At 65.5% G+C, this 99,726-nt stretch carries 77 protein-coding genes, 1 tRNA gene, 1 other RNA gene and 1 pseudogene; 56 read left to right on the top strand and 24 right to left on the bottom strand.

Features of this window, described 5'->3' with window-relative positions; all coding sequences use genetic code 11:
• Positions 1-373: 373 nt before the first annotated feature.
• Together C1Y63_RS13300 and C1Y63_RS06380 are read right to left on the bottom strand one after the other, a co-directional pair.
• A complete protein-coding gene (locus tag C1Y63_RS13300) occupies positions 374-448 on the bottom strand; it encodes a 50S ribosomal protein bL37 (protein ID WP_106015642.1) in 75 nt (24 codons plus the stop codon).
• Between the two features lie 201 nt (positions 449-649).
• Positions 650-916, bottom strand: a complete 267-nt coding sequence (locus tag C1Y63_RS06380) for a WhiB family transcriptional regulator (RefSeq protein WP_106015632.1) — start codon at positions 914-916, stop codon at positions 650-652.
• Between the two features lie 906 nt (positions 917-1,822).
• Here C1Y63_RS06380 and C1Y63_RS06375 point away from each other — a divergent pair.
• Positions 1,823-2,272, top strand: a complete 450-nt coding sequence (locus C1Y63_RS06375; RefSeq protein WP_146128885.1) for a hypothetical protein — start codon at positions 1,823-1,825, stop codon at positions 2,270-2,272.
• Positions 2,273-2,481: 209 nt separating this feature from the next.
• Here C1Y63_RS06375 and C1Y63_RS06370 read toward each other — a convergent pair whose 3' ends face one another.
• Positions 2,482-3,711, bottom strand: a complete 1,230-nt coding sequence (locus C1Y63_RS06370) for a PQQ-binding-like beta-propeller repeat protein (RefSeq protein WP_106015630.1) — start codon at positions 3,709-3,711, stop codon at positions 2,482-2,484.
• Between the two features lie 95 nt (positions 3,712-3,806).
• A complete protein-coding gene (locus C1Y63_RS06365) occupies positions 3,807-5,177 on the bottom strand; it encodes a DEAD/DEAH box helicase (protein WP_233195611.1) in 1,371 nt (456 codons plus the stop codon).
• Positions 5,178-5,809: 632 nt separating this feature from the next.
• Here C1Y63_RS06365 and C1Y63_RS06360 point away from each other — a divergent pair.
• From C1Y63_RS06360 to C1Y63_RS06320, 10 genes are all read left to right on the top strand, one after another.
• Positions 5,810-6,037 carry a DUF3107 domain-containing protein gene (locus tag C1Y63_RS06360; protein WP_106015628.1) on the top strand — a complete coding sequence of 76 codons (228 nt, stop codon included), beginning with the start codon at positions 5,810-5,812 and terminating at the stop codon, positions 6,035-6,037.
• 519 nt (positions 6,038-6,556) lie between these two features.
• Positions 6,557-7,507: a DUF3152 domain-containing protein gene (locus C1Y63_RS06355; RefSeq protein ID WP_106015627.1), complete on the top strand. Its 951-nt coding sequence runs from the start codon at positions 6,557-6,559 to the stop codon at positions 7,505-7,507.
• 136 nt (positions 7,508-7,643) lie between these two features.
• The gene (locus C1Y63_RS06350) at positions 7,644-8,504 is read left to right on the top strand and encodes a TIGR02569 family protein (RefSeq protein WP_106015626.1); all 861 of its coding nucleotides are present in this window, start codon (positions 7,644-7,646) and stop codon (positions 8,502-8,504) included.
• A gap of 430 nt (positions 8,505-8,934) precedes the next feature.
• Positions 8,935-12,411 carry an ATP-dependent DNA helicase gene (locus C1Y63_RS06345; RefSeq protein ID WP_106015625.1) on the top strand — a complete coding sequence of 1,159 codons (3,477 nt, stop codon included), beginning with the start codon at positions 8,935-8,937 and terminating at the stop codon, positions 12,409-12,411.
• Positions 12,404-16,282 (top strand): UvrD-helicase domain-containing protein, encoded by a 3,879-nt coding sequence (locus C1Y63_RS06340; RefSeq protein ID WP_106015624.1) that lies wholly within the window; start codon positions 12,404-12,406, stop codon positions 16,280-16,282. The genes C1Y63_RS06345 and C1Y63_RS06340 overlap by 8 nt, the downstream gene beginning before the upstream one ends.
• A gap of 79 nt (positions 16,283-16,361) precedes the next feature.
• Positions 16,362-16,484 (top strand): hypothetical protein, encoded by a 123-nt coding sequence (locus C1Y63_RS13185; RefSeq protein ID WP_255414059.1) that lies wholly within the window; start codon positions 16,362-16,364, stop codon positions 16,482-16,484.
• Positions 16,485-16,503: 19 nt separating this feature from the next.
• Positions 16,504-17,595 (top strand): TrkA family potassium uptake protein, encoded by a 1,092-nt coding sequence (locus C1Y63_RS06335; protein WP_233195607.1) that lies wholly within the window; start codon positions 16,504-16,506, stop codon positions 17,593-17,595.
• Between the two features lie 19 nt (positions 17,596-17,614).
• The gene (locus C1Y63_RS06330; RefSeq protein ID WP_106015623.1) at positions 17,615-18,529 is read left to right on the top strand and encodes an NAD(+) diphosphatase; all 915 of its coding nucleotides are present in this window, start codon (positions 17,615-17,617) and stop codon (positions 18,527-18,529) included.
• A complete protein-coding gene (locus tag C1Y63_RS06325) occupies positions 18,522-20,585 on the top strand; it encodes an ATP-dependent DNA helicase UvrD2 (RefSeq protein ID WP_106015622.1) in 2,064 nt (687 codons plus the stop codon). The genes C1Y63_RS06330 and C1Y63_RS06325 overlap by 8 nt, the downstream gene beginning before the upstream one ends.
• Before the next feature lie 141 nt (positions 20,586-20,726).
• Entirely contained in the window at positions 20,727-21,350 is a 624-nt protein-coding gene (locus C1Y63_RS06320) for a hypothetical protein (protein ID WP_106015621.1), read from the top strand.
• Between the two features lie 89 nt (positions 21,351-21,439).
• Here C1Y63_RS06320 and C1Y63_RS06315 read toward each other — a convergent pair whose 3' ends face one another.
• Positions 21,440-22,741, bottom strand: a complete 1,302-nt coding sequence (locus tag C1Y63_RS06315) for a hypothetical protein (RefSeq protein ID WP_106015620.1) — start codon at positions 22,739-22,741, stop codon at positions 21,440-21,442.
• 437 nt (positions 22,742-23,178) lie between these two features.
• On the opposite strand from C1Y63_RS06315, the gene C1Y63_RS06310 reads away from it, so the two are divergent.
• On the top strand, positions 23,179-23,871 hold the full coding sequence (locus C1Y63_RS06310) for a M48 family metallopeptidase (protein WP_369831026.1): 693 nt from the start codon (positions 23,179-23,181) through the stop codon (positions 23,869-23,871).
• Positions 23,872-23,994: 123 nt separating this feature from the next.
• On the opposite strand, the gene C1Y63_RS06305 is transcribed toward C1Y63_RS06310, so the two are convergent.
• Positions 23,995-25,497 (bottom strand): zinc-dependent metalloprotease, encoded by a 1,503-nt coding sequence (locus C1Y63_RS06305; RefSeq protein WP_106015619.1) that lies wholly within the window; start codon positions 25,495-25,497, stop codon positions 23,995-23,997.
• 220 nt (positions 25,498-25,717) lie between these two features.
• Here C1Y63_RS06305 and C1Y63_RS06300 point away from each other — a divergent pair, with 220 nt between their 5' ends.
• Positions 25,718-26,776: a PDZ domain-containing protein gene (locus tag C1Y63_RS06300; protein WP_106015618.1), complete on the top strand. Its 1,059-nt coding sequence runs from the start codon at positions 25,718-25,720 to the stop codon at positions 26,774-26,776.
• Positions 26,777-26,853: 77 nt separating this feature from the next.
• On the opposite strand, the gene C1Y63_RS12825 is transcribed toward C1Y63_RS06300, so the two are convergent.
• Both C1Y63_RS12825 and C1Y63_RS06290 read right to left on the bottom strand, forming a co-directional pair.
• Positions 26,854-27,657, bottom strand: a complete 804-nt coding sequence (locus tag C1Y63_RS12825; RefSeq protein WP_199189069.1) for a beta-N-acetylglucosaminidase — start codon at positions 27,655-27,657, stop codon at positions 26,854-26,856.
• A 105-nt stretch (positions 27,658-27,762) separates the two neighbouring features.
• Positions 27,763-28,326 (bottom strand): PPA1309 family protein, encoded by a 564-nt coding sequence (locus C1Y63_RS06290; RefSeq protein WP_255414058.1) that lies wholly within the window; start codon positions 28,324-28,326, stop codon positions 27,763-27,765.
• Positions 28,327-28,769: 443 nt separating this feature from the next.
• Between C1Y63_RS06290 and C1Y63_RS06285 the strand changes: the two genes are divergently transcribed.
• Positions 28,770-31,787 (top strand): UPF0182 family protein, encoded by a 3,018-nt coding sequence (locus C1Y63_RS06285; protein WP_369831025.1) that lies wholly within the window; start codon positions 28,770-28,772, stop codon positions 31,785-31,787.
• Positions 31,788-31,980: 193 nt separating this feature from the next.
• A tRNA-Met gene (locus C1Y63_RS06280) sits at positions 31,981-32,057 on the top strand.
• Here the strand turns inward: C1Y63_RS06280 and C1Y63_RS13225 are convergent.
• Positions 32,014-32,286, bottom strand: coding sequence for a helix-turn-helix domain-containing protein (locus C1Y63_RS13225; protein ID WP_304481694.1), 273 nt, complete (start codon positions 32,284-32,286; stop codon positions 32,014-32,016). The genes C1Y63_RS06280 and C1Y63_RS13225 overlap by 44 nt on opposite strands.
• Before the next feature lie 159 nt (positions 32,287-32,445).
• Between C1Y63_RS13225 and C1Y63_RS13295 the strand changes: the two genes are divergently transcribed.
• The 23 genes and pseudogenes from C1Y63_RS13295 to C1Y63_RS06170 all read left to right on the top strand — a co-directional run bounded on the left by C1Y63_RS13295 (position 32,446) and on the right by C1Y63_RS06170 (position 54,020).
• Positions 32,446-32,664, top strand: coding sequence for a helix-turn-helix domain-containing protein (locus tag C1Y63_RS13295; protein ID WP_146128884.1), 219 nt, complete (start codon positions 32,446-32,448; stop codon positions 32,662-32,664).
• 126 nt (positions 32,665-32,790) lie between these two features.
• Positions 32,791-32,979: pseudogene (locus C1Y63_RS13290) on the top strand (helix-turn-helix domain-containing protein); the annotation flags it as partial.
• A 459-nt stretch (positions 32,980-33,438) separates the two neighbouring features.
• The gene (locus C1Y63_RS13015) at positions 33,439-33,933 is read left to right on the top strand and encodes a hypothetical protein (protein ID WP_233195606.1); all 495 of its coding nucleotides are present in this window, start codon (positions 33,439-33,441) and stop codon (positions 33,931-33,933) included.
• Positions 33,934-34,019: 86 nt separating this feature from the next.
• Positions 34,020-34,241 carry a WhiB family transcriptional regulator gene (locus tag C1Y63_RS13285; protein WP_369831028.1) on the top strand — a complete coding sequence of 74 codons (222 nt, stop codon included), beginning with the start codon at positions 34,020-34,022 and terminating at the stop codon, positions 34,239-34,241.
• Between the two features lie 247 nt (positions 34,242-34,488).
• Complete coding sequence (locus tag C1Y63_RS06260) at positions 34,489-35,484, top strand: hypothetical protein (RefSeq protein WP_106015614.1); 996 nt, start codon at positions 34,489-34,491, stop codon at positions 35,482-35,484.
• Between the two features lie 30 nt (positions 35,485-35,514).
• Positions 35,515-36,321 (top strand): hypothetical protein, encoded by an 807-nt coding sequence (locus C1Y63_RS06255; RefSeq protein ID WP_106015613.1) that lies wholly within the window; start codon positions 35,515-35,517, stop codon positions 36,319-36,321.
• A 59-nt stretch (positions 36,322-36,380) separates the two neighbouring features.
• On the top strand, positions 36,381-38,162 hold the full coding sequence (locus C1Y63_RS06250; RefSeq protein WP_106015612.1) for a cutinase family protein: 1,782 nt from the start codon (positions 36,381-36,383) through the stop codon (positions 38,160-38,162).
• 211 nt (positions 38,163-38,373) lie between these two features.
• Positions 38,374-38,892 (top strand): DUF6668 family protein, encoded by a 519-nt coding sequence (locus tag C1Y63_RS06245; RefSeq protein ID WP_146128883.1) that lies wholly within the window; start codon positions 38,374-38,376, stop codon positions 38,890-38,892.
• 103 nt (positions 38,893-38,995) lie between these two features.
• The gene (locus tag C1Y63_RS06240) at positions 38,996-39,241 is read left to right on the top strand and encodes a hypothetical protein (RefSeq protein WP_233195605.1); all 246 of its coding nucleotides are present in this window, start codon (positions 38,996-38,998) and stop codon (positions 39,239-39,241) included.
• A gap of 123 nt (positions 39,242-39,364) precedes the next feature.
• The gene (locus tag C1Y63_RS06235) at positions 39,365-39,643 is read left to right on the top strand and encodes a hypothetical protein (protein ID WP_233195604.1); all 279 of its coding nucleotides are present in this window, start codon (positions 39,365-39,367) and stop codon (positions 39,641-39,643) included.
• An 84-nt stretch (positions 39,644-39,727) separates the two neighbouring features.
• Complete coding sequence (locus C1Y63_RS06230; RefSeq protein ID WP_106015609.1) at positions 39,728-40,432, top strand: hypothetical protein; 705 nt, start codon at positions 39,728-39,730, stop codon at positions 40,430-40,432.
• Positions 40,433-40,435: 3 nt separating this feature from the next.
• The gene (locus tag C1Y63_RS06225) at positions 40,436-41,356 is read left to right on the top strand and encodes a hypothetical protein (protein ID WP_106015608.1); all 921 of its coding nucleotides are present in this window, start codon (positions 40,436-40,438) and stop codon (positions 41,354-41,356) included.
• Positions 41,357-41,491: 135 nt separating this feature from the next.
• A complete protein-coding gene (locus C1Y63_RS06220) occupies positions 41,492-43,147 on the top strand; it encodes a hypothetical protein (RefSeq protein ID WP_146128882.1) in 1,656 nt (551 codons plus the stop codon).
• Between the two features lie 21 nt (positions 43,148-43,168).
• The gene (locus C1Y63_RS06215) at positions 43,169-44,659 is read left to right on the top strand and encodes an SCO6880 family protein (RefSeq protein ID WP_106015606.1); all 1,491 of its coding nucleotides are present in this window, start codon (positions 43,169-43,171) and stop codon (positions 44,657-44,659) included.
• 4 nt (positions 44,660-44,663) lie between these two features.
• Entirely contained in the window at positions 44,664-45,602 is a 939-nt protein-coding gene (locus C1Y63_RS06210; protein ID WP_146128881.1) for a hypothetical protein, read from the top strand.
• A complete protein-coding gene (locus tag C1Y63_RS06205) occupies positions 45,599-47,341 on the top strand; it encodes an ATP/GTP-binding protein (protein ID WP_233195603.1) in 1,743 nt (580 codons plus the stop codon). Before C1Y63_RS06210 ends, C1Y63_RS06205 begins: the two co-directional genes overlap by 4 nt.
• On the top strand, positions 47,338-47,625 hold the full coding sequence (locus C1Y63_RS06200) for a hypothetical protein (protein ID WP_146128880.1): 288 nt from the start codon (positions 47,338-47,340) through the stop codon (positions 47,623-47,625). The genes C1Y63_RS06205 and C1Y63_RS06200 overlap by 4 nt, the downstream gene beginning before the upstream one ends.
• 22 nt (positions 47,626-47,647) lie before the next feature.
• On the top strand, positions 47,648-49,387 hold the full coding sequence (locus C1Y63_RS06195) for a M23 family metallopeptidase (protein WP_158256099.1): 1,740 nt from the start codon (positions 47,648-47,650) through the stop codon (positions 49,385-49,387).
• Positions 49,388-49,404: 17 nt separating this feature from the next.
• Positions 49,405-50,034 carry a hypothetical protein gene (locus C1Y63_RS06190; protein ID WP_106015602.1) on the top strand — a complete coding sequence of 210 codons (630 nt, stop codon included), beginning with the start codon at positions 49,405-49,407 and terminating at the stop codon, positions 50,032-50,034.
• Positions 50,035-50,142: 108 nt separating this feature from the next.
• Complete coding sequence (locus C1Y63_RS06185; protein WP_106015601.1) at positions 50,143-50,823, top strand: hypothetical protein; 681 nt, start codon at positions 50,143-50,145, stop codon at positions 50,821-50,823.
• A 334-nt stretch (positions 50,824-51,157) separates the two neighbouring features.
• Complete coding sequence (locus tag C1Y63_RS06180; RefSeq protein ID WP_233195602.1) at positions 51,158-52,558, top strand: type IV secretory system conjugative DNA transfer family protein; 1,401 nt, start codon at positions 51,158-51,160, stop codon at positions 52,556-52,558.
• Positions 52,559-52,736: 178 nt separating this feature from the next.
• Positions 52,737-53,393, top strand: a complete 657-nt coding sequence (locus C1Y63_RS06175; protein WP_106015599.1) for a DUF4913 domain-containing protein — start codon at positions 52,737-52,739, stop codon at positions 53,391-53,393.
• 3 nt (positions 53,394-53,396) lie between these two features.
• A complete protein-coding gene (locus C1Y63_RS06170) occupies positions 53,397-54,020 on the top strand; it encodes a hypothetical protein (protein ID WP_106015598.1) in 624 nt (207 codons plus the stop codon).
• 151 nt (positions 54,021-54,171) lie between these two features.
• Here the strand turns inward: C1Y63_RS06170 and mobF are convergent, their stop codons facing one another.
• Positions 54,172-58,272 carry a MobF family relaxase gene (mobF, locus tag C1Y63_RS06165; RefSeq protein ID WP_158256098.1) on the bottom strand — a complete coding sequence of 1,367 codons (4,101 nt, stop codon included), beginning with the start codon at positions 58,270-58,272 and terminating at the stop codon, positions 54,172-54,174.
• Positions 58,273-58,393: 121 nt separating this feature from the next.
• On the opposite strand from mobF, the gene C1Y63_RS12680 reads away from it, so the two are divergent.
• Positions 58,394-58,777, top strand: a complete 384-nt coding sequence (locus C1Y63_RS12680) for a hypothetical protein (protein WP_158256097.1) — start codon at positions 58,394-58,396, stop codon at positions 58,775-58,777.
• Positions 58,778-59,037: 260 nt separating this feature from the next.
• Here C1Y63_RS12680 and C1Y63_RS06155 read toward each other — a convergent pair whose 3' ends face one another.
• From C1Y63_RS06155 to C1Y63_RS06105, 11 genes are all read right to left on the bottom strand, one after another.
• Positions 59,038-60,213 (bottom strand): Fic family protein, encoded by a 1,176-nt coding sequence (locus C1Y63_RS06155; protein WP_146128879.1) that lies wholly within the window; start codon positions 60,211-60,213, stop codon positions 59,038-59,040.
• 61 nt (positions 60,214-60,274) lie between these two features.
• Positions 60,275-61,639 carry a hypothetical protein gene (locus C1Y63_RS06150; protein ID WP_106015594.1) on the bottom strand — a complete coding sequence of 455 codons (1,365 nt, stop codon included), beginning with the start codon at positions 61,637-61,639 and terminating at the stop codon, positions 60,275-60,277.
• A 3-nt stretch (positions 61,640-61,642) separates the two neighbouring features.
• The gene (locus tag C1Y63_RS06145; protein ID WP_106015593.1) at positions 61,643-62,020 is read right to left on the bottom strand and encodes a hypothetical protein; all 378 of its coding nucleotides are present in this window, start codon (positions 62,018-62,020) and stop codon (positions 61,643-61,645) included.
• Between the two features lie 2 nt (positions 62,021-62,022).
• Entirely contained in the window at positions 62,023-62,622 is a 600-nt protein-coding gene (locus C1Y63_RS06140) for a recombinase family protein (protein WP_106015592.1), read from the bottom strand.
• A gap of 583 nt (positions 62,623-63,205) precedes the next feature.
• Positions 63,206-63,904, bottom strand: a complete 699-nt coding sequence (locus tag C1Y63_RS06135; RefSeq protein WP_106015591.1) for a hypothetical protein — start codon at positions 63,902-63,904, stop codon at positions 63,206-63,208.
• Positions 63,905-64,304: 400 nt separating this feature from the next.
• On the bottom strand, positions 64,305-71,849 hold the full coding sequence (locus tag C1Y63_RS06130) for a DEAD/DEAH box helicase family protein (protein WP_146128878.1): 7,545 nt from the start codon (positions 71,847-71,849) through the stop codon (positions 64,305-64,307).
• A 140-nt stretch (positions 71,850-71,989) separates the two neighbouring features.
• Positions 71,990-72,688, bottom strand: a complete 699-nt coding sequence (locus C1Y63_RS06125; RefSeq protein WP_106015589.1) for a hypothetical protein — start codon at positions 72,686-72,688, stop codon at positions 71,990-71,992.
• 83 nt (positions 72,689-72,771) lie between these two features.
• Positions 72,772-73,014 (bottom strand): hypothetical protein, encoded by a 243-nt coding sequence (locus C1Y63_RS06120; RefSeq protein ID WP_106015588.1) that lies wholly within the window; start codon positions 73,012-73,014, stop codon positions 72,772-72,774.
• A gap of 34 nt (positions 73,015-73,048) precedes the next feature.
• Positions 73,049-73,654 (bottom strand): ParA family protein, encoded by a 606-nt coding sequence (locus C1Y63_RS06115; RefSeq protein WP_106015587.1) that lies wholly within the window; start codon positions 73,652-73,654, stop codon positions 73,049-73,051.
• Positions 73,655-73,667: 13 nt separating this feature from the next.
• The gene (locus C1Y63_RS06110) at positions 73,668-74,516 is read right to left on the bottom strand and encodes a tyrosine-type recombinase/integrase (RefSeq protein WP_199189068.1); all 849 of its coding nucleotides are present in this window, start codon (positions 74,514-74,516) and stop codon (positions 73,668-73,670) included.
• A 1,132-nt stretch (positions 74,517-75,648) separates the two neighbouring features.
• Complete coding sequence (locus C1Y63_RS06105; RefSeq protein ID WP_106015586.1) at positions 75,649-75,936, bottom strand: hypothetical protein; 288 nt, start codon at positions 75,934-75,936, stop codon at positions 75,649-75,651.
• Positions 75,937-76,354: 418 nt separating this feature from the next.
• On the opposite strand from C1Y63_RS06105, the gene C1Y63_RS06100 reads away from it, so the two are divergent.
• From C1Y63_RS06100 to C1Y63_RS13010, 12 genes are all read left to right on the top strand, one after another.
• Positions 76,355-76,975, top strand: a complete 621-nt coding sequence (locus tag C1Y63_RS06100) for a nitroreductase family protein (RefSeq protein WP_106015585.1) — start codon at positions 76,355-76,357, stop codon at positions 76,973-76,975.
• Between the two features lie 842 nt (positions 76,976-77,817).
• Positions 77,818-78,867 (top strand): iron ABC transporter permease, encoded by a 1,050-nt coding sequence (locus C1Y63_RS06095; RefSeq protein ID WP_106015584.1) that lies wholly within the window; start codon positions 77,818-77,820, stop codon positions 78,865-78,867.
• Positions 78,868-78,959: 92 nt separating this feature from the next.
• Entirely contained in the window at positions 78,960-79,679 is a 720-nt protein-coding gene (locus C1Y63_RS06090; protein WP_106015634.1) for an ABC transporter ATP-binding protein, read from the top strand.
• A gap of 243 nt (positions 79,680-79,922) precedes the next feature.
• Positions 79,923-80,987, top strand: a complete 1,065-nt coding sequence (locus C1Y63_RS06085; RefSeq protein ID WP_233195609.1) for an ABC transporter substrate-binding protein — start codon at positions 79,923-79,925, stop codon at positions 80,985-80,987.
• 528 nt (positions 80,988-81,515) lie between these two features.
• Positions 81,516-82,559, top strand: a complete 1,044-nt coding sequence (locus tag C1Y63_RS06080) for a zinc-dependent alcohol dehydrogenase (protein WP_106015582.1) — start codon at positions 81,516-81,518, stop codon at positions 82,557-82,559.
• Between the two features lie 194 nt (positions 82,560-82,753).
• Positions 82,754-83,815, top strand: coding sequence for a zinc-dependent alcohol dehydrogenase (locus C1Y63_RS06075; RefSeq protein WP_106015581.1), 1,062 nt, complete (start codon positions 82,754-82,756; stop codon positions 83,813-83,815).
• Positions 83,816-83,942: 127 nt separating this feature from the next.
• A complete protein-coding gene (locus C1Y63_RS06070) occupies positions 83,943-84,953 on the top strand; it encodes an SDR family NAD(P)-dependent oxidoreductase (RefSeq protein WP_106015580.1) in 1,011 nt (336 codons plus the stop codon).
• 753 nt (positions 84,954-85,706) lie between these two features.
• The gene (locus tag C1Y63_RS06065) at positions 85,707-87,203 is read left to right on the top strand and encodes a methylmalonyl-CoA carboxytransferase subunit 5S (protein ID WP_106015579.1); all 1,497 of its coding nucleotides are present in this window, start codon (positions 85,707-85,709) and stop codon (positions 87,201-87,203) included.
• A gap of 89 nt (positions 87,204-87,292) precedes the next feature.
• Positions 87,293-88,846: an acyl-CoA carboxylase subunit beta gene (locus C1Y63_RS06060; protein WP_106015578.1), complete on the top strand. Its 1,554-nt coding sequence runs from the start codon at positions 87,293-87,295 to the stop codon at positions 88,844-88,846.
• Between the two features lie 66 nt (positions 88,847-88,912).
• A complete protein-coding gene (locus tag C1Y63_RS06055) occupies positions 88,913-89,182 on the top strand; it encodes a hypothetical protein (protein WP_106015577.1) in 270 nt (89 codons plus the stop codon).
• 36 nt (positions 89,183-89,218) lie between these two features.
• Positions 89,219-89,581, top strand: a complete 363-nt coding sequence (locus C1Y63_RS06050) for a biotin/lipoyl-containing protein (protein ID WP_106015576.1) — start codon at positions 89,219-89,221, stop codon at positions 89,579-89,581.
• Between the two features lie 569 nt (positions 89,582-90,150).
• Entirely contained in the window at positions 90,151-91,548 is a 1,398-nt protein-coding gene (locus C1Y63_RS13010) for a S1 family peptidase (RefSeq protein ID WP_233195601.1), read from the top strand.
• A 176-nt stretch (positions 91,549-91,724) separates the two neighbouring features.
• On the opposite strand, the gene hisN is transcribed toward C1Y63_RS13010, so the two are convergent.
• Together hisN and C1Y63_RS06035 are read right to left on the bottom strand one after the other, a co-directional pair.
• Positions 91,725-92,621: a histidinol-phosphatase gene (gene hisN / locus C1Y63_RS06040; protein WP_106015575.1), complete on the bottom strand. Its 897-nt coding sequence runs from the start codon at positions 92,619-92,621 to the stop codon at positions 91,725-91,727.
• Positions 92,622-92,683: 62 nt separating this feature from the next.
• Positions 92,684-93,646: an inositol monophosphatase family protein gene (locus tag C1Y63_RS06035; protein WP_106015574.1), complete on the bottom strand. Its 963-nt coding sequence runs from the start codon at positions 93,644-93,646 to the stop codon at positions 92,684-92,686.
• A 65-nt stretch (positions 93,647-93,711) separates the two neighbouring features.
• Here C1Y63_RS06035 and prfB point away from each other — a divergent pair, with 65 nt between their 5' ends.
• The 3 genes from prfB to ftsX all read left to right on the top strand — a co-directional run bounded on the left by prfB (position 93,712) and on the right by ftsX (position 96,690).
• A complete protein-coding gene (gene prfB / locus C1Y63_RS06030; RefSeq protein WP_369831027.1) occupies positions 93,712-94,800 on the top strand; it encodes a peptide chain release factor 2 in 1,089 nt (362 codons plus the stop codon).
• A gap of 243 nt (positions 94,801-95,043) precedes the next feature.
• A complete protein-coding gene (gene ftsE, locus C1Y63_RS06025) occupies positions 95,044-95,733 on the top strand; it encodes a cell division ATP-binding protein FtsE (protein WP_106015572.1) in 690 nt (229 codons plus the stop codon).
• 54 nt (positions 95,734-95,787) lie between these two features.
• On the top strand, positions 95,788-96,690 hold the full coding sequence (gene ftsX / locus C1Y63_RS06020; RefSeq protein ID WP_106015571.1) for a permease-like cell division protein FtsX: 903 nt from the start codon (positions 95,788-95,790) through the stop codon (positions 96,688-96,690).
• A 199-nt stretch (positions 96,691-96,889) separates the two neighbouring features.
• On the opposite strand, the gene C1Y63_RS06015 is transcribed toward ftsX, so the two are convergent.
• Positions 96,890-98,386: a DUF1846 domain-containing protein gene (locus C1Y63_RS06015; RefSeq protein WP_106015570.1), complete on the bottom strand. Its 1,497-nt coding sequence runs from the start codon at positions 98,384-98,386 to the stop codon at positions 96,890-96,892.
• 162 nt (positions 98,387-98,548) lie between these two features.
• Between C1Y63_RS06015 and smpB the strand changes: the two genes are divergently transcribed.
• A complete protein-coding gene (smpB, locus tag C1Y63_RS06010; protein ID WP_106015569.1) occupies positions 98,549-99,049 on the top strand; it encodes an SsrA-binding protein SmpB in 501 nt (166 codons plus the stop codon).
• Between the two features lie 239 nt (positions 99,050-99,288).
• Positions 99,289-99,677, top strand: a transfer-messenger RNA (tmRNA) gene (ssrA, locus tag C1Y63_RS06005).
• The last annotated feature ends 49 nt before the right edge of the window (positions 99,678-99,726 follow it).

The following is a 99,726-nucleotide window of genomic DNA, read 5'->3' as shown; positions in this document are numbered from 1 at the left end:
TGATTTTCCCTTTCCTCCTGGTAGGAGGGGTCACGCGACACTCAAGTCGAGTGGACCGAAAAAACCGGGGCATTCCACCTACACCGCCACCTACCGGAGCGCCGGCAACTAGAGCGGGACTCCCCGCGGTCGAGAGAACCCCAACACCCGCACTCCCCTTGATCTGCGCGCGACGCCGATGAGCAGTCGCCGCACGAAGATCAAGGGGAGTGCGGGTGTTGTGTGCTGTGTGGGGGATGAAAAACCTCACGCCCCGGGCAACACACAAGCGGTGTCGCGCGGGGCGTGAGGGTGGACGTCGACGAGGGGGTCGCCCGCCGCGGGTGGCGGTGGGGGCGAGTGCCTGTCGGCAGTCCCGGCAATAAATGTTTTTTTAAGCGTTGGGACGCTTGCCGTGGTTTGCCTTGCCCTTACGGCGGTCCTTGCGCTTGCGGCCTCGCTTGCTCATGCGAACTCCTCGAATTTTTCTTGCAGGTGACACGCGCCTGTGGCAGGTGGTGTCAGGGGTGAACTCACAACACCCTACAGGGGTGGGAAGTTGGTTGTCTAACGGGGCAAACAGTGCCCGGCGTGGGAGGATGCGCCGCCGCCACCGAAGAAAAGTGGGGCGGTCGCGGCCGTGGTCCCTTGAAGGGGTGGGGTGGGGATGCTAGACCGTGGTGCGGGCCTTGGCGGCACCGCGGCGGCCCTTCTTGCGGCGCTTGAGTGCGCGGCGCTCGTCCTCACTCATGCCACCCCACACGCCGGCGTCCTGACCGGTCTCCAGTGCCCATGCGAGGCACTCGGAGGTCACCGGGCAGCGGTTGCAGACCATCTTGGCCTTTGCGACCTGAGCCAGGGCGGGGCCAGAGTTGCCCACGGGGAAGAACAGTTCCGGGTCTTCGTCACGGCAAACAGCCTTGTGGCGCCAATCCATGAGTTACTCCTTCGATGTTGTGCGTGTCGGGAAACGTCAGTGGTTCGTTGGGTGGTGGCGGGGCATCTTGCCCCGCAGCGCAGCAACAGGTCACGATCCGCGCGCAGGGCGCGAATGGGTGCTGCGCACTGTGTCCGGCCGTCGGATGCAGGGCATCAGGCGGGCGGGTGTCGGGTCGCCACCGAACCGGAAACAACCATTGGTGCTTTCATTGCCTGGAGGCGTGAAAGGTCCGACAAGTCGTGGTGTGGCGGCGGGGCCTACAGCGGCAGGAGATGGGGGCATCGCCGGCCGTCGTGGCTGTGACTGTGTGAACGAGAGGAGCGTGGGATATGTGCGGATACCGGCATGAACTAGCTGGTTGTCGCGGTTTTTGTACCCGGCCTCTCGCTGGCTACTGAGCAATGATGGCATGTCCAGCAGCCCTTGGGAAGAGGTTTAGTCAAAAAAGTGGCGCTTCTCACAAAAAGAGGGTCATTTTTCGCGCGTCCGGGGCTAAAAAATGGGGGCATTTTTGGGCCCTGCAAACCCACATTTGAACATGTTGCAATGTTGCTTCCGGGCGATGACCTGCGCAAAAAACGCGGCCCGGCGCGTGAGTATGCATCCGCCAGATGCGTCAAGATGAAAAGAGCTGCAGCACCCAGGGCTACCTTATTTTTCGTGATGAGCGCGACATGCGCCGCACATTTTTCCCTCATCACAAAGGTGACATCTTTGGTGCTCAAGAGCGCATCAACCCATGCTTGCCCGGTCATATGCCCGTGGGATTGAAGGTGCTCCGGTGATACATGAGCAGTCCTGAGACACCACCACCGACGGCGGCACCGCGCCCCCGGCACCCACCCGCAGGAGGGTGAAAATCCGGGGGTACCCGGCCCGGGCCGTGCCGTAGACTTGCACCCCGTGACGACACAAAGAACTTCTGGCTACACTCCCGTCCCCGCGACCGTCCGCCGCGCCGGCATCGTCGGCATGGTCGAGGGCGCACTCGGCTTGGCGTACGCCATCTACGCGGTCATCCACCAACTGCTGCACGACGTCGACGAGTCCGTCGTGAGCACCCAGCCCGGCCGGGAGCTCGCCATCGGCTACGGCAACGCCGTGTTCATCCTGCTGGTCTTCGGCTTCGTCGGCTGGTGCGGCTGGCTGCTGTTCCACGGCCGCCGCTTCGGCCGCGGCCCCGTCATCATCCTGCAGATGCTGCTGCTGCCCGTCGCCTGGTACATGGTGCAGGGGGGCTGGACTTTCGTCGCCATCGTCACCGCCGCCGTGGCCCTCTACGGGCTGTACTGCTCCTTCAACTCCGCTGCCCTGCAGTGGGCCACCGCCACCTTCGACGCCGGCACCCGGTAGCGCAGCGACTGGCACCGTCGGCGCAGTCAGTGCCGATGAGGGCGCGGACGCGCCGCGCCACAACGCACACGATCCCCGGAAGGCTCTCGTAGCCACCCGGGGATCGTCTGCATTGTGGGGCCTGTCGCGCGAGGTTGCTTGGGGCCGGTCGCGCGCCCAGGACAGGGGTGAAGGGGGAGAGAGACAGGCCCTGAAAAGTGTGGCCTGTGTTAGGCGGGGCGCAAGGCGACGAGTTCGATGTCGCGCTGCTCCAGAATCGTGTCGCCAACCACCGCGAGACTCACCGGGCCGGTGCTGTCGCGGGTGACCGGGATGACCCTTTCGACCTCCCCTGTCGACCAATTCGCCACCGCAATACCGTCCGCGACGGGCACCAACAGGCGGCCCGCCATCGCCGCACCCGTGCCGATCGCGCCCTCAAACACCTGGGCCACCTCGAGGGTCTCCGGGTCGAAGAGGTAGAGACGCTCCCCGTCGAACCAGCTCATGTGGTGCGGCAAGTCCGCAATGTATTGGTACATTGCCGGCCGGCCCTCCACCTGGGCGTCGTTCGGGGCGGGTGCGACCGCGCGATCCCCGACGAGGGTGCCCTCGGCGTCGAAGGAGTACAGCCGCGGCGAGGGGGACTCCAGGTAAACCGCCGAGTGGGTTTCCGAAATCGCCACGACGTGGCCTTGGCCCTTGAGGTCGATCTCGATGGACAGCTCCGGTTTGCGGGAATCCTCCGGCACCGCCTTCATGAGCCGCACGTGGGAGGTTTCCGGATCTTCCGGGCAGCGCTCAGAGACCGCGACGTTGCCCTTGCGGGTCAGCGCGGCGGTGATCTCGCAACCCTCGTGGGGTTGCATGCCTGGCTCCTGCGGCACCTCATTCGTGCCGTACTCGAGGGTGCGCACCAGGTCGCTGCGCCACAGCTCCACCCAGTGCGGGGAGACCGTGCCGACGGAGTCGTTGGAAATCACCGGGGCCACCGACTCCGCATTCCGGGCGGCGCGCGTCGCCCGGTACTGGCCGGTCTGCGCGGCGAGGCTCGTGACCTCCCCGCAGCCCTCGCGCCCCTCGAACACGGCCTGCACCGCGCCGAAACTCGTCGACAGCGAACACAAGGGCATACCGCGGCGCTCGTAGCGCCACCGCACCTCGCCCGTGGCGGGGTCCACGGCGATGACCCCCGTGCCCTGCGGGATGGCCACGACGCCATCCACAGGCAGTGGCTTCGGGGTGAACGCCGCGGAGGTGTCCTCCTGACTCCAGGCCTCCACCACGGCCCCGGGGACCGCGGCCGCCTCCGCGGGCAGTGAGGCCGGGGCCTCGGCGACGGTGTGGGTGACACGATGAATCGGTGCGGACACCGCCACGCCCGCCACGGCGACGGCGCACACCGCAGCGATCGCCAGGGCGGCCTTGCGGTCACGCGCAGTATTGCGCAGCGTCGCCACGGGCGCCGACGCGGGGCGTGGGGTACGAGTGTGGGGGGTGGCGGGATCCGCAGGCAAGCCTGCGGGGGTGTGGTGCGCGGGTGTCTCGGCCCGGCTCATGCGCGGCCCCCGCGCTCACCGCGGCCGGTGCGGCGACCCCGCCCGCCCCGCGAGGACGCGCCGCGGGAATTGCCGCCGCCCCGGGGGGACGGGGTGCCACCCGTGCGGGCCCCACGGGAACGCTTCGGGGCAGTCGCGTTCGCGCCCCCAAAGACCCGCCGCGGCGGGCCAATCCGATCGGACACCCCGCCCGGGATGTCGAGGGCCTCCAGCAGCTCCGGGGAGGTGGAGAACCACTGCGGCGGCTCCGCCATGCCCACATCGTGGGCGTCGTTGATCGACTTCCACTTCATCATCTCGTCGAAGCCGACCATCGTCACCGCAGTCCCCTCGTGGCCGGCGCGGCCCGTGCGGCCAATGCGGTGCACATACGTCGACGGATCATCCGGGGTCTGGTAGTTGATGACGTGGGTGACATCATCGACGTCGATGCCGCGGGCGGCCACATCGGTGGCCACCAGGATCTCGATCTCGCCGGCGCGGAACGCCGCCAGGGAACGCTCACGCACCGGCTGCGCCATATCGCCGTGCACCGCGCCGACCTTGAAGCCGCGCTCCGCGAGCTCCTCGGCCACCATCGCGGCGGTGCGCTTCGTGCGCGTGAAAATAATCGTCCGGCCCCGATTGTTGGCCTGCAGCACCTTCGCCAGCACCGCCGCCTTATCCATACGGTGCGCCTGGAACACCACCTGCCGAATCGTCGACTGGGTGGCCGACTCCGAGGGGCTTTCCGCACGAATATGAATCGGCTGGTGCAGGAACGACCGCGCCAGGGAAATCACCGGCCCCGGCATCGTCGCCGAGAACAACATCGTCTGGTGCTGGTGCGTCAACGCCGCCAGCAGCTTTTCAATCGCCGGGAGGAATCCCAAGTCGAGCATCTCGTCCGCCTCGTCGATGACGAGGACCGCCACCTCATCGAGGCGCAAATCCCCCTGCTCGTAGAGGTCGATCAGGCGGCCCGGGGTGCCCACCACCACATCGACGCCCCGCTGCAGGGCCTCCCGCTGCGGCTCGTAGGGGGAGCCACCATAGATGGCCTCTACATCGACGGGAATGTTTTTCGCCGCCCGCTGCAAATCATCCGCCACCTGCACGCACAACTCGCGCGTCGGCACGACCACCAGCGCGCGCGGGGTGCCGTCGAGCTCCGCGACATCCGCCGAGTCAAACACCCGGTCCAGTAGCGGCACACCAAAGCCATAGGTCTTGCCCATGCCCGTCCGGGCCTGGCCAATGAGATCCACCCCGTCGAGAGCCAGCGGCAGCGTCAGCTGCTGGATCGCGAAGGTGCGCACGATCCCCCGCTCGGCGAGCGCGTCCACGATCTCGGCGGCGACCCCCAGCTCGGCAAACGTGGCCGGCAGGGGTGCCCCCTCCGCGGCAGCGTGAGCAGGGGCGTCAGTGTGGTTTTCAACTTGAGTCGACACAAGTCTTAAGCCTACTAGAGGACCCGGGGCGCAAGCGCCGCCACCTGCACGAAAACACCCGCCCCCTTTCACCTGCCGAGCGAGGTGGTCGGGGAGAAGCGCCCCACGAGCGGCGGACAGCCCGCCCGCGCGGGGCCGGGGTGCGACTGCGCGGGACGACCTCGCCGTGCATCCGCCGGGTGTGGAGTCGAAACCACTGGGGGCGACGTCACGGCGCGCAGCACCACCACATGCCACGCGCCCAACGTCCGCCGTCCTCGATCCCCTCACACCCACAGTGCGGCCGTGTTCGCTACCAGGGAACACCCCAGGTGGGGCGGGCGGAGTGGGGTGCGCGTTGCGTGTGCCAGTACGGCGCATTTGCGCACGTCGCGGGAGGAATGCGCGGGGGCGATGACGCCCGGTGAGATGCGCCGTGCGCGGGCGCGGGGACGCACCCGTCGGTGGCGTTGTGCCCCGCTTGTGTCGCCTACCGCGCTACTGTCGGACACAACACCCCACGGGGCACCGGCGCACATAGCGTGCGCACGTGCGCCGGGAGACCATCGTTCGAGGAGAAAAGAGACACCGTGGACATCAAGATCGGCTTCACCGACAACCCCCGCGAACTGGCGATCAGCACCGACGGCGACCAGGACAGCACCGTGAACGAGGTGCGCGACGCGCTGGCCGCAGGGTCCAAGGTCATCGAACTCGCCGACAACCGCGGCCGCCGCTACCTGCTGCGCGCCGAGACGATCGCCTACGTCGAGCTGGGTGCCTCCACGGCACGCCCCGTCGGCTTCGTCCAGGGCTAATACCGGCCTTATCCGCCCCGCGGCACGCAAGCGTGCTGCGGTGGCATCCCACAGTCTTCGCCTGCACGCAGGTCCTTAAGCCGCGGCCACCCAAGGCTGCGGCCGGGTGTGTGCAGGTGCGTCGACTCGCACGGTGAGGGCCCACACTGTGGTCCCCGTGCATCCCTGTGCTCGCCCCGCACGCCACCTTGTACCGGCGTGCGGGGCGAGTGGTGTGTTTCTCCGGCTCCTCGGCGGCCGGAGTGCTGCTTCCGTCGGCGAGGGTGGTGGACCCTGGCGCGTTCGGGTGGGATGTGCCGGCCAGGGGTGGCTTCCCGCTTCGCTTGCCTGGGGTGCTGCGCGGTATGGTTGCCACATCTGCCACAGCAGTGTGCAGCTTCCCCGCCGCTCCGTGCTGTGCGCGCTTCAAGGGAAGCTGGCCTGCCGCCCGCCGTCTTTTTTCAGGTGTGGCGCGGACCTGCACCAGGTCACTTCGTCCACTTTTGCTTGTCGCATTCTTCCCCCCACGAGAAAGCACTGATGTCTCCTCACGACTCCGCAGACGCCCATCGCCGCCACCACCGACGTGGGGGCAGTTCTGCACGCGGGGGCGAATCCGCCTTCGCCCGGTTCGCTAGGAACTACGGCTGGCGCGCCTACGCCATCCCGGTGCTCATCGTGCTCACCGCGTGGGTCATCGTCGACATCGCCCGCACCCCCGACGCCACGGTCGACACCACCACCGTCGCGGAGCAGGGCACTGATTCTGCGGATGCGCGCGCCACGCGGGCCAACAGCCCCAACCCGGCTAAGCAGAAGCCCGTCAACCTGCGGGATGTGAGCGAACTGCCGCCCGGCGGGCCTTTTGCGGAACACGGCACCGACACCTACCACGTGGTGGGGCGGCCGGGACCGAAGGTCGGCGAGGGCGCGGAGAAGACCTACACCTACGTCGTCGAGGTGGAGGACGGCATCAATACCGCCGACTACGGCGGCGACGACGCCGTCGCCGCGATGATCGACGCTACCCTCAACGACCCGCGCGGCTGGACCCACGACCCCGACTTCGCCTTCCAGCACGTCGACGAAGCCCAGCTGCCGGCCGGGGAGGAACCCGATCTGCGGATCCAGCTCTCCTCCACGGAGACCACCCACAAGCACTGCGGCAACGACATCGAGATGGAGACCTCCTGCTTCACCCCCATCGGTAACCGGGTGCTCATCAACGAATCCCGCTGGGTGCGGGGTGCGGTGCCCTTCCAGGGGGACCTGGGCGCCTACCGCCAGTACCTCATCAACCACGAGGTGGGCCACGGCATCGGCTACGCCGCCCACGAGCCCTGCGGCGGCGATGGGGAACTGGCGCCGGTGATGATGCAGCAGACACTGAACTTGAACAACTCCCGCCTGCGGGAGATCGCCGAAGGGGAGATCTACCCCGACGACAACGCCACCTGCCGCTACAACCCCTGGCCGTACCCGGCCCTGTAACGCACAGGCACTGCCGCGCGGCGTGGCCGCGTGGAGGAGGTCCTGCCCGCCGAATGGTGGGGCAGGACTTTTTTCGTGCGGCAGCCCGTGCGCCCCGGGTGCGCGGTCGGGCTGCGGGCTACTACTGTGGGCAGCTATGAGTAGGACGGTACCGCAGACAGTTGTCGACGCATTCCGCATCTCCGGGGACCCGGACGAGGCGCTGGGCAGCAGCTGGGACTACGGCATCCGCTACGCAGGTGTCGTGCTCGCGGAGGTGGCCGACCCCGCCCGGGCGCGCACCTCCGCGGAGTTGCGCGACGTCCTGCAGATCGATGGGGTGCGCTGCGCGAAGCCTTTGCGCGCCACCGACGGGCGCGTCATCGTCGGCGGCTGGAAAGCCTCCACCTTCACCCCGGGCCCCCGGGCCAGCAACATTGACGAGCTCGTCATGATTGGCCTGCGGCTCGACGATGCCCTGTCCGCAGTGGAGGTCCCGTCGTTCACCCACGACCGGATTGCCCCGCCCTGGGAGGTTGCGGATGTCTTCCGCATCGCGGACCAGGCGGCGTGGTCGCCGCAGCCCTCGACGGTGCTGGAGCCCGGCTTGGACCTGGACGCGGAGCCCACCCCGGCGCTGCACTGGGCGCTGACGATGGCCGCCCGCCTGCAGGACTCCCTCGATCCGGAGCTGCTGCAGGTGCCGCAGCAGGTGTGCCACGCCGACCTCGTCGGCACGACCATCACCCCGCAGGGGCAGGCACCGGTCATCACGGACATTGTGTGCGTGGCGCGCCCCTATGGCTACACCAGCGCCCTGGCGATGGTCGACGGGTTGCTCGCCGAGGTCGTCGATGATGGTGTGCTCACCCGGCACACGAACATCCCCCACATTCGGCAGATGATGCTGCGCGCCCTGCTGTACCGCGTGTTCGTGCACGCACTCCACCCGGAGGCGACGCCGGCGATGCGCACCCACATCGAGCGGGTGGAAAACCTCCTCACCGAGCGGGGATAAGACCGCTTCCCCGCAGCCCACCGGCTGGGGGTGTGGATAACTCCTGCCCGGTGGTGGAAGCCTGTGGATGGCGCGGCCGGTGGGAGTGCGTCCTGTGCCGGCGGTGGGCGCTGTCGCCGGGGTGTCCCGGGGAGCAGTGCTGCCGGAGTTCATGCTGCGTGCAGGTGTGTGCGGGCGGCACCGGTGGTGGTCGAGTGCGGCCCTGCGGTGGGGTGCAAGGGTGGATCGCCCCGCAGGAGTGCAGGGTGCGGGGTGTGGCTGTGCGGCCTGCGGGCTGTGGGGGAGTGGTCCTGGGGGTTTGACGCCTCCACCAGGTGTGCGAAAAAGTGTTCTAGTCAGAACTTGGGTGGGGCGCTACAGTGGAACCCGATCCGCGACGAGGCAGACCGCCCCGCCGCACACAGCACACACATGGGGAGAGTGATTCGTCGTGAGCAGCAGCACCACCGGCACGCCAGCCGCGGCAGGCGGGGACGCGCAGGAGGCCACCCGGCCGCCGCGGCGACAGCTGTCCACCATCAACCCCCGCGTCGTCATCGCCCGCGACGAGCGCGGTGACGTCCCCCAGGTGCAGCACCCCGAGCACGCCGCCGCGCTGCTGGGGGCCAGCGGCCAGTGGCGGGTGACCGGCCCGGCAGGGTCAGGTGTCTCGACCCTGCTCGTCGACGCCGTGCTGGAGAAAATCGCCGTCGGCGTCCACCCGGACCGCATCTGCATCCTCACCGGCTCGAAGGAGTCCGCCGGGCGCATCCGGCGGATTCTCGCCGCCCGCCTGGCCGGCACCCCCTTCGCCGCAGCGCAGTCGATGATCCGCAGCGTCCACGGCTTCGCTTTCGCGATCCTGCGCGACTACAGCGCGGCCACCCACACCACCCCGCCCCGGCTGCTCACCGGCGCGGAACACGACGCCATCATCCGGGAAATCCTGCTGGGCTCCGCCGAAGACGGCGGTGTCTACTGGCCGGAGCGCGTGCAGCCCGCACTTCCCCTCGTCGGCTTCGCCCGCGCTCTGCGCGACTTCCTCCTCCGCGCCGAGGAACGCGGTCTGTCTCCCCAGCAGCTCCGCGAGTGGGGTGCAACCTACGACCGTGACCTGTGGGTGGCGGCCGGCGACTTCCTCGCCGAATACCGGGCGATTGCCACGCTGTCCGGCCGGAATCAGCTCAACGCCTCGGAACTGACCAGCCGGGCGCTCGCCGCGCTCAACGACCCCCAGGCGAGCGCCCTGCGGGAGCGCATCCTCGGTGACATCGACACCCTCGTCGTCGACGACGCCCAAAACTTGGATCCCACGGCCGCCCGGCTCGTGGAGGAACTCCGGGGCGTGGTGCCCACCAGCATCATTGGCGGCGACGTCGAGCAGGCCGTGTTCCGCTTCCGCGGCGCCGACCCCCGCTACTTCGCCGACCTTGAGGTCCCCGCAGAACACAGCATCACCTTGACCGGCACCTACCGTCACCCCACGACGGCAGCGCTCGTGACCTGCACGCGGGCCGCCACCCAGCCCGCCATCGTTGCCGACACCCTGCGCCGCAGCCACCTGCTCGAGGGGCGCGCCTGGTCCGACCACGTCGTCATCGTCCGCGAAGCCGGCCACATCCAGCGCCTCAAGCGGGCGCTGCTCGCCAACGGGGTGCCCGTGCACCAGGACTCCACCGACATGGTGCTCAGCGAACAGCCGCTGATCCAACAGCTGCTGTTGGCGCTCACGGGTGCGCTGCGGGCACTGACCCCCGCCGAAGTGGAATCCCTCGTGCTGGGCCCGGTTGGTGGCGCCGACCCGGTCACGCTGCGGCGACTCATTCGCGGTCTGCGTCAATCGGAGATGGCCCGGGGCGGCAATCGCCGCGCCCTCGACATCCTCGTGGACCTGCTGAGCCCGGAGTCCCTGCAGGACGCCGAGGACTCCGCCGGCGCGCGCGAAGCAGAACTGGCCGCCGCCTTCGCCCACCTCACCGACAGTGAGCTGGCGATCTTCACCCGCCTGGAGAACGTCCTCCGGGCCGGGCGCGATGCGCTCGCCCGCAAGGACTCCGTCGAACAGATCCTGTGGTCCGTGTGGCAAGCCACCGGGCTCGACGTGAGCCTCACCGCAGTCGCCCTGCGCGGTGGCGCCCGCGGCTCCCAGGCGGACACCGCACTCGACGCCATGATGAACCTCTTCGACATGGCCGGCGACTTCGCCGAACGCCGCCCCACCGCCGGCATCCAGAGCTTCATCGACGCCGTCAACGAACAACAGCTGCCGACCGCAGCCCGCGACCGGCGGGCCGCCACCCCGGACGCGGTCACCATCCTCACCGCCCACGGTGTGGCCGGACAACAGTGGCCCGTCGTCATCGTCGCCGGGGTACAGGAAGACTCCTGGCCCACCATCGGCGAGACCGGCACCCTGTTCGGGCAGGAAGAGCTCGTCGACCTGGCCGGCGAGGGCATTGACCCCCGCCTGCACGTCTCACGGGCCGGCGAGCGCCTCGCCGAAGAACTCCGGCTGTTCCATATGGCGCTCAGCCGCGCGACCGACACCCTCGTCGTCACCACCGTCGACAGCCCCGAGGACGCCCAGCTGGTGCCCTCGCGGTTCCTCGACGACCTCGATGACAGCTTCGTGCGCCTTCGCGGCGAAGACATTATGGCCGGCCTTATCCCGCCCATTGGTGCCGCAGCGGATGCGGAGGACGCCGTGGGCGACGATGCCCCGGGCGCGGGCGACAGCGCTGCGGTGCTGGCCACCGAAACCCCCGAGGAGGAACTCGCCCTGTTCACCCTCGGCGACACCGATGGCAGCCTGGCCGCCCAGCGGGACGCGCTCGTGGAAGCCACCGAACAGCTCGTGCTGCCCAGCCCGCTGCTGGCGGTGCCGACACTCGTGGCAGAACTCCGCCGCGTCGCCAGCTCCGATGAACACCCCCGCCTCGCCGACCAAGCCGCCACCCAGCTGGCGCGGCTCGCCCACGCGGGCATCCACACCGCGCACCCCGACTACTGGTGGGGCGAACTCCCGCCCAGCACGGCGAGGCCGCTCGTGCCGGCAGGCGACCCCGTCACGCTCTCGCCCTCCCAGGTCGAATATGTCACCGCCTGCCCGGCGCAGACCGTCATCAGCCGCATGCTCGCCCAACCCATCGGCGACACCATGGTGCTGCGGCGCGGCACCCTCGTCCACGCCGCCGCAGAAGCAATGGCCCGGGGCATCCCCCTGAAGGCCATCCGAGGGCTGGTGCACGACGTCTACGACGTGTTCATCACCGGGCCCGACTGGGAAGTCGCCCGCCTCCACGCAGCCCTGGACACCACCCTCGACAACACCGCCGCCTGGGTGCGCGCCCGCGGCGGGGTGCTTGAGGGGCTTGACCTCGAGGCTGTCGTCGACGTGGACCTGCGCGTCCGCGAGCACCCGCTGCGCGCCGCAGAGGGCGACGACGCCGCTCGCGCAGCCGAGGCCGGTGCCGCAGACGGCACCCAGGTGAGGATCCGGGGCCGCGCCGACCGCATCGAGCACCACAGCGACGGGCTGCGCATCGTCGACATCAAAACCGGCAGCGCAGTCAGCCAGGCGAAGGCAGAAGCCAACCTCCAGCTCGCGACGTACCAGCTGGCGCTCACCCACGCGCACCAAGCCCCGGACGGGGCGTATCGCACCGCCAAGGAAGGCCAGGGGCAGACGGTCGCGGGCGCGCAACTCGTCTACGTGGGCCACGCCGCCCGCACCACCATCGTCACCCAACGCGACCAGGCCGCCCTCGACGAGGACCACCGGGAAGAGTTGGGGGCGATCCTCGCCCGCGCCGCCCGCAACCTGCGCGGCCCCAGCGTCCTGGCCCAGCCGGGACCCCACTGTCAAAGCTGCCGCCTGACCACGATCTGCCCGACGACCGCCGAAGGGACTGTCACCACCGATGCTTAACACCCCTGACCCCACCCAGCAGGCCGCCCGCGAACCCTTCGTCAGCGCGGAAGAGCTGTCCCGGTGGTTGCGGCAGCCGTTCCCGCCCACCGCCCAGCAGGCCGCCGTCATTACCGCGCCGGCGGAGCCCCTGCTCGTCGTCGCCGGTGCTGGTGCCGGCAAAACCGAAACGATGGCGGCCCGTGTCGTCTGGCTCGTCGCCAACCGCTTCGTCGACGCTGACGCCGTCCTCGGCCTTACCTTCACCCGGAAAGCCGCCCAGGAGCTTGGCCTGCGGATCCGGCACCGGCTCAAGGCACTGTCGCAGGCCCCGGAACTGCCGCTCATTGACGACGACGGGCAGCTGGCCCGCAGCCTGGCGACCGCCAACCCGACGGTGCTGACCTACGACTCCTATGCCGGACGGCTGGTGCGCGAGTACGGGCTGCTGCTGCCCGTGGAACCATCCGCGCGACTCATCAGCACCACGGAGTTGTTCCTCATCACCCGCGATGTCGTGTCCTCCCTGCGGGGAGAGCTGCACTTGGCCGACAACTACGGGCTGAAGAACATCGTCAGGCAGGTCATGGACCTGAACAACGAGCTGGACAACCACCTCATTGGTACCGACGTCGTGCGGGAGGAAACCACCGCGTTCCTCGCCGAACTGCAGTCGCTGCCGCCGTCGAAGCGTGCGAAAAACCCCGAAGGCATCACCAAGGACACCCGGGACGCCATGGACGCCCAGCAGCGCCGCCTGGCGTTGCTGCCGGCGGTGGACGCGCTGCGTGCGGAGCTGCGTCGCCGCAACGTCATGACCTTCTCCGAGCAGATGAGCGTCGCCGCCCGCGTCGCCCGCCTGCGCCCGGAAGTGCGCGAGTCCCAGCGGGCCCGCTTCCGCGCGGTCATGCTCGACGAATACCAGGACACCTCCGCCGCGCAGCGCATCCTGCTGTCGAACCTCTTCGGCGACCCCCACCCGAGCACCCCGGTGACGAGCAGCACGCAGCCGGCAGCGGACGAGCGTGAGCTCAGCTCCGTGGCGCGCGGCATCGCGGTGACAGCCGTCGGCGACCCCATGCAGGCGATCTACTCCTGGCGCGGCGCGACGGCGAGCAACCTGCTGGAGTTCGTCCGCGACTTCCCCCGCGTCGTCGCCGACACTCCGGCAGGCGCGGACGGCGAGCAGGCACCGGTGCTGCGGCTCGAGGGCGCCGAGATGCGGGAACTCACCACCTCCTGGCGTAACCCGCCGGAGGTGCTGGAGCTCGCCAACGACGCCACCGTCGGCCAGTTGGGTGCGCTCGACAGCAGCTCACGGATCGTCTCTCCGCTGCAACCCCGCGCCGGTGCCCCCAGCGGCACCGTGATTCTGGGGCGCTACGCCACCGCGGCCGAGGAGATCGACGCCGTCGCCGACATGCTGGCCGAGGACTTCTACGCCCGGCGTGCCGAGGGCAAAGAATTCACCGGTGCGGTGCTCGTCCGCAAAAACGCCCAGACCGCCCCCATGGCGGCAGCGCTCGCCGCGCGCGACATTCCCTTCGAGATCGTCGGTCTCAAAGGCCTCCTCGACGTGCCGGAGGTCGCCGACACCCTGGCGATCGCCCGGATGCTCATCCACCCCCAGGATGACGTGGCCTCGTTGCGGATCCTCCTCGGCCCGCATGTGGGCCTGGGCTTGTCGGACCTGCGCGCCCTGGGGGTGCGTGCCCGCAACCTCGCCGGCCGCGTCAACCGACGCAACGTCACCACCGTCACGGATGAGGACGCGGCGGCCGCGCAGCCGATGCCGGAGGACGCACGCACTGTTGCCGACGCGGAGGAGAAGCTGGGGCTGCGGCTCGATGCGCCGGATCTGCAGGCGCACATCCTGGACCTGCTGCATGCCCGCAGCGCACGCGCCACCGACGAGGACACGTCCGAGTCCCCCGAGCAGCCGCTCGACGCGGCGGCGTGTGAGACCTTTGCCCGGGAGCTCGCGGGCCTACTCGACCAGTCGGACGACACCACCGTCGGCCTCGCCGACGCTGTCGCCGACCTCGGGGAGCGGGAACGCTACAGCGAGGAGGGCTACCGCCGGCTCAGCGTGCTCGCCAGCGAACTGAGAGAGCTGCGCACCAACAGCCTGGGCGGCAGCCTCACTGACCTCATCAATGACATCGACTCCGTGGTGGGGCTGCGCAGCGAAGTCCTTGCCCGCGAAGACACGCGCAGCCGCGCCCGTGTGGGCACCGCCCACCTCGACAAGCTCGCGGAAGAAGTGGCGAACTATGCGCGCATCCCCGGGGCAAGCTTGGCGGGAATGCTGGACTACTTCGACCTGGCGCGCGCCCACGACCTCGGCCTCGAACGCGGCGATGTTGCCGTCAGTGGCGATCGAGTCCAGCTGCTCACCGTGCACAAAGCCAAGGGGCTGGAGTGGGGCACCGTCGCCGTCATTGGTGCGACCTCCCGGGTGTACGGCATCAAGGGCGTGAGCACCTGGGTGACCACGCCCGGCATGATGCCGACGGCGCTGCGCTCGGACGCGGACGGTGGTGTGGCGCATCGCTTCGGCGCGCCGGTGCTCGACACCAGTGAGGTCGACACCCAGCAGGCGTTGAGTGCTGCGGTGAAAGCCTTCAAGCAGGAACTGTCCTCCAACGAGCTCGGCGAGGTGGAGCGGCTGTTCTACGTCGCACTGACCCGGGCGGAACGCACCCTCATCGTGACCTCCGCGGCGGCCAACGGTGGGCAGAAGGAAGACCCGCCGTTTTCCGTGCTGCAGGCCCTCATGCAGGCCCACCCGGAACTGGTGCGGGATACGACCGGCGCATTCGCGTGCGCCACGGGCGACACGGCGCCTGTGGCGGCGGACGGCCCGTCGCCGGCGACTGCCACCACGCCCGCAGCGGACGCCCCGGCGGGCTTCTACGCCAGCGTGGAGGTGCCGGAAGGCTCCCTGCCGTTCCCGCGGGAGTTCCTCGGCGCCCGCGCCGTGGGCGTGCACCGCGCCGCCGAGCGCACCCGCGCCGAATACGCGCGCCTCGCGGCCGAGCAACACTCGGCACAGGACGCCGACAGCACTGACACCACCGACAGTGCTGCCGGGCCCGCGTTGTGGGCGCGGGACGTCGACGCGATCATCGAGGAAGCCCGCCGCGCGGAAACCCCAGAGGTCACCGTCCGCATCGGCGACGAACTCACCGCCTCCGACGTCATCTCCTTGCGCAAGGACCCGGAAGAGTTCGCGAAACGCCGCCGCCGACCCCGGCCGTTCAAGCCCAACGCCTACGCCAAGCGCGGCACCGCCCTCCACCAATGGATCGAGGACTACTACGGGGCCACCAGCCTGCTCGACGACGATGAACTCCCCGGCATGGGGGAGGAGGACGTCACCCCGGCGCAGCTGAAAGAGCTCAAAGAAAAATTCCTCGCCAGCTCGTGGGCGGACCGGCAGCCCGTCGCCGTCGAGTACCCGTTCACGGTCTCCCTCGGCGGCAAAATGGTGACCGGGCGTATCGACGCCATCTTCCACAGCGGCGACGACATCACACGCGGGTGGCAAGTGGTCGACTGGAAGTCGGGAGTCCCGCCGAAAGGTAAGGAACTCCAAGATGCAGCGATCCAACTTGCGGTGTACCGTTACGCACTCGCACAATTGCTGAAGTCCATCACCCGTGACGACCTGGCGGGGAGCACACATGTCGCTGCTCACCACGGTGGTCGCCTCACTGAGGCGCTGCGGGACATCATGGCGCGCACCCAGGCCTCCACCCGGGAGTTGCGTGACATCGATCTCGCAGACATTGACGCGGGCTTCTATTACATCGGCTTCGACCACTTCGTGGTTCCCCGCCACCTCCCCGACATCGAGGAGCTGTCGAAGCTGGTCACCGCGAGGCAGTAACCCCGCGCACGCGGCGCGTGCGCGACGGAGACTGCCGCGGATTCTGTGCTGCCGCCAGCAGCCTAGAATCCTCGCACCTGTGGCACGCCGGGCGGTGCTCCGCGAGATGCTCACTCGCGTCACCTGCCAGGTCGTGCCGGACGATGCTGACGCGCGCACGTCGCAGGCCGCAGACGCGCCCGTCCCCCAACCGTTGAGCTAGAAAGTGAGCGTGCAGCGAAGTGCCGTCTCGAATTCGCGCGAACCTGCGCAGCGACACCGAACTGGTCGACCTGCCCGACCACGCACTGCTGGGAATTATCCGCATCCCGCCGCCGCGGACGTTTAGCCCCTGGCTGCTGATCACCCGCCGCATCGTCTATGCGATTTTCCTCATGGCTTTTGTGGCGTTCATCGTGTGGGTCGACAAGGGCGGCTATACCGAAGACCTCACCTTCATCGACGCCATCTACTACTCCGCGGTGTCGCTGTCGACGACGGGCTACGGTGACATCGCCCCGATCACCCAGCACTCCCGCTTGGTCAACATCTTCATCATCACCCCGATCAGGATCCTGTTCCTGATCCTCTTGGTCGGTACGACGCTGTCCGTGCTGACCGACGAAACGCGCCGCACCCTACAAATCCAGCGCTGGAGGAAAAACATGCGTGACCACACCGTCGTCGTCGGCTACGGCACCAAGGGCCGCAGTGCGGTCTCCGCGCTGCTGGCCGACGGAGTCTCGCCCGCCAACATTGTGGTCGTCGACACCGACAAGGACGCCCTCGAGGTGGCGGCCCTGCGCGGCCTGGTGACCGTGGTGGGTTCCGCCACGAAGGCTGATGTGTTGAAACTCGCCGGCGTGGCCCGCGCTAAGGCTGTGGTCGTCGCCCCCAACATGGACGACACTGCGGTGCTGGTGACCTTGTCGGTGCGTGAGATCGCGCCGAATGCCACCATCGTGGCCTCTGTCCGCGAGTCGGAGAACGTGCACTTGCTGCGCCAGTCGGGCGCGGATTCCGTGGTGATTTCCTCCGAGACCGCCGGCCGCATGCTGGGGCTGGCGACCGTCACCCCGACCGTGGTGGAGATGCTCGAGGACCTGCTGAGCCCCGACGACGGATTGGCGATCGCGGAGCGGATCGTCTCCGCGCAGGACGCGGGCAAGTCCCCGAAGGAGCTCGCGCCGCTGGCTCTGGGTGTGGTGCGCGCCGGCGAACTGCACCGCATCAACACCCCGGAGGCCCGCACCGTGCTGGCGGGCGACAAGCTGCTGTTTATCCGCGGGTTGGCGAACCCGGAGGAGCAGTCCACCCCGACCATCGGCCGCTAGGCGAAGGGGCCCGCAGCCTATGGCGCAGTTGTTGCAGCTGACAAAAACCCTCGACATTGCCCTCGGAGCCGATGGCACCCCGGTGTGGGTGGACTTCGATGATTCCCAGGCACACCCTGCCGAGACTGTGGCGGAGCACCTCGCGGCACCCGCGGCCCCGCACGTGGTCGCGACGACACCTGCCGCAGGTGTGCCTGCCACGGGGGCTGCGGGAACTGCTGTCCCGGGACTGGGGTACCTCGCGCAGGTGAGCCCCCACCGGTGGGCGGCACTCGTTGACGAGGACACCGTGGCCGCGGTTGCGCTCGCGCACGGTGGGCGGGTGGCGAACCTGCGGGAGGTTCTCGGCACCCAGGGCGACTGCCCTGACCTGTTGGCGGCGGCCGGGTATGTGAAAAATCAGGAAGCGCACCGCTTCCACCCGGGTGATGGCACCCCCTTGACCTTCGACGAGCAGGGCCGCGTGGGCACCTCGGAGTTCGGGGCGCCGTTCTTTCCCCGCCTTGACCCGGCGGTCATCGGGCTGGTGGAATGCGCCGGCCGGGTGCTCGTGGGCCGCAACCGGATGCGCCCGGACTTTTTCTCCCTCATCGCCGGCTACGTCAGCCCCGGGGAAACCCTCGAGGCGGCGTTCGCCCGGGAGGTGTGGGAGGAAACCGGCCGGCGGGTGGGGCAGGTGCGGTATCTTGGCTCCCAGCCGTGGCCGACCTCCGGGGCATTGATGCTCGGAATGTACGGCGTCACCGACGACGTCGACGCCGTCGGCCCCTGCGATGGGGAGCTCATCGAGGTGCGCTGGTTGCGCCGCGAGGAGGTGCTCTCCGGGGCGCTGCCGCTGTCGCCGCCCGGCTCGATCGCCCACCAACTTCTCGACTACTGGGCGCACAACACCCAGGCTTTCACCCCGCAGAAGAGCATTTTCTCCCATGATTGATCTTGACGCCCTCGATGACGACCAGCGGGTCGCCGCCACCGCGCCCCGCGGCCCGGTGTGCATTCTCGCGGGTGCCGGCACCGGCAAAACCCGCACGATCACCTACCGGATCGCGCACATGATTGACACGGGGTTTGTCAGCCCCAACCGGGTGCTGGCGGTGACCTTCACCTCCCGTGCCGCCGGCGAGATGCGGCACCGCCTCGGGCTCATGGGCATCGGCGGGGTGCAGGCCCGCACCTTCCACGCGGCGGCCCGCCGCCAGCTGAGCTACTTCTGGCCCCAGATCGCCGGCAACCTGCCGTGGAAACTGGTGGACAACAAGTTTCCTCTCGTGGGTCGCGCGGTGCGTGGCGCCGGCCTGGAGAACAACACCGACATGGTGCGCGACGTGCTCAGCGAAATCGAGTGGGCGAAAGCCTCGCTGATTTCCCCCGATGCCTACCCGGCGGCGGTGGATTCCTCCCACCGCACCGCGCCCGCCGACCCGCAAAAAGTCGCGCAGGCTTACCGCCTGTACGAGCAGTCGAAAACCACCCCGGAGGGGATGCTCCTCGACTTCGACGACCTGCTGGTGCACACCGCCGGTGCGTTGGAAAGCTCCGCGGCGATCGCGGAGGAGTTCCGCACCCAGTACCGCAGCTTCGTCGTCGACGAGTACCAAGACGTCACCCCCCTGCAGCAGCGGGTGTTGGACGCCTGGCTGGGGGAGCGTGACGACGTCACCGTTGTCGGCGACGCCAACCAGACGATCTACTCGTTTACGGGTGCGACGCCGAACTATTTGCTCAACTTCTCCCGGAAGTACCCGCACGCGTCCGTGACGCGCCTGCAGCGCGACTACCGTTCCACCCCGCAGGTCACGGACCTGGCGAATACCGTGATCGGGCAGGCCACCGGCCGGGTGGCCGGCACCAGGCTCACCCTGGAGGGCATGCGGCCCGCCGGCCCGGAGCCGACGTTCACCTCCTATGATGACGAGCCCGCCCAGGCGCGCGGCGTGGCCCGCCGGATCGGGCAGCTGCTGCAGCAGGGGGTGCCGGCCCGGGAGATTGCGGTGCTGTACCGCATCAACGCCCACTCCGCCCTGTTTGAGCAGGCCCTGTCGGAGGAGAACATCCCCTACCAGGTGCGTGGCGGGGAGGGGTTCTACAACCGTCCCGAAATCCGTGCGGCCATCACCGAGCTGGTGCGGCTGTCCGGCCGCGATGATCTCCCCGAGGAGGCCACCGGGCCGGGGCTGGTGCGGCTGGTGCGGGCGGCGCTCGCACCGCTGGGGCTCACCCCCACCGAGCCGGAGGGCGCGCAGGCCCGGGAGCGGTGGCAATCGCTCAACGCGCTCGCCGAACTTGTCGAAGAGCTCGGCACCATGACGGGCGACTTGACCCTGCCGGGGCTCTTAGGCGAGTTGAAAACCCGGGCGGATGCGAAGCACCCGCCCGCGGTCGACGGGGTGACGTTGGCGTCGCTGCACGCCGCGAAAGGCCTCGAGTGGGATGCGGTGTTCTTGGTGGGCCTGTCGGAGGGCTCCCTGCCGATCAAGCAGGCCATCCAGGCCGGCCCGGAGCACATCGAGGAGGAACGCCGCCTGTTCTACGTCGGGATTACCCGCGCCCGGGAGCACCTGCACCTGTCGTGGGCGCTCGCCCGGCAGGAAGGGGCCCGCGCCTCCCGCAACCGCACCCGCTTCCTCGACGGCATTGTCTCCGACCCGAAGCCGGTGACCGCCGCCCACTCCAGCCGCAAGCAGGCGAACTGTCGGGTGTGCGGCCGGGTGCTGGACACCCCGGCGGCGAAAGTGTTGGGCCGCTGCGAATCCTGCCCCGGTGATACCGACCATGGCCTCGTGGAGCACCTGCGCCAGTGGCGCAAGCACACTGCGGAGGAGCTCGGGCAGCCGGCGTACATCGTGTTCTCTGATGCCACGCTGCTCGCCATCGCGGAGGCCACCCCGCGCACCCCGCACGAGTTGTTGAAGATCTCCGGGCTGGGGCCGGTGAAGCTGGAGAAGTTCGGCGAATCCCTCCTCGAGGCCCTCGACGAGTACGTCGGCTAAGGGCATCGACTAACGTCAACAACAGGTGCCGTCTTCTGCGGGCGTCGGCCGCGTCACGCACGTGCCCCACCCCGCGGGCGCGACTCGCCCCATCGTTGTTCGTCTCGTCGTTTTTTATCGCCCTTCAAGGATGCTGCTGCCGTGTCGGATCCTCGCTACACCCCCGTCGACCCCACCACCCGTCCCGCCGATCCCCGCACTGGGGGTCTGCCCGGCATGCCGGCCACCGGGGTGCCGATGACGCCGATGGCTGGGCCGCTGGTGCCGCCCGGGGGCACCCCGGCACCGCGCCGCGGCCGCCAGGCTGTGGCCGTGATGACCAGTGTGCTGGCATCGGTATGGATTGGCTTTTGGGCGCTGGGTGCGGTCGCGTTCGCCGTGTCTGACATGTACCTGGCCCTGGCGGGTGCCCTGGTGTCGATGGCTCCGGGCGTGTGGTGGCTCTCCCACCGCAGCACCGTCAAGGGTTTCGCCCGCGCGGACATGCGTCCGCCGTGGGCGCCCGGCGTCTTCACCGGCATTGGTCTTGCGGTGGTCACCGCGTTTGTGGGTTTCCTGCTCATGGTGGCCGGTGCCGGCATTGAGGAGCAGGTGGAGACGACGAAGTCCCCGGCGGGGGTGGAGGCGCCGGCGAAGAACAACGATGCCAAGTCGGAGAAGTCCGACAAGAAGGACACCGGCGATACCGACGGCAAGGTCGAGAAGGCGGAGAAGGCCGAGAAGAAGGACGAGGGCGGCAAGGCGGAGAAGTCCGACAAGGACTAACCCCCGTCAACGGCGGTGGTGTGGGGCTACCGTGGCCCGGGTTAGCCCCGGCAGGTCCGGCAGTGCTGTGTCCCGGGTGGGGCGGGCCTCTACTCGCCAGCCCTGCTGAGCTCACTGATGCGGTCTTTGCGCACCTCCGCCAGCACACTCGCCCGATCGTGGCAGTCCGGGCAGCGGGGATCCGGCAGCACTACATCGGTGGAGTACTCCCACGTTGTCGGCGACAGCCGAATCCTTAAACCCGGCCGAAACACATGATTATCCAGGTGCGGGGCGTCGCGCTGCCGGTCGAGGGCGACGAGCAGCGGGGCCAGGTTCGTGGCCGCTGTGCGCGCCGCGAGCTCTAACCAGTCGCCCGCCATGCTGGCCACGCCCACAGGCGGGGTGGCTGCCGGCAGGGTGGCGCCCGCAGCCGCTGGAGTGGGTGCGCGCCGGGCGGCAGACGGGCGGGTGGGCTGGATTTGGGTGGCGATCTGCGGCCACTGAGGGTCATTTCTGCGGCGGCGTAACTCCTCGCACACTACGCAGGGGCCCTCCCCGCGCAGGTGCAGGGGACCGATCTCGATGTGGCGCCCGGTGAACGTCACCGGGATGATCGTCGACGGGTTATTCACCAGGGATTTGCAGAGTGCGCTCGTGGGGCGGGTGAAGTTCACCAGGATGATGGGGGTGTGCCGGGAGACGTGCATGATGGTGCGCAGCGGGTCGCTGCTGACACTGCGGTTGAGTGACAGGGGATGGTCCTGCAGCTGCGCTTTCAACTGTGCGGCGACTGCCTGTGCGGCGTCTGCCTGGCCCAGCACGACGGCGTGCAGGGGCCGGCGGGCGGTGTCCTCCAGGATGCCGGCGTGCATGAGGTCGGCGATGACGGTGCGCGCCCGATGCTGGCTCATGCCCGCCTTCACGAGGGCGCGGGTGAGCCTGCCGATGCCGATCGGCGTGCGTGCCGTGGTCAGGGCGGCGGCGACGCGGTGGATTTTTTCCTCCCCCGTGCACTGGAGGATCCCGTGGCTGGTGGCATCCATGCCGAACTGGATGCAGTCTTTGCCCCGCAGCAGCACCAGGGCGTGCGACGCTAGGCGGAGGGAGCGGATGGTGCCGTCGTCGTCGATGCGCGGCGGGGTGGCACGCTCATCACTGCGGGTGCGGGGTGCCGCTGGTGCAGTGCCGTCGCTGGGGTGGCTGCCTGTGAGGGCGTCGGCGACGGCGGCGGCCGCCGCAAGACCTTTGGTGCTCAGCTGCGCGGCCGCCCGGGTGAGCTCCTGGTGGGTGTGCGGCCGTGGCGGCGTGCCGGTGGCAGTGCCCGCACCCTGGTGGGCGGGCGCATCCGTGGCGGGGGCGCTTGCCGGGGCGCCGGTTGGGGTCGGGGTGGACGGTGGGGGAGCGGGCATGGGGAACCTCCTTAAAAAAAGAAGACAGGGGATGGGGATGGGGGGGGGTGCACACCCGTGCGTGCGCTTGCGAGCTTGTGCCCTGGCCGGCATCCCTCTAGGCACGATCTCGTGTCCATATGGTTCCTTAGTCGCCCAAAACTGGGAGTGTGTGGGCAGAGGCGACGCCACGCTCGTGCCAGGAGGGAGCTTCTCAGCGCGCCCGTGACACACCGTGCGGCAGGTGCGGGGTGCGCTGCCGCGTGGGGGTGCGACCCCTGTGAGCTGTGGCGTTGGGAGGTTATCCACAGGCCGCACTGCGGGCTCTTCCCGCGGGGCCGGGCAGCACATAGACTGCGTGCACTATGACGACGCAGAATCACACACACCACACCCCGAACTCACTCCACCACCCCGCAGCAGCGCCCGGGGGGTGCCGGCCGCCGGGGGAGTACTCTGTGCACCTCGAGCGCGTGCAGGCCATGCCCCGCCGCGCCCCGGGCGAGGAAATCCTCACCCTCGGCGGCGGGGCCGACGGCGCCATCGCGGTGAAGATCATCCGCTCCACGCGGCGGAAGAAGTCCATCCAGGCCAGCGTGGTCGACGACATGCTCGTCGTGCGGGTGCCCTATGGGCTGAGCCGCAGCGAAGAGCTGCGCTACGCGGAGGAGCTGCACCAGCGGCTGCAGCAGCGCATGGCCCGGGCGCGGAAGCGGGGCAGCGACGAGGACCTCCAGGCCCGCGCGGAGCGCCTCAACCGCCAGGTGCTCCAGGGGCGGGCCCGGATGAGCTCGATCCGCTGGGTGGGCAACCAGAATTCCCGCTGGGGTTCCTGCAGCCAGACCACGGGCACGATCCGGATCAGCGATAAGCTGCGCACCTGCCCCGACTACGTCATCGACGCGGTGGTGGTCCACGAGTTGGCGCACACCTTTTGTGCAGGCGGGCACGACGCGGAGTTTTGGTCCTGGGCAGATCGCGCACCCCAGGCGGAGCGCGCGAAGGGCTACCTGGAGGGCTACGGGCGGGCGTTGCGCATGGGGCTCGACCCCGCGACCCCGGCCCCGCCGATGGCGGACCCGTGGGCGGGGGAGGAACCCGCGCCCTCAAGCCCAGACGAGGACGACGGCGGGGAACTCACCCTGCTCTAAGGGCCTGCACCCCGCGCCGCCGCGGTCGTACCCCGCAGGGCGCGGGCCCACAAAAGACAAAAGGGGGTGGGGCACGCAGCTGTTCACTGTGTGCCCCACCCCTGTCAGTCGAACCCTTGCGGGCTACTTGTCGTCGGTGGTGGCGCCCGTGTCACCGTCGTCGGCGGGGTTTTCCCGCGACTCCGGGTCGACGTCGCCGGAGCCGAGCTTCTTCTCCAGGGCCTCGATCTCGGCAATCGGGTCGAAGTCCGCGTCGATGGTCTCATCCAGGAGACGGTCGATGAAGCGCGCCGGGTGGGCAATGTCCTCCGGGGAGGGCATGAGGTCGGGGTGCTCCCAGCAGGCGTCGCGGCGTTCCGCGCCGACGGCAGCGGTGGTGCGCTCCCAGAGGGTGATGGCGTCGTCGGTCGGCGGGGTGCCGATCTGGGCGCCGGTGATCGCCTCAAGCGCGGTGGCGCCGGTGCCGCCGGAGTCCCGGCGACGCTTCCATGCGGCCCGCAGTTCGGCTGCGTGCGGCAGGCGGTCGGCGACGGCCTCGGTGACGACGACGTCCACCCAGCCCTCGATGAGCGCCAGCAGGCTGCCGAGGCGGGGCGCGGCGTTCTCGTTCGCGCTGACCAGGCGGGGGGTGAGCTTCTCCCGGTCGATGTTCTGGAAGCGCTGCAGCGCCTCCTGGAAGTTCTCCGGGCTGATGTTGCCGAGCTCCTCGCGGATGTAGCGTTCGGCCTCAGAGCCGTCGATGAACGCGCCGGCGGCCCACTCCTCCATGCTGGACACGATCGACTCGGTCAGCCAGCCGACGTGCTTAAACAGGCGCTGGCGGGCGGCCTCCCGGGCGCAGGCGTACACCAGGGCCTCCTGGTCGGGAATGTCCAGGCCCTGGATGTCCTCCCGGAAGGTACGGGTCATAATCGCCACGACCGTGGGCGGCACCGCCGGCACACCCAGGTCAGTGCCGGAGACCACCGAGGTCGCGAGCTCCATGAGGGAGCGGGCCACCGTCGTGGACTCCGCGCTCTGGTTCTGGCGGCGCAGGAAGCGCTCCAGCTGCTGGAACATCGGCGGCTGCTGCTGGTTGTCGGCCTCGCCGAAGGAGAGCATCGGGTTGCTATTGAGCGCCTTGCGGGCGGGCTCTGCGAGCCGGAGCCAGAACGGCAGGGAGCCGCGGGCATAGTCCGCGACCGACCAGGCGGTCGCCTGCGCGCCCGCGGTTGGCAGCGGGGTCGTCGCATCAAGCCACAGTTCCGCCAGGCGGGTCGCCTCCTGCACGGCCGCCGCATCCTTACTCGCGGGGGCAGCATTGGCGGTTTCGAACCCCGGGCGCGACAACTGGGTCGACAGGGCGCGCTCCACCATGTCGACGGGGAGGAACGACTCGTCCTCGTCCGCGGTGGACTCGCCCGCGTCGGCGGGGGCGCCGAAGCCCGTCAGCCCGCCAAATAAATCCTCGAGCGGGTTCCGCCCGCCTGTACCGGTGGCGCCCCCAAAGGGGGAGGCCCCGCCGAAGATGAACGAGAAAGGATCAAAGGGGCCAGAGTTGTTGCCCTGATTGCCCTGCTTGTCGTTGTTGTCGTCATCGTCGTCGCGCGGGGCGCCGAAAGAAAAGCCAAATCCACCGTTACTCATACCGGCCAGGCTACCGGGGGGAGCATCAGCCGCGCTAGCGGCACCAGGGAAAATACTGCACGCCCTGAGCGAACACGCCCACGCCCCCGGCCATCATGGCCGCGACCACGGCCCCGCAGCCCGCATCCGCGCAGGCAGCGCCGCCGCGCACGGCGGGGGCGCGGGGCGCGGGAGTGGCACGCCCGGGGGTGGGGGCGCGGGTTTTGTACAGTGTGTGGTTGTGAATCGACGCTTTGCCACCTTGCTGTGGGGTTTCATCCCCGTCGCGGTTGCCACCACCCTCATTACCTCCAGCCACGTGCCCGGCACCGACATCGAACTCACGGTGCCGCTCGCCGCGGAGGGGCCCGGGCCGGTGTTCAACACCCTCGGCGCCGTGGACGGCGAGCAGGTCGTCAGCATCGAAGGCGTGCCGACGGATGCGACGACCGGCACCCTGTATATGACGACGGTGGCGGTGCGGCACAACATGCCCCTCTCGCAGGCGCTGAGCCGCTGGTTGACGACTGACGACACGATCGTGCCGTTGGATACCGTCATCCCGCAGAACAGCACCGCCGACGAGGTGGACCAGCAGAACAAGCTGGCGTTCGCCTCCTCGGAGCATTCGGCGACGGTCGCGGCACTGCGCTACCTCAACAAGAAGGTGACGATCGAGGTGGCTGACACGGTGCCAGATTCCCCCGCCGCGGGAGTGCTGGCCACGGGGGACCAGATTGTGGCGGTCGACGGCCAGCCCGTGGAGACCCCCAGCCAGGTGCAGAAACTCGTCATGGACAAGAAACCCGGCGAGGAACTGGAGGTGACGGTCCTCCACGATGGGGTGGAGCAGCACCACACGGTGACGCTGCAGGCGCGCCCCAACCTGCCGGAGGGCGCCCCGGAGATGCCGCAGCTGGGGGTGCTGATGAAGGCCTCCAGCGCCGACGGCGTCGAAGTGGAGTACAACCTGGAGGACGTTGGCGGGCCGTCGGCGGGCCTGGTGTTTAGCCTCACGGTCATCGACAAGCTGACGGAGGAGGATCTCCTCCAGGGGCACACGCTCGCCGGGACGGGCACCATCACCGGCGAGGGGGAGATCGGCCCCATCGGTGGTATCACGCACAAGATTGCCGCCGCGGCGGATGCGGGCGCGGAAGCGTTCCTCGTGCCGAAGGACAATTGTGCGGAGGCCCGCCGCGCGAAGGCTGATATCCCTCTCATTGAGGTCACGACCCTGTCGGACGCGGTCAGTTCCCTGCGTGCTTTCCGCAGCGGCGGCGAGTTCCCCACCTGCTAACCCCGCACACCCCCGACTGTGCTGTCAGCCTGGCCTGCAAGCGGCGCCGGCAGGCGAAGCCCTGCGGCAAGGGCCGTTTAGTCCGCGAGGTGCAGTTCCTCGATGACCTCGCGGGGATCCCGCTTATCGGTGCTCATCATGTGCTGCATGAGCACGCCCTTGTTGTTGTCGACCACGGTGACAATCGCGGTGGAGCCCAAGGTGGACCAGCCAACCACGGTGCTGCCGGTGTCTTTGACCACCCGGGAGGATCGCAGCTCGGTGAGCAGCTGGGTGGTGGATGCGGCTTTCGCGTCGGAGGCGAAGAACTGGAACTGGCCGACCTCCGGCCCGGAACACGCCGCCGAGTTCGGCACCCCGTTGGGCATGCAGGAGTCGAATTGTGCGAACAGGCTCCGCGGGGCGAGCGTGCCGAAGGTGCTGTAGGCCTCGGCCACGCCGACGCCGGTGAACTCCTGCGCGGACGTCGCCGCCGCCCGGCGGGCCTGGCTGGTGCGTTCCTCGGCGAGGTCACCCGAGTCTTTCTCCGGGGCGCTGGCCTCCGGGGCGAGCGGATCACTGGTCTGCGCCGCCCCCGGCGCATCCTTCGTGTCCGTCGCCTCGCTGGCCGCAGCGGCGGCGGTGGAGTCGCTTGCGGCCCGGGCAGACGTCGTCGCGGCCGTGGTCCGCACTGCAGCCGACGATGCTGCCTGCGTCGTTGTCGCCGCAGAGGACACAGGTCCCGCCGTCGTGGATGCCTCTGGCGCGCCGGGGAGTGCCTGCTGCGCGCAGCCAGTCGCCATGAGTGCGAGCGCGGCGAGCGCGCCGAGGGCTGCGGGGGTGCGGCGGGGGCTGGCGGCGTGGGGCTGCACGTGGTCGGTGGCGAGGGGGCGGGGTGTCACGACAGGACTCCTTATCGGACCGGCGGGGACAAGCGGTGGGATGCGAAGGGAAGAAAAGAACAGCAGAAGCGCGCCTGCGCGCGCTGCGCGCTGCGGACGAGCGGCCTAGTCGGCGTCCGCGGCGAGTTCGCCGTCGGCGATGCCGCTGGCCTGCAGGCTGGCGAACAGGGCCTGGATGACCGGGCGGCCGATGCCCTCCCCGCCGCGCAGCTCCACCTGGTCCTCGGCGAAGGGGCCCATGGCGTCGAGTTCTTCCTCCGTGGGGCGGACCTGGACGAGGGTGAGCTCCTGGCCGGTGGCGAGCACCCCACTGAACAGCCGCGCGGCCCGCGGTGTGGTGTCCTCATCGGGGGCGAAGAGGATCTCCTGGGCGAGCACGCAGCCGACGATGGTGCGCGGCCAGATGATGCGCTGAATGTAGTCGCCGAGTTCCTCGGTGCCGGGCTGCAGCTGCTCCGGGAGCTGCTGGACGACGGCCGTGAGCGGCGCATCATCCAATTGCGTTTCGTCGAGCACGTCCTCCACCAGGGCGGTGGGTACGAGAGCAAACAGGCTCGGCGGCTGATCCCAGCCTTCCGCGTGGACGAAATCCACCACGTCCATGACCGCCCGGTTGAGGGCGGGCGTGCTGTGCGGGGTGGTGGAGGCAGTGTCAGGGAAAGAAGTCACGTGTGCAGTCTTTCACGAATCGCGGTGGGTCCTCATCACGGGCACCCCGCAGGGCACATGGGTGCCTGTGCAGGGTGCCGGTGAGTGCCAGTGTAGGAAAGACGCGGCGCCCCTGTCGCCTGTCGGCACACACGGGATGGGGGTGGCGGGCACGCGCGCCGCACACGCCGCCTGCCACCGGTTGTCCACAACCCACCCCCTCCCCGCGCGCACAGGGGAAGCCTTTTTCGTATTGTGGGGAGCATGTGGCCTCACCCCGCCGCAGGACACCCACGTGGCTGTGGCGCAGTGAAGGGGCCCCAATGCTTGCCGCCGGGTGTGCGCGTCGCGCATCCGGCAGGCACGCCCCACACCTCGAGCCCTTGTCCCACCCAGTTTGGGTGGGGGAGTGGGCGGGCGTGTGGTGGCGGTATCACCGACGTGAGACAAAGATCCAAGGAGTTGTGGTGGCTGAACGCCTCGCAAAGAAAAAATCGGTCTCCCGCCCCTCCAGCTGGGTGGCGTGGACGATCGTTATCGTGTCGTTGGCGGCGACCATTCTGCCCATCGTCATCGGCATGTCGACGGACTGGCTGTGGTTCCACGAGGTGGCGTACACCCGGGTGTTCACCACGGTGCTGTTCGCCCGGGCGAGCCTGTTCCTCGGCGCGGGTTTAGTGTCCGCGGCGGTCGTGTGGGCGGCGATGTTTATTGCCTACCGCACCCGGCCGGCAGAACTGTTCGATCTGGAGCCTGAGCACCCGGTCGCCATGACCCGGCAGATGGTGGAGAACTTCCGCCGCACCCTGTTTGCGGTGGTACCCCTCGTGTTCGGCGTCGCCATGGGCGTGATTGCCCAGGCGAACTGGTCGACGGTCATGCTGTTCCTGCACCGCACCACCTTCGATAAGCGGGACCCCCAGTTCGGCTACGACTACGGGTTCTACGCCTTCGTGCTGCCGCTGTTGCAGCTGGTGGTGGGGTTGGCGTCGCTGCTGCTGGTGGTGGCGTTCCTGCTGGCACTGGTGGGGCACTACCTCACCGGCGGCATCCGCGTCGGCAACCGCCTGGCGGGGGTCAAGGGCCAGGTGTCCTCGGCGGCGCGCGTGCAGCTGGCAGTCACCGGTGGGCTGTGGGCCCTGGTGAAGGTGGCCAGCTACTGGCTCGACCGCTTTGCCCTGCTGTCGAATAAGCACGCCGCGTTCATGGGCGGCTCCTACCGGGACATCAACGCCACCCTGCCGGCGAAGACGATCCTCATGGTCATCGGTGTGCTGGTGGCGATCGCGTTCTTCACCGCCGTGGTGTTTAAGGATTTGCGGATCCCGGCGCTGGGCACCGTGCTCATGCTGGTGGCCTCCCTGGTCATTGGCCAGGCGTGGCCGCTGGCTGTGGAGCAGTTCTCCGTCGCCCCGAACCGTCAGGCGAAGGAGTCGGAGTACATTGGCCGCAACATTGAGGCCACCCGCTACGCCTTCGGGCTCACGGACGCGAACGTCGTCTACGAGAACAACTGGGGTGCCCAGGGGGCGAGTGATGAGGAGGTCGCCGGTGATTGGGCGACGCTGAACAACATTCGTCTGCTGGACCCGAAGATCCTGTCGAAGACCTTCACGCAGCAGCAGCAGCTGAAGAACTTCTACGGCTTCCCCGCCACGCTCAACATGGACCGCTACACCGTCGACGGGGAACTCCGCGACTTCGTGGTGGCGGCCCGCGAGCTCAACCCGGAGGAGCTGAGCGACAACCAGCGGGATTGGATTAACCGCCACACGGTCTACACCCACGGCAACGGTTATGTTGCCGCGCAGGCGAACAAGGTCGACGAGGTGGCCCGCGATGTGGGCTCCATTCGTGGCGGCTACCCGGTGTATACGGTGGCGGACCTGCAGACCCTGCAGCGCCAGGCTGCCGACCCGGAGGCGGAGAAGCTCGGCATTGAGGTCACCCAGCCGCGGGTGTACTTCGGTCCCGTGATCGCCGGCAACGACCCCACGGTCGACTACGCGGTGGTGGGCCCGACGGGCTCCGGCCCGGTGGAGTACGACACCGATTCCTCCTATTACACCTACACCGGCAGCGGTGGTGTGCCGATCGGCAACCCGTTGAAGCGCGCCCTGTTTGCCGCCCGCTACCAGGAGCTCAACCTGCTGCTGAGTGACCGGGTGGGCGCGGAGTCGAAGATCATCTTCCAGCGTGACCCACGGACCCGCGTGAAGAAGGTGGCACCGTGGCTGACCGCCGACTCGGCCACCTACCCGGCGGTCATCGACGGTCGCATCAAGTGGATCGTCGACGGCTACACCACGCTGGATAATCTGCCCTACTCGCAGCGCACCTCCCTCACGGACGCCACCCAGGACTCCCGCTCCGACGGGGTCAACGCCGCACTGGCTGTCTCCCAGCAGGTGGGCTACATCCGCAACTCCGTCAAGGCGGTCGTCGACGCCTACGACGGCACCGTCGACCTCTACGAGTTTGATGAGAACGATCCGGTGCTCAAGGCGTGGGAGGGCGTGTTCCCCGGCACGGTGAAGCCGAAGTCGGAGATCTCCGACGATCTGCGGCAGCACCTGCGCTACCCGGAGGACATGTTCAAGGTGCAGCGCGACCTCATGTCGAAGTACCACGTCGACGACCCGCGGACGTTCTTCACGGGTGACGCGTTCTGGTCGGTGCCGAAGGACCCGACCAGCCAGGACGAAAAGCGGGAGACCAACCAGCCGCCGTACTACGTGGTGGCAGCGGATCCGAAGACGAAGGAGCCGAGCTTCCAGCTCATCTCCCCGTTCCGTGGTTTGAACCGCGAGTACCTGGCCGCCCACATGACGGTGAGCAGCGACGCCGACAACTATGGCCGCATCACCATCCGTATCCTGCCGACCGATACCCAGACCCAGGGCCCGAAGCAGGCGCAGGACATCATGATGTCCTCCGATGAGATTGCCCGCGACCAGACGCTGTGGAAGAACACCAACACGCTGCGCTACGGCAACCTGTTGACCCTGCCGGTCGGCGGCGGCGAGATCCTCTACGTGGAGCCGCTCTACACGGAGCGCAAGGGGCAGGAGTCCGCCTTCCCGAAGCTGCTGCGCGTGCTCGTGAGCTACAAGGGTCGCGTCGGCTACGCCTCCACCATCGCGGAAGCGCTCAGCCAGGTGGGCATCAACCCCCGGGAGGCGAGCGACCTGAAGGACGCCATCGAATCCGGCGAACTTTCTGGCGCTGTTGATGCGGCACCGGCCGAGGCCTCCGCCCCGGCGAAGGATGGGGAGAAGGCCCCGGCGCAGCCCGCCGCCACCGGCGCGCTGCCGAGCGGTGACGGCGTGGAGCGCATCAACAAGGCCCTCGATGCGCTGCGCGACGCCAAGGGCAAGTCCTTCGAGGAATACGGTCGGGCCATCGACCAGCTGGATGCGGCTGTTGCCGACTACCAGCGCTCCCAGGGGCAGACCCCGGCGGAGCTCAAGCCCGCCAACTAACACCCAAGGCACCCCGTTGCATGCTGCGGCCCCGCCGGTGACATCCACCGCGCGGGGCCGCGGCAGCTCACTCGCCCGTAGCACACCTAGTTTCACCCGCGTGAGCAGGAGGGTTGTGTTCCGCGCGAGTGCGTGTGTATAGTTTCTCTTCGTTGCCCACGAGGTAACACACGGTGAATAACGTGGCACCCGACGCGGGGTGGAGCAGCTCGGTAGCTCGCTGGGCTCATAACCCAGAGGTCGTAGGTTCAAATCCTGCCCCCGCTACCACGTTTCCAGAACCCCCTCTCAACTGAGAGGGGGTATCTGCGTTTTCAGACATGGGGGACTGGACGCGCTTGGGGAGCAGTTCTTCTACGGGGATGGAGAAGTAGTCAGCTACCCCGTACAGATCTGCCAAAGACCAACTGACTTCGCCGCGCAATTTCTTCCCCATATTGGGGCCAGTGATGCCCAGCACCTCTCCGAGCGCCTTCCGAGTGACGCGGTGGGTAAACATGAGCTGGTTTACGGCGATTCCGACACACTCGTCGGGCGTTCGCGACGTGACCGCTTGCCGCCTAGTTGCTGTGTTCATGTTCACCACTGTACGCAACATCGGAAAAACGCGCAATTCGTTCACTTGACGAACGGACGGAATCCTGCCATTGTCATTCGCATGACAGTTCATGAAATGCACGAACAGAAGCCTGGCGACTGGTTCACGCCCGCCGAAGCAGCTCGTATGTTGCCGAGTGTGCGCGGGCGAACCGTCCAGAACTGGGCAGCGAAAGGAATGCTTAAGGGGGCGATCCAGCTGCCGTCAGGGCAGTGGCGGATCCCCCGAGAGGCTGTTGAGGCCATCCTTCGTGGGGAAGGAGGCCCGTCCGATGGCTGACCGCATGAAAAAACCCGCCCCTGCGGTAACAGGGACGGGCAACAAATCGGGTAGCACCCAAATGATCACCCTCAGGGTAAGCGCCTGGACGATGCTTTGCAACACCGCCGAGAACAGGGGGGCCCGATGGGGTTTGTAGAAATGGGCATTGTGCTCAACAACGTTGAGTTGCAGCCCGCGCAGAAGATGATTCTCATGGCCCTCGCGGACCGTGCCGACGCGGAGGGGGTGTGCTGGCCGTCTATCGGCGAGATCGCACATCGCACGTGCCAGTCGGAGCGCACGGTTCTGCGGCACATCGCGAGCCTCAAGGAGGTGGGTCTGCTCACTTCGCAGCAGCGGCGCTACCGCACCGCGAACGGCGATACTCGGCAGGCCTCCAACGTGTACCGGCTCAACCTTAAGGGCATGTTGGCAGGGGACTTCGATTCGCGCCCTAAGCGGGAAAAGTCCAGGTCACGCCCAGGGTGTCAATCTGTCACCCTGGAAGGCGCGCAGGAGGTAAACCCGCAGGTCAATCCAGGGTGTCAATCTGACAGTCTGGAAATCCCAGGGTGTCAATCTGTGCAATCCCAGGGTGACACCGGTGTCAGTCGTAGAACCTGTCAAAAAGAACTAACCATTCCTGTACCTGTACCTGGCCCGGAAGCTTCGCGTCCGAACGCGGCTGGGGGAGGGCAGGGGCAGGGGGCAGGTTCAGGCGGGTCTGCCGACCCGGTAGGGGAGTCCACCCCTGGTGGCTCTGGCGGGGCTTCGCCCGCCGACTCCGGGCGCGTGCCGGTGCCGTCTCGCAGCTCCTCGACTGGGGTCGCCTCCGAGGACGACTGGGACCTGGTGTTCACCTGCCTGCCGTCGGTGATGGCTGAGCAGCTGCCCCCGGGCAAAATCGCTCAGATCGCCAGCTACCTGACCGAGCGTCTCGACGCGGGCTGGGAGCGCGGGCGCATTCGGGAGATTCTCAACGGGCGTACCCTGCCCGACCAGGTGGGGAACATGACCGGCCTGGTCATCGCGCGACTCCGAGACGACGTCCCGGTCGCCGCTGCGCCGCCGAGCCGCGATGAGCTGCGCAGGCGTCGTCAGGAGAAGCGTGATGCGCAACTCGCCCAGCAGCAGTCCCAGCTGGTGCAGGTCAAAGCCGCAGGCACGGCGAAGCTGGCCGCCGAGATGACCCCGGAGGAACGCGAGGCCGCCCAGCGGCGTCGCCGTGAGCTGTTCGCGCAGAAAGGCATCACGCTCGGCGCGAATCGCCCAGGAGGTCGCACGTGACCAGCGCGCATTCAGCCTCCCAGCGGGGGGATAACGGGCTTGGCCTCCCGATTCTCTGCCGCAAGCCGCTTCAATCGATTCCGCCGATGGCCGGCGCGCTGTGCGCCAGTCCGGATATCCCCAGCGAGCTGTGGGACTGGCAAGAGCCTGACGAACCCAGCTCGTTGGCCGAGGAGCGTTACGAGTTGGCGCGTGAGGTTTGCGCGATGTGCCCAGTCGCCCAGACCTGCTTGCAGGTCGCCGAGGGGGACCCCTTGGCCTCCGGCATCTGGGGCGGCAAGCTATTCGGTCCCCCGCGTCGACGCTGAACGAAAAACCGGGGCACCCACGAACAGTGAGCGCCCCGGCTTGCAAGGCGGCGGACAAAGCCAACCCGGACGCAATCCTAGCCGTACGCGGGAAACTCGCAATCCCCTGCCCTACCTGCTGGGTGTGAGGGGGCTTGCGAGAGGTCCGCAAACCGGAACAATGCACACATGACCCCGCAGCACTCGCGCACCACGTACCGCCGAGCAGCTGCGGGGGAGTGTTCCACCAGTCGAAAGAACTTCATCCATGAAGAAAATCTCCACTCTGGCACTGGCGACGCTGACTAGCGTTGCCGCTGCCGCTGTGATCACCCCGCACGCTGGGGCCGCTGAGCGCGTTGTACGCGGTCCGCAGTGGGAGGACGAGCCGAGCGTGTCCCTTACGGACACCACCTCGCCTGCTGTTGGCGCGGCTGAGCACATCGAGGTCGTGATCCTGCCCCAGGAGAACCCCGAGCGTGCAACGCCCACCCGCGTCGTGCGGGGGCCGCAGTGGACCGAGGAAGCAGTCGCACAGGCGACGGCTTCGGCACCTGCTGGTGGCGCTCAGGCTGTCCCTGAAACCACCACCCCTGCCCCTGCGCCGGTGGCAGCACCGTCGGTCACCACCAACCAGGCGGCCGCAGTCGCGCCCACGGTGGTCAACGCGGTTGTCTCCCAGCCTGCCCCGGCTGTGTCCGCGCCTGCGCCGGTGGTGCCCGCTCCGTCTGTGACCATCGAGGAGACCGTCGAGGCACCCGCACCGGCACCTGCCCAGACGGCACCCGAGAAGCCCGCACGGGATGATTCGGACGACACTGCCGACCGTGACGCACGTCCGACAGTTGCACCCGCACCGGCTCCGGCCCCTGCGCCGGTCGCTCACGTCGAGGTGCCCCAGCTGAACGCACCGGCTGAGGGTGGCAACCGCGCGACCGTGACCATCGCTTACCCCGGTGGCGTTGCAGCCGCGAACGCTGTGGCCAACGACCAGGGTCGCGTTGAGGTCGTGACTACCTACAGCCAGGGTGGGGCGGCCGCCACGGATAGCTGGGTGTCCCAGTCCACCCACACCACCTGGAACGTTAACCGCAACGGCCACGAGGTTTTCAACCTCACGGTTCCTGCGGGCTACGAGCACATCGCCGAAGATCTCAGCGTCAAGGCTGAGGCTGCTGGCGTGAACCCGTTCGTGCAGCCCTATGGTCGGCACGCGCTGCGGGTGCCGGGTGTGAACATCAACGGCGAACTGACCCAGGCCTAGCAGGGCAACGATCACAAGGCGGACAAAACATTGGCAACCAACTGGTTCGACTGGGCCAAGGCCCAGGAACAACAAGCCGACGGCATCATCGACGAGCTGATTGAGTCCGGAGACTCTCCGGAAAGCAGCGACCCCGGTGATTTGGGTGAGGCTACGCCGACACGGCGTCGCAGGCTGAAGCGGAAGTCTCGTGCAGAGAAGCCCGCACCGAAGCCTGCTGCGGATCCTGGGCCGGGCGTGGAGGAATTCACGGACGACAACGAGGCTGCCCCGCGCATCTCTCCCAAGCTGACCACGCTGATTGGAGTGGCTGCCGTCGGTGCGCTCGTGGCCTTGAGCGTCACGGCGATGAGCAGGATCCCCCACAGTGATGCCTCCGGGAACACCTCGGGGCCGGTCGCCAGCGCGCTGCCGTCCACCACAGTGGCGAAGCCTGGGCCACAGCCAGGCGTCGAAGCTATCGACGACGACACCAAGGTCGCCGTCGCTGGCTCTCACTGCGTCCCGGGTTCGGGCGAGACAAAGATCACCGAGGACGACAGCACTCTGCGGGGTGCGCTGGCAGCGTTCGAGCGGGTCTACTTCAACCGCGATGCCCAGGCCGTGCGGGAGGCCTTGGACCCGACGACACCGCTGGCCCAACGCGACTGGCAGGCCGTCCTCGACAAGTCCGTTCCGGAGGGCACCCAGTGGTGTCTGCGAATGCAGCCGGTCGACGGTGATCACGTCGAAGCTGCGGTGACGGTGACCGAGCCATCCGGCCTGGCGTCGACCTACGAGCAGACCGTGACCGCTACCGAGGTGGACGGCCACTTCAAGCTCAAGGACTTCTCCTAGGCCCGTCGGCCAACCCAGCAGAAAACCAACACACCTTTACGAGGAAAGGGCGTTCAACCATGACGCAACAACCACGCAAGCTCCTGGCACTGCCAGTGGCCGCTGCGTGCCTGGCATCCGTGATGACACCGATTGCCACTGCTCAAGAGCAGCAGACCAACACCTGCCCGCAGATGCAGATTGTCGTCGTCCGTTCGCAGTCTGAGGCCACTGGCCTCGACAACGCGGACTCCGGGTTCCTTGGCGGCATCGTCGCCCCCGTGGTCAATGCGGCCAACGACGGGGCAGTCAAGGACCCCAGCGCGGGGTTTGCTGCTGCCCCTGGCGCGAAGTTCGGTGACGTTGACACAGCTGCCGAGGTCGCGGCGAACACCGGTAACCAGTCGTGGAAGCCGGACGTGTGGGGCACCGATGCCAACGCAGGCGCTGCCAAGGACTCGTGGAAGCCGGACGTGTGGGGTTCCCAGCCCACCACTTCGGCGGCTGCTGCTCCTGCCACGTCGGTGAAGAAGTCTGACGGGCCTGCAAAGGTTGGCCGCACCTACGTCAACATCTCCACCGGCCGCGCTGGCGCGTTCATCCCTGGCGTGCACTCGGAGACCGTCCCGGACTGGCAGCAGGTTATCCAGGGCGGTGTCGACCAGGTGTCGGCGACGCTTGAGAACATCCACACCACGTGCACGAGCACGCGCGTCGCGCTGATTGGCGAAGCCGACGGCGCGGCCGTGGTCAGCGAGGTTGCTCGCAACATCGGCAACGGCGCGTCCACCTTCCCGGCGGAACTGATCTCTGGTGTGGCGACGTTCGCCAACACCGCGCGCTCCGAGGGAGAGGCCATCGTGGCCTCGCGCGCTGACCGTCCGGAGGCTGTTCCTGGCACCTCTGGTGCTGCGATGAGCCAGATCTCGGCGGTCAAGCCTGGCGGAGCTGAGGGCGGCGGCATTGCTGTCGCAGCTGAGGCCGCAGGTCCTCAGCGTTCCTACGGCGCTTTGGCTGGCCGGACGGTGAGCCTGTGTGCCGAGGGTGATGCGCGCTGCGCCACGAAGAAGGACGCTCCGTTGGTGCGTCTCGTTGCTGCTACGGAGAAGAAAGTCAACTTCCTCGACGATCCGGTCGGGTCGCTGCAGCACATCACTGACACGCTCGCCCCTGCGGTGCTGCTCGGCACGATGGAGACCCTGGCCCAGGACATCAACTATGGGCCGCGCGGGTTCTCCGTCAAGGCGGCCAAGAACGTGAACTCCACCCTTATCGGGCGGATCGTCAACAACACCGAGCGCAACGTCTCCGACCGGGAGTTCCAGGATCGGCTCGTGGCCTCCGCGCAGACTATCGGCGGCATGGCGCTGAATGTGGTTGGTACCGCTGTCGCGAAGTCGGTGACCCCGCAGGCCATTGCGACCGTGGGTGCGGCATTCCAAGCAGCTGGCCCCCAAGGTGCCGGTGCGGCAGCGCTGGCGGTGTTTGTGCCGAACCTGATTAGTGAAATCACCACGGCGTTCAACCCTGAGACGCTGAACACCGCACAGCGCAGGCTCGTTCAGGAAGCTGAGGCCGCAGGGCTGGAGGATACGGACGTGGTCCAGGCCGCGTTGGCTTCTGCAACGACTCGTCAGCAAGCCACTCAGGGCTATCGAACCAGTCGCGTTGGTGACTCAAACACCAGCTTCGAGGGCTACGCCAAGCAGTGGCTGACGGCGCAAGCAGCTGACGTGATTGGGCGTGACGGCGGGCAGATGCTCAACACGGTCTTGGCGCAGAACAACCTGCCTCAGGTGCCTCCGGGCGTCTTCAACGCCGAGAACGTGCAAAACACTCTCAACGCATTTCTCAAAGCGTAGCGGCACGTCAGCTCGGCTTTGAGGCGGACAACCCTCGCGTTCGCGTTCTGCGCGGGCGTGAGGGGCTTAAAAGGCCGACGTTCGTCAACAACTGACAACAAACCCAGAAGGAAGTCAACCCATGACAACCCCGAGAATCACTCGTGTGCGCGACCGTTACAAGTTGCCGCACGCGACTGGACCACTCTTTACAGGCGAACCCAAGGATGACATGCCTGCCACGTTCGCTCCAGCGTTTTGGCTCGTTGCGGCCCATGGCGGCGCAGGTGTCACCACTCTCGAGCGCTTCTGGCTGCCCGCAGCAGATGCTTCGCGAACCTGGCCGCAGGAAGACGACTCAACAGCCTGCGTGGTCGTGGCTCGTTCCACTAAGGCGGGACTGGAAGCTGCTGGGCAGACCATCCTCAACGACACCGGTGCCGCAAACATCGTGGGCCTCGTGGTCGTGGCCGATGTGCCGGGGAAGCTGCCCAAAGATCTGATGCACAAGCTGCGAATGCTTGAGGAGCAGTTGCCGGTCTGGCGGATCGGCTACCTGCCGAAGTTGCGGCTGGTCGATGAGGAGCAGCTCGCCTCCTGGCAGCCGGGCGATGAGATCGACACTTCGCGCAAAGCTAAGAAGCTTGGCCTCGACGAACGCGTCCCAGCTCAGGTTGTGCGGGTCGGAGACGAAATCTTCACAACTGTCCGGGCGCACCGCGACCAATCCGCTACGGCGCAGGACAGCTAGACCCTGTCGTCGTCATCAGAAAACAACCTCAATCGAAGATAAGGAACTACTCAACATGAACAACCTCATTGACCGTGTGAACGCGACTCTCATCCTGGCTCAGATGCCCGGACAGAACATGTCTCCGCAGGCTCCCGAGGCTTTCCGGGCCAAGATGGACATGGGTCTGAACCTCGCCTTCTACATCGGCATCCTCATTGCCATCATCGGCGTCATCATCGCGGGCGCAACCTTGGCGCTCTCCCGTCGCGAAGGTACGTCAGAGGAAGCTACTGCCATGGCCCTGCGTATCGGCTTCGGTGCGATGATCCTTGGCTCGGCGTCTGCGATCATCGGCATGTTCCTCTAGTAAGACCTCGTTCACCTTGCTTTCTGTTTCAAAGCTGACTATGATGAAGTGTAGAAACACCGCTCGGATCGAGTTGTTTCTAAAAATGCCCTCTGAACAGCATTGATGAAAGGAGAGTGGGGAGTGAAGGCTACGTGGGTGGCTCAAGCAGCCCCTCCGGCGCGCCCTTGGACGCCACCGTCGGATGTAACCGCCACGGCGATCTATTGGCTTGGCATCGTCTCCTACGTTGCTCTGGCGGTCAGCATCTTGGCCGTCATTGGCTTTGGGGCATTGATGATCCTCGACCGTGACCGTGGCGAGCCGGTCTCTGCTACTCATCCGGCAGTGCGTGCCCTGCGCATTGCTCTGGGGGTCATGGTCATCTCTTCGGCTACCTCGCTGGCGGCATTCTTCGCCTGAGCGAGTCCTGCTGGTTTGTGGGGGGCTTCCAGTTCGCAAAAAGCCCCTTTCTCATAAGAAACACCTCGCAGAAAGGCACTAGCTGTGAACTCGCTAAAAAGCGTCGTCATCTTCGTGCTCAACCTGCCGGGGATGATCCTGCGGTTCATCCTCGGATCTATCAGGCTCGGTCTTCAACTGTTGATTTTGTGGGTCATCGTGGGTGTTGGCCTTGTGGCATGCCAAGCGGCCACACAGCCCCCGGCTGAGGAGCGTGAGCCGCTCGGCGTCCAGTGGAACGCTGGCCCTGCCGGCATTCAGGTGCCGAGCGGCAAGGCGGGCCCCAACGTTCCCACCCCGATCCCCCACGGCTACCAAGCCAGCACCCACGGCGCGGTGCTGGCCGCGATGAACGCTCAGGCGTGGCTCGCCGGTGCAGGCGACGACGCCTACCCGTTGGTCATCGAGTACCTGCTCGCCCCCGGCGACGGTGCCTTGCAGTGGGCGCAGGCCCGCTCCCTGCTGACGGTCTCCGACGAGCTGCAGAGCAACCCGCCGGAGTTCGTCGGGTTCCAGATGGAAGAACCTCAGGGCGACGACGCGGTCGTCGTGCTCGCCGTGCGCTACCCCTCTGGCGTCATCGGCGCACAGCCGGTGCAGCTCAGCAAGGCCTCCGGCGGGTGGCGCGTCGTCCTGCCCACTCAGGAGCAGGCAGTGGAGATGCAGGAAATCACCGAAGAGCAACTGGAGAAGAACTTCGTCGCCTTTGGTCCGAACGTCGGCAAAGCCGCAGAAGAGAAAGAGAAGTAGACCATGAGCGAGATTGAAACCGCCGCTGTGGACAACGCCAGCCGCAAGAATCTCCTGCTCGTCGTCGCAGCGATCGTGCTCGCCCTCGTGCTCGTTATCGGCGTGGGCATCAAGCTCTTCGGTGGCCACAGTGAGGACGTAGCTCAGGAATCGGCCCAGAGTGCGCCTAGCGCAGCCGTGACGACCAGCTACGTCAAGCCTGAGGGCGACAAGGTCCTGCGAGAGCTGAAGATCGACTACCCCGAGGGCTTTGACCCTCACCAGCGGTACTTCGACCGACAGTTCTTTGACGATTCCAAATATCAAATTGGTAAATATGGCATGGACCTCCTGGGGGACCCTATTTACATGCCGGTCGGAGAGAATGGAGAACCGTTCGGGGAATTTGTTCCCACTGACACCCTGGTATGTGAAACTCCAGACACGGTGACCATTCAGCAGCAGTATGTTCATGGGCGCTCGCTTGCCGTCTCGAATCAAGGGCCGACGAACTTCGAGGGGCTGATTCCCACCGGCTACGCAAAAACTGCAACCGCAGCCGCAATTGCCGCCAGTAATATCGTTACGATGGCAATGTCTTATCGGGATCCTATTGCGGTGGAATACGTCACGCGGTTCTCTGACTCCGTGTCTACCAAGCGTCTGGTGGACCTTGGCGCCGTCTATCCGATTCCGCACGGCGGTGTCTACCCAGCTATGGACGGTTTCAAGGTTGAAAACTGTGGTGGCGACATTGTGGTGGTCATTACTGCTTCTCGGGTTCCCGATATTGAGTCTGGTGGCTTCATTTACGAGCTGACGCGGTTGCCCATGCGCTACGAGGACGGTATGTGGGTGCTCGTCGAAAGCAAGCAAGACGCTAAGCAAGCTGACCAAGGTGTAGCCGAAGATCTGCGAGGGTTCACCCTCGTGAAGAAGGCTTAATCGAGGCTGGTGCGGTAGTTGAACAAGGTAAGTAGCTCACTGCTAGCGGTACTGCTCTTTGTCCTCTTCTCTGCGTCTCCTGCGCTGGCTCAGGATGTAGAAAAGGGTGACCCCGTTAACGTAAATGGGGCCAAGGTGTCCGCTTCCTACCGGGATTGCTTGCAGCTCCTGGAGTCTAATGACCCCCTAAACCCGGACAATCCGAACCATGCAAAGCTTGAAGGGGTTCTCACGCCAGATGGGGTAATCGGCGAAGACCTTATGGATGGCTCGGGTAAAAGCAACCTGAAAGCGATTTGTGGGGTCTGGGCCGGCTTGGCGCATCCCATCGATACGGCAAAGGCGGCCAAGGATAAGGTGGCCGGTTTCTGGAACGATCCCGTGGGTAAGTTCACCAGGGCAGTGATGGAGGGCAACACCCAGATGCTCACCATCGCGATGACCTTCTGGATGGACTACAACTACGGGGCGAACGGCCAACTTGATGCCAACATTCGTGGCGTACTCAACATCGTCCTCGGGATTTCAGGCTTCTTCCTCATCGCAGGCTTCATCATCGGTGGCGCTCGGATCGCAGCGTCGCGCCGCATGGGGCTGCAAGAAGGCATCGAGGACGTCGGGAGCCAGGTGGGTCATTGGCTCGTCTACTCCACACTCGTGCCCGCTATCGCTACGGGCGGCTTCTGGGCGTCAGACGCGCTTGCTCAAGCCATCATGGATAACTTCGGTGCGACGGATCCCAACAGCTTCATCGAGATGACAGCACTGGAGGATGTCAAGCTCGGCCCGGTGGTCATGCTTGTGCTCGGGTTGGTCGCTCTCGCTGGTTCCTGTATGCAGTTGGTCGCGCTGGTTATCCGCCAGCTGATGCTTCCTATCGCTGTCGGCATTGCAGCGCTGTTTGCAGCAGCTTCGTTCTCCGAGACGGGAAAGAATGGCCTCAAACACCTCGAAGGCTGGATTATCGCCGCCATTGCCTTTAAGCCTATCTCCGCACTGTTCTATTCGGTGACCCTCTGGTACGTCACTCTGCCTGGCAGTGGTGATGACATGATGGGTGCGATTATCAACGCGTTGATGATCGCTCTTGCGGGCTTCTCTGCCCCTGCTCTGGTGCGCATGATCGTGCCCGCCGTCGCCCAAGCTGGCGGTGGCAGCGCAGGGGCGTTCGCGGCAGGTGTCGGTGGAGCTGCTGGCGCTACCCTGGGTGCGCTCGGCTCTATGGGCGGTGGTTTGTCAGCCTTGATGGGAGGAAAGGGTGGCACCCGACCAGGAGGCTCCGGAGGCGGAGCTGCCGGGGGTGGCGGTGGCCCCTTTGGCGGTGGAGGTGGAGTCGGCGCCCGCACCAGTGCCGGTACCCCGTCTCTACGCGGTCCTGCCTCGACTGCAGCTGCGCCTTCGGGTGCGCCTCGAGGTAATCGTTTACGTGCTGGGGGCGGCGGGGGCGGCGGTGGAGGCTCCGCCGCGCCCTCCGGTGCCAACCCTGGGTCTCGCAGCACCTTAGGCGGCACCGGCCGGACGGCAGCGTCGACGGAGAGTCAGCCCGGCGGTGCTCGCACAGGAGCGGCAAGCCGGGCACGAGCAGGGGCCTCAGCGGCCGGTCGAGGCATCTCAGGAGCTTCTCGTGTTATCGGCGGCGCGGCCCGCAATTTCGCGCGCGGTACAGGCGCGGTAGTCGCTGGCGCATCCCGTGCAGGGGTGCAGGCAGCCCAATTCATCCAGTCCACGGCCAACTCGGGCACCCAGATCTTCGAAGGCTCGCTCGGGTACCCCGGCCAAATGCACCGATAGCGAAAGGTAGGTGACCTAACTATGAGTGACAAGGAACTCGAACAACCGGTTCAGTACCTTCTCGGTCAGCCCCAGCGGCGAACTGGAGTGGGGCCGTTCAGCATGAAAGCCACGATTGTTATCGCAGTCGGCTTCCTGATCTTCCTGTTGACCCAGATTGCAGGACAAACACTCTTTGCTTTCCTTGTGGTGCTCCCTATGACCATCTTTGTGGTCGTACTGGTGAGCGTCAGGTGGGGTAACCGATCGCTGGCACAAGCTGCGCAGATCCTGTGGCAAAACCGCCGCCGTGTAGCGAACAACTCCCACATCTATGTCTCTGGACCCAATAGTCGCATTCCTGGTGGCCACCGTCGACTGCCCGGACTCTTCGCACGCACAGAGGCGATTGAGGCCGTGTATAGCCCAAATCGTCCCCCCTTCGTGATGATCCTCGACCGTCCTCGTCGTGAAGTCACAGTGCTGCTTGACTGCCAAATGACTGGGCAGACAGCCATGACACAGGCGGAGCGTAACCTTCGGACTGCCGAGTGGTGCAACTGGCTGGCTAAGTTCTCGCTGTCCGGTGACATTGCCCAGGTCGTGACAGTGGTCGCTACCCGACCTGGCACAGGTGAGTTGGTCAACAACGAGGTGCGGGCGATTATCGCCGACGACGCGCCGGCAATCGCCAAGCGCATCGTCACCGAAGCTGCCTCCGTGATTGCCTTGGCCCGTCCGGAGGTGATGGCGCACATAGCTATCACCATCAAGCTGGATAAGTCCCAGCTCACTGACGAGTCGTACATCAGGAATATCGCGACCCGCATCGGCACGTGGGCAGACACAGTGCAGTACGCGGGGATCTTGGCTGAGCCAATGACTTACGAGCAAGCAGTGGCGCGCATTCACATGTTCTACAACCCGCCCACCGAGGCCGATTTTGAAGAAATCGCTCTGACTGGTGAGGGGCACGGAATGCTCTGGCAGGATGCGGGGCCGAACTGGGCAGTGACAACCAATAACTATTACGAGCACTGTGGTGCGAAGTCGGTGACTTGGGAGATGAAAGACGCGCCTCGTTCGACCTTCGAAGACACGATCCTGTCGTCCTTGATGCAGCCGCATGACCGCATCCAGCGTAAGCGTGTTGCCCTGGTCTATCGCCCCTTCAGCGCTGGTCAGGGTGCGATCCGAGTCGAAGCTGAACACCGCGATGCGATGGTGGCGGCGAACTCCTCGAGATCTATCACCTCTGCTAAGGCGGAGATGCGACTAGAGACGACGGAAGCAGCTCGCCGTGCTCAAGCACGAGGCGCTCAGCTTGGCCGCACGTCGATGTTCGTCACTGCCACCGTGACGCCGGAGGAAGATTTTAATCGCGTCATCCATGACATTGAGCAGCTCGCGGCAGGCTCGTCGATCACTTTGCAGAGGATGAAACGTCAGCAAGATGCCGGGTTTCAAGCCTCGCTCGGGTTCGGGCAGGTGCCGTGGGCGAAGTCCACTACCTCTAGACTCACGGAAGCGTAAAACGATGTTCGGACGGAAGAAGAACAAAGAAGTGGCGAGTAAAGCTCGCCCGATTATCCTGCCTGAAACCAAGGGGCTGAGCCTGCACGAGATTCGTGACGCGGCAGGCTTTGACCTGGGACTTATTGTAGACACCCCGTTTCACCAGGCGACGCTCGTGCTCCAGGCTGCCGACGGGTTGCTCGAGCTGCACGAGAAGGACACCTGGCTCGATCTTGTATGCGGAGCAGATGCCACCCAAGGGGTGCTCGCAGCGTCGATTATCTCGACGTTCTGCGGCGGTGACGAACCGGACTACAGCTTCATCACGTTCCGCACCTCGGCAGCAGAGGTGAAAAAGGACCTTACGGGGTTTTTGACGTCCATCGCGGTCAAGGCGCCGGGACTCTATGCCCCAGAGGATTACGAATACTCCTGGCTACCGCTGGATGCAACGAGAGTGACAGAGCTGGCGAACTCTTACCTTGTCGACGCAGACGCTGTCCAGCTGTTCCCACCTGCTGCTATGACCGGAGAACTCCACGCTGAATACATCAAGCACGCTGGCCGGTACTCGGTGGTGTTCGAGATCGACAGCAACGATGCAGCTGGTGCTGAAGCCTTCAGAGAGGTACACGACGTCCTTTGTGCTTCGGAGATGCCCGAGTCGCTGCGCCTGATCCGCACTGCGCGGCCAACGCACTCCCAATACCGGCAGGTTCACCCTGACGTCGCACCATCGCGCACCAGCTCGTTGCTGGTGGTCACAGGGGAGGAGCTGGATATCGTCGACGCCATTGTCGCTGAAATCTTGGCCGTTCTTAGCCCGCGCGCGAGGCTTCGTTTGCTCCGCCTGACGGGGCGTCAACACCTTGGTCTCCTCCAGGCCTCATGCCTGCCGGTCTACGGCTGGCAGAACCAGAAGACCTTTACCCGCACTACTAAGTCAGGAGTCGTAGCATGAGCACACTGAGCACGGTCGACGTTGCCGCCATGCACCAGCTGCACCAGGACATCGTGTCCGGCAATGCTCAGGCACCTGCCTGGTATACCAAGCAGGGACGCACCTACCGGCGCTGGGTCAAGGACAACACCCGCGAGATCGCGCGCGTTGAACGTATGGCTTCAATCGCTGACGGCGTGCAGCCCACTGCCCATGAGAACGTGTTCTCTAACCCCAAGCAGCGAGGGTACTCGGGGAAGTGGTCTGGTGAGGCCAGTGTGGTCTCTGGCCCGAAAGAGTGGCAGACCACCACCAACCTCTCTGGCGGATTCAACCCCAACGTCGTCGGCGCTCCTGCGCCGGTGATTGGTACGCCGCTGGGTGAGCATGTCATCACGGGCGCGGAGATTGCCTGCGACCCCCTGTCGTGGTTCCGCGAGGGGATCATCGCGAACCCCTCCTGCTTCGTGCTGTCGCTGCCGGGCCTGGGGAAGTCCACCCTGATTCGCAAGATGCTCATGGGCGACGTCGCCCAAGGTCATATCCCGATCATCGCTGGAGACATCAAGGCCGAGTATGTCGGCTTCGTCCACCAGGTAGGCGGGCAAGTAGTCACCATCGGCCACGGTGCCGGTACCTTGAACCCTCTTGACGTCGGCGCACTGGGGCGCGTCATCCCACAGCTCGAAGCACAGGTCGTCGAGCTGCGCGAAGCTGGTGATGCGGAACGACTGGAGGAGCTGGAAGCGCTCCTCGAGCGTGCCCGCGAGCAGGTTCATGGTCGCCAGGTCAACGTCGTTTCGACCCTGGTTTCGCTGGGCCGTGGTGAACCGATCCGCGACTGGGAATCCATGCTGGTCTCGGTAGCACTGCGTGAAATCTACGAGTCTGAATCCATCGACTGGGACAACCCTCCCGTGCTCTCGGAGCTAATCGATCACCTCCAGAACGGCTCGCCGCAGCTGATGGACAAGGGTCGTGCACGCGATAAGCACGAATGGGACCTGCGCGTCGATGACCTCATGCTCAGCCTCAGCTCGCTCCTGGATGGGCCAACCGGCCGCATCTTCGCCGGTCAAACCTCCACGCCGATTCGTGTCGATGCAACCGCTGTTTGCATCGACGTCTCGGCCATTGACCGTGGAGACAAAGCTATGAAAGCAGCAGTGATGATGGCCTGCTGGTCGGCGGCCTTCGGTGCTATTGAGGCGGCACACATGCTGGCAGATGCTGGGTTGGCCCCGCAGAAGTACTTCTCAGCGACGCTGGATGAGCTGTGGCAGGTCTTGGCCGCAGCCCCCGGCATGGTCGCTCAGGTTGACGCGCTGACGCGTCTGAACCGCTCGGATGCCACTGTGTTGAACATGATCACGCACACCTTCAAAGACTTGGAAGCACTCCCGAGCATTGAAGACCAGAAGACCGCGATGGGCTTCATCGAACGAGCGGGCATGGTCATCTGCGGTGGATTGCCGGCCTCGGAGCTGTCGATTCTTTCGGACAAACTGGAGTTTTCTCCAGCCGAGGCCGCCATGGTTGTGGGCTGGTCGCGGGGTGCGCACCCGAAGCGTGCGCGTACCAAGGGTGCCCGTGCAATCCCTGTGGGGCGAGGTCAATTCATGATTAAGCCCTCGAAAGACGGTAGTCCGGGTATTCCGGTGCGCACGATCCTCACCCCGACCGAAATTGAGTATCGCCTGCACGACACCAACATGCGATTTGATGACTTCTTCAAGCTGGGTGAGGAAACGGCGCTATGAGAGGTGGCCGACACATCGACCCCCGAGTGAAGACCGAGGCGATGCGTGAGTTCGTGGATACCTGGATGGACTACCGCTCCGTGACGGTCGCGTGCGGTGAGATTGCTGCTGTGCACGGCATGAGCCGCACGACCTTGTTCGCGGAGTTGCGCGAGCGCGGCCAGTGGCCGACCGCCCGCGTAGGAGATCTCGCACTCGAGAACAAGCGGTTGCGGAAACAAGTTGAACAGCTGCGCACACGCGTCGCTCAGCTGGAAGCAGTGCTCGCAGGCAGGCAGGACTAGAACCATGCTTTTACTCGGTGGAATGCGGAAGAAAATCTGGGTGTTCCTCGTGGCCTTGGTGCTGTTTCTGGTGCTATTCGTGGTGGTCCTTGGCAGCGGCGAAGACAAGTGCGAGAAGCCCGCAGGCCCGCGTACGCGGGGTACCTCGGCAGCTGCGCCGGTGACATCGGACGGCTTGGCCTACCCGATTGACCCGGCGACCCCCATGTCTTCAGGCTACGGCCCGCGCGACGGCGGTTTTCACTACGGTGTTGACCTAGCTGGACCGCACGGCACACCGCTCTACGCCTACGCCGACGGTGTCGTGAAATACGCCCAGGACACCGGAGTATCGGGGTTCGGTGGCTGGGTGGTCATTGACCACGTCAAAGACGGCCAGAGCTTCGCCACGGTATACGGGCACATTGACCCCGGCCATGTTTACGTCGCCGCTGGGCAGCAAGTCCGCGCAGGCGATCACATCGCCGATGAGGGTAACTCTGGCGCTTCCTCCGGCCCCCACCTCCACTTCGAGGTGCACCCCGGCACCTGGAACTCCTCGTCAGGCGGAGTCGATCCGACAGGATGGCTGGAAAAGGCCAAAGGGGGAGCAACGGACGGCGCATCACAACGTGACAGTGGCCGCGAGCACGTCAGCATCGATCCTGGTGATGGCATCGCGGTGGCGGAAATTGATGATGACAACTGGGTAGAAACCCCCTCTGCTATCTCCGGCTTCGACGGCAATGTCCCCACAATTGGACCTGGTGAGGAGCTACCGCACCCCCGTGAGTTCGGCGTGCCTGCCGGTGAGGGGGGTCTGCGCATCGATACCAAGCGTGGGATGCGTATCGCAGCAGCGAAATTCCACCATTACATCAAAAAGAACGATGGCATCGGTGGCGTGCGCCCAGACAAAGATTTTCCGGATCACCCCGGCGGCTTCGCCATCGACATCATGGTGGACCACTGGGATTCGACCGGAGGTCAAGCACACGGCACGGAGATTAAAGACTGGTTCTTTGCTCACCGCCACGAGCTGAATATCAAGTACATGATCTGGCAGCAGACCTACATTCCCTCAGAGGGTGAAGGTAACCTCATGGCAGATCGCGGTACTCCTAGGGCCAACCACTTTGATCACGTGCACATCACTTTCCACGAGTCGCCGTTTGCGACGGCCGATGAGCCGGTCTACATGGTTGAAGATGATGCAGGCGATGGCAGTGGCTACACGCTCTCTGACAGGGGATGTGGAACCCATGGCGGGGATCATGCGTCTTATGACCTGGCTCCGGGGACAGTGCCGGAAGAATTTGAGCGGTGGTTCGCCATCGGTGCCCAGGTGTGTCCCGAGGTTGACGCGCCGATGCTGGCAGCCCAGATGCAGCAAGAATCGGCTTTCCAGAAAGGGGCCGTCAGCGGCATGGGCGCTATGGGGTACGCGCAGTTCATCCCCAAGACGTGGCAGGCCTACGGCTATCCCGTCGACGACGACGGTAACCCCACTGGTCCTGCTGGTGCGGGTGACCCAAATAGCCCTGGAGATGCAGTGATGGCGCAGGCGCACTACATGTGCGACCTTGCGGATCAGATGCGTGAACCATATGAATCGGGTCAGCTTCGCGATTTCAACAATCTGCAAGAAGTAATCCTCGCGGCGTATAATCGTGGGCCTTACGGCGTGCTCGAAGAGGGGGGAATGCCCGAATCGAAAGAAACGCGAGATTATGTGCGTATCATCACCGGCAATCTGGACAAATATAAAAAAGGTACAAAGTAGACTTGAGTTAGGAAAGGATGAAAACTTTGGAGACGTCCAGGACAAAGGCTTTGGAAGTGCTTGTGGCAGTGCTTGCCGCACTCGTGCTTGCGGGTGGCATCGCCTGGGGCGTGCAGGCCTATCGCAGTGCTCACGCTGGCCATGGTGGCCATGAGCATGGGCGCAGTCACGCAGAGGACCGCGATCATCTGCACGGTGATGAAGACCCGCTCGCCCCTAGCGTCGATCTGATCACGGCCGCAGAGCAAGCGACCGCAGCGCTCTGGGACTTCCAGCCCTCTATCGACGCCACGAAGCACGATGCGAACGTGCGTGTAGCGAGCCGCTACCTGGCAGGTGAGCTGAGAGAGGACCTCATCAACCCTGGGGAAGGTTGGCGCGGCGAGGTCCCCTCGCCGCGCTGGCAAGCATGGGCGCGTAGTGGTGACCATGTCCTAGGAACCTCGGAGTGCGAGGGGGTCGAGTACGAAACGAAGAACTCAGCGTGGGTGGATTGTAACGTCCGTCAGTTCGTCGTCACGACCACCGGCGGCAGTATCCCCTATGCACCGTTCCCGATGAGGGCATTCATGGAGCAGGGCGAAGATGGTACTTGGTACATGACACGTTTGCAGTACCCGCCGAGCGAACATTTCGGGGTGTTCTAGTGGCAGGCTGCGGGCCGCGATGATGTGAAGGGTCTTGCGAGGATTCGCAAGACCCTTCAAGCTGTCCAATGTCACTACTGTCTACAACCCTTGAAAGGGGTCATCACTATGGCGCTGTCAGCCAAGGAGAAAGAGCGCTGGGCGGAGATCGACTCGGTGATTGCCGAATACAAGGCTGCGCTCAAGGCTGCTGAGGATCACGAAGTGCTCAAGGCTTTCGCCAAGGAGCAGGGCTGGGACAATGGACCCGACTTCGGCAAGTTCAAGCACTCTCTGAAGCGCATCGGGGTCAACTACGACCAGCTGCGTGAGGAGACGTTCGCCGCTCGTGACGCGAAGAAGGCTGAGGAACTAGCCGACATCTCGGCCGACGCACCGTCCGTCTACCTGTGGGCAGCCGCCGTGGAGCACGACGACAAGGCGTCGTTCGCCATCGTCAGCGAGGATCGCGACGCTATCTGGTACGGAAACTTTTTCAGCGACGACCGCATCCGCGTAGCGGGCGATGCCGTCACTGCTGAGCAGTCGGTGGCAGACAAGGCGGTGTGGCTGGCATCTAAGGCTCTGGCAGCGGCTGAGCAGGCTACTGGCCGCCTCGTGCTGACCACCACGTGCCCCCACTTGGACGAGGACCGGCTCGTCGCTGCGGGCGCACGCCTGGGCGTTGCTGTGGAGATCGCGGTCGATCCGGAAGACGACCGTGCCGTGGCAATGGCCGGTGAACCTGGGTACAAGCGCTGGCAGGACAACAACCTCGAGGAGCTGGTGCTCGTGATCGCCGATGAGTAAACAAGGCGGACGCACGAACGCCCGTAATGCGGGCAGAGTTACGGCAGACCCACGCACGATCCTGGGTTTCCTTGTCCTGGGGCTTTATTTTTTGGCCGTGGTTGTGGTCAACATCGGGGTGCGTGTCTCTCGCGCCACAACCGGGGTTCCGGAGGAGATTCCGGGAAACCCCATTCAGGTGCTGTTCATGGTGGTGGGAAGAAAAATGCCGTTCCCCACCCCTGCGATCATCACCTCGGTCGCTCTCGTCGTCATCGTGGTAGCTGCGGCAATCTTTGTCGTTCTGCGTCGAATCACTAAGCCCAAGCCTGTCGTAGACACGGCGGCCAGGCACTTGGCGTCAGCAAGTGACATCAAGTCGTTGAGCAAGGATGCCGCAGCCGCAAAGGCGAAGAAGTGGCTTCCCGCCGAGCTGGCGCCCACGCACCCCGGCCTGCGGCTGGGCAAGGTGCCGAATACTACGACGGGGTTGTACTCCACCTGGGAAGACCTGTACCTGGTGATCTTTGGCCCTCGTATGGGTAAGACCACCTCCCAGGTGATCCCAGCCATCGTGGACGCTCCAGGGCCGGTGCTCACCACGTCGAACAAGCGGGACATCATCGACGAGACGATTGGCATCACCGGTCCCCGTGGTCAGGTCTTCGCTTTCGACCCTCAGCGGATTGCTTACGGCTTCGACCAGGAAGCGTGGTTCTACGACCCGCTGGACCTGGTGCGACGTGAAGAGGCCACCATGGATGCGGCAGCCACTGAGCTGGCAGACATCTTCAAGTGTGCATCTCAGGGTGAGAACTCTGGCGGCGACGCGTTCTTCGCAAATCAGGCGACCGACTTGCTCTCCAGACTCTTCCTCGCGGCGGCGGTGGACAACCGCCCAATTACCGACGTCTTCAAGTGGGTCAACGACGACTCCGACCGGACCCCCGTGCGCCTGTTGGAGCAACATGGCTGGGCGATGCAGGCCGAAGCCTTGCAGGGGCAGTACAACACTACGGAGAAGACTCGCTCGGGCTTCTTCTCTCAGGCTGCGCAGATTGCTATGCCACTGGGGCGGCGTGAAGCTGCACGATGGATCACGCCGACGGAAGGTGTAAGGAAATTTGACCCGGACGCATTCGTCCGTTCAGCTCATGACACGCTTTATATTCTCTCCAAGGAGGGGGCGGACAACGCAGCTGCGCTAACCACCGCGCTGACTGCGGCAGTGATGAAGGCGGCGGAGGCCTACGGTGAAGCCAACGGTGGCCGCCTGCCGGTGCCGTTGGTCGCCCCACTGGACGAGGCGGCCAACGTCGTCCGCTGGCCCCAGCTGCCGAGGCTGTACTCGCACTATGGCTCGCGCTCGATCATCCTCATGACCATCTTGCAGTCCTACGCCCAGGGCGTATCTGTGTGGGGCGAGGAGGGGATGGAGGCGCTGTGGTCTGCCTCTGCGATTTTGCTCTACGGTGGCGGCGTGAGGGACGAGAAGATGCTGCAAAAGATGGAAGCACTAATTGGCGACTTCGAAGAGTGGACAGAAAGCGTCTCCGTCTCTCAGGGCAATCGCTCAGTCTCGTGGTCCACACGGGAGAAGAAGATCCTCACCGTCGCGGAGCTGGCGTCCCTCGGCGACAACCGCGCGGTGGTCTTTGCTGCCAAGCGCAGGCCGCTGATTGCGCAGCTGGAGCCGTTCTGGGAACGCACCTACTGGGATGACGACATCAAGGCCGCGTTGCCGGGTTTGAAGTGAGCCATCCTCGAGAGGTAGTCGATGCCCCACGAACAGCCTCCAGTTCCACCGGGGGTTGACAAGCGCCGGTGGCGTGAACTGTTGAACAAGGTCGCAGACCTTAGACGCAAGCACGCTGCAATCGAAGCACACAACAAAGCGCTGAGAGACAACAGCGATCAGGAGAAAGGAGTCACGGATGCAGATTGAAACAACCCCTGACGGCCGTCAGGTCGTCAGCTCTTTCGACCGGGAGAAGATCCTGGGCATGGCGGCAAAGACCGCTGCGGAACCACCCGAGCATCGACCGCGTCGCACGGACCTACGACGCAGCAACAAAAAGCGCCCATCGGTGGCAGCTGACAGTACAGCTGAGCAGACCAAGGACCCCGTGCCGGCCGCTGCCGAAGAGAGCAGCCAGACAGCACAGCAGCGACCGCGTCGCAGGCGTCCGCCGGTGGTGGACGCGTTCGCGCTGATGCCTGAGGGGGCTGCCGGTGCGGACATTCCCGCACCCATGTACCCGTCGATGTTCGACTTCGTGATGTGCGAGCTGGTCTCCACCTACGGTCAATCACAGGGGCGGGTGCCTAACTGGTCGGCAATCTGGTACCGCCACCCGGAGGCCGTGCGCCGACTGGACGCGCTGTGGAGGAAGTTTGAGAAGCTTCGCGTCGACGACCCGTTTAGCTTCCGCGAGTCTTTCTACCACCGGTACGCTGACTACCACATGGACCGGCTGATGAAGTCCGAGAGCGTGTTCGCCGACTGCAAGCGTGACGATGTGCCCATGCAGCCGCTGCCGACCGCGCAGATGAAGACCACCTATGTCCGCGCATCCAGGCAGGAGGCCTAGCCCATGAGCACACGAGATCACCGCACCGCACGCAGGCTCGCCCGCGCGATGCACGTCGCACGTCAGCGGCCTCGGATTGTGGTCGTCCAGCGCCCCTACCCGGCAGGGCCGAACCTGCTGACGCACATGGCACTGGGTGCCTTGGTCGCTGAGGCGGTGCGTCACAGCCTCGACTACCCGGATGATGATGGCGAGTTCTTCGCCGCCGAGTTTGAGCGCAGAGGCCTGCCCGAGACTGCCAGCGTGGTGCGCGACGGCGCTGAGGCCTTGGGAGCCGATGAAGCAGGCGATGCCGCTGAGCCGCTGCGGGTGCAGCAAGCACTCACGCGGCTGAGTGCGGTGGGAGCTGCCGACAACATCCTCAACGGGTTGGCCGAAGCGCTTGACCTGGTGGACGAAGACCCCTGGCGTGACGCGAACCCCACCATGCTGACCAGTAACGAGCAGCTCGACGACCTGATTATCGTCGGCGCTGACTACGAGACTGTCACGGCCTACGCCAATGCCGTTGAGCTGTCAGACATCTCGCCTAGCGAGGACCTCGCCGACAGCCTCGGGGGAGCCGCCGAGGTGGACGCCTATGACCACGAGATGCTCAGCGAGGATGCCGATCAGGCGACGCTGTAGCATGTCCCGGGAGGCCCCCTAGCTCACCGCACAGAGCTAGGGGGCCTCTTCGCGTTCGGCACTCTGGCACCTTGGCACCACGGTGACAAGGCAACATATCAGCATGGCGGCGCTGTCACTTGGCAACACGGGGCCTTGGTGTCCCACGGGCCTACAGCTCGTAGTCGTCTCCGTGGTCTGTGACCTCCTCGTCCCAGGCGTCGTAGTCGTGCGCATCGGGGGCGGTGGCGGCATGTACGGGCGTATTGGCCTGCTTAGCGGTCTCACGGATCTCCGGCTCGGAGACGCAGTCAAAGGTTTTCACCAGGCTTGCGTCGGGGACAACGATGTGGGAGTCAGTGACGTCACAGGTGTCCAGCATCAGCACCCCGTCCTCGGAGGAGTTGAAGCGGGACGCGATGAGGCTTGTTTGGAAAGCCACGAAGACACGCAACTTGGTCCACATAAAGCGGGCACGGTCGAAGCAGGAGTGGCGCAGCCGCACACCGTAGTCCTCGATGCTGTCGATGTCTTCTGGGGCAGGGAAAGTGCCAAGGGTGGCCCCCTCGAACGAGGCATCTGCTGCGCTACAGTGCTCGAATTCGACATCCACGAGCTTGGCATCGGTGAAACGTGCCCTATCGAGGGCACATCCCTCAAACGTCACGTGACGTAGGGTGCAGCCGGAGAAGTCGAAATCAGTCAGGTCGCAGTTGACGAACCGGACGTCTTCGATGGTGCGGTTGCGCGCGTGGCTGCCGTCGAGCAATGCGCCCTCGACCACGTCGCCCGGGGAGAACTCCGGGGCGGGCTGGGCCTTGGTCTCCACGCTGAGCCGCACGAAGGTATCGCGTAGCCAGTTGCATAGCTCGACGTCTTCGCCCACCCACTGCGGGGGAGGTGCGACTAGCCCAGTGGTGCGCTGAGTGGTGACTTGTGTGGCTTTTTCGACGCGCCAGCCAAGCACAGCGCCGACGCTGTCTGCGGTGTCCCACTCGCGGTAGTTGACGACGGAGGGGGCGATGTGTCGGATGTCTCCGCCAGCAGCACTGTTGAGGGCCAACGCGGCGATGAGCCGTTCGCGGCCACGTTCTTCCCTCTCGAGGCGCTTTTCAACCTCAGGGGGCAACAGGTCGATAATTCGGCCGGCGACCGACTCTGCAAGTACCCTGTGGGCCTCGTCAACGCCGAAGCGGTACAACTCCTCCAGACGCTTGCGGGAGACGGCGTGTGTGCGCTCTGCGTCGCGGATTTCGCTCGCGGTTTCTCCGCCCTGGGTGTTGGCGAGCACGTGCAGCAGGATCTTCTTCGCGTCGCGCTCCGGGTCGACGCCTGCCATGTGGAAGTGCGCGTCCTCGGCATCGAAGTCAAAGGGGTTGTCGGTCACACAGTAGGCGTGGTTTTCTTTCTTGCCGCGCGTCATCGCCACGTACAGGCCAGGCCGGTTCATGGAGGTGTCAACTAGGCTGCGGCAGACGTCCACGGTCGCTCCCTGTGCGCGGTGCACGGTGGCTGCGTACCCGAGGTGGATGTTGTCGGCAACGTAGTCGGCGGGCAGTAGCATTCGCTTGCCGGTGACAGTGTCGGCCACGTCGAGGCTGCCGTCTGCGCGGGTGCCGACGATGCGGAACATTTGGCCGTTGAGGACTTTGCCTGTGGCGACGCGGCGGCCACCGGTGTGGGCGAAAAAGGTCTGGTTCTTGCGGGCGATCACAACGTCGCCGGTGCTGACTTGGTGCCCGCGTCCGGCGGTGACAGTGTCCTCGGGGTCCGGGGAGACTACGCCATCGGCGATGAGTCGGGTGCGTACCATCTCGTTGAGGCGATCAACGTCGGCGTTGGTCGTCGCGATCATCATGCTGCGGCGGCCCAGCTCGCGGTCAGCGAAGAAGTCGTCAACAAGCCGGGAGATCTGGGCCTCGCGGGTGCCAGCGCTGACGCGCCCGTTGGAGAAGTAGTAGTCGAGGGCTTTTTTGTCGCCTTTGCGTAGTTGCAGGGATGCGTCTGCTTGGGCTGTGTCGCGGCCTTTGTCGAAGCGCATGACGTGGGTCAGCTCGACGGCGTTGGTTTGCTTGCAGGCGTAGCCGAAGACGCCTCCAGCGCCGACTGCGCGGAGCTGGTGGGGGTCGCCGATCATGCGCACCACAGCGCCGGTGGCTTCGGCGATTTCTACGAGTGCGGCGAGGTTCTGGGTACTGGCCATGCCAGCCTCGTCGACGAGTAGCATGTCGCCGGGCTGGATGTCGACGGGGAGAGCTGAGGGGTCATGTGCGGGCTTAGTGGGGTGACCACCGCGCCAGACGAACGTTAAGGCGTCGATTGTAGTGGCGTCGACGCCAATTTCTTCGCCAAGGATCGCGGCTGCTTTAGCGCTGGGGGCGAGGCCGATGACTTTGCGGCCCTCGTCCTGCCAGACGCGGTTGACGATTTGCATGGAAGTCGTCTTGCCGGTGCCCGCAGGACCAACACCACAAGCCACGAGCGCGCCGGAGGTGAGCAGTGAGCGGGCCATGGCTTCTTGGCCCTCGTTGAGGGTCCAGCCGTTGGCCTTCTCGTGAGCTGCGAGGGCGGCGTCGATGGTGGCGTTGGCTGCAACGACGGCGGTGGGTTGCTCGCAGGCGTTGAGGACGCGCTGTTCGCCGTCCAGAATCTCCTGGGTGGTGTAGCGCTCTGAGCGCTTGCGGAAGTCCACGCCTCGGTTGTTGTCGCCGCGCAGCTGCTCGGGCAGCATTAGAACTTCTGCCGGTGCTAGGGCTACGGAGTTAGTGAGCACGGTGGAGACGACAGTTTCAATGGCGTCGTCAAGGGCTTTGGCGTTGGGGAACCGGTACCCCTTAAGCAGCGTCGCAGTGGCGGTGCGGACGTGGTTTTCCCCGAAGATGCCGCGCTTGTCTGTGACGCGAGCGAGCACGACTGCGGCGGCGTCGTCGACGTCGGAGTCGGTGAACTCTGGGCGCGTTGGCTCTGCGGCAGCTGTGAGGCGCTCGGAGTTGACGAGGTTGCGCACAATGCCAAGCAGCTCGTCGCCGCCGTTTAGCTCACGGACACGATCTGCCCACTGGGTGCGTAGCGTGTCGAGAGACTGGGCAGGCTTTTTCTCGTCACGGGTGGCGAGAATGGCTTCTTGCCACAAGCGTCGCTGCACCTGCTTGTCGGGCTGCTTGCCGTAGGCCTCGATGTAGTCGGCCACCATTTGGTCAAAGACTGGGCGGGCCAGCTCTTTACGAGAAGAAAACAGCGCGTTGAGTTCCTCGGGAACGCCTGAGACTTCCCACACCGGCTCGACTGCGTCGGCGCGGGAAGAAGCGTAGAACTCCAGGCCGAGTTTGCGGGTGAGCTTTTCCATCAGCACAGCGTCGTAGCGCGCAGAGATTGCTTGGTGGTTGTGGAAGATCTCTTGGCCGTCCAGAGACAGCCATCTGCCGTCTTCGGTTTGGACCTTGTTGGAGATCAGCACGTGCGAGTGCAGGTCCGGGTCACCGGTGCGCGTGTCAAAGTGTGTAAACTCCGCGCCGATGAGGCCACGAGTCTTCACCTGTGCAATGCCGTTTGCTCCGACCCTGGTGCGTGCCACTTCCCGCTCAGTCCATGCGATGACCTCGGCGACGGCTTCGTGGTGGCAGGCTGCAATCGCGTTAGCTGTCTTTTCGTCTGCTAGCGCCCACAGCACACTGACGGACTTGGTGGGGGAAAACGTGAAGTCGAACGCGCTGACAGCCTGAGTGACTTTGGTTTGCTGCTGGTTGATCCAAGCGACGACGTCCTTGGAGGCTGGGGAGGTGTAGCCGGTGGCCTTGCAGTAGAACGGCGTGCCAACCGTCACCGCCATCTCGGAACGCTCGGCAGCGGTCGGGGTGCGCTGGTGTTCGCGGACGAAGCTTTTCTCCGCTGCGCGCAGTGCATTCAGGACCGGAATGTCGTTGGTCGAAATGCGGAAAGCGCGACCAAGCTGCGCATCCCGATAGACGTTACGGACCGCCCAGATCTCTGAGGCTTCTGGGTGCAAGCCCATGCCGTAGAGATTTGCCATCTGCTGTTCGTCGACGAGAGCACCGGTAACGAGCTTCTTGTGGTCAAAGCCCTGCAACCCAGAACCGAGCCAACGGCCAGGGGGTGTTCCCTTGGCCTGGTAGTAGTTCGACAGCGCAGTTGCTTCACCGTCTTGGCCGTCTTCGAGATCGGTAACAGTGGGGTCAGCAGCGTCGTTGGTCGCAACCGAGCGAAGCAGGTACTGGTACCCAGCACCTGCGTGGACAGCTCGTAGCGACATCATGGGTGTGAGCATACACCCCCAGAAAAACACTCGCATTAATAATGCATACTGTGTATGGCACGAACCCCCGATTTTTCGGGGGTGATGCGAGGGTACGGATGTACCCGCTACAGTGGGGTACATGACGAAGATTTCATCGAAGAGCATGTCCTCTAGGAAGCGTGCACGTGATGCGCTTGCAGGCACCCTAGAGGTCGCACGTCGGCGCGAGGAGCTTCTCGCGGAAGTCCTGTCGCTCGTGGATAAGCGAGCGCGGTTGGAAGCTAAGATCGCGCCACTTTTTGCGGAATTGCACAGCACCGGGTTGACGTGGAAGTTCATTCAGGAGGCCTTGGAGTTGCCTGCAAAGGAGGTCAAGAGAATCGCTGAACTAGCGCACCCGGACGATGACAGCGTCGACGGTTCCGTGGTGAAGACGGATTCGGAAAGCGCTGAGGAAGCGTCGCAGGTGCAGGATCAGGACTATGGAGATGGCGGGTCTAGCGACTCGCAAGCATTGGGTTAATCAGGACGCGTTATCATGTGCCAGGCGCGGCGCGGTGCCCGCCTAAGGGCGGGCACCGCGCGGATCGAAAACGGCACAGAAGCAGCACCGCAGCTGCCCCTTGCGCGTTACTTCCGGCGGGGCAAGACCTCAAGGGTCTTGCCCCGCCTTCGCCGCGTTGTGGTGGCTGTAGTTGGCTCTAAAATCTTAAGGTTGTGGAGCGCAGAAAAAGCCGCCACCCCGAGGGCGGGGTGGCGGCAGGGACAGGAGAGCAGGAGGGGTTAAAGCTCACTGACAGAGTCCTCTATGGCGACTTGGTCGTCGTCATAGTCATCATAGAAGTCAGGGCGTTGTTCTCCGATGTAGGCGGACAGGTTCGGTGCACTGGTTGCGCTATCTCTCTCCTGCTCGGCTTGGGAGAGTAGCTCCCAACCTTGAGAGTCCATCGCGTAGTCCATATCCTCTGCTATGTCGCGATACATGCTGATGAAGGGTGCTTCTTCGGGACCCTGGCGACCCACAAGTGACGCTATAGACGTGAACGAGATAACTTCACTATCCGCCGATTCCCAGTCCAGAAACACGCCGACAGTAGCGGCTTCCTGCTCCATAAAGGTACGGATAGCGCGCCCATTTCCGTCGCGGAACGGATGAATATAGTTGAGCGTCGCGTGCATTTGGGCTAGTAGCGTGACCTTGTCTTCGAGATCTTCAGTTGCAAAGAGTCGCGCCTCGATATCTTCGACAATGCTGACCCATTCAGGCATAGCGGACACAGGGCAGTAGTTGCTCTGGCCGGTGTCTGCAAACGGGTTTGGTTTCGCTAGGTCGACCTCACGGGGCTTGCCTGCCCACTCGTAGCAGTACTTGAATAGGTGCTCGTGAGTAGCTGCGAGATTGTCCCAGGCCTTGGCAAAGCGAAAGCCTTCGAGTGGCACTTCCAGTGCCCGTTGCGCGACGAGATTCGCCTCGACAGTGGCCCATGTTTCGCCGTAGATACCCACCTTGTTGGCCAAGTCTCCTGAGACTGGATCAAGGTAGGCCTCCCAGCGCTTCTGCATCGCGTCACTGAGGTCGTTGGGCGCCTGGTCGGGGAGAAAACTTCGAGCTTGATCCCACAGCGGCAGCCACTCGTCGAAGGCTTTACTGAGTAGATGGTGAGTCCCTAGCGAGCCGAAGATGTTCGACATTTTGGGGTTGCGCCAAGGGCCTTTGTCCAGGTCGAAAACTACTTGTTCGGCAATTTTCTCGTCACCGTCAAAGACCTCTAAGCCGACGCCAAGACGTTTCGCGCCATGACCGTCGTCTGTAGGGAGCCATCCGTCGCGGAGTCGGACCTCAACGTCGGTGTATTCGGTGCCGTCGATCCCCGTAACGGCACCCGCCCGGGCAGTGTGAAACACCACTCCGGGCTGGGCAACGTTAGGGGAACTCAACCGAAAGTCGTCAAGTTCCACCCGGATCACAATGCGTTCGCCTTCCTCACAGCGATGACAAGGCGAGCGTCATCCTGCTGGCTCATAGGACGTCCTCATCGTCCGCATCGGCCACTACTTCGTCGAAGTCGCTGTACTCGTCAGCATCGACGTCTGCGACGACTGCTGCCAACGGTGCGTTCTCGCCCTCTGCGGCGGGGGCGTTCGGCGTCTCGAAGTCGGCAGGGGACCAGTCGGTCAGCATCGGCGCGTCTTCATCGATTACGTACGCCTCTTCCCACGAAGGATCCACGGTCCGGGCGTCACCAAAGTTGAGCGTACCCGGGGCGGCAAAGTCCGACGCTGGGGTGCTGAATTCCTGCCCCCGAGCGCGCACGAACGCCTCCCACTTCTCTGCGCCGAAGACATCGGCAAGCCAGGGATCCGCGTCCCACTCGGTGCTCGTAGCAACGTAGCCACTGCCCGTGTCGAAGACCATGAGGGAGACCCCGTTGTCGTGGAGCGCAGGGTCAGTTTCCACAATGGTCTGGAAAACGAACGGAGCAGCATGAGCGACCTGCGTGCGAGGTGCCGTGAACTCATCGAAGCTAGGGAAATCAACGTCGCGCCACACCAGACTGTCAAGGTCAATATCGATGTGCAGGGGCAGTGCGAGCCGCGCATCGTCAGTGACGATTTCCTCGCAGGTGTTGACCTGGTGCCACTCGGCGTCAGTGACAGCTCGGGCGGTTGCCTCCTCGATCCGGGTGTCCTCAGGCTCGCGGCTGTGGAAGCGCTTGTAGACCTCCAGCATTGGCTGCGGATCATAGGACTCTGCCCGCAGGATGGTCTGCTCGGCGTTCTGGAGTGCGCGCGCCTTGTGCACATCCTCCGCGTACGACTGACCGCCGGGATCGGTACGGACATTGACGCCGTGGCGCTCTGCGATGACCGTCATGGTGTCTTCGACAGCAACCCGGGACCAGACGGAAAAGGGGTGGACCTCCGTGAGCATGGCGTGAAGTCGCGCGACCATTTCGAGGCGGTCTTCAGCAGTGACTTCATCCCAGGGGAAGTTCTCATAGGCGGCATCGATCTGCTCCATCGCGCCGGCAATCTGGTCCGGCGGCATCAGCCGACGCTCACGACCGTCTCCGAGCGCGATGAGAACGTCGTCGCTGCGCCAGTCCTGGGCCGGAATAGCGTCGGATCGGACGATGTACGGCAGCTGTTCCTGGTACACCGCCTTCAGCTCGTCGCTGAGCTTGGCGTGCCCGTAGCCACCCTCAGGCACCTCGTAGTACCACTCGTGGATGTAGCCGCCCGAAATCGTCTCACGGTTGTTGGAGTACGTGATGGCGTCGTGGGCAGTGAAGTTGCCTTGCATCCGCTCGCGCAGCAGCTCCTCATAGACCGGGTTAATCGCGTAATCGACCGGATCGTCCAGGGACCAGGTGAAGTCGGCCATCTTCTACCCCTCCGTCCCGTTGGAGCCGTAGGCGATAGCCTGGCGCACCAGGCTGTCGACGTAGCGGGGGTTCGGGCGGCCCTCGATAGCCTCTCGGCGGGCGGCAAGCTCGCGCACCCGGCGGCGCTGGCGGTCGGACAGCAGCGGGCTATCGACCCCCTCAAGCCCCTCCTCGGCGATGATGCGGGCATCCTCGGCGCGCGCTGCGGCGCGAATTTCTTCGATGGCGGCATCCTGGGTCAGCTCGCCGAGCGTGACCCGGATGAGGCGGTCGATGTCCTCGGCGGCCAGCGGGCGGCCGTCCATCTGGGAGGACACCACGAGGTTGCGCAGGCGACGACGCTGACCGTCGGACAGCTGCGCGGAATCAAGGGAGTACATTGTCAGTCTGACCTCTCTGTGGAGTACAGCACACCCGTCGTCTCCAGGCGTTTGCGGGTGCGCGAAATTGTGGACGTAGACACGCCGAGGATGGCGGCCATCTCGGCTTGTGTTAGCTCGCCTTCCTCAATCCAACGGGCAACCTGGCGATGCTGCATGTCGGTGAGTTTCGGCTGCTTACCGCGCAACTTACCGGCTTTTGCAGCTCTCGCAAGCCCCTCCCTCGTACGCATGGAGATCAGGTCGCGTTCGAACTCCGCGACCATGGCCAAAACCGAGAAAAGCAGCTTGCCAACCGGATCACGGGGGTCGTAGATGCTGCCCCCGATTTGCAGTGCAGCTTCCTTGTCGTGGACCTCCCCGGCGATAGCGTGCGCATCCGCCACGCTGCGGGCGAGACGGTCCAGCTTCGTCACGACAAGCACGTCGCCTGCACGGAGACGCTCTAACGCCCTCTCAAGGCCTGGGCGCGCGCGACTCGTGGCTGAGTACCCGTGGTCGACGAGAATCTGGTCATCGTCCACCCCGAGTTCTTTAAGCCTTTCCATCTGCACCTGGACATCTTGGTGAGCTGTGGAACATCTGGCGTAACCGATAAGCATGACCCCACCCTAGGCACCGACACGCGCCAGGAACACGTTCTCAGGGCAAGGAAGCCGCCCCAGCGGCTTTCGCGGCAGCCCAAGCCCCGTAGGGGGCGCGGGAGCGCTCGGTCAAGCCACTGCCATCCCAGGAGGTCCTACCTAGCCTCGACATCGCGTCGGCGTGCTTTGCTCCGTACACGCGACCCCGGGCAGTCGATGCCCCCTTGGGTACATGACGACTTGGCGGCGGTGCGTCTTGTCTGCTAGACGCCTTGGCACCAAGGCACTTTGGCGCTAAGTGGACGTGACGCCACGGAGCAAAGACACCTTGGTGCTAAGGCGTCACGGTGCCACGCAAACAGGTGGACTAGTGCAATGGGACACATGGGGTGGCAACGACCTCCCCAGATCATTCCGTTAGGGGCACGGCTAACGGGATTGCCACTGCAACGGCTTTACGGGACGCTCGGCGTCTAATTTCCGCAAGACGGCACACTTGTGTTGTGTTCGTCCGGGCGTCCCGTTAGGCGTTCGTCAATGACAGGCAAGGAAACAGCATCCGACCCCTGGAGTTATCTCCAGGGGTCGGATGTAAGTCAACCTAGTTGGCAAGGATGCTGGCGACCCGCTGACGGGTGACGTGAGCAGCGCGCGCAACATTAGCGCCGGACAGCCCCTTGGCCACTGCCACTCGAATCGTGACGTCGCGGTAGATGCGAGCGCGCTCAAGCTCCAGGGCGCTGAACTCGACCGCCGAGGTGGCCATCTTCACAGCCACCTCCAGTTCTTCTTCATCCGCAGTGTCATGAGGCAGTTCGCTTGCGAGCATGCTCGCCGCCTGCCAGAGCCGGCCCAGTTCACGCTCGGTCATAGCCGCAGGATTGACGGCCATGAGCGGACTGGTGTTGTTGGCCTCCACGGTCCCTTTCGCGATAATGCGAGCCACCTCTGGTCCAGTGTGGTGCACCCTGTCGACCAGACCGGCCAGGGTGTCGGTGGTGGCAGGGGTGGCGACCTCTTCCACCGTGATGTGCTTGACGCTTGTGCCCAAGATGTTTGCGGCCAGCGCAGTCAGCAGCTCCGGGGTCAATTCGCGGGGGGTGACGAGGACTGCATCATCGTCGAGCTCGCTGGGGTCGGTGGGGAAGACGACTTCCACCTGGTCGGCGAAATCCTCGGAAATATAGACGCGGTTGTCCATAGCTTCCCCGATCAGCTCGGCGCGGATTTCTTCCAGGATGCCCACGTAGATGAGGGCGGTGTTGTAGCGATTGTGAACGGTGGTGGAGAGGGTGAACATGGTGGGGGCCTTTCTGATGGGGCGTTGCGAATCGGTTGAAGTCAACCTTGCGAACACTCACCATGCTAGGCAACTAGGTTTAACCCGTCAAGGGCAGTTTACGTAAACTACCCCCGATGGTGACATAGGTACTGGTCAAGGCGAATAGTGTTACCCCCGTGTGGCCTTTGCGTCTCAGGCGCTTTCGAGATAGAAGAAGGTCCCTGACCAAGATGTGGCCAGGGACCTTCTTATCCCTCCCTCGGGGTAGGAGGTTGGCGGAGCTGTGCTCGACGCCGTACAGCACCACGGGGACTAGGTGCCGACACAGGTAGGCGTGGCTGGAGTGTAGCCAACCCCACCTGTGTGGACACCACCCTAGCAGCCGCCATACGTGCCGCGTGGGGTTTTGGAGAACTTCTTACGCCTCGTACTCTTCGGCCTCGGCAGGGGCGTGATCATCCCACTCGTCTGCCTCGTTGTCTGCCGTGGCCTCGGGGTTGAGAGTATTGACCGCGTCGGCATAGAGTGCTTCTGCCTGCTCTTGGAGTTGCTCTAGCCCGAACCCCCTCGAGGGTGACTCCCCCCGCTCCCAATCGAAGTCGGGGTCGAGTGCATCGATATGGAACGGCAAGTTCTCCGGGGACAGAGGGGGTACCTCGTATCCCTTCTCGAGTGCCCACTCGTAGTTGGACTGCATGGCAGACAGGACATCCCTGTCGTCGAGTCCCCAGACTTTTTTCGCGTAGCCCTGCGTGGGGGAGGCGCGCAGAGTCCACCGTGGAGTGCGCCCCTGCTTCGCGAGGCGGTCCAGCTGCTCCGCACGGCGGGTTTGGAACTCTTCGCTCTCCTCCATTGCTCGCAGCTGGGATTCAACCTCCTCCAGCTCGTCGCGGGCGATCTCAAGGTCGGCAATCTTGGGGAACTCCTGGTCGGGTGCCACCGAGTATCCGTCGAGTCGTCCCTGGATGTCCTCCAGCTCGAAGCGACGGCTCATCAGTCGGGTCTCTTGTGCTCCCAGCCAGTTGTCGAGGCGCTGAAGCAGGCCGCGAGCTGCGGGCGTGGATTTCAGAGGTGCACCGGGTTTTCTGTCGGAATCGGTCTCCTGCAAACGCTCGCTCGAGTAGGTGGAATCCACGGCAGCTTCGATGTCTGCGTGCTTGATCTCCAACGGAGGGACGTTCGGAAAGTCCTTGGGGGTCACACGGACGCCGAAGTTTCCGAGGATCCCGTTCAGCTCCCTGCTGAACTCGACGGTGAATGCTCTGCCTCCAAGGCTGAAGGTGCCACTTCCTCGCCCATCCAGGACGCGCAGGAACATCGTGGCAGGGCTGTCGCCTTTGAGTGAGGGGTGCTGGTACGTGGAGCTGATGGTGTCCAGCAGCTCCTTGTTGCTCTTCTCCAGATGAAGAGCTGTCTGGAATGCCTCGATGCTTTCGATTTCGCCGGTGAGTCGCTCGGCACGGCGCTGGTCGAAGCGGTAGTTCTCCACCTGCTGTTTCTTCAACGCCTCGTGCTGGGCCAGCTCGCCTTCAAGGTCGGCAACAGTCTTGCGCAGTTCCTCGGCCTTGATATAGCGGGTGTCACCCGTGGCAAAGGCCTTCATTTGTGCGTACTGCCCGGCGACGTCCTCGACCTCGGTGTCAATATGACGAGCCTCCAGCGTGCCGGAGAGCAGCTGCTGCACTCCGACCTGCTTGCGTTCGAGCTGCTGCCAACGCACTGAGTCGAGGGTGTTCGACGCGACGTAGTTGAGGATCTCTACGCGCTCATTGAGATTGCCTTGCCGCTTGATGCGGCCCTCGCGCTGCTCAAGGTCGGCCGGTCGCCACGGCACATCAACGTGGTGCAGGGCGATCAGACGGCGCTGGATGTTTGCGCCGGTACCCATCTTCTGGGTTGAGCCGATCAGCACATCCAGCTCGCCATCGTTGCAGCGCCTCCACAGCGTTCCACGGTCCTGGTCCCAGTCGTGGACAAAAGCGATGCGGCTCGGGTCCATCCCGCGGGCGACAAATTCGTCTTTCATCGCCTTGTACATCGAGAAGCTGCCGTCCTGCTTCGGGGTGCCGGTGTCACAGAAGACCACCTGCAACGCTCCCTTATTCGGGTGCATCCCTTCGCCAGAGACTTTCGGGTACTCCTTGTCCTTGTTCTCGTTCCAGATCCGCGTGACCTGTTTAGCGACCTCAATGACGCGCTGAGACTGCTGATTGGTTCGGATGTTCGCGAGCCGAGGATGGAGCGTGATCTTCTGCCCATCAGACATCGCTTTGAGGGTGTTGTCGATATCCTCCTTCCCCTTGGAACCCTTCATCTCCGCGACACGGAGCGAGAGGTCCAGCATGGCGTCGACCACCGTCTGTTCGGGGGTGAACGTGATGATGGTGTTCTTGCCGTCCTCGCCGACTTGGGGGAGCTTCAGGTCCAAATCCTGGCTGGTCACGGTGTCCATGAAGGAGCTGTTGAGACGCACCAGCTCCGGCATATTGAGATAGCCGGTCGTACGCGTCTTGCTCATCAGCCCGGTGCCGGTGGGGCGAATCTCGACGACTTCTTCATTGCGCAGGTACTGGGACGAGTAGAAGCCCACGGACTCCAGGCCTGCTGCTTCAAGCTTGTCGGGAGTCAGGTAATGCGCAAGCACCCACATCTCCGCGTAGTTGTTTGCAATTGGGGTGCCCGTCGCAAACGTCGCAATCGGCGTTTTTGCGGGGTCAAGGCCTGCATTCTGGGCCTTTTCACGCAGAATTCCCAGCTTCATATCGAGGCCTGCCGCGCGCTGCGAACCCGAGTGACCAATCTCAGGGTTCTCCGAGAAGCGCTCCAAGTTCTTATACATGTGAGCCTCGTCGAGCATGAGGTAGTCCACGTTCAGAGCTTCGAAAGGGATCGCGTCCGGTTTATCGTCCTTCACCAGCTTCCGGAGGCGCTCCGTGCGCTGCTCCAGCTGGCGGGTCAATGCCTTAATGCTCTTAGCCGATGCGCCACCGGTCTTGTTGAGGCCAATGATGTCGGCGTACATGCGGTTCAGCGACTCGCTCATGTACTGCTCGCGGTACGAGTGGGAGGCTTCGACGTCATCGAAGACTGATTGCGAGACCACCACCATGTCCCAATCGGCAGCCATGGTCTGCCCGAGGAAGCGCCGCTTTTGCGCCGCAGAGCTTACTCCGGTCGCCGACAGGACTTTAGCGCCGGGGTACCACTGTGCAGCCTCTCGCGTCACCTGCTCAACAAGGTGATTCGGCACCACGATCCACGGCTGCTGGATGGCGCCAAGACGCTTTAGCTCCATGGCACCCATGAACATTGTGCCCGTCTTGCCCGCACCCACGACGTGGTTCAGCAGAACGGTCGACTCATTGACAATGCGTTCGACGGCGTTGCGCTGGTAGGAGTAGGGAGTAAAGTCCTCGCCCAATCCCGGCAGCTCGCGGGCGGAGCCATCATATTCCGGCGCGCGGTAGTTGTTGTGCAGGTTGTTGTAGAGGTCGATGACCTCGCGCCTGCGCTCAGCGTCGTCCCAAAGCCACTCCTCGAAGTCTGCCTGAATACGCTTAGCCTGGCGGGCTGCAAGCCTGGTCGCTTCGGCGTTGAGCTTAGAGCCGCCGAAGCGTTCTTGGTACTCCTTCGAATTGTTGATTCGGCTGTTTCGACCCATGAGCATGTCCTCAAAGATCGACACACCGCCCTTGACGACGCCGCGCGAGGGACGCTCGGCGGCAAGACCCTCATTGCTGCATTCCCGTGCTCCAAAGAGTGAATTGGAAAAGTTTGGAGAATGGTGCGGCTTAATTAGCACGCCAAAGTCCGTGTCGAAGGCAATAGTGGCGTTTGAGCGGTTATTGCCGTAGATGCGGGAGACAACATCCTGCTCCATCTTGAGACGCCCGTCGTAGGAAATGATGTCCCATTCCTGCGGACGACCGCCGATCCTGTCCGCTAGGTACTCCTGGTAGTACTTCGTCGGCAGCCAACCCACGCCAATAGAAACGTTGATGCCCTCCTCGATTCGCTCAGGCTGGACCTCGCGCAGAGCCTCGACGTTAGCTTCGAAGCGGGGGTCTTTCTCGGCGGCTTCCCTGGCCTCGCGGAGCTTGTCACGAACCATGCCAGACGTGTAGGAGACGGCAGGGATAAAGGAGTCAGGGTTGCCAGGATCACGGTAAGCGATCTTCTCTTCCACAAGGCGGCGCTCGACGTCTTCGAGGCTGATATCCATCAGCTCAGCGATGGCACCTACGTCGAGACTGCCGGTACGTGCCCGCACCGCTGAGGCTGCGTCACGCAGGTTATCGGTGCGCTTCAGCTCCATCTCACGGCGGGCAGGGTCCTTGACGAAGACCGCAGACTTTCTTGCCACCTGGGTCAGCTCATCGAAGTCTTCCAAGGAAATCAGCGCCGCGAGCATCGGGTCTGCTTCGAACACCTTCAGATGAGGCTGTTCCTTGGTATCCCGGACCTCCTTCTCAGCAGCCATTCGGCGCATCTCTGCCTCCGTCTCAGCGTCGGGGAGCGTGTCGGAAGTGTACTGGTTGTCCTGCTGCCATTGAGCAAGGAAGTCCTGGTACCTGACCTCTTGACGCTTCTTGGACGGCACGCGCGCAGGCGGGCGGTCAAACCGGTTGATAGGCCCGAACGCTTCCACGTACTCGTCGTACTGCTGGTTCAGGAGGCTGCGCAGCTCCACCACGTCCTCGGTGTCCAGACCGTTGGCCTGAGCGTATGCACTACGCAGCCGCAGCGCAGTCTCACGTAGATCGATAAGCGCGATGGTCTCAACAGTCCGGCTCTTCGGCACTTGAGCGACTTGCCAGTCGGTTTGCCCCATCGTGTAGAAGGTAGTCTTTGCCCCTGCGCGCTCGTAACGCACTTCTCCTTCAATAGCTTGGCGCTCAGTCCGCAGCCGCACCTGCGCAGGATTCTCGACCTCGACGACCTCCGGGGCGTATCGCCCTCGGTCGCCTAGGCTACGGATGTCGCGGGAAACCGTCTCCACAATATGCTGTCCGAGGGGCTTATTTTCCAGCGGCTTCACAGCCAACCGGGTACCAAACCGGCCACTCTCATTGGCAAGCACACCGAGCACGTGATCGGGATGCTTCTGGAAGTAAGCATTGATTTGGTGCTGTGCCCCGTTGAACCGCACGGTGCTTGAGCCGAGGAATTCCTGGGTTGACGGCAACGGCTCCTCGCCAGGGAGCCTGCGGCGAAGCACCAGCAGATCTGCTCCTGCGTCCGTGCCTGCCTCAGCGTTGAACGTACCTTCTGGGAGACGCACAGCAGAGATGACGTCCATCTCCTCGGCTAGCGCGCGTCGCGCACGGTCATCGAGTTTGTCGGCAGTGCCGGTCGACGTCAGCATGACCTGGTATCCACCGGGAGCAACCAGGCCGGAGGACTTGGTGAGAAAGTAGTCGTGAACCCGGAAATTCTGCCGATTGTTCACCGGATCGTACGGGCTGACGTCTGCATAAGGAACGTTGCCCACAGCCGCGTGAAAGCTTGCCTCCGGCTCTTCGACGTCCTGGAACCCTGCGTTGACGATGGTCGCATTCGGGTACAGGTAGGAGGAGATAGAGGCTGCAATCGGGTCCAGTTCCACACCAACCATGCGGGTGGTGGACGGGGCGTGCTCCATTAGACCCCCGATACCGCTACCAGGCTCGAGCACACGCTGGACACCCTTGACGTCCTCGTACCCGGCCTCTTTGAGCACGTCCCACATGGCGGTCGTAACTTCTGCCGGGGTGTAGTAGGCGGTGAGCACAGTGGCTTTCAGCTCCGCATAGAGCGCATCGTCGCCGACCAGCGCACGTAGCTCGTTGCGCTCGTTCACCCACTTCGGGTTAGCTTCGTTGAAGATCTCTGCACACTTGCCCCAAGCCGAGTACCGCGCGAGCATCTGCTGTTCTTCACGGGTGGCCCAGCGCCCCTCTTCGTTGAGCTGGTGCAGAAGCCTGATGGCGTCCATATTGGCGCGCGCACGAGCCTTTGGACCGCTAGGCGGCATCAGATCACCGCGCTCAAAGCGCACAGGCTCCCCCATGCGCTGTGGGGCGCTTGCGGCGATGCTCCGCAGCACTTCTTCCATGTCCGGGAGATCGTCCTCAACGCTCTCTTCACCCGCCGGGGCGACAGCCTGGGAGGATTCGTTGGAGGACTCACCACCAGCCACGGTGTCACCTTGTTCACTGCGAGACACGGTGTCTTGGCCGGTAGGCGCAGAGGTGCCTTGGCTACTGGTGGTCGGGGCGTCAGACGTACTAGGCGCAGTGACGCCTTGGCCGTCGTCGGGCGAAGTAACAGGATCCGTGCCGCCCACCAGCAAGCGCTGCGCCTGGGATGCCGCCTGCTCGAACGAGAGGCCTTCCTCGCGGCGGAGGCGAACAGTCTCTTCCACCACGGTCTGCCGGTCGCTGAGGAACTGTCGCCAGTTGTCCGGGTCGAGCCAAGTGTCCAGGAGGTCGAAGTCAGTCTCCAGGCCGCTTGTTGCTTCAATGAAGTCGCGTTCAAACTCGGGGTGGTCGTCGAACCACTCGTCGCGGAGCTGAACGTAGAGTTCTACCTCGCCGTCGGCGGTGTAGTCCTCGTGCAGGATAATGTCAAGGTACTCAGTCTCGTAGACACGTTCGTTGATGCCGGAGACCACCGTGGCGGTTCCGGCCTCCCAGTGGTCCATGTTGGTGGCGTCGAGCCAGATGCCGTCGATGTCAAAGCCAGGGATCTCCTCCTCGGCTTCGTAGACCTCGCTCGCTGCATCCTCCGCGCCTGCTTCGTCGGTAGGCTGCTCGGCAGCATCTAGGCGATTGCCGTCCTCGTCAACCTCGAACTGCTCGATGCTTTCGCCGTCAGCCGTAACGTTGATCTCGGTGCGCTTGACCTCAAACACCCACTCATCGACGGGCTGATCGTCGGCGACCTTAGAGCGGGGTGCCTCTGGGGCCGGGGCATCCTGCTCGCTCGGCGCGGTGGTGCCAGATTGACTTGGTGCCAAAGCGTCTTGCTGGCGCGTGGTCTCATCCAGTGAAACATCGGCGGTTGCAGGCTGCGCGACAGTAGCGTCAGCAAGGTCCGTGAGGAGGACTGCGCGGGCTTCCACCTGGGGGTCGAGGAGGCTTCCGGGCCGGTTTGCTCCAGTGGAGAAGTCGTAGTCCTCGATCTGTGCAAAAACCTGACGCGCCGAGCGATTGAAGACCGAGAGATCGCGCGTCGCACGAACCTTGCGCGCCATCGCCTTCGCGATAGCCTCAGCCTCCTCGGGACTTCCAGCTTGTGCATCAGTGCTGCCGGACTGCTCGCGGGCACGGGAGAGATTGTCCTCCCAGTTCGGCGAGTAGCCAGCACGCTCAGACGGCGGGACGGCTTGCTTGTGAATCGGCCCGTGCTCGTAGACGTAGTCGCCGTACAGCGTGGACAACTCGTCCAGCGCCTTGGTGCTGTTACTGGCCTGGGCACGGCGCGCAGTCGCAAGCAGCTCCATGAGCGCGAGGCGCCGGTCGAGCGCGCTGGAGCTGCGGATGGTCAAGGAGCCAGCGAGGGGGCCAGGAAGCGAGTCGACGCGCGTCCAGCCGGTGACATCGTCGTCGTAGGGATCGAAGACGTAGAAGTCGTACTCGCCCTTTTTCGTCTCTACCCAGGCCAGTTCGCCAGCCTCGGGAGCCTCAGGCACAGGAGACTTCCGGTAGGCCTTCGCCGGACGCTCGTCGGTTCGCTGCGTCGGCTGCTCAACGGTAGCCACACGGCTTGCATCAACGCGGTGGGCGTCGACGACCGTTCGGGGAGGGGCCAGCGTATGCCGCTGAACTACAACCTGGGCAGCTTCTCCCTCCGGCAGCTGATCAACGCGCCCCTGCTGTTGCGGCTGCGGCACTTGTTCTTCGTGCGTGAACTCAACTTGGCCTTCTCCTCTGAATTCGAACAGAGTGAGTTGGTTCTCAGGCTGCTTTTCCCTGCGGGCCATCTATGATCCTCTCGCTAGTCGGACAGTGGTCTGTACTGACTGTGGAAGATCGGAAGATCTCTCGCAAGCACTTTTTTCATACGCTGGGAAAACAGGAAGCCTCAGAGACGGAATATCTCTGAGGCTTAACCAGGTGGGGGCTACGGCATGACCATGTTGATGGCCTCGAAACGGGCCTCCATCTCGTAGCGATAGTCCTCCGTGAGCGGGCCGATGTGCTCGGCGATCACCTTCGACTGGGCGTAGTGCCAGCTGCGGGGATACGGAACCTCCCATTCGCCGTAGTACTCAAAGGCGTACTCCATCAGGTCGAGGTAAGCGCTAGTCAACGTTTCCAGCCAGATGTCGCCGTTGTTGAGCTTGACGTAGGCACGCATCCAATCGACCTTGGTGAGGCTGAACAGGTCGGTGTCAGGGGTGCCGCCGGTGGCCTTGTAGCGCTCAGACTCGGCAAGCGCGAGCGCCTCTTTCCGATACTCGTAATAGCGGGCGTTGGCAGGGTCTTCCTTCAGCTTCTTGTTCAAGGCCCTGAGTCGCTCCATCTCTTCCTCGATGCCGAATGCGGACCTAGGCAGCTTCAGCCCTTCGTCCCACCAGCGCTGAGTTTCTTCGCCGCAGGGTTCGATGAGGACACCCGTCAGCCCGCTGAGAAACTCCTGGACATGGCCCAGGCCCTGGGGATCAATGTTGGTGAACACCGCGAGGGACTCGACGAGGGTGGAGTTAGTGTCCTCCCCGACGTAGAGGCAGTCGAGCGCCTGCTTGAGCTCCCGGTGGTCGTAGAGGTAGTAGGTGACCCCGGTGTCGGGATCAGAGATGTTGAAGTGGTAGGTGGCCATGGTGGCGGGTCCTTTCGTGATTCATAGCGTGGTGCCAGTGAGCCGAGTTGGCTTGGTGTCTAGGAGACTAGACACCAAGGTACCTAGTTGTCTTTCTTCGTAGTGCGCGACCCAGCTTCACTCTGGGCCAGACGAAGTTCAATGGCCTGGAGCATCAGGTCATTGACGGTGATGTCCTCCTCGAGCGCGACACGCTTGATGGTCTTGCGCAGCTCCGGAGGAACGCGGAAGACTACACGGACACGGTTGTCGTCGTTGAGCTGCTTAGCACGTTCGCGCATCTCGTCGGTCGCCTTGACCGTCTTACGCATAGGGCCGGTTGCCATGGGGATCTCCTTAGTGGTGTCGGTGGTGGTGGGGCTAGCTCAGCACTTCGACGATGTAGTCTGCCAGCTCGCGGTATCCGTGTAGGTCGCCCTCCGGGCGGGTGCCGACCATGTGCTTGAGAGCCTCGCGCTGGGGGATAACCACCGGCGCAACAGTGAAGCCTTCTTCGCGCATCGCGGCGTCCATCTCTCGGTAGCTGACGGTACGAGGGTTGGCGGCAGTCATAAGCACCGCTCCACCAAGCGCGCGCCCTTGACCGTTCTGCGTATCGCGGAGGGTCTCCAGGATGGACCACACGCGGTCTGCGTCGAGGCTAGAGTGCCCGGTAGGCACGAGGACGAAGTCAGCGGCATCGATTGCCGCATCGATGATCTGGGGGTAGCCGGGAGGGCAATCGATGAGGACGAAGTCTTCGCGCGCGCCGCCCTTCATAGTGCGCATATTTGCCGCAGCTACGGTGAACGGCAGGGCCTGGGTCTCTTCGGCGTACTCTGCCCACGCAGAGGCGGAACCCTGGGGGTCGGCATCGTAGACGATGACGCTGTGCCCGAGGTCTGCGAGCGCGGTCGCGAGCAGGATGCTGGTCGTGGTCTTTCCGGTACCGCCCTTCAGGTTGCAGACGGCGATCTTCTTGGTCATGGGTGGTGTCCTTTCAGGTTAGGGATGTAGCTGTGACGAGGCGGGCGAGCGCCGAGGAATCACATTGTGTGTAGCGCTGGGTGGTGGCGACGTTGCCGTGTCCCAGTGCTTGCTGGAGCGCGATGAGGTCGTGCCCTCCGTTGACGTAGGCGATGGTCGCGAATCGGTGTCGGAGAGAGTGCAGGTTCCACGGCGCGGGGAGGACTTGTCGAGCAAGCTTGGATACGTGTCGCGATGACAGATGCCCGTTGACTTTGCCGGGGAAGACGAAGCCTTGTTCGCGCTCGCGGGTCAACATGCGTGCCAGTGGGGCTGGCACAGGGAGGATGCGAACTTTGCCACCTTTCCCATGCACGGTGAGCGCCCACCCGTCTTTGCTTCTGGCTAGGTCGCGGGTATGCACTTGCGCGATTTCTGCGCAGCGAAGCCCTAGCTCTGCCGCAAGGCGGATGATGAGTTCCGTGCGAGGCTTCGCGTTCGCGAGCGCCTGGAGGACTGCCGCTTCGGGGGTAGGGCGCGGGGGAGGCTGCTGACGTGAGATTCCACACATGATCCGTTCGGCAGGGTTGTGGCCCGTGCTTTCGGAGTGCCAGCCATAGAACGCTGTCACCGACATGTAATAGGCGTGCCGGGTCTCGGGCGCCCAGGTTTGACTGCCTGCCCATCGCACTAGGTCCGCTTCCGTGACGACTTCAGGGGCGGTGTCTCCGAGGTCTCTTGCCAGTCGCCGGATGTGCCGGATGCGGACATCGACGGTGGCTTCGCGTTTGCCTTCGGCGCGTAGGCGAAGTTCCCAGTCTCGGACGGGTTCGACCCACGCAGGCGGGATCGGTTTGAGATGTGGACGGTCAGTGATAAGCATTCACTTACATCTACAGCCGGTCGCGAGCTTCGGGCGCTAGGGACGTGCTCCCCGGGCGGCGTCATGGAACCTAGTCCACTCGGCGCAGCGCCGCCTAGGTACTTTGGTGCCACGTGGTGTAAAAAAATAATCCAAGGCCAGAGGCGGCTGCATCGATGCAGTCCACGTTCGAGTGCCAGGATTGCCCGGGGGAGCACGGAGTGTAACCCAGAGGTCGTAGGTTCAAATCCTGCCCCCGCTACCACGTTGAATGAAGACCCCCTCTCAGCTTGAGAGGGGGTCTTCTGCATGCCTGCTCGGGGGGAACGACAAAATCGGGTTAAACGACACAATGTGTGTCTGGGCGGCGTGTGTGGGTTAAGTGTCAAAAAGTGTGTACGCCGGCGTGTTGCGCTCGGCTGCGGCACCAACATGCCGCGCGCCCCAACCACAGCAGTCGAGCCGGATCCTCCTGTGGCACTCAGGCGGGCGTATTCGGGCTGCATGAGGCGACATGGGCCCCTTGATCGGCCCTCCGCAGCCGCCATCAGCTTCGAGGCTCAGGAGGGGCGTTTGAGGCGCACAGCGCCATGTGGCGCCTTCGCAGCGTGAGCGATTCCGCGCGCCCGATACCCGACGTACTCAAAGAGCCTGCGTCACACATCTCTGCACGTCAGCTACGCTTTTTCAAGCGTTGCCCGGTCTTGGCGCACGTATAGCACAGCTTCGGACTCGATGGGTGGATTTAGGTGTTCAGGGCCGTGTATATGCTCGAAAAGATTAAACTTCGCGTGTTCCCGCTGGTAGGGGCGGGTAAATCGAGGGCTTCATACACACCTTTTGACACTTAACCCGCGTGTGTCGCTAAAGGCAACGCCCACCTCACGTCCAGGGTGTCAATCTGTCACCCTGGGGTTGTGTGTGGGGTGGGCCTGCGGCTTGGGCCAGGGTGTCATTCTGTCACCCTGGGGTTGTGTGTGGGGTGGGCCTGCGGCTTGGGCCAGGGTGTCAATCTGTCACCCTGGGGTTGTGTGTGGGGTGAGCTTGCGGCTCGGGCCAGGGTGTCAATCTGTCAGTCTGGAAATCTCCCGTGGCAATCGCGCGGGCGGCGCCTTCGGGCATGGTCCGGCATAGCGGTAGCGCCCGCGCGCAGCTACCGCCGCTGTCCCACTGTGTAGCCCGCGGCAGCGGCTCCTGTGGCGGCGGTGACGAGACCGACGATGCCGAGCCCGTAGATCACCGCCGCCGGCACTGCGGTGAACAGCAGTGCTGTCGCGACCGCGTAAGCGACGGTTGCGGCAGCAAACCAGGAGGTGGCGGCGCGGGAGGGGTGGACGACGAGCGGGTGGCGGGGTGTGCGTGTCCGTGTGGCGGGGATGGCGGTGGCGCACAGGATTGCGCAGGCCGCAAACATGATGAGGGGGAACCAGGTGTTGGACACGGGGTGTTCCTGAGCGTGATCCGGGTGGAATGAGGGCCGTGCGCCCAAGTGTGGTTTCTCGCGGGGGCTATGCGAGATGGTTGTCGTCACATGCTAGCAAGATCGAGTTCTTCTAGCCGCTGATGAGGGGAGGTCGTGGGGGTTTTGGCGGCTGTGGTGGCGGCGCAGCAGGCGAGGCTGTGGGCCGGTGGTCGGTGTCAGCACACTGTGAATTGGGTGACACTTCAACAAATGCGGGAACGTTGCGGGACGCTCAAGGGTTGAACCGATACGTCGACAGCTGCGCAGTGCAGCTGGCACCCCGACGTGCTTGTCACCGTCCACCGCCTCTGTGTGGACACCCGCCGCCGCAGGCGGGGGAGAAGCATGTAGGGTGTTGTTTTCTCCCACACTGAATCTTGTAAGGATGTTGTCCTCCATGACGAACTCTGCCCCCACCGCCGCTGCCGCCGAATTCCACTCCGCAGTCAAGGGTCGCCGCGCGATCCGCGAGTACGCTGACCAGCCGATCGCTGCCGACGTCCTCGACCGCGTCGTCGACGCCGCCCTCGAGGCCCCGTCCGCTTTCAACCTGCAGCTGCGCGACGTCGTCGTGGTGCGCGATGCGGAGACCAAGAACAAGCTCACGGAGACCTCCGGGCAGCCGCAGTTCGCCGCCGCCGACACCGTGCTGATCTTCGTCGCCCGCACTGAGGCCATCCCGGAGGATGCCTCCGAGATCTTGCCGGAGTCCTACCTGGAGCGCGTCGCCGGCATGAAGGCCGACCTGCCCGCGGACGTGCTCCGCGAGATGGCCATGAAGGACGCGATGCTCGCTGCCGGTTTCGGCCTCATGGCCGCCGCCATGGAGGGCCTGGCAACCAGCCCGACCACCGGTTGGAACGAGGAGACCGTCAAGGAGCTCATCGGCCTCGGCGGCCGTGAGGATCGTGGCATCGCCCTCGTCGTCGCGATGGGCCACCCCACTGAGGCTGCCGCCGATGCCGCCCACCCGGGCCGTCAGGCTAGCCGCCGCGTCAACGAGCGCTACAGCGCCTAACCTGCCCCACGGCCCCCAGGGGCCGTGTCCGCCCGTAGAGCCGTGGTGCCCTGTGGGCTTCCCCCGCCGCCGTCCGCATCTCTGCGGGCGGCGGCGGTCTTTGTTCCGCACAGCGGGGTGTGGGGGCCGTGACACCACGGGGAGAACACGGGGAGGACCCGTGGAGAACCCGTGGAGAGCGTGGGGCCTTCGCGTCGACGCTGTGGGGACCGTGTGGGGCACGCGGGCCCGCGGGGCGCGGTGGGGGTAGCGGGATGCTTGGACTGCCCCCGGATGGGGGGTTATGGTGACAAGTGCATCTCTTCTTATCCCTCGCCGGGCGTCCCTGCCCGGAGTGTCTGGGGGCTTGGAAGAGATGCAGTGTTTTTTCCAGCTGGGAGTGACCAGGGAATCCGGTGCAAATCCGGAACTGACGCGCAGCGGTGACATCACGAGTGTCACCCGCCCTCATCGCCTTGTGAACTTGGGTTATCCCGCCCCTTTTTGTCCTGCTGTCGTGTGCGCTTCTGCGCACGGCGTGGCACCAGGGTGGGGGCACACCGTGCCCTGTGGGTGCGGTGTGTGGGCGATGGTGCGACCACTGGCTTCGGCAATCGCCGCCGGGCCGGGAAGGTGGGCGGGTGCCACGCGGCCACCCTTTGTGACGCAGCATTAGAGTCCTCATGATCCCGCGCGGCCCCACCCCCTGTGGTGGGGTGGCCGTGGGGTGTGGGGTGGGTGCGCCACGGGGTGGCGGGAGTGATGCGAGTCCGAAGACCGACCAGCTGGCTTGTGCCCGTGCGCCACGAACGCGTCCTTTCGTGCGCGCACCTGTGACTTTGTCTTGTCTGCGAGAACCACCTATGGCGCACCGTGCCTTTTCCGGGGCGAAGACCGTCGTGGTCTGTCTTGCCCTTCTCATCGCGATCGCCGCGAGTTTCGTTGTTTCTTTAACGTTCGGGTCTGTGGCCTACAGCAACCACGACGTGTTCGCCGTCGTGGCCGCCCACCTGCAGGGCGGGCGGGGCCCCGATGCGGCGATGGATGCCGTGGTGTGGGACCTGCGTGCCCCACGCGGGGTGCTGGCCCTGGTCGTCGGCGCCGGTTTGGCGCTGGCGGGCGTGGCGATGCAAACCCTCGTCCGTAATCCGTTGGCGGACCCCTACCTCCTGGGCGTGAGCTCCGGGGCGTCGGTGGGTGCGACAGCGGTGCTCACGATGGGGATGTTCAGTTCCTTCGGGCTCTATGCCTTAAGTGGCGGTGCGCTCGTCGGCGCGATTGCGGCGACGGCGACCGTGTACCTCGTGACGATGGCACAGGGTGGGCTCACCCCGCTGCGGCTCATCCTCACCGGCGTGGTGTTGTCCTCGGCGTTTTCTGCGGCGGCGAGTTTCCTCGTCTTCAAAGGGCCCGATGCGCGTGCCGCGCAGGGCGTGATGTTCTGGATGCTGGGCTCCGTTGCGGGCGGCCGCTGGGACAAGCTGCTGCTGCCCACCGCGGTCGTCGTGCTGAGCTTCGTGGTGCTGCTGGCGCTGCACGGCCCGCTGGATGCGCTGGCGCAGGGGCCCGATACGGCCGCAGCACTCGGCGTCAATGTCACCCTGCTGCGCCAGGGCCTGTTCTTCCTCCAGGCGCTCATGGTGGGTGCCATGGTGGCGGTGGCCGGCGGCATTGGGTTCGTCGGTTTGGTGATCCCGCACGTCGCCCGGCTCATGACTGGCTCCCTGCACCGCCATGTGCTGCCCGTCGCCGCGCTGTCGGGCGCGTTGTTCCTGCTGTGGGTCGACGTCATCGCCCGGGTGTCCGCGCCCCCGCAGGAGATCCCGCTCGGCGTGGTCACGGGCGTGCTGGGGGCACCGCTGTTCCTGCTGCTCATGGGCCGAGGCCGCTTCCAGTTCGGCGGTGAGAGCTAATGGGCGACGTCGCACAAGAACTCCGCATCACAGCGGTGAGCGTCGCGACCCCGGGTGCTACCCGCCGGGCGGGCGCCCCGGGCGGGGAGGGGATGCTGCTGCGCGACATCTCCTTCACCGTCCCCGCCGGCAGCCGCACCGCGCTCATCGGCGTCAACGGTGTCGGCAAGTCCACGCTGCTGCGCACCATCGCCGGGCTCAGCGCACCCGCCGCCGGCGAGGTGCTCGTCGGCGGGCGTGATGTCACGCGGCTGAAGCACCGGGCACGCGCCCGGGTGCTCACCCTGGTGGGGCAGGAGGAACTCCCGCCCGCCGACCTGAGCATCCGGGAGGTCGTGCAGCTTGGGCGGCTGCCCTACCGGGCGAGCTGGGCGCTGGGCTCGAAGGAGGACCGCCGCATCGTCGACGATGCCCTGGCGAAGGTGGATTTGTTGGCGCTCGCCGACAGGCCGCTGGGGCAGCTGTCCGGCGGGCAGCGCCGCCGGGCGGTCATCGCCCGGGGGCTGGCGCAAACCACCCCGGTGGTGTTGCTCGATGAGCCGACCAACCACCTCGACGTGCACCACCAGCTGCACTTGCTGCAGCTGTTGGCCGGGACGGGGCGCACGATTCTGGCCACGGTCCACGACCTGGACTTGGCGATGTGCTTCTTCGACCAGGTGGTGGTGCTGGGCGAGGGCGGGATGCTGGCCGCGGGCCCGCCCGCGGAGGTCCTCACCCGGGAGACGGTACGCCGCGCCTTCGACGTCGGTGCGGTCCGCGCCCGCCCGGATGGCGCGGAGCACCTCCATCTCATCGTCGACACTCTCTAGCCGCCCCGCCCGGCGAGGCGCGTGCCGCCCGGTGCCGGCGGGGTTGTCCGTGTCCGTCTCTTCTGTTTTCCCCTTCTTCCCCTTCTGTCCTCCTCTTTCTTCCCCCTGTTTCCTTCCCCCCCTTTTCTCTTCGGTGTCCTGTTGCCTTCAACCAAAGGAGTTTGTTTCATGTCTGTGTCTGTGAGTTCTTCCCGTTCGTCCTCGGCTGTGTCTACTGTGTCTTCGTCCCGTGGCGCGCGTGCGCTGCGGCGGGCGGCACTGCTCGCGGGGGTGAGCCTCGGCGCCGGGCTGCTCGTGGCCTGCGGTTCCGATGCCGGCTCCGAGCAGGCGGCCTCCGCGGAGACCGTGACCGTCACCAACTGTGGGGAGGAGCTCACCTTCCCCAAGACCGAGCGGATGTTCATCAACGATGGCAACAACATCGCCATCGCCCTGTCCGCCGGCGCCCGCGATCAGATTAAGGATGTCGCCTACCTGAAGAGCGCCGACCTGTTGAGCGAAAAGTACGGTGCGGACGTCATTTCTTCCCTCCACGAGGTGAGCGAGGAGTACCCCTCCTTCGAGCAGATCGTGGCGGCCAGCCCGCAGGTGTACTTCGCGGGCTACGGCTACGGCCTTGACGAGGGCAAGGGCATTACCCCGGACACGCTCGCCGAGCAGGGGATTGCCACCTACCAGTTGACGGAAGCCTGCCGGAAGGCCGGCTCGGAGGCGCGCGGCACCATCGACCCCTGGGAGGCGGTGCTCATCGACATTGAAAACATTGGTGCGATTACCGGCCACGAGGACGTCGCGGCCGCCGCCATCGAGGAGCAGAAGAGCCGCCTGCAGGCCGTGACGAGCGCGCCGAAGCCGGAGCACACCCCCGTGGGCTTCGTGTTCGACACCGGCACCGACACGGTGTTTACCTCCGGGAAGTTCGGCGCACCGAACGCCATCCTTGAGGCCGCCGGCGCCACCAACGCCGCCGCCGACGTGGACGACACCTGGGTGAACGTCTCCTGGGAGAAGCTTGCCGCCAGTGCCCCCGATTTCTTCGTCTTCGTCGACTACCCCGGCCAGACCTTCGAGGAGAAGGTCGCGCAGCTGCGCAGCAACCCGGCCACCAAGGATCTGCCGGCGGTGAAGGAGAACCGCTTCATCAACCTGCCGTACGCGATGTGGACCTCCGGGCCGCTCAACGTGGATGCGGCCGAGCAGCTCCGCGTCGCCCTGGAGCACCTGGGCCTGGCTCCTGAGTCCGGGATTACCCCGGAGCTGACGCTGCCGGCGACCGTCGCCGGCCAGGAGTACTACGCCGCGCGCTAAGCGCACCCCGTCGCACTTAACTCACACCCGCCCCTGGGGCCGGGCGCTGCTGCCCGCGCACCCCAAGGGCGGGTGTGCGCGTCGATGGGGAGGGGGCACTGCGCCGGGGGCGCCCGCTGGGGTGTAGCGGATGTGCGGCGACAGGGGGAGGCTCCGGCAGGGGAGAGGCGTGGGGTCAGCGGGGGTGATTTTTTGGCAACCGGTGAAAACTGGTGCGGGGCTTTGCAGCGTTGTTAATGGTTGCGGTGTGCATGGCACATGCCTTAATGAAAATCCGCAGCGGGCAAACGGCGGGGGTAGTGCAGCGCATGCACGCCAAAAAGTGGTGGCGAACACAGTGCTGTGCGTGGTTGGGTGGTGCCATCACCCGCTGCAGCGCCCCACACGGTGGCCCTCAGCCCCCGAAGGGGACGGCGCTGACACGCAACCCCCACGGGGTTGCCGGGGCGCTGGGGCGCACGGTCGCCGCGAGTGGTGTGTTCCCTTCCATCTTCTTCCCACTCTTTTTCATCCCTGGAGGTCTTTCCCATGTCGAACCAGAACACGCCTGAGCAGTTCCACGCCGCCGTCGCCGAGAACTTCGGCCCGAGTGTCACCATCTCCGAGATTTCGCTGCCGACCCCGGGGCGCAACGAGGCCCTGGTCAAGCTGCACACCTCCGGCATCTGCCACACCGACCTGCACGCCGTGGAGGGCGACTGGCCCGTCAAGCCGGGCCTGCCGTTCGTGCCCGGCCACGAGGGCGTCGGCGAGGTCGTCGCCCTGGGCCCCGGGGAGCACGCCGATATCGAGGTGGGCTCCATGGTGGGCAACGTGTGGCTGTGGTCCGCCTGCGGCTCCTGCGAGTACTGCCGCACCGGCCGGGAGACCTACTGCCCGAACGCCGAGTACGGCGGCTACACCAAGAACGGCTCCTTCGGCGAGTACATGCTCGTCGACACCCGCTACTGCGCCCGCATCCCCGACGGCGCCGACCTCCTGGAGGTCGCCCCGATCTTGTGCGCCGGTGTCACGGTGTACAAGGGGCTCAAGGTGACGGAAACCCGCCCCGGCCAGTTCGTCGTCATCAGCGGCGTCGGCGGCCTGGGCCACATCGCCGTCCAGTACGCGGTGGCCATGGGCATGCGAGTCATCGCGGTGGACATTTCCGACGACAAGCTGGAGCTCGCGCGCCGCCACGGCGCGGAGTTCACCGTCAACGCCCGGGACACCGACCCCGGCACCGCGGTGGCCGAGTACACCGGCGGCGGCGCCCACGGCGTGCTCGTCACCGCCGTCCACGAGAAGGCCTTCGGCCAGGCCATCCACATGGCACGCACCGGCGGCACCATTGTCTTCAACGGCCTGCCCCCGGGGGAGTTCCCCGCCCCGATTTTCGACATCGTCTTCAAGGGGCTCACCATCCGCGGCTCCCTCGTCGGCACCCGCCAGGACCTGGCGGAGGCGCTGGACTTCTACGCCCGGGGCCTCATCCACCCGACGGTCGCCGAGTGCAGCCTCGACGACGTCAACGAGGTGTTTGAGCGGCTGCGCACCGGCGGCGTCGACGGCCGCATGGCGATCCGCTACTAGCGAGCCGCACCCCGCCCCTGCCCCGCGTGAGGGGACAGCGCTCAGCACTCGCGCGGGGCGGGGGACGCGCGGCCCGGTAGCACGTGCCGCTGCCTTCGTCCCCTCCCTTTTCTCTCTTCTTCTCTCTTCTTCCTGTCTCTCTTCACTTCTTCTCTTCTCTTGTCGTCTCTCTTTCTCTTCCTTGGAGGTTTCCCATGACCACTGCGCATGCATCTGCCCCGGAGCGTTTCACCGCCGCCGTCGCCGAGAAGTTCGGCCCCACCGTCGACGTGAAACTCGTCGACCTGCCCACCCCCGGCCACAACCAGGCCCTGGTCAAGGTGCTCGCCACGGGTGTGTGCCACTCCGACCTGCACGCCATCGAGGGCGACTGGCCCGTCAAGCCGGTGCTGCCGCTCATCCCCGGCCACGAGGGCGTCGGCGAGGTCGTCGCCTTGGGCCCCGGGGAGCACAACGACATCGAGGTCGGTTCCCGCGTCGGCAGTGTCGTGTTGTGGGAAGCCTGCGGCACCTGCGAGCAGTGCCGCACCGGCCGGGAAAATTACTGCCCGACGGCGAAGCTGGGCGGCTACACGGTGCCCGGTTCCTTCGGCGAGTACATGCTCGTCGACACCCGCTACTGTGCGCGGGTGCCCGCCGACGCCGACCCCGCGGAGATCGCTCCGATCCTCTGCGCCGGTGTCACGGTGTACAAGGGGCTCAAAGAGACGGGGGTGCGCCCCGGTCAGTTCATGGTCATCAGCGGCGTCGGCGGCTTGGGCCACATCGCCGTCCAGTACGCGGTGGCCATGGGCATGCGGGTCATCGCGATTGATATCGCCGACGACAAGCTGGAGCTCGCGCGCCGCCACGGTGCGGAGTTCACCGTCAACGCCCGGGACACCGACCCCGGTGCGGCGGTCGTCGAGTACACCGGCGGTGGATCCCACGGGGTGCTCGTCACCGCCGTCCACGAGCAGGCCTTCGGCCAGGCCATCCACATGGCGCGTACCGGCGGCACGATCGTGTTCAATGGCCTGCCCCCGGGGGAGTTCCCCGCCCCCATCTTCGACATCGTCTTCAAGGGGCTCACCATCCGGGGCTCCCTGCTGGGCACCCGCCAGGACCTGGCCGAAGCGATCGACTTCTACTCCCGGGGCAAGGTCCGCCCCACGGTGACGGAATGCGCCATTGAGGAGGTCAACCAGGCCCTGGAGGACCTGCGCCGCGGCCGCGTCGATGGGCGCATGGCGATCCGCTTCGCCGCCGCGGACTAAAGCGGCACCGCACCCCCGCGCCACCCACTCCGTCGGGGCGCGCGCCCGCCCCGCGCCCCGACGTGCCGGCACCCGACAAGCCCGCTCCCCGGGACGAAAGCCGGGGCGCGCTACTAGGGTGAAAGGCATGTCAGGACAGTTGCATTCCACCACCACCTCTGACCCCACCGGCACCACCCCGCAGGACGCCCACAGCGGTGGGCTCATGGGGCGGGCGCGGGGTGTTCTCCGCAGGGCTCGCACCCAGGTCGATTCGCTGGCGCGCCGGGCGGAGCCGCGCTGCGCGCCCCGCACGATTGTGATCACCGGCGCCTCCTCCGGCATCGGGGCGGAGGCTGCCCGCATTCTCTCGGGCCGGGGGCACAGGCTGATCCTCGTGGGCCGCGACCCTGAGAAGACTGCCCGCATCGCCGCCGAGTTGTCGGTGCCGGGGCTGGTGGCCGACTACGCCGACCTGGAGAGCATCCCCCGCCTGGCGGCGGAGATCGCTCAGCTCACCGACCGGATTGATGTGCTGTGCAACAACGCAGGCGGGATTTTTGCCGATCGTGAGCTGTCCACCAATCAGCTGCCGATGGCCTACCAGGTGAACTTCCTCGCCGGGTGGTTGCTCACCGAGTGGCTGCGCCCCCAGCTGTCCCGGGGCCTGGGGTTGGTGGTGAACACCGCGAGTATTGCCGCCCGGATGTTCTCCGACCTGGACCAGGACGATATCCAGGGCCTGAGGGCTGATTCGCAGGCCGCTTACGGCAACGGCAAGCTGCTCAACATTCTCCACGCCCAGGAGCTGTCCCGGCGTCTGGCCGCGGAAGGGATCTTCGGGGTGAGTTTCCACCCTGGGGTCATCGCCAGCCAGTTCGCGCACACGACGACGAACCCGCTGCGCCGGCTGTACGACAACCCGGTGGCGCACCGGGTGATGACGAGCCCGGCTGTTGGTGGGCGTCGTTTGGCGTTCCTCGCGGAGTCGACCGTCGGCGTGGATGTCATGCCGGGCCAGTACAGTCACCACACGCGGCGAACCACCCCGCCGGATCAGGCGACCTCGCCGGAGATGTGGGAGGCGGTGCGCGCCCAGGCGCAGGCCGACGTGCAGGCACTGCTGCCGCAGGGGTGGACGCTGCAGGGGCGGGCCTAAAGCTCTGCGCGCGGTCCCCGGGGCGCGGGTCTGCTGCCGCGGTGGCGAGGTGCTTGCTGCGCCCCGGGGCGTCGTGCGCACCGGGTGGGGGCTTCCCACATCTTGAACGCCGTGTGGGTTTGGCTCCGGCACTTGTCGGACCAATCGGGGGTAGTGTGTGGGGGAGGTGCGTGGAGGAGAAGTCGTGCGGTCGCGGGCGCGGGCCCGGGGCTACGCGCCGCGGTGGAGTGGCGGGTGAGATCGCGCCGGGTGGGGGATTGTTGGTGCGTGCGTGCGTCCGGCGTGGGGTCACTATGGGGTGCCGTCTCGTCTGCTGTCACTGATGGTCGTGTCGCGGGCGGGGTGGGGGATCTTTTCTGCGCTGGTCGCGGGCGGTGCGCTGCGTGGCGTGCGGGACGCGCGTGTGCGGGGAGTGCGCATGCCGCCGGGGTGGCATCTGCCGGCGGTGGGTGAGTGTCGGGGGCTCGTGCGGGCAGGCCTGGGGCGACGCTCGAGTGCGACGTGCGGCGCACTTTCCTCGCCTGTGTGGCAAAAGTCACGGCCGTGAGCCTGTCGTGTTTGTCACTTCTTTGCTGGTGGAGTTAGGTTTTCCTCGCGTCGGTGGCGACTGTGGCGCAGCCCGATATCGTGGGAAAATGCCCGATCGGGCACATTTTGTGGCCCGAAATGTGTCCGAATTGCCCCGTCTGTGGGGTCGTTTCGGGGCTTGTTCGCGCCTGCGAAGCCGGGGCGAAAAGGCCTAGGTTTGAAGGCATGAGCCCACGAAAAATTGGCGTCACCGAAGTCGCCCTCCGCGACGCACACCAGTCCCTGATGGCAACCCGCATGGCCATGGAGGACATGGTCGCCGCCTGTGAAGACATCGACAAGGCCGGCTACTGGAGTGTGGAGTGCTGGGGCGGCGCGACCTTCGACGCGTGCATCCGATTCCTCAACGAAGACCCCTGGGAGCGGCTGCGGACCTTCCGCAAGCTGATGCCCAACTCCCGCCTGCAGATGCTGCTGCGCGGACAGAACCTGCTCGGCTACCGCCACTACGAGGACATGGTGGTCGACAAGTTCGTGGAGAAGTCCGCCGAGAACGGCATGGACGTGTTCCGCGTCTTCGACGCGTTGAACGACCCCCGCAACCTGGAGCACGCGATGGCCGCCGTGAAGAAGGTCGGCAAGCACGCCCAGGGCACCATCTGCTACACCACCTCCCCGCTGCACGACGTGGACGGCTACATCAAGCAGGCCGGCCGCCTGCTTGATATGGGTGCGAACTCCATCGCGCTCAAGGACATGGCGGCGCTGCTCAAGCCGCAGCCGGCCTACGACATCATCCGCGGCATCAAGGAGACCTACGGCGAGGACACCCAGATCAACGTCCACTGCCACTCCACCACCGGCGTCACCCTGGTCACCCTCATGAAGGCTATCGAAGCCGGCGCCGACGTCGTCGACACCGCCATTTCCTCCATGTCGCTCGGCCCGGGCCACAACCCCACCGAGTCGCTCGTGGAAATGCTCGAGGGCACCGGCTACACCACGGACCTCGACATGGATCGCCTCATCAAGATCCGCGACCACTTCAAGAACGTCCGGCCCAAGTACGCCGAGTTCGAGTCCGCCACCCTCGTGGACACCAACATCTTCCTCTCCCAGATCCCCGGCGGCATGCTGTCCAACATGGAAAGCCAGCTCAAGGCCCAGGGTGCGGGCGACCGCATCGACGAGGTCATGCAGGAGGTGCCGCGCGTGCGCAAGGACGCCGGCTACCCGCCGCTGGTCACCCCCTCCTCCCAGATCGTGGGCACCCAGGCCGTGTTCAACGTGCTCATGGGCCGCTACAAGGTGATGACCGCCGAATTCGCCGACCTCATGCTCGGCTACTACGGCGAGTGCATCGGGGAGCGCAACCCCGAGCTCATCAAGCAGGCTGAGGAGCAGACCAAGAAGCAGCCGATCACCGTCCGCCCCGCGGACCTGCTCGACCCCGAGTGGGACACCCTGCGTGCGGAAGCCGAAGCCCTCGAAGGCTTCGACGGCAGCGACGAAGACGTGCTCACCAACGCCCTGTTCCCGGGTGTTGCCCCCGGCTTCTTCAAGACCCGCGACGAGGGCCCGAAGAACGTCGGCAAGACCCCGGAGCAGCTGCAGCGCGAAAAGGACGCCGCCAGCGGCGCGGCGAACGCGGTGCGCGAGCCCATCCAGTACAAGGTCACCGTCGGTGGCCGTTCCCAGACCGTCAAGGTCGAACCGGCCTAAACACCGCCCACCACACCACCCGCCCCGGCGCACAGTTCACGGGGCGGGGGTGTGCGGCAGTGTGAACTGATTGAAGGATTTTTTATCTCATGTCCGAACCCACCATGGAACAACGCTTGGAGCAGCTCGACAAGCGCATCCACGAGGTCGAACTCGGCGGCGGCGAGGCCAAGCTGGACAAGCAGCGCGCCAAGGGCAAGATGACCGCCCGTGAGCGCGTCGCCGCTCTCGTCGACGAGGGCACCTTCCAGGAAACTGGAATGTTCGCCACCCACCGCACCACCCACTTCGGGATGGACACCGCCGTGGCGCCTGCCGACGGTGTCGTCACCGGCACCGGCGCGGTCTACGGCCGCCCGGTGCACATCGCCTCCCAGGACTTCACCGTCATGGGCGGCTCCGCGGGTGAAACCCAGTCGAATAAGGTGGCCGCGATGATGCAGGCCTCCGCGACGACCGGCACCCCGTTTATCTTCATCAACGACTCCGGTGGAGCGCGTGTCCAGGAGGGCATTGATTCGCTCTCCGGCTACGGCAAGGTGTTCTACAACAATGTGCTCCTGTCGGGCCTGGTGCCGCAGATCTCCATCATCGCGGGCCCCTGCGCCGGTGGCGCGGCGTACTCCCCGGCGCTGACGGACTTCATCATCCAGACCCGCAAGGCCCAGATGTTCATCACCGGCCCCGGCGTCATCAAGTCCGTCACCGGCGAGGACGTCACCGCTGAACAGCTCGGCGGTGCGGACGCCCACATGGCGAAGGCCGGCAACATTCACTTCGTTGCCGACGATGACGAGCAGGCGGTGCTCATCGCGCAGAAGCTGCTGAGCTTCCTGCCGCAGAACAACACCGAAGAGCCGCCGCTGGTCGACCCCGACGAGATTGTGGAAGCAGACCCCGTGCTGCGGGACATTGTGCCCGTCGACGGCAAGAAGGGCTACGACGTGCGCGAGATCATCGCCCGCATCGTCGACCGCGCCGACTTCCTCGAGGTCAAGGCCGGCTTCGCCCCGAACCTGGTGACCGGCTTCGGTCGCGTGGTGGGCCGCACCGTCGGCATCATCGCCAACCAGCCCAACGTCATGAGCGGCGTGCTGGACATTAACGCCTCCGACAAGGGCTCCGAGTTCATCCGCTTCTGCAACGCCTTCAACATCCCGCTGGTGACCCTGGTGGACGTGCCCGGCTTCATGCCGGGTGTCGCCCAGGAGCACGGCGGCATCATCCGCCACGGCGCGAAGATGCTCTACGCCTACTCGGCTGCATCCGTGCCGAAGGTGACCGTGGTGCTGCGCAAGTCCTACGGTGGCGCCTACCTGGCGATGTGCTCCAAGGACTTGGGCGCGGACACCGTGTTCGCGTGGCCGACCGCCGAGATCGCGGTCATGGGTGCCGAGGGTGCCGTCAACGTCGTCTTCCGCAAGGAGATCGAAGCAGCAGAGGACAAGGACGCCAAGCGCGCCGAGCTCATCCAGCTGTACAAGGAGACCTTCTCCACCCCGTTCATGGCGGCCTCCCGCGGCCTCGTCGACTCCATCATCGACCCCGCCGACACCCGCCGCGAGATCGCCCTGGCGCTCGAGGTGCTGGCCAACAAGCGCGTCTCCCGCCCCGCGAAGAAGCACGGCCTCGGCCCGGTGTAAGCGAGTACTCGCACCCACCCCCGACTGCTTCTCATTCGCACGTCATACACAGGAAGTCATGAAACTATGACCACCCACGACCCTCAGGACACCACCGAGGTGCTGGCCGAACTGCGCCGACTGTCCGCCCGCCTCGACGCGGTGGAGGCCGAACTCGCCGAACTCAAAGCCCGCAGCGAGCAGGAAATCCCGGAGGATGTGCTGCTGGCCATCTCCGCGGCGGTGTCCGCCTACCTCGGCAACAAGGGCAAGGTGCGTGCCGTGCACTTCAGCCGCCACCGCACCTGGGCCGCCCAAGGCCGCCAGGCCGTCCAAACCGCAAGCCGTCGGCTCTAGGCCACACCCCACACTGTCAATAAGGAATACGTGTCAATGAAACTCAAGGTGACCGTCAACGGCGTTGCTTACAGCGTTGATGTCGAGGTCGAGGAAGAGACCCGCTCCCTCGGGTCGATTGTCTTCGGCAGCGCCACCACCAACACCCCCGCCGCCCCCACCACGGCGAGCGTGCAGGGCGTGTCCGCGAACGCCATCGTCGCGCCCCTGGCCGGCTCCGTCTCCAAGGTCCTCGTGGCCGAAGGCGACGACATTGAGGCCGGGCAGGTGCTGCTCATCCTGGAAGCCATGAAGATGGAAACGGAGATCACCGCCCCCGCCGCTGGCGTCGTCGGTGCCCTCCACGTCGCCGAGGGCGACGCCGTCCAGGGCGGCCAGGCACTCATCGAAATCAACTAGCCCACCCCTTCCCATCCCCGGGCGTGCAACCTGCGGGGACAAGGGGCTGCGAGCCTGTGGGACCTGGTGGTCCCGCCGCGCCCGTCGAGTCTGCGTACTCGGCGGGCGTTTCGCGGCTCTTCACGGCGCCCCGTGGGCGGGGTCGGGGCCGCCGCGCCGCCTGCAGGAGACAAACCTCAGACATTACCCCCACCGGCTACCCCCGCACCCATGAGGGGGTGCGCATCGGTGCTGCTCACAGGCGCGTGTGTGACTGGTGTGGCGTGTCGGAGGAGGGCTCACAGGTTCGCCTGGCACTATGACTACCCAGCGCCCGCGCCGCCGCTCGCCCCTCGCTCGCATCCGCGCACAGCCCACAGACGTTCGTGGGTTCGCGTGGGGGCACATCCGCTCATCACCGCACCGATCGGGATGCCTCCCTTAAGCGCCGTCGACGACGGCGAGTGGCGCGCCCGCGGGTATCGGGGGACCACCACCCGGCCGACCTGTTTTTTTCAGGCCTCGTGGCCACCCGCCGCCAGTTTTCCTTTTTCGCCCCAGTTTGTTCCTCCTCGTGATTTTTTAGGTTCATGCGCCTTCGCACACTCCTCCCCGCTGTCCTCGGGGCGGGCGTCGCCCTCGCATTCGGCCCCCAGGCCCATGCCCAAGACGCCCCCGCCGACCCCTTTGCACCCCTGTCCACCCTCGTCCAGGACGCCCACGCCGCGGTGACTGCGGCCGCCGCCCAGGCCGCGCCCCCGGCACCTGCGGCGCCCGCCCTGCCGGCGGACCTTGACCCGGTGGCCTCCCTGTCCGGCTATTTCGCCGAGGCGCAGGCCGCCGCCACCCAGGCTGCCGCCGACGCGCAGTCCGCCGCGGCGGACCTCCTCGGTGCGGCTACGACGCCGCAGCTGCCGCCGCTGCCCGCGTGGGCGCCCGCGGAGGCAGTCTCGGCGTTCGCCGCGGACCTGTCCCGCCCGATTGCGGAACAGCAGGCGCCTGCGGGTGCGGCTGCCGCGGCACCGACGGCGGATGCGGCACTCGCGGCCGCGGACACGGCTCCCACGGCACCTCAGCCGGCGGATGTGCTCGCCGGCACGAATGGGCAGGCCATCTTTGTGGAATCCCCACTGTTCGTCGACGAGCAGGGCCGCCCCATGTTGGACGTGTTCCGCAAGCCCAACGGCCCGAACTACACCTGGGCCACCGACTGGGCCTCCCAGTTGCTCGCCCTGACCCGCGGGGAGGTCCTCCACCGGGTGGACGGTAGTTTCTTCAACGCGCCCGCCACCCCGCGCGAGTCCATCGAGGCCCAGATCTACGGCAAGAGCCTGTTCGGCCCCGGCACCCCGATCTATGTGGGCACGCAGAACTTCTGCACCCTGGGCGTGGCCGGCTATGACGAGGCCGGCAACACCATCGGCGTGACCGCCGGCCACTGCGGCGCCATCGGCGATGAGGTGTACTCGGCCGACTCCTGGGAGAACGGTGTCACCGGCACCGTGGTGGCGAAAAGCGCACCCACCGGCACCGGCGCCCAGGGCGCGTTCGGGGATGTCGCCATCATCAAGTTCGATGACACCAAGGCCGCCGTCACCCGCACCTACAACGGGGTGACCGTCGCCGGCCTGGGTACCACCCCGCAGGGCCTCGAGGGGCTCGGCACCAACCTGTGCAAGATGGGTGTCGCCACGGGGCTGACCTGCGGGCCGCGGATGTACTCCACCCCGCAGCTGACGATGGCGCACGTGTGCTCCATGCAGGGTGATTCCGGTGCCCCGCTGCTCGCGGGCGACCGTCTGGTCGGCATCGTCTCCGGGGGCGTGACCGACCTCGCCCCCTGCCGCAGCCCCCTGCAGGGCCCGCTGTTCGTGCCGGTGCTCGCCACCACCACGGACTCGATCTTTGCTCAGCTCGACGCCGCTGAGGCCGGCACCCCCGGCCGCGGTTTCCGCCTGCCGGACGCCGACGAGCCGCGCCTGCGCTAGCAGGAGGGGATCGCACGCCCCTCACCACCACCGCCGCCCCGGCGGCCACCCCCTTTGGGCACGTACTGTGCCTGGCACCACGGTGCCTCGCTAAGGAGGGTGAGCCGCCGGGGCGGCGGTCGTGTCGTAGGAGGGGGCAGGGCGGGTGGCCTCGTGTGCCCAGTGGCCCCGGGTGCTTAGCGGCCCAGGGTGTCGCCCAGGAAGTTGAGCACCTGGGTGTGCAGCAGCCCATTGGTGGCCACCGCATCGCCCTCGTGGGGGCCCGCGACGCCGTTGAGGCCACTGAACGTGCCCCCGGCTTCCTGCACGAGGATCGCCAGCGGCGCCAGGTCCCACAGGGAGACCTCCGGCTCGGCGGCGACATCGACCGAGCCTTCCGCGACGAGGCAGTAGGAGAAGAAGTCCCCGAAGCCCCGCAGCCGCCACGTCGCATCCGACAGGCCGATGAACCCGTCGAGTTTGCCGCGGGCCTGCCAGCCCTCGAGGGAGGAAAACGACACCGAGGCGTCCTCCAGGGAGGCCACCTTGGACACGTGCAGGCGCCGCGGCGCACCGCCGAAGAGCACTCGGTAGGCGCCCTCGCCGCGGGCGGCGTACCAGCGGCGCCCCAGCGCCGGGGCATCCACCACACCCACCACCGGCACCCCGTCCTCCAGCAGCGCGATGAGGGTGGCCCACACCGGCACCCCGCGCACGAAGTTTTTCGTCCCGTCGATGGGGTCGATGACCCACTGGCGGCCCGCGAAGGACGCCGTTCCGCCGAATTCTTCGCCGAGCACCTCATCGCCCGGGGCGAGCTCCGCGAGCAGTGCCCGCAGGGTGCGCTCCACGGCGAGGTCCGCGTCGCTCACCGGCGTGAGGTCCGGCTTCGACTCCACCTGCAGGCTGGCCGACTCGAAACGGCTCATCGTGATGGTGCCGGCCACATCCGCCAGGGCCAGTGCCAGCCCCAGGTCGGCCGATACTTGCGGGTCCGGGCGGACAGCGCCGCGGCGCAACAGGTCGGCGGCGTAGGCGGCCGCCTCCTCCGGGGTGGTGATCGTCGGGGCGGGCTGGGGGCTGGGGAAAGTCATCGCTGGTGTCCTTGTGTGCTGCCGGAGGGTGCCGGCACAGTGGTGGGGGAGGGGAGGGGTGTTTAGCTGTCTGCCTGCAGGTGGCGCTGCATGTCGTCGACGGCGCTCGGGGTGCCGGCGAGGCACCAGTCAACGCCGCCTGCGGTGATGGTGCGGCAGGTGCCGCCGGCGGCCTCCACGAGGGCGCGGCCCGGCAACCAGTCCCAGGCGGCCACACTGTGCTGCGCCCACGCGCCGAGGACCCCGTCGGTCAGCGAGGCCAGATCGATGGAGGCGCTGCCCAGCAGGCGGATCGTGGCGGCGTGGGCGATCATCCGGCCCCAGGCGGCGGGAAGGTCCCCGCCGGCGCGCAGCAGCGGCGGGTGCATGTAGGTGCCCAGGCACACCTCCCCCAGGGGGCGGTCTGTGAGGGGCGCTGTGGCCTCGCCGTCGCGGGTCAGCGGGATGTCGCGCCCGCCGAGCCACGTGTAGCCCAGCATTGGGCGGTGCACCGCGCCCAGGATGATGTGGGAGGGGGCATCCTCGGTGGCGCAGAGGGCCACCTCCTCGGGGTCGCCCTCGACGAGGGCGAGCGCGGTGCAGAAGTAGTCGGAGCCGTGGGCGAAATTGTAGGTGCCGTCCACGGGGTCGATGACCCACGTGCGCCCCGAGGTGCCGTCCGTGCGGTCGCCTTCCTCGCCGAAGATGCCGTCGTCAGGCCGCAGCAGCGCGAGGACACCGACGATGAAGTTTTCCACCCCGATGTCGGCGGTGGTGACCAGGTCAGTGGGGTTGGACTTGGTGGCAACCTCCAGGCCTGCCTGCCGCAGCCGGTAGGCAATACGGCCGGCGTTCATCACCAGCGCGCGGGCGAGGTGTTCATCGTCGTCGCCTTCGTGCTGCAGGGTGAAGGTCTTCACCAGGCCGCTGATGGCGGCGTGGATCTGCTCCTGCGTGGCCGCAGGGGTCGCGGCCGCGCCCGCAGTGTCCTGCGTGCCGGTGGGGGTGTCGGTGTCGGTGGGGTGTGTTTCGCCAGTGGGGGACATGACTCATATTGTGCCCTACCGGGGCGGTAGGCTTATGCCTTGTGCAACCCGAAGTGATCGCAGACATGCAAGCCCTCAACGACACCCTGACCACCATCGAGAAGGTCATGAACTTGGACGAGCTCGATGAGCGGGTGCGGGAGCTGGAGGCGCAGGCCTCCGACCCGGCCCTGTGGGATGATCCGGAGCACGCCCAGGCGGTGACCTCCAAACTGTCGCACACCCAGGCGGAGCTGCGGCGCGTGCGGGATCTGCGGCAGCGGCTCGATGATCTGCCGGTGATGTACGAGCTGGCGGAGGAAGACCCCGACCATGCGGACGGTGTGGCGCTGGCCGACGAGGAACGCGCGGAGCTGCGGCAGGCGATCGAGTCGCTCGAGGTCAAGACGATGCTCTCCGGGGAGTACGACGCCCGCGAGGCGGTGCTGACGATTCGTTCGGGTGCCGGTGGTGTGGAGGCCGCCGACTGGGCGGAGATGCTCATGCGCATGTACGTGCGCTGGGCGGAGAAGAACAATTACCCGGTCGACGTCTACGACATTTCCTACGCGGAGGAAGCCGGCATCAAGTCGGCGACGTTCGTGGTGCACGGCGAGTACATGTACGGAACCCTGTCGGTGGAGCAGGGCGCGCACCGGCTCGTGCGCATCAGCCCCTTCGATAACCAGGGGCGCCGCCAAACCTCCTTCGCGGAGGTGGAGGTCCTGCCCGTGGTGGAGCAGACCGACCACATCGATATCCCGGACGCGGACGTGCGGGTCGATGTGTACCGCTCCTCCGGGCCGGGCGGCCAGTCGGTGAACACCACCGACTCGGCGGTGCGGTTGACGCACATCCCCACCGGCATCGTGGTGACCTGTCAGAACGAGAAGTCCCAGATTCAGAACAAGGCCTCTGCGATGCGGGTGCTGCAGGCCAAGCTGCTGGAGCGCAAGCGGCAGGAGGAACGCGCGGAGCTGGACGCGCTGGGCGCGGGCGGTAACGCGTCCTGGGGCAACCAGATGCGCAACTATGTGCTGCACCCGTACCAGATGGTCAAGGACCTGCGCACCGGCTACGAGGTCAACGACCCGGATCGGGTGCTCGGCGGCGATATTGATCGCTTCCTGGAGGCCGGCATCCGTTGGCGGATGAGCGGCGAGAAAGACGCCTAACGCCCCGGGTGTGCACGCCCGCTGTGTTCGTGGCGTGCGTGCACCCTACCCCACCCCTGCCCCATCGTGTGTCCGCGCGGTGGGGCAGTGGTCTATGTGGGCGTGCCAGGTCGGTGGTGGTGTGCGGGGCGGGGATCCGCCCGCGGGCGCGGGTGTCGCGTGGGGTGTGGGGCGCGCAGGCGATCGGGGTGGAGCGGGCCGCCAACTATGCCCGTGGGGTGCAAGTCAACTAGAGTGACGAATGTGATCACCTTCGACCAGGTAACCAAGCTGTACAAAACATCGACGCGGCCCGCGTTGAACAACATCAGCATCCAGATCGACAAAGGCGAATTCGTCTTCCTCATCGGCCCCTCCGGGTCCGGTAAATCCACCTTCCTGGAGCTGATGCTGCGGGAGCAGAACGTCACCTCCGGCGACGTCTACGTCGGCGACTTCCACGTCAACACCCTCCGCGGCCGCCACATCAACAAGCTCCGCCAGCACGTTGGCTACGTCTTCCAAGACTTCCGCCTGTTGCCGAACAAGAACGTCTACGACAACGTCGCCTTCGCCCTGGAGGTCATCGGCAAAAACCGCGCCACCATCGCCAAGCTCGTGCCCGACACCTTGGAGATGGTGGGCCTGGCCGCGAAAGCCGACCGGATGCCCGCGGAACTCTCCGGCGGCGAACAGCAGCGCGTCGCCATCGCCCGCGCCACGGTCAACAAGCCGCTGGTGCTGCTCGCCGACGAGCCGACCGGCAACCTGGACCCGGACACCTCCACCGAAATCATGGTGCTGCTCAACCGCATCAACCGGCTGGGCACGACCGTGGTCATGTCGACCCACAACGCCACCGCCGTCGACGCCATGCGCCGCCGCGTGGTCGAACTCAAGCAGGGCGAGCTGATCCGCGACGACGCCCACGGCGTCTACGGCATCGGCCGCTAGCCACCCACACCACCCACCCACCAGTTTTTTACTTCAAGGGGTTGAACAAAAATCGTGCGACTTGGTTTTGTGCTGAGAGAGGCGACCCGCGGCCTGTACCGCAACTTAACGATGACGATCGCGCTCGTCATCACCACCGCGATTTCCCTGGCGCTGCTCGCCACCGGGTTCCTGGTCACCGGGATGACGGAACGCACTAAGGACATCTACCTCGACCGCGTGGAGGTGATGGTGCAGCTCGACGAGGAGATCTCCGCGGGCGATAAGGACTGTTCCTCCACCGCCTGCCGGCAGGTCCGCGACGCCCTGGACGGGGCGGACGGGGTCACCTCGGTGACGTTCCGTTCCCGGGAGCAGTCCTACGAGCGTTTCCGGGAGGTGTTTGAAACCACCGACCCGGTGCTCGTGCAGCAAACCTCCCCCGATGCGCTGCCCGCCGCGCTCCACGTCCGCCTCGACGACCCCCTCGACCCCACCCCGCTCGACGCGGTGCGGAGCCTGCCGCAGGTCACCGACGTCATCGACCAGGTCGATGACCTGCGCTCGGCGACCGACAACTTGGACGCGGTGCGCAACGCCACGTTCCTGCTGGCCGCGGTGCAGGCCGTGGCCGCCGTGTTCCTCATCGCGAACATGGTGCAGATCGCCGCCTACGCCCGCCGGCAAGAAATGCAAGTCATGCGCATGGTGGGTGCCTCCCGCTGGTTCACCCAGGCGCCCTTCGTGCTCGAGGCCGTCGTCGCCACCATCGTCGGCGCCGCCTTCGCCATCGGCGGGCTGCTGCTGGGCAAGAAGTTCGTGCTCGACCAGGCGCTGCAGGGCCTGTACGACTCCCGCCTCATCGCCCCGATCACCACCAACGACATTTGGGTCACCGGCCCCATCGTCGCCCTCGTCGGCATGGCGTTCGCGGCGCTGACCGCCCAGGTCACCCTGCGGCTCTACGTCCGCAAGTAGCACCCCACCCCCACACGCCGGGCTCGCTCCCCGGAGACGAAGGCACACGTCACACAAAGGGTCCGCCCCACACCCCGACAGGACACTCATCCTGCGGTGGCGTGGGGCGGACCCTTTGTCGCGTGAGGGTAGCCGGGGCGCGGGCCCGGCAGGCGGCCGACGGCCCGCGTGCGGGGGCCGCGGGGCCGTGACGCGGAGGTTAGCGCTTCCGGTACAGGCCGCTGCGCTGGTACACCGGATCGCTGGTCACCAGGACGCCCAGGTTGCGGAAGATCCCCTCATCCACGGACCCGAGGATCGTCGTGGTGTGGGCGTTGCAGCCCCGCAGAGCCTTCAACTGGTCGAGAGCCTTGCGGGCATTGTCGTCCGTGCCGGCCGACATCGACAGGGCGATGAGCACCTCGTCGGTGTGCAGGCGCGGATTCTTCGACCCCAGGTGCGCGAGCTTGAGCTCCGTGATCGGCTCAATGGACTGCTTGCTCAACAAGTCCACCTCCGGATCAATGCCCGCCAAGTGCTTGAGCGCGTTGAGCACCATCGCCGCCGAGCAGCCCAGCAGGGCGGAGGTCTTGCCCGTGATGATCGTGCCGTCCGCCAACTCCAGGGCAGAGCCCGGGTGGTCGGTTGCGGCCGCCACGGCGCGGGCCGGAGCCACCACCGCCCGGTCCTCCACACTGATGCCCGCCTTCGCCATGATGAGCGCCACCCGGTCGGAGAACGTCGAATCCAACTCCAGGGTGCGTTCCTCCACCAGGGCCTTGAAGTAGCGGCGAATGATCTCCTGCTGCGCGGCCCGACGGCACACCTCATCATCGCTGATGCAGTAGCCCGCCATGTTCACCCCCATGTCCGTGGGCGACTTGTACGGGGAGGACCCCTTAATCTCCTCCAGCAGCACCTTGAGCAGCGGGAAGGACTCCACGTCACGGTTGTAGCTCGTGGCCTTCTTGTCGTAGGCCGCCAAGTGGAACGGGTCGATGAGGTTAATATCGTCCAGATCTACGGTTGCCGCCTCGTAGGCCAAGTTCACCGGGTGCTCCAGGGGAAGATTCCAGATCGGGAACGTCTCAAACTTCGCGTACCCGACCTTCACACCCCGGTTGTGCTCGTGGTAAACCTGCGACAAGCAGGTCGCCATCTTGCCGGACCCCGGGCCCGGGGCGGTGACCACCACCAGATCCCGGGTGGTCTCCACGAAATCGTTCAGGCCGAAACCCTCCTCGCTGACAATGCGGCGAGTATCCGTCGGGTAGCCGGGGATGATGCGGTGCTTCGCCACCTTCAGGCCCAGGCGCTCCAGGCGCTCCTTGAACGCCATCGCAATCGTGTTGGACTCCTCCAGCTGAGTCATCACGACATGCTCCACGAGGAACCCCCGGTCCCGGAACACATCCACCAGGCGCAGCACATCCTCCTCGTAGGGGATGCCCAAATCGGCGCGCACCTTGTGGCGCTCCAAATCCTTGGCGTTGATGCACACGATGATTTCCAGCTGATCCTTCAGCTTGTCCAGCATCGCGATCTTGTTGTCCGGGGTGAACCCCGGCAGCACCCGGGAGGCGTGCATATCGTCGAAAAGCTTGCCGCCCATCTCCAGGTAGAGCTTGCCCCCCAGCTCCTCACGCCTGGCCAAAATGTGCTCAGACTGCATGTCGATGTACTTCTGCCGGTGGAAACCGATCTGGTGGTTCGTCATGTTCCGCCAGTGTAGCCGCCCTCGGGCAGCAACTCCTACCCGCCTGGCCTGTCCGTGCGGGGGAGAAGCCACCTTCGTGCGGGAAGCCCACCACGGATGCCGCCCGCCCGGCTCGTGGCGTGGGCGCGCAGCCCCCCGCATCCGGTAATATCGGCTTCCGCTATGGCAGCTAAGAAAAAGGGCGGCAAGAAGGCCACCCCGAACCCCACGATCGCGACCAACCGGAAAGCGCGGCACGACTACAACATTCTCGACACCTACGAGTGCGGCATCGTCCTCGTCGGCACCGAGATCAAGTCGCTGCGCGAAGGCAAAGCCTCGCTCGTGGACGCCTACGCCACCATCGACGACGGTGAAGTCTGGCTGCGCAACCTCCACATCCCGGAATACTCCTACGGATCGTGGACGAATCACAGCCCCCGCCGCACCCGCAAACTGTTGCTCCACCGCCGGGAAATCGACTCCCTGCAAGGCAAAGTGCGCGACGGCAACAAAACCCTGATCCCGCTCAAGCTGTACCTCAAAGACGGTCTGCTCAAAGTGGAGCTCGGGCTCGCCGCCGGTAAACAGGCCTACGACAAACGCCAAGACCTCAAACGCCGCGCCGAAGAACGCGACGTCACCCGCGAGCTTGGCCGCCGCATCAAAGGCATCCGCGGCTAACTCACCGCACCCGATGGTGACGCGTCCAGCGCGCCCAACCCACGGCCCATGCCACCCTCGACACGCCACTGCTGGTACCAGGGCGTGGACACAGACGTGACACACACCCCGTACCCCACGGACACTCCACCGGAGTAGTTCCCAGGGTGCGGGGTGTTGCTAATTGCGCCCACGACGACTACTATCGAGCGAACACTACAAGGACATCCCCGGCACGGGGACCCGCCTTGTGGGCGTAAGGGGCTGATTATAGGTTTCGACTCCGTACGTGAAGCCAGGGGAAGCGTGCCGGTGCAGGCTAGAGACCACCGTAAGCGTCGCAGCAACCAATTAAGCGCCGAGAACTCTCAGCGCGACTACGCCCTCGCTGCCTAAGTAAAGAGCAGCGACCGCGTGTCTGTCGGACCCATGCTCGTCCCTGGCGTGGACTCCGGCATCGACTTCAAGGGACTTGCTGCCAGCCCGTGTTAACGGGGGCTGACAGGACTTTTCACCGATAACTGGGCCCATCATCCGTACGTGTTCGTCCGAGGCGGAGGGCCGAGTAGAGATCATTGCGCGAACTGCGCACGGAGAAGCCCTGGCGACATGACGAAGGACCCGGGTTCAAATCCCGGCAGCTCCACCACAACCCCCTACCTGTTTCCGCAGGTAGGGGACTTTTTCTTACCCCTCCA

The sequence above is a fragment of the Corynebacterium sp. 13CS0277 genome (assembly GCF_002994655.1).
GTDB lineage: Bacteria > Actinomycetota > Actinomycetes > Mycobacteriales > Mycobacteriaceae > Corynebacterium.
This window is presented reverse-complemented; position numbering and strand designations above follow the sequence as displayed.

Excerpts from the sequence above, each read along its gene's own strand:
- C1Y63_RS06380 (WP_106015632.1), bottom strand. The coding sequence starts at position 916 with ATGGATTGGCGCCACAAGGCTGTTTGCCGTGACGAAGACCCGGAACTG.
- C1Y63_RS06355 (WP_106015627.1), top strand. The coding sequence starts at position 6,557 with ATGTCTCCTCACGACTCCGCAGACGCCCATCGCCGCCACCACCGACGT.
- C1Y63_RS06350 (WP_106015626.1), top strand. The coding sequence starts at position 7,644 with ATGAGTAGGACGGTACCGCAGACAGTTGTCGACGCATTCCGCATCTCC.
- C1Y63_RS06340 (WP_106015624.1), top strand. The coding sequence starts at position 12,404 with ATGCTTAACACCCCTGACCCCACCCAGCAGGCCGCCCGCGAACCCTTC.
- C1Y63_RS06330 (WP_106015623.1), top strand. The coding sequence starts at position 17,615 with ATGGCGCAGTTGTTGCAGCTGACAAAAACCCTCGACATTGCCCTCGGA.
- C1Y63_RS06325 (WP_106015622.1), top strand. The coding sequence starts at position 18,522 with ATGATTGATCTTGACGCCCTCGATGACGACCAGCGGGTCGCCGCCACC.
- C1Y63_RS06315 (WP_106015620.1), bottom strand. The coding sequence starts at position 22,741 with ATGCCCGCTCCCCCACCGTCCACCCCGACCCCAACCGGCGCCCCGGCA.
- C1Y63_RS06305 (WP_106015619.1), bottom strand. The coding sequence starts at position 25,497 with ATGAGTAACGGTGGATTTGGCTTTTCTTTCGGCGCCCCGCGCGACGAC.
- C1Y63_RS13225 (WP_304481694.1), bottom strand. The coding sequence starts at position 32,286 with ATGTTTACCCACCGCGTCACTCGGAAGGCGCTCGGAGAGGTGCTGGGC.
- C1Y63_RS13295 (WP_146128884.1), top strand. The coding sequence starts at position 32,446 with ATGACAGTTCATGAAATGCACGAACAGAAGCCTGGCGACTGGTTCACG.
- C1Y63_RS13285 (WP_369831028.1), top strand. The coding sequence starts at position 34,020 with ATGGCCGGCGCGCTGTGCGCCAGTCCGGATATCCCCAGCGAGCTGTGG.
- C1Y63_RS06260 (WP_106015614.1), top strand. The coding sequence starts at position 34,489 with ATGAAGAAAATCTCCACTCTGGCACTGGCGACGCTGACTAGCGTTGCC.
- C1Y63_RS06250 (WP_106015612.1), top strand. The coding sequence starts at position 36,381 with ATGACGCAACAACCACGCAAGCTCCTGGCACTGCCAGTGGCCGCTGCG.
- C1Y63_RS06245 (WP_146128883.1), top strand. The coding sequence starts at position 38,374 with ATGCCTGCCACGTTCGCTCCAGCGTTTTGGCTCGTTGCGGCCCATGGC.
- C1Y63_RS06240 (WP_233195605.1), top strand. The coding sequence starts at position 38,996 with ATGCCCGGACAGAACATGTCTCCGCAGGCTCCCGAGGCTTTCCGGGCC.
- C1Y63_RS06225 (WP_106015608.1), top strand. The coding sequence starts at position 40,436 with ATGAGCGAGATTGAAACCGCCGCTGTGGACAACGCCAGCCGCAAGAAT.
- C1Y63_RS06215 (WP_106015606.1), top strand. The coding sequence starts at position 43,169 with ATGAGTGACAAGGAACTCGAACAACCGGTTCAGTACCTTCTCGGTCAG.
- C1Y63_RS06210 (WP_146128881.1), top strand. The coding sequence starts at position 44,664 with ATGTTCGGACGGAAGAAGAACAAAGAAGTGGCGAGTAAAGCTCGCCCG.
- C1Y63_RS06205 (WP_233195603.1), top strand. The coding sequence starts at position 45,599 with ATGAGCACACTGAGCACGGTCGACGTTGCCGCCATGCACCAGCTGCAC.
- C1Y63_RS06200 (WP_146128880.1), top strand. The coding sequence starts at position 47,338 with ATGAGAGGTGGCCGACACATCGACCCCCGAGTGAAGACCGAGGCGATG.
- C1Y63_RS06195 (WP_158256099.1), top strand. The coding sequence starts at position 47,648 with ATGCGGAAGAAAATCTGGGTGTTCCTCGTGGCCTTGGTGCTGTTTCTG.
- C1Y63_RS06190 (WP_106015602.1), top strand. The coding sequence starts at position 49,405 with ATGAAAACTTTGGAGACGTCCAGGACAAAGGCTTTGGAAGTGCTTGTG.
- C1Y63_RS06185 (WP_106015601.1), top strand. The coding sequence starts at position 50,143 with ATGGCGCTGTCAGCCAAGGAGAAAGAGCGCTGGGCGGAGATCGACTCG.
- C1Y63_RS06175 (WP_106015599.1), top strand. The coding sequence starts at position 52,737 with ATGCAGATTGAAACAACCCCTGACGGCCGTCAGGTCGTCAGCTCTTTC.
- C1Y63_RS06170 (WP_106015598.1), top strand. The coding sequence starts at position 53,397 with ATGAGCACACGAGATCACCGCACCGCACGCAGGCTCGCCCGCGCGATG.
- mobF (WP_158256098.1), bottom strand. The coding sequence starts at position 58,272 with ATGATGTCGCTACGAGCTGTCCACGCAGGTGCTGGGTACCAGTACCTG.
- C1Y63_RS12680 (WP_158256097.1), top strand. The coding sequence starts at position 58,394 with ATGACGAAGATTTCATCGAAGAGCATGTCCTCTAGGAAGCGTGCACGT.
- C1Y63_RS06150 (WP_106015594.1), bottom strand. The coding sequence starts at position 61,639 with ATGGCCGACTTCACCTGGTCCCTGGACGATCCGGTCGATTACGCGATT.
- C1Y63_RS06145 (WP_106015593.1), bottom strand. The coding sequence starts at position 62,020 with ATGTACTCCCTTGATTCCGCGCAGCTGTCCGACGGTCAGCGTCGTCGC.
- C1Y63_RS06140 (WP_106015592.1), bottom strand. The coding sequence starts at position 62,622 with ATGCTTATCGGTTACGCCAGATGTTCCACAGCTCACCAAGATGTCCAG.
- C1Y63_RS06135 (WP_106015591.1), bottom strand. The coding sequence starts at position 63,904 with ATGTTCACCCTCTCCACCACCGTTCACAATCGCTACAACACCGCCCTC.
- C1Y63_RS06130 (WP_146128878.1), bottom strand. The coding sequence starts at position 71,849 with ATGGCCCGCAGGGAAAAGCAGCCTGAGAACCAACTCACTCTGTTCGAA.
- C1Y63_RS06125 (WP_106015589.1), bottom strand. The coding sequence starts at position 72,688 with ATGGCCACCTACCACTTCAACATCTCTGATCCCGACACCGGGGTCACC.
- C1Y63_RS06120 (WP_106015588.1), bottom strand. The coding sequence starts at position 73,014 with ATGGCAACCGGCCCTATGCGTAAGACGGTCAAGGCGACCGACGAGATG.
- C1Y63_RS06115 (WP_106015587.1), bottom strand. The coding sequence starts at position 73,654 with ATGACCAAGAAGATCGCCGTCTGCAACCTGAAGGGCGGTACCGGAAAG.
- C1Y63_RS06110 (WP_199189068.1), bottom strand. The coding sequence starts at position 74,516 with ATGCTTATCACTGACCGTCCACATCTCAAACCGATCCCGCCTGCGTGG.
- C1Y63_RS06100 (WP_106015585.1), top strand. The coding sequence starts at position 76,355 with ATGACGAACTCTGCCCCCACCGCCGCTGCCGCCGAATTCCACTCCGCA.
- C1Y63_RS06095 (WP_106015584.1), top strand. The coding sequence starts at position 77,818 with ATGGCGCACCGTGCCTTTTCCGGGGCGAAGACCGTCGTGGTCTGTCTT.
- C1Y63_RS06090 (WP_106015634.1), top strand. The coding sequence starts at position 78,960 with ATGCTGCTGCGCGACATCTCCTTCACCGTCCCCGCCGGCAGCCGCACC.
- C1Y63_RS06080 (WP_106015582.1), top strand. The coding sequence starts at position 81,516 with ATGTCGAACCAGAACACGCCTGAGCAGTTCCACGCCGCCGTCGCCGAG.
- C1Y63_RS06075 (WP_106015581.1), top strand. The coding sequence starts at position 82,754 with ATGACCACTGCGCATGCATCTGCCCCGGAGCGTTTCACCGCCGCCGTC.
- C1Y63_RS06070 (WP_106015580.1), top strand. The coding sequence starts at position 83,943 with ATGTCAGGACAGTTGCATTCCACCACCACCTCTGACCCCACCGGCACC.
- C1Y63_RS06065 (WP_106015579.1), top strand. The coding sequence starts at position 85,707 with ATGAGCCCACGAAAAATTGGCGTCACCGAAGTCGCCCTCCGCGACGCA.
- C1Y63_RS06060 (WP_106015578.1), top strand. The coding sequence starts at position 87,293 with ATGTCCGAACCCACCATGGAACAACGCTTGGAGCAGCTCGACAAGCGC.
- C1Y63_RS06055 (WP_106015577.1), top strand. The coding sequence starts at position 88,913 with ATGACCACCCACGACCCTCAGGACACCACCGAGGTGCTGGCCGAACTG.
- C1Y63_RS06050 (WP_106015576.1), top strand. The coding sequence starts at position 89,219 with ATGAAACTCAAGGTGACCGTCAACGGCGTTGCTTACAGCGTTGATGTC.
- C1Y63_RS13010 (WP_233195601.1), top strand. The coding sequence starts at position 90,151 with ATGCGCCTTCGCACACTCCTCCCCGCTGTCCTCGGGGCGGGCGTCGCC.
- hisN (WP_106015575.1), bottom strand. The coding sequence starts at position 92,621 with ATGACTTTCCCCAGCCCCCAGCCCGCCCCGACGATCACCACCCCGGAG.
- C1Y63_RS06035 (WP_106015574.1), bottom strand. The coding sequence starts at position 93,646 with ATGTCCCCCACTGGCGAAACACACCCCACCGACACCGACACCCCCACC.
- prfB (WP_369831027.1), top strand. The coding sequence starts at position 93,712 with ATGCAAGCCCTCAACGACACCCTGACCACCATCGAGAAGGTCATGAAC.
- C1Y63_RS06015 (WP_106015570.1), bottom strand. The coding sequence starts at position 98,386 with ATGACGAACCACCAGATCGGTTTCCACCGGCAGAAGTACATCGACATG.
- smpB (WP_106015569.1), top strand. The coding sequence starts at position 98,549 with ATGGCAGCTAAGAAAAAGGGCGGCAAGAAGGCCACCCCGAACCCCACG.